Consider the following 111,169-nt stretch of genomic DNA (forward strand, 5'->3'; position numbering starts at 1 on the left):
TGCATGACGGCGACACCGTCACCATTGGCCACGAGACTTTGAGCGTGCGCCATTGCCCCGGACACACCCCCGGCCATGTGGTGTTCCACGCGCCGCAGATCGACCGCGCATTCGTGGGCGACGTGCTGTTTGCGGGCAGCATCGGCCGCACCGACTTTCCGGGCGGCAACCACCAGCAGCTGATAGACAGCATCACCCAGCGGCTGTGGCCCATGGGCGACCAGACGGTGTTCATTCCCGGCCACGGGCCGGAAAGCACCTTTGGGCGCGAGCGGCGCAGCAACCCCTACGTGGGCAATACCTGAATCAATCCACTATTAATTCAATAGCTTGCAACGCTTGCTGGATAAGCGCTGCAAGCTATTTTGGCCACAAGGCGCTTACCGTCCCAGTTCCTTGGCGCTGACGCCGGCGATGCCCCAGTTTTCTTTGGGAACATCGTGGATCCAGACGCGCACGTTGGCGGGCGGCGCGCCCACTGCATCGACGAGGGCCTGGGTCACCTTTTCGATGACGGCCTTCTTCTGCTCCTCGGTGCGGCCTTCGAGCATGTAAATCTGGGCAAAAGGCATGTGCGTGACTCCTGGGAAATCAATCAAGTTGCAGCCCAAGGCTGCGGATCAGGGGGCTCCAACGCTCGTTCTCGGCGCGGATGAACTGCGCAAACTGCTGCGGCGTATTGCTGCGCAGATTGGCGTGGATGGACTGGAAGGCCGCCTGCACCTCGGGCGTCTGCGTGCCGGCCGCCCAGGCCTGGGCCAGCCGGTCGGCCATGGACGCCGGCATAGCGGCGGGTGCTATCAGGCCAAACCAGTTTTCCACGACAAAGCCCGGGTAACCGGACTCGGCCACCGTGGGCACGTCGGGCAGCGCCGGGGCGCGCTGCGGCGAAGTCACGGCAATGGCGCGCAGCTTGCCCGCTTTGATGTGCTGGAAGGTGGTCACCAGCGAGCTTTCCATGCTCAGCATGACGTTGCCTGAAATCAGGTCGGGCACGATCTGGCTGGAGCCCTTGTAGGGCACATGGGTCAGCGCGATTTCGGCGCGCTTTTGCAGCAGCTCCGCCGCCAGGTGGTTGCCGGTGCCCACGCCGGAGGTGGCGTACAGCAACTTGCCTGGGTTGGCCTTGGCATAGGCCACCATGCCGGCCAGATCGGTAAAGGGCGCGCGCGGATTGGCCACGATGACGTTGGGGGTCGTGCCGACCAGCGAGATGGCCTGCAAGTCCTTTTCGACGTTGAAGGGCAGCTTGGCATAGAGATACGGCGAGATGGCCAGGCTGCTGATGGCCGCGATGCCTAGGGTGTAGCCGTCCGGCGCGGCCTTGGCCACCGCGTCGGTGCCGATGTTGCCGCCCGCCCCGGCCTTGTTCTCGACCACGAACTGCTGACCCAGCTTGTCGCCCATGGCCTTGGCGGCCGTGCGGCCCATGATGTCGGTGGGGCCGCCCGGCGGAAAGGGCACGATCATGCGCACCGGCTTGGCCGGGTAGCCGGATTGCGCCCAGGCGCTGCCCTGCAGGCTGGCGCCGAATGCGGCCAGCGCGCTGGCCGCCATGAAGTTGCGTCGTTGCATGGTTTGTCTCTGGTTGTCGTTATGGAATGGCCCAGGTGCTCAGGCTCAGGCAAAGCGCAGCGACACGCTGCCCATGCCCTGCACGCGCAGGCTCACGCTGTCGCCCGCCGCCACGGCCACGGCCTCGGTGGCGCCGCCGGACAGGATCAGGCTGCCGGCCGGAATCTCCTGACCGCGCCGGCCCAGGTGGTTGGCCAGCATGGCAATCGCCGCCGCCGGGTGGCCGAGCACGGCCGCGCCCGCGCCCAGGGCCACGGGCTCGCCGTTCTTCTCCAGCACCAGGCCGACGGTGCGCAGATCGACATCCTGCGGCCGCATGGGCTGGCCGCCGACCACGAAGCGCGCGGCCGAGGTGTTGTCGGCCACCACGCTCTTCAGGTCGAACTTGAAGTCGCGGTAGCGGCTGTCGATGACCTCGATGCCGGGCATGACGAAGTCGGTGGCGGCTAGCACGGCGCCGATGTGGCAGCCCGGCCCTTTCAGCGCGTGCTTGAGCACGAAGGCGATCTCGGGCTCGACCTTGGGGTGGATCAGCGCCTTGGTGTCCACCGCCGCGCCCTCGGCCACGGCGTAGTCGTCAACCAGAAAGCCGAACACCGGGTCGGTCACGCCCATCTGCTGCATCTTGGCGTGCGAGGTCAGGCCCGCCTTCAGGCCGACCACGCGCGCGCCGCGCGCCAGCTTGCGCTGCAGGATGGCGTCCTGGATGGCGTAGGCGTCGTCCCAGTCCATGCCGGGGTAGTCGTCGGTGATCTTGGGGGTGTCGCGCACCTGCAGCTGGCAGGTCTCCAGATGTTCGGCCAGCTGGGCGATGCTTGCTTGGTTCAATGCCATGGGAATAGTCCTTTGTCGTGCCGCTTTAGTTGTTCCGCTTCACGCAGCCACCTTGATGCCACGCGCACGGGCCATGGTGATGGCCGTGTCTTCGATCATGTCTTCCTGCCCGCCCACCATGCCGCGCCGGCCCAGCTCCAGCAGCAGCTCGCGCGCGGGCACGCCGTACTTGGCCTCGGCGCGCTTGGCGAACAGTAAAAAGCTGCCATAGACGCCCGCGTAGCCCAGGGTCAGCGCGTCGCGGTCGATGCGGATCGGGAAGTCCATCAGCGGCACCACCAGGTCCTCGGCCACGTCCTGGATCTTCCAGACATCCACGCCGGTGGCGATGCCCATGCGGTCGAGCACGGCCACCAGCACCTCCATGGGCGTGTTGCCCGCGCCCGCGCCCAGTCCGGCCGCCGCGGCGTCGATGCGGTTGGCACCGGCCTGGATGGCGGCAATGCTGTTGGCCACGCCCATGGCCAGGTTGTGGTGGCCGTGAAAGCCCAGTTCCGTTTCGGGCTTGAGCGCCTGGCGCACCGCCGTGATGCGCTCGGTCACATGCTCGGGCAGCATGTAGCCCGCCGAGTCGGTGATGTAGATGCAGTTGGCGCCGTAGCCTTCCATCAGCCTGGCCTGCTTGACCAGCCCTGCCGCGTCGTTCATGTGCGCCATCATCAGAAAGCCCACGGTGTCCATGTCCAGCTTGCGCGCCTGGGTGATGTGCTGCTCGGAGACATCGCCCTCGGTGCAATGCGTGGCCACGCGGATGGTGTGCACGCCCAGGTCATGCGCCATCTTCAGGTGGTCCACCGTGCCAATGCCGGGCAGCAGCAGGGCCGAGACCTTGGCCTGCTTCATCAGCGGAATCACGGTGCCCAGGTATTCCTCGTCGCTGTGCGCAGGAAAGCCATAGTTGACCGACGCGCCGCCCAGGCCGTCGCCGTGGGTCACTTCAATCAGCGGCACGCCCGCGGCATCCAGCCCTTGGGCCACGCTCTTCATCTGCTCCAGCGTCATCAGGTGGCGCTTGGGGTGCATGCCGTCGCGCAGCGTCATGTCGTGCAGGGTGATTTTCTGTGTCATTTCAGTGTCCTCGTGTGGTGTGGCACATGGGGGAATCCACTCCCTCTCCCGCTGGCGGGAGAGGGCGGGGGTGAGGGTGGCTTATTGACTTGGGCGCAGCGCCCGTTCACCCCCTCACCCCTGCCCTCTCCCCCACGGGGGAGAGGGAGTAATACCCTCAAGCTGCTTGCAGGCTGAGCTTGCCGGCCAGGATTTCCTCGGCAAACATCTCCGCCGTGCGGGCGGCGGCCGCCGTCATGATGTCCAGGTTGCCCGCGTACTTGGGCAGGTAGTCGCCCAGGCCCTCGACCTCCAGGAAGACCGAGACGCGCTGACCGTCGAACACCGGCCCGTTGACCAGCTTGTAGCCGGGCACGTATTTCTGCACCTCGGTGATCATGGCGTGGATGGATGCGGTGATGGCCTCGCGGTCGGGCTCGCCCTCGGTCAGGCAGTGCACGGTGTCGCGCATGATCAGCGGCGGCTCGGCCGGGTTGATGATGATGATGGCCTTGCCCTTCCTGGCGCCGCCCACTTTTTCAATCGCCCCCGCCGTGGTGCGCGTGAACTCGTCGATGTTTTTGCGCGTGCCGGGGCCGGCGGATTTGCTGGACACCGTGGCGACGATTTCGCCATACGCCACCGGCTGCACGCGGCTCACGGCCGCCACCATGGGAATGGTGGCCTGGCCACCGCAGGTGACCATGTTCACGTTCATCTCGGCCTTGCCGACGTGCTCCTTCAGGTTGACGGGCGGCACGCAGAACGGGCCGATGGCCGCAGGCGTGAGGTCGATCATGAGCGCGCCCTGCGCGTTGACCTTGCGCGAGTTCTCGGCGTGCACGTAGGCGCTGGTGGCGTCGAACACGATCTGCACGCCGTCGGCCTTCATGTGCGGCACCAGGCCATCGACACCCTCGGCGGTGGTCTTGATGCCCATTTCGCGGGCGCGCTTGAGGCCGTCGGATTCAGGGTCTATGCCCACCATCCACACGGGCTCCAGCACGGGGCTGCGCTGCAGCTTGGCCAGCAGGTCGGTGCCGATGTTGCCGGGGCCGATCAGGGCGCATTTGATCTTGCGGGTCATACTTTTTTCCTCAAATAAAACGGACGGAGCAGCCGCCGATGCCGCCAATGGTCACGCGCAGGTTGTCGCCCGCCTGCACCGGCACCATGATTCCGAGCGAGCCCGACAGCACGACCTCGCCCGCCTCCAGCGCGATGCCGTGCGCGCCCAGGGTGTTGGCCAGCCAGGCCACGGCGTTCGCCGGGTGGCCCAGGGCGGCGGCGCCCGCGCCGGTGGCGACGATGTCGCCGTTCTTCTCCAGCACCATGCCGCAGGTGCCCAGATCGACGTCGCGCGGGTCCACCAGGCGGTCGCCGAGCACGAACACGCCGCAGGATGCGTTGTCCGCCACGGTGTCCTGGATCTTGATCTTCCAGTCGCGGATGCGCGAGTCAACGATCTCGAAGCAGGCCATCACGCCCTCGGTGGCGGCCAGCACGTCGGCGGCGGTGACGCCGGGGCCTCGCAGCGTTTTCTTCAGCACAAAGGCGATCTCGCCCTCGGCCTTGGGCTGGATCAGCGTGCTGGCGGCAACGGCCTGGCCTTCGTTGAAGACCATGCCGTCGGTGAGCCAGCCGAAGTCGGGCTGGAACACGCCCAGCATGTCCATCACCGCCCGGCTGGTGACGCCGACCTTTTTGCCCACCACGCGCTCGCCGGCGTCCAGGCGGCGCGCCAGCATGCGCTGCTGGATGGCGTAGGCGTCGGCGATGGTGATGTCGGGGTGGCGGGTGGTCAAAGGCTCCACCACCTGGCAGCCCGCGAGGGCCTGGTACAGCTCGTCGCCGAGCTGCTCGATCTGTTGGGAGTTCATGGCCATGGTTTTGCTATATAAAAAGTAGCTGCTTACGCTTGATGGATAAGGGCTTGAGGCTGATTTGGCTTAAATTCCTGCCTCACAGCTTGATACACACGTTCTTGAGCTCGGTATAGAACTCCAGCGAGTGCACGCCGCCCTCGCGGCCTATGCCCGACTGCTTGGAGCCGCCGAACGGCGTGCGCAGGTCGCGCAGGAACCAGCTGTTGACCCAGGAGATGCCGACCTCCATGCGCTGCGCCACGCGGTGCGCGCGCGACAGGTCGCGCGTCCAGATGGCGGTGGCCAGGCCGTACTCGTTGTCGTTGGCCTTGGCCAGCACCTCGTCCTCGGTGTCGAAGGGGGCGATGTGGCAGCAGGGGCCGAAGATTTCTTCCTTGATGACGCGCGCCGTCTCGGGCAGGCCGGTCCAGATGGTGGGCTGCACCCAGCAGCCGTCCTTGAGTTCGCCCGGCATGTCGGGCACGCCGCCGCCGGTGACCACCGTGGCGCCCTCCTGCACCGCCAGCTGGTAGTACGACAGCACCTTGGCCTGGTGCTCCTTGCTGATCAGCGGGCCGAGCTGGGTGTCGGCGCCCTCGGGCACGCCGATCTTCCAGCCCTCGACCTGCTGCTTCAGCGCGGCGACGAACTTGTCGAAAATCGGGCGCTCGACATAGACCCGCTCGGTGCCCAGGCAGACCTGGCCGCAGTTGACGAAGGCCGAGCGCAGCGTGCCCTCGATGGCGGCGTCAAAGTCGCAGTCGGCAAACACGATGGCGGCGTTCTTGCCGCCCATTTCCAGGCTGACGGGGCGCGCGCCCTTGGCGGCGGCCTTCATGATGACCTCGCCGGTGCGCGTCTCGCCGGTGAAGGTGATGGCGTCGATGCCGGGGTGGCTGGTGACGAACTCGCCGGCCGAGCCGGGGCCGAAGCCGTGCACCACGTTATAGACCCCCTTGGGGATGCCGACGTGGTTCATCACCTCGCCCAGCAGGGCGGCGGTGCGCGGCGTTTCCTCGGACGGCTTGACCACCACCGTGTTGCCGCAGGCCAGCGCCGGGCCGACCTTCCAGGTCATGAGCAGCAGCGGCAGGTTCCAGGGGCAGATCACGCCGACCACGCCCACGGGCTTGCGGTAGCCGTAGTTGATGGCGCCGCGGCCGTCGGGCGTGGCCATCTCGAAGAACTCGGTGGGCACGTTCTTCACCACGTCGGCAAACACCTTGAAGTTGGCGGCGCCGCGCGGAATGTCGATGTGCGAGGCCAGGCTCCTGGGCTTGCCGGTGTCGGCGCATTCGGCCTCCAGGAACTCGTCGAAGCGGCGCGTGATCTCGGCCACCAGGGCCTCCAGCAGCTCCACCCGCTGGGCCAGCGTCATGCTGCCCCACGGGCCCTTGAGCGCGGCGCGCGCGGCGGCCACGGCGGCGTCCACCTCGGCCTGGCCGGCTTCGGCCACCTGGCCGATCACCGCGTTGGAAATCGGCGTGCGGTTGTCGAACCACTTGCCGGTGGCGACGAACTCGCCGTTGATGAAGTTCAGGATCTGTTTGGCTAGCATGTCACTCTCTCTTTTCTACAGGTGGGCGGGGCGGGCCTGCACGCGGGCACCGGCCCCATCGTCACGTTGTCCTCGCAGCGATGAGGGCAACGATAGGCGGCAGTCTTCATACTGTCCAATACCGAATTTTGCGAAATCAATACCTCCGAGGTATGAAAAACAGGGGTGCCCATGGACTTGCGGCAGATGAAATACTTTTTGGCCCTGGCCCAGGAGCTGCACTTCGGGCGCGCGGCGCAGCGGCTGCACATGGCCCAGCCGCCACTGACGCGGCAGATACGGGCGCTGGAGGAAGAGCTGGGCACGGCGCTGTTCCTGCGCACGCCCAAGGGCGTGGAGCTGACGGCCGCGGGCCAGACGCTGCTGGACGAGGTGCCCAACATCCTGTCGCTGGCCCAGCGCGCCGACGAGCGCACCCGGCTGGCGGGCGCGGGGCTGATAGGGCGCCTGGACGTGGGCATCTTCGGCTCGGGCGTGCTCGACGTCATCCCCCGGCTGCTGGCGGACTTCCACCGCCAGCGCCCCGACGTGCGCCTGGAGCTGCACAACATGACCAAGGCCGAGCAGCTGCAGGCGCTGCGCGAGCGCCGCATCGCCGTGGGCTTCAACCGGCTGGTGCAGGCCGAGCCCGGCCTGGGCGTGCAGGTGGTGCTGCGCGAGCCGCTGGTCGTCGGCCTGCCCGAGACCCACCCGCTGTGCGGGCGCGCCCAGATCGGCCTGCGCGAGCTGAGCGGCGTGCCGATGATCCTGTACCCCAACGCCCCCCTGCCCGGCCTGGCGCAGGAGGTGACCGCCGCCTTCGCGCGCGAGGGCGCGCGGCTGGAGGTGGCGCAGGAGGTCGAGGACGTGCTGACCTGCGTGGCCCTGGTGGCCAGCGGCTTTGGCTGCTGCATCACCACCCAGTCCGCCATGAGCCTGCGCCTGCCGGGCGTGGCCTACAGGCCGCTGCACTCGCGCCAGCTGCGCGACATCGCCCTGTGCTGCCTCTACCGCACCGATGACGGCTCGCCGGTGCTGGCGGCCTTTTTGCGGGTGGTGCAATCCTTCGCCGCGCGGCAGGGCGCCGTGGAGCCGTAGCCAGGCAGGCATGGCCTCAAGCCTCCGCGCCTTCGGCCAGGAAGTCGCCGACCAGGCGGGCAAAGCGCGCCGCGTGCTCGATCTGCGTCCAGTGGCCGCAGCGGCCATAGACATGCAGCTGCGATTTTTCAATCCATTGGGCCAGCGTGAGCGAGGTGGACAGCGGAATCACCCGATCCTCGCGCCCATGCACGATCAGGGTCTCGTGCGCAATGCGGCGGATGTCCTGCTCGGGGCTGGTCAAGGCATCGACCCAGCGCTGGCGCGGCGCGGGGAACATGGCCGCGAACGACTCCTGGAAGCCCGGGCGGATGCTGGCCTCGTAGCGCAGCTGGGCCAGCTCGTCGTTCACCAGGGAGCGATCCCAGGCGAAGAAATCCATGATCGCGCGCATGTTCTCGAACGAGGGGGTGTAGCCCCAGACGGCGTCCAGCCCCTCGGTGAGGGTGAACGGCACGCCCACGCTGCCCATCAGCACCAGGCGGCGCACGCGCTCGGGGTGGCGTATGGCCAGCGCCAGCGCCAGCCCGCCGCCGAACGAGTTGCCCACCAGGTCGGCGCGCGCGATGCCCAGCGCATCGAGCAGGCCCACGGCCTGGCGCACCCAGGCGTCCATGCCGTAGGCAAAGCCCTCGGGCCGCTCGCTGAAGCCGAAGCCCGCCATGTCGGGCGCGATCACGCGCGCGCGCTCCGACAGCGCGGGCATGACGAGCCGCCAGTTGGCCCAGGCCGACACACCCGGGCCGGAGCCATGGATCAGCAGCACCGGATCGCCGCTGCCCACGTCGTGGTAGTTGGTGCGGATGCCGGCCGCCACGATGGAGTGCGCGACCTCCGGGTTGTGCCGGACTGGCTGGTCAGGATGAGAGACAGACATTTTTCGACTTTCGTGTGGAACCCCCGCGAGCGCGCGGCGCGCATGCGCGGGGGGTATTTGCGGGGTATGACAGATCAGGCATCGAGGCCCAGGGCCTGCAGGCCGGCCCGCGCAATGGCCTCGTCCTGCGCCTCGCTGCCGCCGGACACGCCAATGCCGCCAATGCGCGCCCCGTGCTCCACGATCGGCAAACCGCCGCCGAAGGCCACGAAGCGCGGGCGCAGCACCAGCCCCTGGCGCACGGCCTCGGAATGCGAGGCCAGCGCCGCGTGCCAGGCGCCCGTGGGCAGGCCGAAGCTGGCGGCGGTATAGGCTTTGTCGTTGGCAATATCGATGGAGTGCAGCGGCGCGCCCGCCATGCGCGCAAACGCAGCGGGCAGGCCCGCGGCATCGACCACGGCCACGTTGACACGCAGGCCCAGCGCCGTGGCGTGCCGCACCGCGGCCTCCACGGCGCGCAGCGCGGCCGGAGCGTCGATGACGGGCTGCGGCACCGAAGCCGTGTGCGGCATCTGCGATACCTGCGGCATCTGCGACATACGCTCCTCCATCAGAAGGCTTTCACGACCGAGAAGCGCAGCAGCGAGCCCTTGGACTGCGGGCCGGTGCCCGCCTCGGCGCTCAGCTCCTTGTAGAGCGCGCCCTTCAGGAACATGCCCGCGCCAGGCACGGGATAGACCACCTCGGCGCCCAGCGCGTGGCGCGATGCCTTGTGGGTGCTGGCGCCCGGCCCGCTGTCTTCGCTGGTCTGCCACTGGCTGTAGCCCACCAGCCCCGCCTGCCAGGTGCCGAAGGACTTGCCCACCCCCACTCCATCGTGAGTTGATTGCCCGGGCGCAGGCCCGCGTCGTTCTTGCCGTTGCGCTCGAAACGCATCAAGGCCGACCCGGTCCAGGTTTTGGCGCTGTCGAAGTAATAGGTCAGGCCACCCGTGAGCATGGTGCTTTTGAAGCCCTTGCCCGGCGATGCGGGGTGGCTGGTGCTGGCGCTGTCCAGCCACACGCCGGCGGCGGCCATGGCGTCCCATTGCTGGCCATGCCAGCCCAGCACCAGCGGGCCCAGATACACGTCGCCCACGCCCGAGCGGGTGTCGGAGATGCCCGCCGCGTTGATGGTGAGCGAGGTGCGCATCACCGGCACGATGGCCTCCATGCCGTAGTCGGCGCCCAGCAGCTTGTATTGCGAGATCCACACAAAACGGTTGGACAGCGCCGTGACGGTGCCCCGGTTGTGGCCCGGCAGGTTGTCGCTGGTGCCCGGCGCGCGGAAATCGTCAATGTTGTAGTTGACGAGGTAGCCCAGGTAGTAAAAGCCGGGCGGCGGCACGCTGGCGCCCTGCAGCCCTTCCACGCCCGGCACGTAGTGCCCCTCGGCCTGCGCGCTGCTGACGGCCAGACCGCCTGCCAGGGCAAGCGCGGCAATGACCCTGTGTTTTTTCATGCTGTGTTACTTGTGCATGGATGCGCGCCCGATCAGGTATAGACGTCCGTGAAGGACGGCACCAGATCACCCGTGTGATAGAAGATCCCTCTGCCCATCTTGTCCTCGCTCCAGGTGGTCACTGGGCGGTCGGGCTGCGCCAGGTAGCCCAGTCCGGCAAAGGTTTCGTTGCGGTTGCCGCTGGGGTCGAAGAAGTAGATGGTCTCGCCGCGCGTGATGCCGTGGCGCGTAGGGGCCACGTCGATCTTGACCTTCTTCTTGGCCATGACGTCGGCGGACTTGAGCACGTCGTGCCACGAATCCAGGAAAAACGCGATGTGGTGCAGGCCGCTGACGGGGCCGCCCACAAAGGCGATGTCGTGCGGCGTGGTCGTGCGCGCCATCCAGGTGGCAGCCTGCATGTCGCCCTGGGGGCCCACCAGCACCTGCTCGGTCAGGAAGAAGTCCAGGCATTCCTTCATGAAACGCGTGTTGTCCTGCACGGTGTTGATGCCGGCCTCGGGGTTCATCTCGCACATCAGCAGCAGGTGGTCGAGCCAGTGCGCGCCCGCGCCCCGGACACCGTCGGGCCACGGGTCGGGATTGACAGTGCCCACATCGGTGCCCACGTATTCCTTCATGGCGTACAGGCGCATTTCGTGGCCGCTGGGCAGGTTGAACTGCAGCATGCGGCCGGTGGAGGGCAGCGTGCCTTCAGGCAGCAGCGTGGTCTTGATGCCCCAGGCCTCGATGCGTGCCTGCAGCGCCTCCAGATCCTCGTCTTTCTCCACCTTGTAGGCAACGTGGTTCAGGCCCGCCCGGTCGCTGGGGGTCAGGATGATGGAGTATTTGTCCCACTCGTCCCAGCATTTCAGGTAGACGTTGCCCGCACTGTCCTTCATGACGGTCTTGAGGCCCAGGACCTCTTCGTAGTGCTTGACGGCAGCAGCGATATCCATGACCCGCAGGCTCGCGTGGCCGATTCTCAGTACACCCATTTCATGTCTCCTCTTGGTTGATAAATCTTCAATGACTCAATTGGCTGGACGTTGCGCCACCGAGGCGGCACTGCCCAGAAACGGTTTGCGCAATCGGGCGGCCACTTCCAGGCACACCGCCTGGGTGGGCGCCACGCGGCAGGCCAGCGTGTAGCCTTGCGCTTCTTCTTCGGTGCTGACATGCGCCCGGCTCACGGGGCCCAGCGGCTGCACGCCGCCCTCGACGATGCGCACCTTGCACACGCCGCAGCCGCCGTTGACGCAGCCCACAGGAATGCCCTTGCGGCCCAGCCGCAGCATGCCCTTGAGCAGGCTTTCGTCGGTGGCGCAGGCATAGCAGTCACCGGTCTGCGCGACATGCACATCCACGGTCGGTCGTTGGCTCATCCACATGCCGGCCTCCGTCAGACGCGCTTGAACAGCGGGCTGCGCGCGCCCTGCGCATCGGCGGCCGAGAGGAACTTCTCGGTGTAGATGTCGCGCTCGAACAGCCGCCCCTGCATCAGCGTGGCAATGCAGGCCTCAACCATGGGCGGCGGGCCGCACAGATAAGCCTTGTGGCCCGCGAAGTTGCCCTTGAAGTGCGCCTGCGCGGCCTCGTGCACAAAGCCGCGCGCGCCGCTCCAGTCCGAGCCCTCGGGCTCGGCTGACAACGACGGCACGTAGGTGAACTGCGGGTGCTGCTGCGCGAGTGCGCGAAATTCATCGTCGTAGTACAGCTCGTCGCGCGAGCGCTGGCCATAGACCAGCGTGACCGGCTCCGTGCAGCCGCCAGCAAGCAGCGCATGGATCATGGAGCGCGGGCTCGACAACCCCGAGCCGCCCGCCAGGAACACCATCGGCAGCCGCGCCGAACGCCGCACAAAAAAGCGCCCATACGGCCCGGCCAGGCGCAGCCGCGCGCCTTCTTGCAGCTGCTCGTGCAGCCAGGTGGTGCCGGCACCGCCGGGCACATGGCGCACGTTGAGCTCAACCTGCGCGCATTCGCCATCTGCGCCCGGCGCGTTGGCGATCGAGAAGGCGCGGCTTTGCCCCAGGCCCGGAATCTCCAGCTGCACATACTGCCCCGGCTGAAAGCGGATGGGCTTGTCCAGCCGCAGGTGCAGCGCCTTGATGGTGGGCGTGAGCCGCTCGATGCGCTCCACCGTGGCCGCGAAGTCGCGCACGGGAATGATTTGGGCGTCGGGCTCCTCGTCAATGTCGGCCTCGATGGTCGTATCGCACTGCAGCGTGGCGCAGCAGGCCAGCGTCTTGCCCTCGTCGCGCTCGAAGTCCATCAGCGCGAACGGGTTGGCGGCACCGTGGTCCACATCGCCGTCGGCAACCTGCACCTTGCAGGTACCGCACAGGCCGTGGCCACAGGCGTGGGGAATGTAGATGCCCTGGCGCAGCGCGGCGTCGAGCAGGGTCTGGCCCTCTTCGACGTCGATCGTTGCGCCCAGGGGCTCGATGGTCAGTTGGTAGGTCATGGCATGGACGCGGGGCCCGGGGGTAGCCCCCGGGCTTCCCTCACCGAATGGGACTTAGCTGCACGTACCCTGGATGCCGGTCAGGCCCGGGGTGCGAAAACGGATCGCGTCCTTGTGCTGAAGGCCATTGGCCTGCAGCTACTTGGCCGGATCGGGCGTCCACGGCTGGCCGGACTTGAACCACTCGACCTGGGACCAGTCGATCTTGGCAAAGTCGGGGTGCTCGCCGTACACGCCGGGCAGCACGCCCTGGGCCAGCGCGCCGAACGGGGTATCCGGCGGCAACGGCAGGCAGACCGGTGATGCAAACATCAGGTGATCCTCCCAGCCGATGTAGAGCAGCGGTGCGGGGAAGTTCTCGCGCCGGTCGCGGGCGGGAAAGTCGTAGGGTTTGACAGCAACGACGCTCATGCCTTGTCTCCTTGAACAGCATCACCACGCCAGGCGGCAAAGTTCTTCTGGTCTTCCGAGCCTTCAAAGTCGAAGTTGTCCCGGCCCACCTTCAGGTCGTAGTAGTCCATCACGGCAGCCATCGGGTCAAAGCCCTCCACCGTCGGGTCGGTGCCCTCGGGGAAGCAGTTGCCCTGGTAAATCTGGTGCACGGGCAGCCAGGCTTGCGAATATTTCTCGGGCTCGTCGTCAAAAATTTCTTTGCAACCGTCGCTGCAGAAGTGGTACTTGTCGCCGTGGTAGTCGGACTCGCGGTAGCAGATCTTGGTCGGATCGCCGGGCTCGGTAAAGTACATGGGGACCTGGCAGATGGTGCACAGCATGGGCAGCGTCTTGTTGTAAAAGCGCTTGCCCTGTTGCTGCTGCGCGTGGAAATGCTCGAAGCGCGGCCGGTAGTACTTGTCGAAGGTGTCGGGGTACTTCTCGGACAACCAGTTCAGCTCGTCTTCCTTGGGCATCCAGGTGTGGAACGCGGCGGCGGCCGTGTAGTTGTAGAAGCCGCTCCAGGCCTGGTGCGTGATGTGGTCCTTGCCGGCGCTGGCTTCCTTCCAGCCCTTGGGTTCGCGGATGCCATAGCGGGCCAGATCGCGGAACAGGGCGCCGCCGTTTTCCTCGGCGTACATCTCCCACGCTTCCTTCCAGCTCATCACGCGCTTGGGCAGCATGTAGTCCTGCATCATCCCGACAATGGTGAGCAGGCGGTAGCCGCGCCAGAGCCACTTGTCGATCCACTTCTGCACGATCGGCACGTTGGCCGGGTCCTGCTCGAGCATGAACTTGATGCACTCGATGCCCAGGGTCATGTGACGCGATTCGTCGGACTGGGCCGAGAAGCCAAACGTCACGGTGCTCATGTCTCCGTTGTGGGCGGCGCCGGACATGAAGGGCACGAACAGCAGGTTGGTCAGCACGTACTCGAACGAGAAGCTCACGGCAGTGAGGAACTCGAACGGCCCTGCGGTGGAGGCGTCTTCAAAAAACGACTTGGGCACGGACAGGTACCACACACGGTCAAACATGTGGGGTGCCTGGTGCAGGCCATTGAAATACTTGTTGTAGTGCGACAGGGCGTGGGTTTCGGTCTGGCAGTGGCGCAGCTCGTCAATGGACTGCATCTGCGCGGCAACGCGGGCACCGGCACCGGTGAAGTGGCGGCCCACATGGGCAAAGCCGCGGTGCGCGTGGTACTCCAGCGGGGTCACGGCCTGCAAGAAGAGCTTGAGCGCATTCACATAGCGCGCATCCGAAATACCCAGCTGGCCATTGTTCTGCGCAAAGGCCTCGATCACGGCATAGAGCTTCTTTTCCTTCTCGCCCTGGTATTTCCAGTAGGCGTCCATGGTCAGGCGAAACGGGTCTTCCCATTTATCCCAGTCGTGGATCTTGATGCCTTCGTACTTGTCGAACGGAAAGACCTTGTCCATGGGCTGGTAGGTCGTATCCCAGGCCAGGCCGCGCGTCATGGCGGCGTAGCGGTCCTTGAGGCCCAATTTCTTCTTGATAGCAGGTGCGTCCATGGTGTTATCTCCTGGTTGTTGGGTGAAACGGCCGGCTGGCTCAGTGCTGCCAGCTCAGTGAAAACTCGTCGTCGTCTTCGTCGATGTAGCCGGAAAGCGTGACGAGGTTGACGTGCAGCTGCTGCAGGTTGAAGCGCTGCCCGGTCTGCTCTTCGATGGTTGCGCGCCGAATGACAAGCCGACCGGGCGCGTTGATCTTCACGAGCCCCTGCGGATAGGTGGCTACGGCTTCGGCGTTGTCGGCCAGGATGGCGTCCACAACGGGGCGGGATTCCTCGTTGTCCTGAAAGGCAATGAAGACGCTGGAGATGACGGAGGCGTTGGGGGTGTTCATGGTGATGACCTCCTTCAGACAGCCAGGCCGCACTTGCGGGCCCGCGCATCCAGCGCCGTGCGCACTGCAATCAGCGCCGCGCTGCCTTGCGCTCCCAGTGCCAGGTCCGCCACCTGCACGAGCGCGGCCTGCGCCCGATCGGCATAGCTCTTGAACCAGCCGGTGATCTGCGCCCGGTTGTCGTCCGATGCGGCAGCGGCCACCTTGGTGACCGCATCCACCCAGCGCGCGCTCTCGTCATGCCATTCGGGCATGAAGGCCGTGAGCATGGCCACCGCCGTACCGCCCTGCACCGCAAGGTGGTCGTCCACGAAATGCGTGTAGATCAGCGGGTACAGCAGGCCGTCGAGCGCCAGGTTCTGCGCCACAAACAGCTCGAACGGGTCGTTGACGACCAGCGTGTCCTCCACCAGCTTGCGCAGTCCCTGCCAGCGCGGGTCCTGCAGCCAGTCGTTCTTGCCGGCTTCCAGTGCGCCGGGCTCGCCCAGTGCCAGCCCCAGGCGCGTGAGGTACTGCGCAACCGCCAGATGGTCCATGGCATGGAACATGGCCGGTGCAGTGAACGCCGTGCCATAACCGCGCGAGCAAATCGTGCAGTTGTTCATGTTGGCGCCCCAGGCCGCGTGGCGCAGCGGCATGAGCACCTCGCAGGCTGCGGCGCGCTGCGCGTCGGGAATCTTGTCGATCAGGCCGCGCGACTCGACAAACTGGTAATTGGCTTCCATCGCCTCTTGCTGGCGCGCACGCGCCATGGTCCAGTTGGCGTAGTAGAACTGGCGGGGGTCGCGCAGCGCATCCCAGTCGGCCAGCTTGACCGCGGTGCGCGTGGCATCGAACAGTTCAAACTCGGGCTCCCAGGTCGGGCGGTAATTGAAGTTCGCGGCGGGCTGCATGCCCAGCGTGGCTTCAAGGTAGCGCGACGCGGGGCTTGTCGCCCGTGTAGGCCGCCACGCGGGCGAAGGTGTTGCGCAGCGGCTGTATCTCGCGCGCCTGCAGGTCGATGTTCATGGGGCTTGTCTCCTGGTAATGGTTGCTAGTGTGGTGTCTCAAAAATAGATAGAACTATTTTGACCGGTGTTGGTCGAATCAGCTTCCTTATAGGAGACTACGCTGATGGCCCACCCTGGACGCCCCGCCACGAAGCTGCAGATCACCGATGCCGAGCGCGCAGAGCTGCATGCGCGACTGCGCGTACGCAAAGCGCCCGAGGACGAGAAGCTGCGCATGCGAATCGTGCTGGGCTGCGCAGATGGGGAGTCGGGCACCATGATTGCCCAACGCTTGGGCACGACGGTGCAAACTGTCTCCAAGTGGCGGCGGCGCTACCGGGCGTATCGTCTGGCGGGTTTGACCGATGCCCCGCGCGCTGGCCGCCCGCGCAGTGTGGGCGACGAGCAGGTTCAGCTCATTGTGGACAAGGTTCGCCAGAGCAAGCCTGACAACGCCACGCACTGGAGCGTGCGCCAGATGAGTCGGCACGCTGGCGTATCGCCCGCGACGGTGCAGCGCATCTGGCATGCCTTTGGGCTGAAGCCGCACCTGCAAGAAACCTTCAAGCTATCGACGGATCCCCATTTCGTGGACAAGGTACGGGATGTGGTGGGGCTGTATATGGCACCACCCGATCGCGCCTTGGTGCTGTGCGTGGACGAGAAGAGCCAGATCCAGGCTCTGGATCGCACCCAACCAGGGTTACCACTGACGTTTGGCAAACCCAGCACGCGCACGCACGATTACAAGCGCCATGGCACAACGTCGCTGTTTGCAGCGCTGGATGTGGCCACTGGCAAAGTCATAGGACAGCTCAAGCGCCGTCACCGCAGTGTGGAATTCCTGCAGTTCCTCAAAGCCATCGATGCAGCGGTGCCTGGCGAACAAGACATCCACCTGATCATGGACAACTACGGCACGCACAAGACGCAGGCAGTGCGGGCCTGGCTAGCAGCCCATCCTCGCTACCACGTTCACTTCACGCCCACCTCAGCGTCCTGGCTCAATCTGGTCGAGCGTTTCTTTAGCCAGATCAGCGAGCAGTGGATCAAGCGCAGCGCCCACACCAGCGTTGCTCAGCTGGAGCAATCCATACGGGAATACATTGATCGTCACAACGAGGATCCCAAGCCGTTCGTGTGGCATAAAAGTGCGGACACCATCTTGGCATCTGTGGCGCGGGCAGCGAGTACCATTATTTGATGATTACTTTTGAGACACCACACTAGGGGCAGGGTTCAGTCGTCCAGGTGGCGCACGCGGTGCGCCGCACAAAAGGCCTCGAATGCCGGTGCGGGGAGCATCAGCTCCACCGACAGCTCGGGCCATCCGATCGAGAAAGCAAACTCGACAAAGCCGTTGTCGCGGCGGCCCAGCACGCGCACAAACCGCTGCGACAGATCGCAGACGGGTTGCGGGGTGGCAGATGCGTCGGTGGCAATGGCGGTGTGGGTCATGACGGTCTCCTTTTCGGTTGTGCGCCATCTGTTTTGCACGGGCCGTGCCAATGCCCGCCGACTTCCCGGAAATATCGATAAATTCAGGGTTAATCCCTACCAATTCGTGGCAAAGAAGCCCGTCTGCAGGCTGCCAGCAGCCGGCTGCGGCGCCCGCGGCCAGCCCGGAGGCGCGATTGCTGCACAGCAGCATGATGTTTTGATGAGACCCAGGGATCAGCCAGTTCATGAAATGATGAAAAACCTCCCCGGGTCGATCCCGATGGACGGCCACCCGCCGTTTATCGATACTTTTTTCATGCCGGCCACCACCCTGCCCCCCTACCCGTCCGACGCCGACTTGCGCCGGCTGGTGCACTTCTCGCCCGTCGATGGGCGCATCTGGCTGGCTGATCAGCGCATGCTGCTGGTACATGCGGCGGCCTTTCAGGCGTTGCGGCGCGAGCTGGTGGCCAGCCTGGGGCCGGAGCACGCCCGCCGCTTGCTGATGCGTGCGGGCTACGCATCGGGCGAGCGCGATGCGCTGCTGGCGCGCCAGGTGCGGCCGGGCGCATCGCTGTTCGACGCCTTTGCCGTCGGGCCGCAGCTGCACATGCTGGAAGGCGCTGTGCGCGTGCAGCCGAAGGTGTTCGAGCTGGACGAGGCGGCAAGCCACTTTCACGGCATCTTTCAGTGGGATCACAGCTGGGAGGCCGAGGTGCACCAGCGCGCCTGGGGCCCGCAAGGTGCGCCCGTGTGCTGGATGCTGCTCGGCTATGCCTCGGGCTACACCAGCGCGTTCTTTCGGCGTCCGGCCCTTTTCAAGGAAGTGCAGTGCACTGCCTGCGGCCACCCGCACTGCCTGATCGAGGGCCGCTTTGAGCACGAATGGCCCGACGGCGAGCAACTGGCGCGCGACTACGACCCTGACTCCATGCTGGTGCGCCTGGGCGAGCTGCAGTCGCAGGCGGATGCGCTACGCACCCAGCTACAGCCCGCGGACGACCAGGGCCCGCTGCTGGGACGCTCGCGCGCCTTCAACGACACCGTGGAGCTGCTGCGCAAGGCCGCGCCCACGCAGGTCACCGTGCTGCTGACCGGCGAGACCGGCGTGGGCAAAGAGCGCTTTGCGCGCGCGCTGCACGCCATGGGCCCGCGCGCCGACAAGCCCTTCGTGGCCGTCAACTGCGCGGCGCTGCCCGCCGATTTGATCGAAAGCGAGCTGTTCGGCGCCGAAAAAGGCGCCTACACCGGCGCCACCGCCGCGCGCGTGGGCCGCTTCGAGCGCGCGCACGGCGGCACCTTGCTGCTGGACGAGCTGGGCGAGCTGCCCCTGCCCGCGCAGGCCAAGCTGCTGCGCGTGCTGCAGCAGGGCGAGGTGGAGCGCCTGGGCGGCACGCAGCCGCGCAAGGTGGATGTGCGCGTGGTCGCCGCCACCAACGTCGATCTGGAAAAGGCCGTGGAGGAAGGGCGCTTTCGGCGCGACCTGCTCTACCGCCTGAACGTCTATCCCATCCGCATACCGGCGCTGCGCGAGCGCGCGGACGACATCGAACTGCTGGCCATGCACCTGCTGCAGCGCTACGCCGCCCTGCACGGCAAGCGCCTGGCGGGCTTCACCGACCTGGCCATGACCGCCATGCGCCAGCACGCCTGGCCCGGCAACGTGCGCGAGCTGGAAAACCTGGTCGAACGCGGCGTGATCCTGGCGCCCAACGACGACCTGGTGGACGCCGCCATGCTCTTTCCCACGTCAGCCCTGCCCACAGCCCACACCGTGAACGCCGCCGGTGCGCTGGAAAGCGAAGCGCACTGCCAGCAAAGCGCCAGTCTGTACGACACCCTGCAAGCCAGCGGCCTGACGCTGGACGCGCTCGAAGACGCGCTGATCCGCGAAGCCGTGGCGCGCGCAGACGGCAACCTGGCCGCGGCGGCGCGCGCGCTGGGGCTGACCCGCCCGCAACTGAGCTACCGCCTGTCGCGCCTGCAAGAGCGGCCGCTGGCGGCTTCGTGAGGCGCACACCAGCCCCGCATTGCCATGGCCAAACGCAGCTTTCACCCCCTGATTGCACTGCCCGGCGGCGACGCCGCCGAGGACGCAGCCCTGTACGATGCCCCCTCGCGCACGCTGATCGAGCAAACCTACGCCACGCTGCGCAGCGACATCGTCGAGGGGCGCCTTGCGCCCGGCAGCAAGCTGCGCATCGAGCACCTGCGCACCCAGTACGCGGTGGGCGCGGGCACGCTGCGCGAGGCGCTCACGCGGCTGGTCAGCGACGCGCTGGTGACCGTGGAGGGGCAGCGCGGCTTTCGCGTGGCGCCCATCGCGCTGCAAGAGCTGGAAGACATCACCACGCTGCGCGTGCACATCGAGACCGACGCGCTGCGCCAGTCCATTCGCGCCGGTGACGCGCAGTGGCGCGAGGCGCTTGCCGAGGCCTATGCGGCGATATCTGCCGAGGAACAGCCCATCGCGCCGCACCGCCGCCGCCAGTGGGAGCTGCTGAACGTGCGCTTTCATGAGGCTCTGCTGGCGGGCCACTCCTCACCGTGGACCGTGCGCGTGTTGCGCCTGCTGTCGCGCCACAGCGAGCGCTACCGCTTCTGCGCCATGGGCCTGCCGGGCGGTGTACGCGATGTGCACGCCGAGCACACCGAAATCTTCGAGCTGGCCATGTCAGGCCAGGACGCGCGCGCCGCGCTGGCGCTGGAGGCGCACATCCGCGCCACGCCCGACCTGCTGATCCGCGCCCTGCGCGAAGGCCGCGCCTTTTTGCCGGGCTGCGCACCGCCGCAGCTTCAAGTCAAATCAGCTGCCAGCCCTTGAACAGCCAGCGCTGCTAGCTACTAATAAAGTAGCAAGTCAGCCCCCCCGCGCTGCCTGGTACAGCCCCTGCACCTTGGGCACGTTCTGCTCCAGCTCGCGGATGCGGTCGGGCCCCGACGGGTGGGTGGACAGGAACGCGATGCCGCCGTTGCCCGTGGCCTCGCCCATCTTGCGCCACAGGCTCACGGCGGCCTGGGGGTTGTAGCCCGCGCGGGCGGCCAGCTCCAGGCCGACCAGGTCCGCGTCGGTCTCGTCGGAGCGGCTGAACTTGAGCGTGAGCAGCTGCGTCCCCAGGTTGGCGGCTGCATTGCCCAGGTCGCCCAGGCCCAGCAGCTGCGCGCCCAGCGACAGGCCGATGCTGGTGGCCTGGCTCTTGGCCAAGCGCGAGCGCGCATGCTCGCGCAGCGCGTGGGCCATCTCATGGCCCATGACCATGGCGATCTCGTCGTCGGTCAGCTTGAGCTGGTCCAGGATGCCCGTGTAGAACGCGATCTTGCCGCCCGGCATGCAAAAGGCGTTGATCTGGCGGCTAGCGATCAGGTTGATCTCCCAGCGCCACTGGGCGGCGCGGCTGTTCCACTGCGCGGCGTGGGGGATGAGGCGGCGGGCAATGCCGCGCAGCGCCACCAGCTGCGGGTGGTTGTCCGGCGCCAGCGCGCGCTTGGCCCTGGCCTGCGCCAGCAGCTGGCCGTATTGCTGCACGGCGGATTCTTCCAGCGTCTCGGCCGGCACCAGCCGGCGCATGCCCGATGCGCTGCCCACATCCACCTGCGCCGCCGCCGGCAACGCCGCCGCGCCTGCCGCCGCCAGCACAAAGGCGCGGCGCGCCTGCCAGATTCCGCCGGCCTGATCACCGCGCACGTCACCGCGCGCATTCACGCGCGCAACGCAGCACAGGCAGCCCGGCCAGGCGGACAACGAGGACAAGGGGTTGGTAGTGCGGGTGGTCATGCGCGCGAGTCTAGGACACCCTGGCGCGCTGCGCCACACCGGGTGGGCGCGCCCTGCGGCGGGCGCCGCCGCAGCGTGCGGATAATCCCGCCACAGCACGCACCTGCACCTGTCCTGCGCTGCTCGGGTGCTCATACCGCACCCGCCCTGCACTCATCTCGCACTCATCTCGCACTCATCTCGCACTCATCTCGCGCACCCTGCCGCCCCTGCACATGCCCCCCGACACCACCACCGCCGCCGCCCCTGCCGCAGCCACCAATGCCACCGCCGCCCCCCGGCGCAGCTGGCGCCAGGCCTGGCTTGTCTATCTGGAGCCCGCCAGCCTGCGCATGCTGGCCCTGGGCTTTGCCGCCGGGCTGCCGCTGTTGCTGGTGCTGGGCACGCTGTCTTTCAGGCTGCGCGAGGCGGGCATCGACCGCACCACCATCGGCTATCTGTCGTGGGTGGGGCTGGCCTATGCGTTCAAGTGGGTCTGGTCACCGCTGGTGGACCGCCTGCCGCTGCCGCTGCTCACGCGCTGGCTGGGGCGGCGGCGCAGCTGGCTGCTGCTGGCGCAAGGTGTGGTGGCCGCGGGCCTCGTCGGTATGGCGCTGGCCGACCCGCGCCAGGGGCTGGACGCCATAGTGTGGTGCGCACTGCTGGTGGCCATTGGCTCGGCTACGCAGGACATTGCGCTGGATGCGTTCCGCATCGAGTCCGCCGACACCGACCACCAGGCCGCGCTGGCCGCCACTTACCAGACGGGCTACCGCCTGGCCATGATCTGGGCCGGCGCGGGCGTGCTGTGGGTGGCCGCGCGTGCCGAGGTGGCGGGATTGGCCGGCTACCAGGCCAGCGCCTGGGCCACGGCCTATCTGGTGATGGCGGCGTCGATGCTGGTGGGCACGGTGACGGTGCTGCTGTCACCCGAGCCCCAATCCGATGCCGCGCGCCCACTGCCGCCCGCGCGCAACCTGGGCGAGTGGCTGCATGGCGCGGTGGTGGCGCCGTTTGCCGACTTCATCCGGCGCTACCGCTGGCAGGCGGCGCTGATCCTCGCGCTGATCGCCGTGTACCGCATCAGCGACGTGGTCATGGGCATCATGGCCAACCCGTTCTACGTGGACATGGGCTACACCAAGGACGAGGTGGCCGCCGTGACCAAGGTCTTCGGCGTGGTGATGACGCTGGCCGGCGCCTTCGTGGGCGGCGTGCTGTCCATGCGCCTGGGGGTAATGCGCGTGCTGATGCTGGGCGCGGTGCTCTCGGCGCTGTCCAACCTGCTGTTCGCCTGGCTGGGCCAGCGCGGGCACGACCTCACGGGCCTGGTGCTGGTGGTCTCGGCCGACAACCTCGCGGGCGGCATCGCCTCGGCCGCGTTCATCGCCTACCTGTCCAGCCTGACCAACGTGCAGTATTCGGCCACGCAGTACGCGCTGTTCAGCTCCATGATGCTGTTGCTGCCCAAATGGCTCGCGGGCTTCTCGGGCCAGTTCGTGGACGCGCAGGGCTACAGCGCGTTCTTCACAGGCACGGCCCTGCTGGGCCTGCCGGTGCTGCTGCTGGTGGCGCTGGCGTCCAGAGCCAAAAAGGCCTCCAGCGCTTTATAGACAAGCGCTGGCAGCTATCTTTTTTATATCACTGCCACCACGGTGTCGTACAGGCCGACATGCGACAAACCCCGGTGGGTCTCGATGCCGGTATAGCGCAGTGACGCATCTTCATAGCGCCTGAAGGCAAACACTGCCTGGTTCATTTGCTCGGTGTTGAACACCTTCAGCCGTACCAGCAGGTGAAAGTCCTGCACCGTCAGGCCCGTCACGGTCAGGAACAAATCCGGCTCCAGCTTGGTAATCACGTCTTGCAAAGTGTTCTCGCGGAAGTCCGTCAGGTACATAAATGCCGGAATGCGCGTGGCAAATTTGATGAGCTTTTCTTGCACCAGCTTGCGCTGCGACTTGTATTCACGCTCTTCGGCAGACAGCTCTTTTTTCTCTTTGGCCGACAGCGCCTCGTCCTTGGCCTTTTGCTTCAGCGCTTTGACCTTCTCGCTTTTGTTGATGATGGTTTCAATCACCTTGTCGCCCAGCGCGCGCCAGCCCTCGATGCGCTCCACGGCGGCCATCGCCTCGGGGTTGTCCAGGATGCGGCGCAGCGTGCCGTTGTCCACGTTCACCAGCAGCGCGCTTTCCCACTTGCGCGCCAGCAGCGTGGCCGAGGTGCCGGCCATGGCAATGTCCAGAATGCCGCCCGCGTCAATCTGCGTCATGTGGGCGCCATCAAAGGCCAGCACCGGCAAAAAGGCCACCAAATCGCCCACCGCGTTTTCGGGGTTGGACTCGCCCGGCGACAGACCAATGCCATATTCCGACAACTGGCGCAGCGCGCGCGTGGGTGCAAAGTCAAACACAAAGCACACGGGCTTGAGGATTTCTTCCTCGTTCGGGTTGTCGCCGTTGGGGTTTTTGATAGACCACGGCGACTGCACCCGAAACGCTGCCTGAAAGTAGCTCTCGGGCGACTTCAGATTACGCAGCATCAGGATGGCAGACCACTGCGCCACCGTCACGCCTGTGGTCAGCTTGCCGCACGACAGCGTGATGGTCTGGCTGTCAAAACCGCTGCCAATGGCCCGGCGCACTGGCGGCAAGGCCGCCAGCCCAATGCCCGCCGCGCTGCCTGCGGCCACGATGACTTGGTAGCCGTGCCAAAAAGTGTTGTGCCGCTCGGCCAGCAGGTTGGCCATGGCGTGGCATGCGGCCACATCGGGCAAATACCAGAACGAATGCTGCAAATACGGCAGCAGCCGCACATCCGAGTACGGAAACGGTGGCCGCGTGCCCGTTTTCAGCAGCTCGACAGACTGGGCCAGATGCCCGCCTCGAATGATGTCCAGCCACTTCTGCACATCGCCCTTGTGCTTAAACTGCGCCCCACTGCCGCTGCCCGTGGCTTCAAAAAACGCATTTAAGTCGAACTCGTCAAACTCCCCGCCACTGGCCACCGCCAACAACTCGTCGGGCATTTGGTAGGTCAGCAGGCGCATTTGCGGCAGAGCGCCATACGGGTTGCGCTGGTCGGGGTGCGCGTCTGCAAAGGCTGCTTTGGCGCGCTGCTCGTCGGTGTACGTCCAGTTGAAGATTTGCTCTTCGATGAACTCACCCGTCGCCAGCGCCTTGAACGGTGTGCCCGACAGGTACAAATAGGCCCGCGTGGTGATGGGCAAAAAGTCGGTCTCCAGCGTGGCGCGCATGCCCAGCTCTTCGTTCACCTGCTCCAGCACGCCCTCCAGCTCTTTTTCTTTTTTGACGCTGGCATCGTCTTCGCCCTCGAACAGCTCTTTGGCCGTGTCGCGCCAGGCGCCAAAGTGGTATTCGTCAAACACCACCACGTCCCAGTTCAGCGTGTGCAGCCACTCGTTGCGCGCTTTGATGTTGCCCGCCGCATCGCGCCCCAGCAGGTCTTGAAACGAGCCGAAATACACCAGCGGCCTGCTGGGGTCGGCCTGCGTGGGGTCGCTGCCCGCGTTGCGCGAGAGGTATTGCCAACCGGCAAAGTCCACATGGTTTTCCAGATCGGTTTGCCAGGCGTCTTCCACCGCGGGTTTGAAGGTCAGCACCAGCACGCGCCGGGCTTGCAGCTTTTTCGCCAGTTGGTAGGTGGTGAAGGTTTTGCCAAAGCGCATCTTGGCGTTCCACAAAAAGCGCGGCGCGGCTTGCGGGTTCTCGGCCCAAATCGACTGGTAATAGGCCCAGGTTTTCTGCACCGCCTCGGTCTGCTCGGCGCGCAGGCCAAAGGTTTCATGGTGCGTGCCGCCCAGGCGTTGGCCGCTGCGCAGTTCGGCCAGCACGGTTTTCACGTTGGCCAGCGTGCAGCGCATCCATTCGAGTTGCGGGTTGTCAAAACCTTTGCGCACCAGCGCGGCGCGCACCTCGTGGTCTGAAAACACGCTGCCGTCATCGCGCTCCGCCGGTTCGTCCAGCTCAATGGTGAAGTTCTGGATGGCGGCGGTTTTGAGCTGCTCGGCCACACGCTGGCGCACATTGCGCGTGGTCTGGCCCACCTTGAGCAGGCCGTGGTGCGCGGCGTCGGCAATCGAATAGGCGTAGATGCGCGGACGGGCGTCGGGCTTGGGCGGGAGGACTTCCTCGATGGTGGGTTTAGTCATCGTCACTTTCGTCAACCGTGATATCGCCCAGCAAGTCGCTGCGCAAATCCATCGGGCGCACGACTTTTTCAATGAACTCGATTTCGTGCGGTGCAATGCCGTATTGGGCGTACAGGGCTTCGTCTGTCCAGCGTTTCGTCCAGTCTTGCGTGGGCACGAAGGTGTAAACCTTGCGCGTGGTGTCTTGGGATGGCTTGTGCAGCAGAATCAACAAGCGCGTTAGTCGGCAAGTGAGGTAGGACAGGGCGCTTTCCGCCTCGGTTTGGGTGTCAAACGGGCCAATGCACAAATAGGTTTCAGAGCAAATGCTGCCCGGTTCGCCAATAAACGGTGTGCTGAGGATGCGGTGCGGGTAGGTGTCGCGGTTGCCAGTGCCCGGTGCGGCTCGGCCTACGTAAATCTTCCATTTGTCGATAAGTTTGGTGTTGGCAGTAATCGAGTCTCTGGCGACGTACCCTGTTCCGCCGTTTTGGAAGATGAGCAAGTCACCGGCCTTTTGTTTCGCTCGACCCTTGAAAGTTGTTTCGAGTGCAAACGGTTTTCTGGAGCTCACCAGCAGATCAAAACGCTTGCTTTCAGGCAGTTTCAGTGCATGCTCTGACTGACTGACTGACTGACTGACTGACTGACTGACTGACTGACTGACTGACTGACTGACTGACTGACTGACTGACTGACTGACTGACTGCTCGGTCGCCATCACCTTCTGCAAAATGGACAATCCCTCATTGAAGCGGATGAAGATGTCGGCTCCGTTTTCCATCAGCGGACGGGTAGCGGTGGAAATGGGCCAGTCCTTGAAATGGGTGCTCACGTCGCAGAGGCCGGGGTGGTCACGGTTCCAAAGGAAATAGCACACGCCACCCTTGAGGCCCACCCCCGGAAAAACCTCCGACGCACTGAGAAAGTCATCCATCGAACGCAAGCGATCATCGGCAAGCATCGACTCCCGGAACTCATCCAGACCCTTGCCGCCAGCAAACCAGCGCGCAGGAATCACCATCGATAAATAACGTGGCTCCAGCTTCTTTGCCTGCTCCACAAACAATTGGTAAATCGGTGCGGCGCTGGTGCCATAGCCACCATCGTTCAGCTGGTACGGCGGGTTGCCAATGATCACGTCGAACTGCATATGTGCTCCAAACAACTCGGCCATGCGAGTCTTGATGTGGTCGGTATGAATGAAGGCGTAGGCGTGCGTTTCCAGCCCCTCGCCACGGTCTAGCGCGGCCTGGCTGGCGCCGCAAAACCGGCATTTGCCCTGTACCCAGGTGTGTTCGGTGCGCTCAAACCAAATGTTGCCCATGTCACTTGCAAAGCCATGGGCGATGGAATGCGCGCTGTTGGCGTATTTGGAGCAATACACGCTGCGCCGCGCCAGCAAACTGGTCAGGCGCGTGATGGCAATGCCAAACACCTGCTGCGTCAGGATGTGGTTTACGCGTGTTGGCAAGTCGGGGATTTCTTGCGCCAGCCCCGCGGTCAGGCGGCTGGTGATTTCGCGCAGAAACACGCCCGATTTGGTGAAGGGGTCCAAAAAACGCACGGTTTTATCCGCCCATAGGCTTGCGCCACCGTGGTCGGCAGCCCAGGCATTGGCCAGCAAGTCCAGCATTCGACCGGCCAGTTCGGGGGGTGTGAAAACCTCGTCGTTCGACAGATTGGCAATGCAGGTCAGCACATCGGGGTTGCGGCCATGCAGGGCGAAGGGGGCTTGCAGGGTGATGCTCATGCGGTGCTCATACGTTCTGGCCCTCAGGCCCTGGCAGCTTGCCCGATTGCTTTTCGATTTTCTTGTCCTCGGCTTTCACCCGGCGTTCCAACTTCTTGATGTCTTCTTCTGCCGGCAACTGCTCGGGCGCAATCCCACGCTGACCCAGCATGACGCGCACGCTCTGGTTGTTCTGCACATGCTCATGTGTGATGGAGCGCTCGCCCAGCAAGTTGGCTTGCTGCACGTTGTGGTTGGTCATTTCGGTGGCCAGATTCTTGGCTGCAATGGTCAGCGTGGGCAAAAAGTCAGCCAGCGGGCGCGTCTGCACGATGCCGTATTTCTCTTTCATCATCTGCGTGGTGTGGCCGCCAAACAGCGCCGCATCCCCCTGGGCACGGATACGGCCAAAACCGGCATCGTCCACGCCGCGTTCGTAGATGTTTTGCGACAGCGCTTTTTCCGATTCGCGCAGGCGGTCGCGCGCCTCCAGCCGGGCTTGCAGGCGCATGCGGTCTTCAATCAGCTCTTGCTTGCGTGTTTGCACCGCAAAGTAACTTTGGGCAAAGGCAATCGCCTGCTTGCGCGGGTCGCCGTTTTGGGCGATCAGGTAGCAGGCATAGCGGGTGAGCATGAAGTCTTCCACAGGGCGCTGGGCGCCACTGCCCAGGGTGACCATTTTCGTGACGCCACGAAAATGGTCAGATTCTTTGTAACCCGTTGATTTGCAAGACTCTATGGCCCGATGGATGGCCGTGGTGAAGTTCTCCCAGCGGGCGTAGCCCAGGGGCTCCATCAGGTCGCGGGCAAACCAGAACTCGATGCCGTCATCGGGCAGGCGCTGGCTGAGTTCGTCAAAGCGTGCGGTGAGCTGGGGAACGATGGTGTCAGTCATATGCTGTCTTTTGGCAGGGCTGCCAGTTCGCCCACGGTCATGGGCGGGTGGATGGTGACCGGGGTAAAGATTTCGTGCTTGCCCAGGTCGGCAAAGAGCGAGCCCTCTTCACTGAACTTTGACGCGCCGGTGAGTGCGTCAAACCTAAAGTCGCGCCGCTGGTACTTGCCTTTGCCCAGGTAGCCCCATTCGGCAAAGGTGATGGCCTGGCCGTGGTGGTCGCGCATGGTCAGCGCGTCGCCATGCACCAGGTTTTGTAACAGTACATACAAGGCCGCCCGGTACAGGTCATCAGCCTCGTCCAGCTGGAGGTAGTCGGCAAAGACCTCCAGCACGTTGGCGCGGCACTCGGCGATGTTGTCGGCCAGCAACTCGATGCCGTAGATGCACATCAGCCCCAGCAGGGCGTAATGCCGCCGCTCGAAGTCAGATTTGCCGTATTTGCGCTCCACCGCAGCGAGCTTGCGCCGCAGGATTTGCACGATGAAGTTGCCGCTGCCGCAGGCGGGTTCCAGAAAGCGCGCGTCGATGCGCTCGGCCTCATCCTTCACCAGATCGAGCATGGCCTCGACCATCCACGGCGGGGTGAAGACTTCGCCGTGGTCGGCGACGCGTTGTTTGGATTTGACGAGGCTCATGGCGCCAAGGTTATCGCAGAATATGCGGCCACCCCTGCTGCTGACAGCACTGGCAAGCAGAGCCAGAAAGCCTCCAGCGCTTGATATATAAGCGCTGGACGCTATCAAAACAATATCAAAACCGGTTTACCCAACTTTACCCATGCTTCAACCGCCGTAGATGGCGCGCGGTGAACATGGCAGCACTGAAAGGCACCGCATGAGCTCGCAACTGCTGATGATCGAAGACGACCACCGCCTGGCGCAGATGGTGGGCGAGTACCTCGGCCAGTCCGGGCTGCAGGTCACGCACATGGCCGACGGCGCCAGCGGCCTGGCGCGGCTGCAGGCGCCCGAGGGCGGACAACTGCCCGACCTGGTGATCCTGGACCTGATGCTGCCCGACATCGACGGCCTGGAGGTGTGCCGACGCATCCGCGCGCTGCCGGGCGCCGCCGCCCAGGTGCCGGTGCTGATGCTCACGGCCAAGGGCGACCCCATGGACCGCGTGATCGGACTGGAGATCGGCGCCGACGACTACCTGCCCAAACCCTTCGAGCCGCGCGAGCTGCTGGCGCGCATCCGCGCCATCCTGCGCCGACGCGAGAGCGGCGCCCAGCCGGCCACGCAGGTGCTGCGCTTCGGCTCGCTGGAGATCGACCGCGACGCGCGCACCGTCAGCGTGCACGGCCAGCCGGCGGAGCTGACCTCCTACCAGTTCGACCTGCTGGTGACCATGGCCGAGCGCGCGGGTCGCGTGCTCACGCGCGACCAAATCATGGAGGCCGTGCGCGGGCGCGAGCTGGAGGCGTTCGACCGCTCCATCGACGTGCACATGGGCCGCATCCGCGCGGCCATCGAGGCGGACCCCAAGAACCCGCGCCGCATCCTCACCGTGCGCGGCGTGGGCTATGTCTTCGCCAAGCAGCAGGACTGACCTGCCTCTTTTGAAAAGCCCCGCACGCATGTCCCTCATCAGCCCCTTCTCCCGCCGCCTGTACCTGCGCATCTGGCTGGCCGTGGTCGGGGGCGTGCTGGTGTTCGCCTTCGCCGTGGGCATGGCCTGGCGCTGGGCGGCCGAGCAGAACCAGCAGCAGCCGCCCTCGCGCGAGATCCGCATCACGGACGCCGCGGGCCGCACGCTGGTGGATGGCGTGGGCCTGCGCCAGCGGCGCGACCCCAGCGAAGGCGTGCTCTACCGCATCGAGAGCGCCACAGGTGAGGTGTACGAGATGCACCTGTCCCCGCGCCCGCCCCGCCCGCGCCCCGACGAGCGCGGTCCCGCCGCGTGGTTCCGCCCGCCCTTCGGCTTTCTGTGGATGCTCGCGCTGGTGGGCATTGCCGTGACCGTGGGGGTGTTCCCCATCATCCGGCGGCTGCTGCAGCGGCTGGAGCAGCTGCAGCGCAGCGTGCAGCGCTTTGGCGAGGGCGACTTGTCGGTGCGCGTGGCCGAGCAGGGCCATGACGAGGTGGCGGCGCTGGCGCGCCAGTTCAACGCCGCCGCCGCGCGCATCGAGACGCTGGTGCAGTCGCACAAATCGCTGCTGGCGAATGCCTCGCACGAGTTGCGCTCGCCGCTCACGCGCATCCGCATGGGGCTGGAGCTGATGCAGGGCGGCACGCCCTCGCCCGCATTCCGCGCCGAGATTGAACGCAACATCGCCGAACTGGACCAGTTGGTGGACGAGATCCTGCTGGCCAGCCGCCTGGATTCCGGCGCCGCCGATGTGGGCACGGTCGAGCCCGTGGACCTGGTGGGCCTGGCCGTGGAGGAATGCGTGCGCGTGGACGCCGAACTGCACGTAGGCTCCGGCGATGGTGCAGACGCCATGACGGCGCCCGTCGAAGTACCGGGCGTGTCCAAGCTGCTGCGTCGCGCCGTGCGCAACCTGCTGGAGAACGCGCGGCGCTACAGCCAGGGCGAGATCACCCTCACCCTCACGCGCGAAGGGCACGACGCCGTGCTGCGCGTGTGCGACCACGGCCCGGGCGTGCCGCCCGCGCAGCGCGAACGCATCTTCGAGCCCTTCTACCGCCTGCCGGGCGCCAGCGAACGCTCGGGCGGTGTGGGCCTGGGCCTGGCGCTGGTGCGCTCCATCGCGGCGCGCCATGGCGGCAGCGTGGTGTGCGAGGACCGGCCCGATGGCGCGGCGGGCGCCTGCTTCACGCTGCGCCTACCGGTCACACGCTGAGCGTCGGCGCACACGCCCTTGCCTCAGCAGGCACATTCGCCCATGTTGTAGGGTGGCGCTATTCCCGTTCCGCAAGGCCTGCCCATGACCGCCGCCGCGTCCTTCTTTGCACCTGCGCCGCCGCTGCAAGTGGCGCACTGGTTCAACACCCCCGAGCCGCTCACGCTGGACAGCCTGCGCGGGCGTGTGGTGGTGCTGCACGCTTTTCAGATGCTGTGCCCTGGCTGCGTGGAGCACGGCATCCCGCAGGCGCGGCGCGTGCATGAGGCGTTTGCGCCGGATCAACTCGTCGTGATCGGACTGCACACGGTGTTTGAGCACCACGCCGTGCAGGGCACGCCAGAGGCGCTGCAGGCCTTCATCCACGAATACCGACTGCGCTTTCCCATCGGCCTGGACCAGCCCGATGCACCGCGCAGCATTCCACGGACCATGCAGAGCCTGTCGCTCAGCGGAACGCCCAGCCTGGTGGTGCTGGACCCGCAAGGCCGCGTGCGCCTGCACCACTTCGGCCATCTGGACGATCTGCGGCTGGGCGCGCTGCTGGGCCGGCTGCTGGCGGAACCCACGCCAGCCGCCCCGGCGACCGTGCCCGCCACGGGCTGCGACGATGGCGGCTGCCCACTGCCCGATCAGCCCCGCCCATGAACATGACCCCCTTGCCTTCCCAACCCACGGCCCTGGGCACGCTGCGCGCCGTGCTCACCGGTCGCGCGCAACCCTACACCCGCCCCGGCAGCCGCAGCGCCATTGCCAAGCAGGCACGCAGCGGCCCCGTCGCCGTAGGCGCGGAGGGACTGGACGGTGACGAGCAGGGCGACCTGCGCGTGCACGGCGGCCCCGACAAGGCCGTGCACTGCTATGCATGGCCGCAGTACACGCCCTGGCGCGAGGAGCTGGCGGGCCACGCCACGGCGCAGGCGCTGCTCGCGCAGCCCGGTGCCTTTGGCGAGAACTTCAGCCTGGACGGCGTGCAGGAGGCCCAGGTGTGCATTGCGGACCAGTGGCGCATCGGCAGCGCCGTTTTCGAGGTCAGCCAGGGCCGCCAGCCCTGCTGGAAGCTGAACGACCGCTTCCAAGTGCCCGGCATGGCGCTGCGCGTGCAACGCAGCCTGCGCGCGGGTTGGTATCTGCGCGTTCTGCAACCCGGGACGGTGCAGGCGGGCGACACCGTCTGGCTGCTCGCGCGGCCGCAGCCCGCGTGGCCCATCGCACGGCTGCTGGAGGTGATCGACCGGCGCGATTGCACGCCCGCTACGCTGCGCGAAATCCTCGCTCTGCCGCTGCCGCCGTCATGGCAGCGGCTGTTCCAGCGGCGCCTGGACAGCGGGCAGAGCGAGGCCTGGGACGCGCGCCTGCAGGGGCAGCACTGACGGCCTGTCAGGCACGCTGCGGCCAGCGCCAGGCCGACCAGCCGTACATCGCCGCGCCGGCCACCAGCGCCGCCGCCGCCAGCATCAGCCCGCGGGCAAAGCCCTGGCCGGCATCGGCGTGCGCGAGCAGCCACGCCACCAGCGGCGGACCCGCGATCTGGCCCAGGCCGTAGACGGCCGTGACCAGGCTCGCAAAGCTGTCGGCAGACTGCGGCCACAGGCGCCGCGCTTCCTGCAGGCCGTAGAAGGTGATGGCCGTGAACGGCAGACCCACCAACGCGCTGCTGAGTGCAAAGCCCGCCGGCGTGGGCCAGACCAGCCCCAGCACGATGCCCAGCGCCTGCAGCGCATACGCCGCCAGCAGCAGCCAGCGCCGGTCCCAGGCGCTGGGCGCGCGCGTGCTGAGCGCCGCGCCCACGGCCACGCCCGCGCCGAACATCGGCCAGAAAAGGTCGGGCCAGGGTGAACCGGAGGGCAGCGCGGCACGCGCAATCACGGGCAGGAAGGTGGCGGTCACGATGTAGCCCAGCCCCGCCAGGCCGTATGCCACGGCGTGCACGCCGCGCGCCGCCAGGGTGCCGGCGTTTCCCGCCTGCGCGGCCGCGCGGGGCTGGGCGCCGGCGTCGGTCTTGACCGCGCGGCCGCGCACCACGGGCCACACGCCCACGCACAGCAGCACCGAGAGCACCCCGAAGACCACCCAGCCCGAGGCCGCACGCCACTGCGCCGCCACCATCGCGCTGGCGGCCAGCCCCGTGAGCACGATGCCCACGCCCGGCCCGCAGAAGATCAGCCCGCCCATGGCCGGGCGGCCCAGCACCGCCAGGCGCACCATGCACCAGGCCGCCACGTTCAGCAGCACGAAGGCGCTGGCGGCCCCGGCCGCAAAGCGCAGCGCCGGCCACGCGGCGGCCACGGGAAGCGCCATCGCCAGCGTGAGCAGCACCGTGGCCACCAGCCCGGCACGCGCCAGCCGCGCCGGATGCCAGCGCGCATAGAAGCCCGGTGCCACCCAGGGCAGTGCCATGCAGGCCAGCGCCCCCAGCAGGTAGCCCACGTAATTGGCCGTGGCCAGCCAGCTGCCCTCGGTGAGGGTCAGCACCCCGTCGTGCAGCATCATGGGCAACAGCGGGGTGAACGCGAACCGCCCCACGCCCATGGCCACCGCCAGCGCCAGCATGCCTGCCAGGGCCACGGCATGGGGCCGCTCGCTCCAGTGCAGGGCGGGCCCGCGGGGCGCGGGCACATCAATCGACGGGGTGGCTTGTGGTTCCATGGCGCGGTCTCCGGCGGTATGATCGCCATCAATCTTTTTTTAAGATGATTTTTCAACAAATCATCTCACAAACGTATCCATGGACCTGGTCGCACTGGAGATTTTTCGCACGGTGGCCCATGAGGGCAGCGTGACGCGGGCGGCCGAGCGGCTGGGCCGCGCCCAGTCCAACGTGACCACGCGCGTGCAGCAGCTGGAGGAGCAACTGGGCACCGCCCTGTTCCTGCGCGAGGGGCGGCGTATGGTGCTCACACCCGCAGGCGCCACGCTGCAAGGTTATGCCGAGCGCCTGCTGGCGCTGGCCGAGGAGGCGCGCCAGGCCCTGCACCCGGGCACCCCCGCCGGCCACCTGCGCATCGGCGCCATGGAAAGCACGGCCGCCGCGCGCCTGCCCGCGCCCCTGGCGCAACTGCATGCGCGCTGGCCCGCGCTGGTGCTGGAGCTGCGCACCGCTCCCTCACGCCAACTCGTGGAGCAGGTGTTGGCCCACGAACTCGACTGCGCCCTGGTGGCCTGGCCGCCGCCGGGCCTGGACGATGAGGCCCCGGTGCAGCGCACGCCCGTCTGGACGGAATCGCTGCTGCTGGCCCTGCCGGCCAGCCACCCGCCCGTCGAAACACCTGCCGACCTGCGCGTGCACACCCTGGCCGCGTTTGCGCACGGCTGCACCTACCGCCGCATCGGCGAAGACTGGATGCGCCAGGCCGGCGGCCAGGCGCCGCAGGTGCTGGAGCTGGCCAGCTACCCGGCCATCCTGGCCTGCGTGGCCGCCGGCCGCTGCGCGGGCGTGGTGCCGCAGTCCGTCGTGGACCTGCTGCGCACACCGCCCGCGCTGCAGTGGGTGCCGCTGGGCCGCTGCGAGACCGTGCTGGTGCACCGCCAGGGCTATGCCACGCCGGCGCTGGCCGCGCTGCGGCAGGTGCTGCGCGGCGAACCGGCATCCCCCGATTCCCCGTCGTCCAGGAGCTGAACCATGACCCCCCTCTTGCACCGCCTGCAGATCGCCCTGCCCATCGTCCAGGGCCCCATGACCGGCTCCGACTCACCGCAGCTGGCCGCCGCCGTCTCGCAGGCCGGCGGCCTGGGTTTTCTGGGCTGCGGCATGCGCGCGCCCCAGGCCATGCTGGAGGCCGCCGCCGCCGTGCGCGCGGCGACCGACAAGCCCTTCGGCATGAACCTGTTCGTGCAGCCCACGCCCACGCCCGGCGCCGCCGTAGTGCAGGCCGCCATCGACCGCCTGGCGCCGCTGTACGCCGACCTGGGACTGCCCCCGCCCGAGACCCCCACGCGCTGGTGCGAGGACTTTGCCGCGCAGTTCGAGGCGCTCATCCAGGCCCGCCCCGCCGTCGCCAGCTTCACCTTCGGCATCCTGGACGCCGCGCAGGTGCGGCGCATCAAGGGCGAGGCCGGCAGCTGCGTGATCGGCACCGCCACCACGCTGGCCGAGGCGCAGGCATGGGCCGCCGTGGGCGCGGACGCCGTGGTCGCCAGCGGCATGGAGGCCGGCGGCCACCGCGGCACCTTTCTGGGCGACTTCGAGGCCAGCATGGTCGGCACCCTGGCGCTGGTGCCGCAGTGCGTGGATGCGCTCTCCATCCCGGTGATTGCCGCCGGCGGCATCATGGACGGGCGCGGCATTGCGGCTGCCCAGGCGCTGGGCGCGCAGGGGGTGCAGTTGGGCACGGCCTTCCTCGCCTGCCCCGAGTCCGCCATCGGCCCTGCGCAGCGCGCCGCCATGGCCGACGCACAGGCCACGGACACGCGCGTCACGCGCATCTACTCCGGCCGGCCCGCCCGCGGCATCGTCAACACGCTGATGCAGCGGCTGGCACCGCACGAGGCCGCCGTGCCCGCCTACCCGGTGCAGAACGCGCTGACCGGCCCACTGCGCAAGGCCGCCGCCAGCCAGGGACGCGCGGACTACCTGTCCCTGTGGGCAGGCCAGGGCGTTGCCGCCGCGCGCGCGCTGCCGGCACAGCAGCTGGTGGCGCTGCTGGCGCAGGAATGGCAGGCCGCACTGCGGCGCCTGAAGGTTTAAGCCTTTTGGGGCTCTAGCGCTTTCCCATCAAGCGCCAGCAGCTATTTAATATATAGCAAAGCAGAGAATTATCGGAGGGCGGGGCGATCCCCATCCAGCCACTGCCCCGCCACGCTGTCCGGCAGGTACAGGCCCTGCGTCAGGTAGTCGTCCAGCCGCCGGCGGTCGGGCGAACGCAGTTTGATCAGCGGCGGCAGCGGCCCGCGCGCACGCATGAACAGCAGCCGCAGCTTGAGCGCGGCGCGGCGCCAGCGGCCCTGCACGTGCAGGAAGTACGGCCCCGACTCCGCCGGGGACAGGCTCAGTCGGTAGCTGCCGCCGCGCAGCAGGATCACCTGCAGCGCCAGGTGCATGGTCAGGTAGGCGGGCATGTCGATGCGCTGCAGCGCCTGCGTGTACAGGCCCTGGGCCTGCAGGTGGGCGATGTACTGCTCGCCGGTGCGGGCGATGACCTCCTGCGTGAATTCACGCTGCAGATCCTCGATGAAGGGGCTGCCGGGCGGCGCGGCCATGAACCAGTTCTCCACCACCGGGCGCTGGGGGACGCTGGTGTACTGCTGCAGGTAGTAGCCCACGAAGTCGGCACCCGTGCGCGCCTGCTCCTGCAGAACCCAGTCCAGCGGCTGGGTGAGGATGGTGCTCGCGTCCAGCCAGATGCCGCCGTGGCGGCGCAGCAACTCCAGCCGGATCCAGTCGGCACGCTTGGCGGGCAAAGCGCCTTCGAGCACCGTGGGTATGGCAGGCAGGTGCTGCAGCACGCTGCGCTCGTCCAGGATGCGGATCTCGAAATGCGGATGCAGGCGCCGCCAGTGGTCGAAGCAGCGCTGCACCAGCAGCGGCGGTGTGCCGCCCTGCCAGTAGCTCCAGAGAATGCGGGGAATGGCCGTGCGCGCGGCCGGCGCTGCGGCTGCGGTACCCGTGGCGTACAGCGTGAACACCGGCGCTGGAGCGGTCTCCAGGTCGCGCGGGCGCAGGCGGTACCAGCGCTTCAGCCAGCCCGCCAGCCACAGTTCGCCCCGGTGCTTCCAGTGGGCGGAGGATGGCGCATGCGACATGGGTCAGCCCTTTGCTTCGACCGCCACGACACCCCAGGCACGGCGCAGCCGCAGAGCGCGCAGCCACCAGCCGCGCCGCACGTAGGCGCGCAGCAAGGCCTGCGCCGACAACGGCGATGCCGCAGCGAAGTCGTCACGCAATCGCTGCGCTGCGGCTCGGCGTTCGGCCACGGGCAGATCGGCCCGCTCCAGGAAGCGCGCCGCGCCGGCAAGGTTGCGCGCACTCTGGTGTGCCAGGGCGAAATGCAGCGCCGCGCTGGCAGGCAAGGCCCCTTCGGCCTCGGCCGTGCGCAGCGCCTGGGCAAACGCGCCCAATGCCCGTGACTGATCGAGCGCCTTGGGCAATGTCATCGTCGCCAGAATGCTGCTGCCGCGCTGGCGGTAGGCCACCCAGGGCTGGGGCACGTAGCAATAGCTGCGCGCGCGCAGCAGGGCCAGCGGCATGGCGGCCATGTCCTCGAAGTAGCGGCCCGCGGGAAAGCGCAGGTCTGCGCCCCACAGCGCGCGCCGTGTGACCTTGGACCAGGCATGCAACTGCCCGGTCATCATCACGCCCGTCAGCAGCGCAGCGCCGTCGCGCTGAAGCCCCCCCGCCGGGCCGGCAAAGGTGGCGCGATGGCCCTCGCCGCGCAGCCGGTGCTTGAGTTGCGTACGCTCGCGCCACACCATGAAGTCGCACAGCACCGCATCCGGGGCATGGCGTTGCACGGTGACCTGCAAGCCGGCCAGCGCGCCGGGCAGCAGCTTGTCGTCGGAGTCCAGGAACCAGAGGTATTCACCGCGGGCGGCGTCGATCATGGTGTTGCGCGCCGCGCTCAGGCCCTGGTTGAGCGCGTGGCGCATCAGGGTCAGGCGGCCGGGCCAGCGCTGCGCCAATTGCTCCATGAGCGCGCGCGAGCCATCGGTGGAACAGTCGTCGAGCACCAACACCTCCACGCCTGCCCCCCCCTCCCCGGCAAGCGGCAGTTGCGCCACCTGCTCCACCACGGAGGCGAGACACGCTTGCAGATAGTCCTGCACGTTGTAGACCGGCACCAGGATGCTGAGCCAGGGCGCAGCCGGCGCGCGCACGGCGCCGCTCACTGAGCAACCTCCAGCCCCCGCAGCAGCAGGTCCTCGTACCGCTTCGTCATGGTCTGCAGGCTGTACAGGTGCCGGGCGTCTTCCTGCGCGGCCTGGGCCATGCGCTGCGCCTCGTCATCGCGCATCAGCAGCCGCTCCAGTGCGTCGGCCAGCGATGCGGGATCGGCATGCGCGGCCAGCAGGCCATTGCGGCCGTCATCGATGATTTCCTGCACGCCCACCACACGGCTGCCCACCACGGCGCAGCCTGCGGCCATGCCCTCGATCAGCGACAGCGGCATGCCCTCGTAGTGCGTGGCCAGCACGCAGATGCGGTGGCCCATGAGCAGTCCCGGCACATCACCGCAATGGCCCAGGAATTCCACCTGCCCGTCCAGCCCCAGGGCCGTGCACAGCTTGCGTGCGGCGCGTTGCGCGCCCGCCTTGCCGCCGCCGGCCAGCTTGACGGGCGGCGTGAGGCCGCGATCGCGCAGCAGCGCGACGGCGCGCAGCAGCGTGGCATGGTCCTTCTGGCGCGCAAAGCGCGCGGCCATGACGATGCCCGGCACACGGTCGACCCAAGCGGGATGGCGCGCCAGCTCATACGGCCCCAGCGCGATGCCGTTGGGAATGGCCACGGTCTTGGCGGCGGGAAAGTCACGCGCGAGCAGGCTCTGGCGCACGCCTTCGGAGACGCCCACGATGAGGTCGGTGCGCTCAGCCAGCCACAGCGCTTGGCGCAGCCGCCAGGCGGTGTAGCGCTCGCGGGAGTTGTGCTCTACATGCACCAGGTGGGGCACGCCGGCGATCAATCCGGCATAGCGGCCCCATAAATGCTCGCTGAACCCATGGGCCACCAGCACATCGGGTTGGAAACGCCGGCAGAGCGCGACCAGCTGCCAGATGGTGGCCACGTGCGCCCAGCCGGCCACGGTTTCCACCGCCAGCCCCTGGTCCCGCAGGGCCTGCACGCGTTCGTTGCGCGTGTGCCGCTTGCGGCGCAGCACCAGCAAGGCCTCGCAGCGGCCCGAAGCCGCGTGCGCTCGTACCAGATCCACGGCCACCTGCGTGGCACCGGAAAACCCGCCCGTCACGAAATGCAGCACCCGCGGCCGGCGCACGGCCGGGGTGCCGGCCGCGCCGGGAAGGCCAGGGGCAGACGCCGCAGACACCATGGCTGGCCTTATGCAGCCGCCGCCGCGGACCCCTTGCCCGCGTACAGCGCGTCCATGCCACGCACCGCCGACCAGGTGGTCATCACCATGAACAGGTAGAACATGATCCCGCTGTTGTGTGCAAAGAAGACCTGCGTCATCCCGAAGCCCGCGTACAGCAACGGAATGCACACGCCCGCCATGCGCAGCGCCAGCACCTGCGCACGCACCTCGGCCGCTTGCCCCGCGTAGGCGGCCATGCGCGCGCGGGTGGGCCAGAACATGCCCAGCGGCACCGCATAGAACAGCAGCAGCAACAGCACGCCCACAAGGCCCGCCTTGATGAACATATCCAGGGGTTCGTTGTGGGTGTAGATGTATTCAAGGATGGAGGGCTCGTACTGCCCCGCCGCCACCCGCTTTTCCTTTTCGGCCAGATACCCGCGCATGCCCCAGCCGAGGAGAGGCTTCTCCAGCCCCACCTCCCAGGCAAAGCGCCAATGCTCCAGCCGCTGACCCACGGAGGTGTCGGCCGCGCGTTCGGTGCCGTAGATCAGCACTTCCTGCTCCATGATGTCCCAGCGCTCTGCCAGCACCGCATGATTGGCTGCGCCCAGCACCAGCAGCGCAATGGCAGCGCCCGCCAGGGTGCGCCACAGTTCGCGACAGAAAAAGCGCCACAGCAGATACAGACCCCACGGCGCCGCCAGCAACAGCGCCAGCCAGCCGCCACGGGACTGTGAAAGAACAGAAGCGTTGAATGCCAACAGCACGGCGATACATGCCAGTGCTACGTCCCGACGGTTGAGATGCTCGCGCAACGCAATGGTCTGCACGGCCAGCATGGTGCCCAGCAAGAGTGCCAGATTGCCCCACTGAATGGCATTGGTCCTGCCTGTCGGGAAACCCGAGGCACGCGGAGCCCCTTCCACGTACACCTGCCACAGCGCGACGGCGCCGGCGCCCGCACAACCTGCCACCAACCCCCAGAACTGGGCGCGCGGCCGAGGCCCTACAGGGCTCACAAACAACAGGCAGGCAATACCCAGAGCGAATTTGGACGGTCGGTCCCATCCTCCCAGTCCCTCCAGGGGATTGGCCAATACCAACCAGAGGATGCCCATGCCGAGCATGATGGCCGCAAAGCTCCAGGTCCAGCGATCCTGCGGCAGACGAGGCCATCGGTGCGCAGAGCACAGCGCACCAACCAGCAGCAACACGGCGCCATAGGAGTAGCCTGACTGCACCGTCAACGCCAGCGCAGGCAGCAGGAACAAGGCCGCCGTGGCGACCCGGCGAGGCCAGGGGCCTGGGCCCAGAAGGTTTTCAAGGGTCATGAACAGTACGCAGCCCAGAGCCTGCGGATCAGCCCTGCAGTGATCAACGCACCACCGCCAACGCGACGGGGGTGCCAACACAGGCGTGGCGCGAACGCCGCATCAATGCCCGGCGTGGACAACCTCGCCCGCCTTCAGGCGGTACACGGTGCCGCAGTAGGGGCACTTGGCCTCGCCCGTGTGGGCCACGTCCAGGTAGACCTTGGGGTGGCTGTTCCAGAGCTTCATGCCGGCCTTGGGGCTGGGGCAATACACGCCGCCCTGGAGGTTGAGATCCTTGGCCAGCAGTTCAACGATGGCTTGTGACATGGGTTCAGACCTTGGTGAGCCAGTGGGCGTACTTGGGATTGCGGCCGTTCACGATGTCGAAGAAGGCCGATTGGATCTTATCGGTCAGCGGGCCGCGGCTGCCGCTGCCGATCTGCACGCGGTCCAGTTCGCGGATCGGGGTGATCTCGGCGGCCGTGCCGCTGAAGAAGGCCTCGTCGGCGATGTACACCTCGTCGCGCGTGATGCGCTTTTGCACCAGCTCCAGCCCCAGGTCCTTGCAGATGTGGAACACGGTGTTGCGCGTGATGCCGTTGAGCGCGCCGGCCGACAGGTCGGGGGTGTACACCACGCCGTCCTTGATGATGAACACGTTCTCGCCCGAGCCTTCGGACACGAAGCCGGCGCTGTCCAGCAGCAGGGCTTCGTCGTAGCCATCGTCGGTGGCTTCCATGTTGGCCAGGATGGAGTTGGTGTAGTTGCTCGACGCCTTGGCCTGCGTCATCGTGATGTTGACGTGGTGGCGCGTGAAGCTGCTGGTCTTCACGCGGATGCCGCGGGTCATGCCTTCCTCGCCCAGGTACGCGCCCCAGGCCCAGGCGGCGACGATCAGGTGAATCTTGTTGCCCTTGGGCGAGACGCCCAGTTTTTCCGAGCCGATCCACGTCAGGGGACGCAGGTAGCAGGATTCGAGCTGGTTTTCGCGCACCACGGCCTTCTGTGCCTCATTCACCTCGTCCTTGGTGAAGGGGATCGTCATGCGCAGGATCTTGGCGCTGTTGAACAGGCGGTTGGTGTGCTCTTCCAGGCGGAAGATGGCCGTGCCCTGCTCCGTCTTGTAGGCGCGCACGCCTTCGAAGGCGCCGCAGCCGTAGTGCAGCGAATGGGTCAGCACGTGGATCTTGGCGTCGCGCCAATCCACCATCTGGCCATCCATCCAGATCTTGCCGTCACGGTCGGCCATGGAGGGAACAACGGGGCTCATGGAGATCCTTTTCGAGAGAACTGCGTGGGTCGCAAAGCACGCAATTCTACGATTCGCCCGCCGGGTTGGCGGCGGCAGGCGGGCCGGCGTCCTCCTGCGGGGCGGGTCGCACCAACTCCCAGCGCACCAGGCGACCGTTGACGAACTCGCAGGTCACGTGCGACTGCGTGCCGTCGGTCCAGCGGTAGAGCTCGGGCTGCTGGCCGTCCGCCGACAGCTGCTGGCCCAGCGCGCGCGTCATGGCGACCACGTGCAGCAGGTTCACACCGGCTTTCAGCTTGGCATTGAGCATTACCGCGCTGCCCACGTAGCCGATCGGGTGGTTACGCGCCTTCTGCATCACGTTCATGAGCCGCGTGTAATGCAGCAGCCCCCACATGACCAGCCCTCCGCTCACGGTGAGGATGCCCTGCGGACCATAGGCGCGGTAGGCGGCGATGACCAGGACGACGATGCCCGCCGGGATCAATATCTTGCGCAGATTCATGGCCGCATTGTCCTACGCAGCACCACCGGCGCCGCTGTGGAAGCTGCGTAGCCCCTGCGACACGACGCGTCAGTCCAGCCCGCGCACGGCAGTCATGGCCTCGTCCACGCGCTCCACTGCGTGGATCTCCAGCCCGGCGATCGGCTTCTTGGGCGCATTGGCTTTGGGCACCACGGCCACCGTGAAGCCCAGCTTGGCGGCTTCCTTCAGGCGCTCCTGGCCACGCGGCGCGGGGCGCACCTCGCCAGCCAGGCCCACCTCGCCAAACGCGATGAAGCCCTTGGGCAACGCCTTGCCGCGCAGGCTGCTGGTGATGGCCAGCATCACGGCCAGGTCGGCCGCGGGTTCGCTGATGCGCACGCCCCCGACGGCATTGACGAATACGTCCTGGTCGGCGCAGGCCACGCCCGCGTGGCGGTGCAGCACGGCCAGCAGCATGGCCAGGCGGTCGCGCTCCAGCCCCACCGACAGGCGCCGTGGGCTGGGGCCGCCGCCGTCGACCAGCGCCTGGATCTCCACCAGCATCGGCCGCGTGCCCTCCAGCGTGACCAGCACACAGCTGCCGGGCACCGGCTCGCTGTGCTGGCTCAAGAAAATGGCACTGGGGTTCGCCACGCCCTTGAGGCCCTTCTCGGTCATGGCGAACACGCCGATCTCGTTCACGGCGCCAAAGCGGTTCTTGATGGCGCGCACCAGACGGAAGCTGCTGTGCGTGTCTCCCTCGAAGTACAGCACCGTGTCCACCATGTGCTCCAGCACGCGCGGGCCGGCCAGCGCACCCTCCTTGGTCACGTGGCCCACCAGGATGACGGCGATGCCCGTGGCCTTGGCCATGCGCGTGAGGTGGGCCGCGCACTCGCGCACCTGGGCCACCGAGCCGGGGGCGCTGGTGAGCTGGTCGGAATAGACGGTCTGGATGGAGTCGATGACGCACACCGCGGGCTGCGTGGCCTCCACGGTGGCGAGGATTTTTTCGAGTTGGATCTCGGCCAACACGTTCACCTGGCTCGCATCCAGCCCCAGCCGGCGCGAACGCAACGCCACCTGGGCGCCGCTCTCCTCGCCCGTCACGTACAGCGTGGGCAGGCCCGCGCGCTGCAGCGCGTCCATCGCCTGCAAGAGCAGCGTGGACTTGCCGATGCCCGGATCGCCGCCGATGAGCACCACTCCGCCCTCGACCACGCCACCGCCCAGCACGCGGTCCAGTTCCTCGATGCCGCTCGCCGTGCGCGCCACCTCGGTCGCCTCGATGGCGGCCAGCGGCATCACCGCTTGCGCCTGGGCCAGGCCCGCGTACTGGCCGGCCCCGCTCAGGCGGTTCTTGCCCGGTCCGGCGTCGGGCACGGATTCGATCAGGGTGTTCCACGCACCGCAGGAGGGGCATTTGCCCAGCCAGCGCGGACTGGTGCCACCGCATTCGGTGCAGGAGAAGATGGTTTTTTCTTTGGCCATGGTGGCAGGACGCAGCGTAGGCCGGCGGTGGGCCGGCGCGGGGGATCTGTCCTATCCTAACGGGCAGTGCCGCCCCGCCGGGCGAACACCGACTCAGGAAGGACCCGCCATGCCCCTGCCGACACTTCGCCCCCTGGCCGCGCCACTGCTGACCGCCTGCGCACTGGCGCTGGCCGCATGCGACAAGAAGCCCGCCGATCCGCCGCACCTGCCCTCGGTCCCCGCCGTGCCCAAGCCCTCGGCGCCCGCCGCGCCCCTGCCCGACGCGCAGCCGGCCAGCGTGGGCTCCTGAGTTCCTGGCGCATCAAAAAAAGGAGCTGTCAGCGCTTGCCACAAGCCACATTCAGGTACTTATTGCATCGAAATGACCTGGGATTGAGCGCAAGCCGCTCCTCTTTTTATAGATACGATCATCCATCCTCGATCACGCCCGCCGTCCATGACCTCTCTCACCCTCTACTTCACCCCCGGTACCTGCGCACAGGCCGTGCGCATCGCGCTGGAGGAAGCGCAAGCACCCTATACCCTGGTCCGCGTGGACTTCGCCAGCCAGCAGCAGCGCTCGCCCGAGTACCTCGCGGTCAATCCCAAGGGCCGCGTGCCCGCGCTGGTGACCGAGCACGGAACGCTCACCGAGACCCCCGCCCTGCTGGCCTACGTGGCGCAGCGCTTCGCGGATGCGCGCCTGGCGCCCGCCGACCCCTTCGGCTTCGCGCGCATGCAGGAATTCCACAGCTACCTGGCCTCCACCGTGCACATCGCCCACGCCCACCGCCCGCGCGCCAGCCGCTGGGCCGACGAGCCCGAGGCCCAGGCCGCCATGCAGCGCAAGGTGCCCGCCAACATGACGGAGTGCTTCACGCTGATCGAGCGCCACTACCTGGGCGACGGCCCGTGGGTGCTGGGCGAGCAGTACTCGGTGGCCGACGGCTACCTCTTCACCGTTGCGAGCTGGCTCAAGAGCGACGGCGTGGACATCGCGCAGTTTCCCAAGGTGCACGCGCACTCCCAGCGCATGGCGCAGCGCCCCGCGGTGCAGCGCGCCCTGGCCTGACGCCCAGGCCCCCCCAAAAAAGGCCGGCGCCCCTTGCGAGGCCCCGGCCTGTCGCGCCCGCCCCGCCAAAGTCGCCGCCACCGCCGTGCAAAGGTGGTGCGGAGCCCTGCGGCCCGGGGCCGGCGGGCCAGCCGGCATCGGGCAGCAGGTCCAGCCCGTCGGGCGCATCACCCGCATCGCTGCGCCGGCGCAGCAGCCATGCGGCCCACAGGCGCAGCACCAGCAGATAGACCCCATATCCCACGCCCAGCGTGACCAGGTAGCGCAGCGCCAGCGACGGCACGCCCAGCGCCATCTGCGCATGGGACACCGCCCACATCACACCCAGGATCAGACTGCCGATGCACCAGCCGTGCAGCCGCAGGGCATGGCGCTGGCGCAGGCCCTCCTGCAGCCGCTGCGGCAGGCGCATGCCGCGCCACGAGGCGCCCGTGCGGCCGCGGACCCGGACCATGGAGGGAATCAGTCCTGCACCACCACGGGCACGCGCGGTGCCAGCGCGCACATCAGCTCGTAGCCGATGGTGCCGCCCGCTTGCGCTACCTCGTCGATGGGCAGCACGGCGCCGTTGGCGGCGCGGCCCCAGAGCGTGACCTCGGCCCCCAGCCCCGCGCCGGGCACGGGCGTGAGGTCCACGGCCAGCATGTCCATGCTCACGCGCCCGATGGTGCGCGTGCGCACCCCGTTCACCAGCACGGGCGTGCCGGTATCGCAGTGGCGTGGATAACCGTCGGCATAGCCGCAGGCCACGACACCGATGCCCAGCGGCCCCTGCGCCGTGAAGCGCGAGCCGTAGCCCACGGTGTCGCCCGCCTGCAGCTGCTGCACGCCGATGATGCGCGAAGCCAGCGTCATGGTGGGCTGCAGGTCCCAGTCGGCCGCGCGGCGCTCGGGATGGTCGGGCGCGCTGCCGTACAGCACGATGCCCGCGCGCACCCAGTCCAGCCGCACCTGCGCATCACCGCCGTGGCGCAGCAGCGCGGCGCTGTTGGCGATGCAACGCTCGCCCGGCAGGTCCTGCGTGGCGGCCTGGAACGCCTGCACCTGGTGCGCGATGCCGCGCGAGCCGTCGGCGTCGCTGAAGTGGGTCATGCACGAGATCTCGTCCACCTGGGGCAGCGCGTTCAGGCGCGCCCAGGCGCTGCGGTAGCGCTCGGGCGTGAAGCCCAGGCGGTTCATGCCGGAGTTCATCTTGAGGAACACGCGGTGCGGCACCTGCGTCTTGTGCGCAGCCAGCCAGTCGATCTGCGCATCGCAGTGCACGGCATGCCACAGACCCAGGCGCGAACACAGCTCCAGGTCGCGCGGCTCGAACACGCCCTCCAGCAGCAGGATCGGGCCGCGCCAGCCGAGAGCGCGCACGCGCTCGGCCTCGGCCAGGTCCAGCAAAGCGAAACCGTCGGCGGCGCGCAGGCCTTCGAACACGCGCTCGATGCCGTGGCCGTAGGCGTTGGCCTTGACCACCGCCCACACGCGCGCATCGGGCGCGGCACGGCGCGCGCGCTCCAGGTTGTGGTGCACGGCTGCGGGGTGGATGGTCGCAAGAATGGGGCGCGGCATGGGGGTGTTTCTACGGACTGGACGGGGGCCATTCTGGCACTGGGCGCGCAGGGTCGCGTGATATAACCGCCCGTCGCTCCTCGGAGTGTTTCGAATTTTCACAGGCCATCATTCCCGCTGATGGAGCCACCAGCCACCCGATGAAGCGCGGTTTCTACACCATCATGTCGGCGCAGTTTTTCAGCTCGCTGGCCGACAACGCATTGTTCGTGACCGCGGTGGAACTGCTGCGTACGAGCGGCGCGCCGGAGTGGCAGCGCGCAGCGCTGGTGCCCATGTTCGCGCTGTTCTACGTGGTGCTGGCGCCGTGGGTGGGCGCATTCGCCGACTCCATGCCCAAGGGGCGGGTGATGTTCATCAGCAATGCCATCAAGGTGGTGGGCTGCCTGATGATGCTGTTCGGCCACCACCCGCTGCTGGCCTACGCCGTGGTGGGCCTGGGCGCGGCGGCGTATTCGCCGGCCAAGTACGGCATCCTCACCGAGCTGCTGCCCGCATCCCAACTCGTGAAAGCCAACGGCTGGATCGAGGGGCTGACCATCGCCTCCATCATCCTGGGCGTGCTTGTGGGCGGCCAATTGGTCGCACCCCACATCGCCAGCCACCTGCTGGCGCTGGACATGCCGGGCATCGATCTGGGCATCGACCTCGCGGCCGAAGCCGCCATCCTGGCGCTGGTGCCGGTGTACATGCTGGCGGCGTGGTTCAACCTGCGCATCCCGCACACGGGCGTGGAGATGCGCCCCCTGCCGCCCAACCCGCTGGCGCTGCTGCCCGACTTCTGGACCTGCAACGGGCGCCTGTGGCGCGACAAGCTCGGGCAGATCTCGCTGTCCACCACCACGCTGTTCTGGGGGGTGTCGGGCAACCTGCGCTACATCGTGCTGGCCTGGAGCGCCGCGGCCCTGGGCTACAGCACCACGCAGGCCTCGGCCCTCGTGGGCGTGGTGGCCATCGGCACGGCCGCGGGCGCGGTGGCGGCGTCCCTGCACATGCGCCTGGACATGGCCACGCGCGTGATCCCGATGGGCATCGCCATGGGCCTGCTGGTGATCCTGATGAATGTCATCAGCAACATCTGGCTGGCCATTCCGTTCCTGATCCTGCTGGGTGGGCTGGGGGGCTTCCTGGTCGTGCCCATGAACGCGCTGCTGCAGCACCGCGGCCATAACCTGATGGGCGCGGGCCGCTCCATTGCCGTGCAGAACTTCAACGAGCAGGCCGCCATCCTGGGCATGGGGGCGTTCTACAGCCTGTCCACCAAGTTCGGGCTGTCGGCCTTCGGTGCCATCACGGCCTTCGGCATGCTGGTGGCGGGCGTGATGTGGCTGATCGGCCGCTGGCACGCGCACAACGTGCGCAGCCATCCCGAGGAAGTGGAGCACCTGCTCTCCATCGCCCGGCACGACCACCACTGAACCGGCGCGTGGGGCTACCCCGCGCAGCCCCGCGCGCCCGCCGTCGCGCCGGCACAATGCGCCGCAAAGGCTGGGCGTCTTCGCGCCTTCACCACTCTGTTTTTGATAACTGCTTGCGCTTGCCAGATAAGCGCTACGGCCACTTTTTGCATGCAATCTCCGCTTCCCGCCCTGGCCTTGCTGTTCAACGCCTTCATCTGGGGACTGTCCTGGTGGCCGTTCCGGCAGATGCACGGCGCGGGACTGCACCCGCTGTGGGCCACGGCGCTCATGTATGGGGCCATCCTCCTTGTGCTGCTGGCGCTGCGGCCGGGCATTTCCGCGCAGCTGCGGCAGCACAAGGCCCTGTGGTTGCTGGCGCTGTGCTCGGGCCTGAACAACGTGGCCTTCAACTGGGCCATCACCATTGGCGACGTGGTCCGCGTGATCCTGCTGTTCTATCTGATGCCAGCCTGGAGCGTGCTGCTGGCCTGGCGCTTCCTGGGCGAGCGGCCCATGCCGCAGGCGCTGGCGCGGCTGCTGCTGGCCTTCAGCGGCGTGCTGCTGGTGCTGTGGCCCGCCGAGGGCGGCCTGCCGCGCCTGCTCGCCGCCCTGACGCTGGCCGATCTGCTCGCGATCCTCGGCGGCTTCACGTTTGCCGTGACCAACGTCACCCTGCGCCGCCTGCACGCCGTCCCGGGCCAGGCGCGCATGGTCGCCATGTTCGGCGGCTGCATGCTCATGGCGCTGCTGGCGGCCCAGTTGGGCCGATCCCTGGGCGTGGTGCCGCCCTTTCCACCGCTGAACGCCACCTGGGCCTGCGTGGCGGCGCTTCTGGCGGTCGTGCTGCTGATCGGCAACTGGGCGTTGCAGTTTGGCGCCGCGCGCCTGGCGGCGGGAACGACGGCGATCATCATGCTGTCGGAGGTGGTGTTCGCCAGCGGCTCCTCGACGCTGCTGGGCGCGGCACAGCTGACGGGCGGGACCCTCGCCGGCGGCGCGCTGATCCTGCTGGCGGCCATCTGGTCGGTCTGGCGGCCGCGGGTGCATGCAGCAGGCACACCCCATGCCCCCAGTGATAAGGTGACGGACACACGACCGGAGGCCCCATGACCACTGCGTATGACTTCGACGCGACACGCATCGACGGCGCACCCCAGCCACTGAGCGACTTCCGCGGTCAGGTGCTGCTCATCGTCAACACCGCCAGCGCCTGCGGCTTCACGCCGCAGTTCACCGGCCTGCAGGCGCTGCACGAACGTTATGGGCCGCGCGGGCTGGTAGTGCTCGGCTTTCCGTGCAACCAGTTCGGCCACCAGGACCCGGGCAGCAACGACGCCATCGCGGGCTTTTGCCAGCGCAACTATGGCGTGCAGTTTCCCATGATGTCCAAGATCGACGTCAACGGCAGCGACGCGCACCCGCTGTACCGCTGGCTCACCGGCGAAGCGCCCGGCGTGCTGGGCACCAAGGCGATCAAGTGGAACTTCACCAAGTTCCTGGTCGGTCGGGACGGCCAGGTGATCCGCCGCTACGCGCCGCAGGAGGCTCCCGAGAAGCTCACGGGCGACATCGAGGCAGCGCTGGCGGCCTGAGGCCAAGCGGTTTTCACAAGCGGTCCGGCGCGACATACACGCTCCACAAAGGCCGCGGCAAGTACAGCCCCGATACCGGCCTCCGGGCCTGCCAAGACCAGCCAAGGCAGCAAGCGGGCTACGGCCCGCGGCTCTCACCGTGCCATGCTGCGTGGGTACGCCGTGGGGGGACAGGTTTGCAGCGCGCGCGCAGGCCCGGCGCCGGACTGCGGCCGGCGGTCAGGACGGCCCATGGCAATCCATCCCCGCAGCGGAGGAGCAAAAAAGGTCAGGAGGAGAACGCGGCGCCGTCCAGCCCCTCGGCCGGGCAGTGACGCATCCGGGCCTCGACCTGGCGCAGCAGGTCGGCCAGGGTCTTGCCGGGCTCCTGGCGGAAGCGCTCGTCCAGCACCTCGAAGGCCGCGATGCGGTCGATGCGAAAGCCCCGGAAGTCATCGCGCAGTTCGCACCAGGCCGACAGCGTCCACACCTTGCCCCAGTAGAAGCAGCCCAGCGGCCGCACGCGCCGCAGGCTGGGCCGGCCCTGCACGTCGGCGTAGTCAAGCCGCACCACGTGGCAGGACTGCACGGCCTCGCGCAGCGCCTGCAGCGCGGCCTGGGCGAGCGTATCCAGCCCCGAGCCCGGCGCGTAGAGCGCTTGCGCCTCGGCCGCCGCGCGCGCGGCGGGCGGCAGCACCGAGAGGATCTTGCCAAGCGCACCCTCGATCTCGCGCGCCATGCCGCCATCGACCCAGGTCTGCGCAAGCCGCGCGGCGGCCACGAGGGCGTTGGCCTCGCCCTGGCTGAACATCAGCGGCGGCAGCTCGAATCCCGCGCCCAGGCGGTAGCCCACGCCGGCCTCGCCTTCAATGGGTATGCCCTGGTGCTGCAGGTCGGCCACGTCGCGGTAAATGGTGCGCAGCGACACTTCCAGCCGCCCGGCGAGAAAGGCGGCCGTGGACAGGCGCCGGCCCCGGATGAGCTGGACGATCTGGAACAGGCGGTCGGCACGGCGCATGGAATCTCAGGCCACGGAAGGAATGGTCCGCATGGTACGGTGCCGGGTGCCAGGCAGGACAGCGCCCGGGCCTGCACTCAGAGCAGCACGCCGATGTGCAGGGCGACGCACTCCGGCCCCTCGTAGCATTCGAAGTCGGTGTCGAAGCGGCGCCGCACCTCCGGATGTTCCTCGAAGTAGCGCCACGCGGCGGCCCAGGCGTCGAGCACCATCTGCGGCATGGGTCCCTCGCAGTGGAACACCAGATAGCTGCCCGGCTGCACCTCGATGCGGGCCGCGCCCACCGGCGGATCGGCCTGCACGGCGGCCGACACGCCGGCCGTCACGTCGAAGGCGCCATGCTGATCGGACTCATAGGCACTGTAGACGCCGTAGAGGCGCCCGTCGGCCCCGGGGCCGGGCAACTGGCGCGCCCAGCTTTCGGTGAAGAACTGGTCCCACAGTGCGCCTATGCGCGCCCGTTCGGGCTGGGCCTCGTCTCGGTTGCAGGTGCGCACGGCAACGCCCGCCACGCTGAACGCCGGCACCTGGACGGTGATTGGGATCATGGAAATCTCTCCTGAACGGAATCCAAGAACGCGCCGATGCTGCCGCCACCCTGCTGACAACGGGGTGTCAGCAGGGTGTGCGAGCCGGCGCCTCAGCGCGCCATGGCGTGCAGGCCGATGGTGTTGCCCTCGGTATCGCGCACGTGGGCGATGTACCCCATGCCCTGGGGCAGCTGCGTGCAGGCATCCACGACCTGGCCACCGGCAGGCACTACACGGGCCAAAGCCGCCTCCACGCTGGGCTCGCAGTCCAGGTAGATGCGCACGCCCGCGTCAGGCGCCGCGCGGCGCTGCGGGCCCGCCACCAGGCAGCCGCCCGTCGCGGGATCGTCCTTGGAGAACAGGGCCATGGGTTCGCTGCCGAAGTCTTCGCGGCGCATGGGCCGGTCCAGCATGCGCTCGTAAAAGGACTGCGCACGGCCGAGATCGGCGCACGGAATCTCGAACCAGTTGATGGCCTGGCTGGATGAGGGGACGGTCATGGAGGGGCTCCTTGAAAGCATGTTGCGAAGGACTCCATGCTGCGGGGAAGCTGCTGACAGCGTCGTGTCAGCAGCCTGTCACCACCCCTCGCGCCGCGCTCAGGCGCCCGGTGCGCGGCGCTGGCGTGCCCGCTCGAGCATCTGCGCAGCCTGCCGAGCGGGCAGGCCGTACATGTCGGCAAAGGCCTCGGGGGTCTGGCCGCTGGCCTCGAAGGCACGCAGCAGCGCCTCGGCCTTGGCATCGCGCTCGGCCACCTCGGCAAAGGCTTCATCGAGCAGGGCGTTGGCCTTCTCGTCGCGGCCGCGCACCAGCGCGTCATAGGCCTCGCGCGTGAGGCCGCTGGCCTCGAACGCCTGGGCAATGCGCCGGCGCAGCTTGGCCGTCAGGTCCTCGCCGTCCTGCGGCTTGCGCCGGCGGAACACCTCCAGCAGCGCGTGGTGCACATGCTCGGGCGCCATGTCCTCCACGGGCTGGCCCTGCAGGTCGTGGCGCTTCATGCCCTGGGCCACCGCATTCAGATAGCGCGTGGACCGCGTGTGGATGGAGAGGGCGAGCTTGAGCGCGTCCTTGTCGATGGCTTGCCCATGCGCGGCCAGCAGGTCCTGGAAGATGCCGCGCTTGAGCGGCAGGAACTGCGCACCGAACAAGTGCGGATACCAGCCCGCCAACTGCTCCAGCAGCGGATGCGTACGGCGGGGTGCACCCGCCGCGGGGCCGCCCTTGGCGCCGGCCTGGGGCGCATCGCCTGTGGCCTGCGCTCCCGGCTCACGCCGCCCCCCCGCGCGGCCACGGCCGCCGCGGCGATTGGCCCTGGGCGCGCGTGCGGCGCCGCTGTCAGCGGCAGGTGCCGGGCTGGCCGACGCGGGGCTCTCCGGTGTCGCATGGCCTTCGGCCGCGGGGACCGCAGCGGCGATGGGTGGCACGCCTTCTTCGTGGATCGGAGCGGGTGCGTTCACGGTGTCGTTCATGGCTCGAAAGCGCGCGGCCGGGCCCCGAAAGCCCGCCCCGCGCGGCGGTCAAAACCCGTCATCATGCCAGCAATGCGGCATCCAGCACCTCCACCCAGTGCTTCACGGGAATGCCCGTGCCGCTTTGCAGGTGGGTGATGCAGCCCATGTTGGCCGAGAGGATGGCCGCAGGCGGCTGCTCGGTGAAGGCCTCGCCCAGCGCGCCCAGCTTGCGGTCGCGCAGCTGGTACGACAGTTCCGGGTTGAGCACCGAGTAGGTGCCGGCCGAGCCGCAGCACAGGTGCGACTCGGTGCGCGCCACGCGCAGCTCGAAGCCCAGCGCCGCCAGGTGCCGCTCCACGCCGCCGCGCAGCTTCTGCCCGTGCTGCAGGGTGCAGGGCGGGTGGTAGGCCAGCGGGGCCGCGGGAGGCTGGATGCGCCCGCGCAGACGCTCCACCAGATCGGGCAGCAGTTCCGACAGATCGCGCGTGAGGGCGCTCACCCGCGCCGCCTTCTCGGCGTACTGCGCGTCGTTGCGCAGCAGGTGGCCGTATTCCTTCACGGTGACGCCGCAGCCCGAGGCATTCATGACGATGGCCTCCACCTCGCCGCGTTCCACGTAGGGCCACCAGGCGTCGATGTTGGCGCGCATCTGGGCGAGGCCCCCTTCCTGATCGTTCAGGTGGAACTTGACCGCGCCGCAGCAGCCCGCCTCGCGCGCCACCACGGTCTGTATGCCTGCAGCATCCAGCACGCGTGCCGTGGCGCTGTTGATGTTGGGCGCCATCGACGGCTGCACGCAGCCCTCCAGCAGCAGCACCTTGCGCGCATGGCTGCGCGTGGGCCAGGCGCCCGCGTCCTGGCGCGGCGGCACCTTGGCGCGCAGGCGCTCGGGCAGCAGGCCGCGCACGGCCTGGCCCACCTTCATTGCCGGGGCAAAGAGCGGCGATGGCAAGCCTTCCTTGAGCATCCAGCGGGCCGCCGCCTCGCCGCGCGGGCGCGGCACCTTTTCCTCGACGATGCGCCGGCCGATGTCCACCAGATGCCCGTACTGCACGCCGCTCGGGCAGGTGCTCTCGCAGTTGCGGCAGGTCAGGCACCGGTCCAGGTGCAACTGCGTCTTGCGCGTGGGCTCGGCCCCTTCCAGCACCTGCTTGATGAGGTAGATGCGCCCGCGCGGGCCGTCCAGCTCATCGCCCAGCAACTGGTAGGTGGGGCAGGTGGCAGTGCAAAAGCCGCAGTGCACGCATTTGCGCAGGATGGCCTCGGCCTCCTGCCCTTCGGGCGTGCCCTGGTACTGGGGTGCGAGCTGGGTCTGCATGGTGTGTCGTGGAGATCGTGGAGGGGTTAGCGGCGCGCGGGGGCGTCTTCGGCGGGTGCGGGGGCGCGGCGCGCGCGCCACAGCTGGGCCAGGCGCTGGCGGTCGGCGGCGAGGGGGGGCAGCGACAGCGCCAGCAGGATGGACGCGAGCGGCACCACCCAGATGAAGCCCACGTACTTGAAGCCCGCCGCACCGACCACGCCGCCGGCGGTGAACATGCCCAGCAGGCTGGCGAACATGCGCAGGCGCGTCTTGTTGGCATGCACCTGCGACTCGCGCGGCGTGCCGCTGCGGTTCCAGTACAGGGCCTTGCCCATCTCGATGCCAAGGTCGGTGACGATGCCCGTCATGTGCGTGGTGCGGATCTGGGCCGAAGACATCTTGGTCACCACCGCGTTCTGCAGCCCCATGATGTAGGCCAGCAGCAGCACCGTGAGCGGCACGGCGAACGGCGTGCGCCAGCCCAGCGTGATGGCCCCCATCAGGCCGAACAGCAGCATCAGCACCGCCTCCAGCAAGAGCGGCAGCGCAAAGCCGCTGCGCAGGTGCTGGTGGCGCGCCCAATTGACGAGGATGGCCGTGGAGCCCGCGCCCGACATGAACGCCCACAGCGTGCCGATGGCGCTGAGCACCAGCGTCATGTTGCCCAGCACCAGGTTGTCGGCCACCAGCGAAAGGAAGCCCGTCATGTGCGAGGTGTACATGTGTACGACCAGAAAGCCCCCCGCGTTGATCGCCCCCGCGTTGAACGCCAGCAGCAGGCCCAGCGTGCGGTTGGTGACCGTGGTGCGGTGCTGCCCGGTCAGGTGGCGCAGCAGCCGCATGGCTAGACGAGGCGCCCGGGGTTGAAGATGCCGGCCGGGTCGAACGCCTGCTTGAGCCGCTGGTGGATCGCAGCGAGCGCCGCAGAATTTGCATCAAAAACGGCTCTAGCGCTTATCCCATCTGCGCTAGCAGCTATGAATAGAGAAGCACTGCCCCCCACCTCGGCGGCCAGTGCGTGCAGTGCATCGCCGTGCTGCGGCAGCGCCTGCACCCAGCGCAGGCCGCCGTGCCACTCCACCAGCGGCGGCGCTACGCCCGCGGGCAATGCCAGCACGGGCGCGGTCTGGGGAACCGACAGGCGCCACAGCGCATGGTTCGCCGCGCGCGCGGCGAACCAGGGCAGGCGCTGGTCGCGGCAAGCCTGCCAGTCGTTAGGCACGGTGGGAGCGTCTTGCAACTCACCTCCCATGCTGCGGCAGGCGGCCTGCACCGCCGCCTGGGCGCCACGCAGGCGCACGTAGAGCTGGCCGCGGCCCGCATCCTCGACCCAGCAGCTGGCGTTGAGCGGCAGCGGCTGGCCGCCCCAGGCGTTGAGGCGGCGCAGCGCCTCGGCCTGGTCGCAGTCAAAGCGCAGCGTGGCCTCGGCCGGCGGCACCGGCAGCACCTTCAGGCTGACCTCGGTGATCACGCCGAGCTGCCCCCAGGCCCCGGCCATGAGGCGCGAGACGTCATAGCCCGCCACGTTCTTCATCACCTGGCCGCCAAAGCGCAGCAGCTCGCCGCGCCCGTTGATGATCTCCACGCCCAGCACGTAGTCGCGCACCGCGCCCACGCTGGCGCGCGCCGGGCCCGACAGGCCGGCCGCCACCATGCCCCCCACGGTGCCGCCTTCGGCAAAGCGTGGCGGCTCAAACGGCAGGCTCTGGCCATGGCGCGCGAGCAGCGCCTCCAACTCCGCCAGCGGCGTGCCGGCCAGCGCGGTCACCACCAGTTCGCTGGGCTCGTAGCTCACGACGCCGGCCAGGGGCCGCATGTCCAGCGGCTCGCCAGCATGCTGCGGCGCGCCCGGGCCATGGAAGTCTTTGGTGCCTCCGCCGCAGATGCGCACGGCGCTGCGGCGGTCTGCGCTGTCGCGCACGCGGTCGATGATCTGGCGAAGGGCTGCGTCCATCCGGCGATGGTACTGCCCTGCCCTTTCGGCCGGCCGGGACGCAGGTTTGATTTTTTTGAACGCGCGGCGTGAATGGCGCTGGCAGCCGTGCGCGCCGCAGGGGTCAGCGCTGGCCGATCTCGCACCAGGCCACGGGCAACCCCGCCACGGCCACGCGGGTGGACAGCACCCGCCCCGACTGGGGCCAGCGCGCCAGCTCATCGGCACTGCGGCCCTTGCGTGCAGAGGTGACGAACAGCGTGTGCCCGTCCGGCCCACCGACGCAGGGCATGGTGGGGCAGGACAGCGGCGTGGGCAGCTCGGCCAGCACCTCGCCGCGCGGCGACAAGCGCAGCACGCGCGCGCCCTCGTACAGCGCGCACCAGTAGGCGCCTTCGGCATCCACAGCGGCACCGTCCGGGCGGCCGCCATAGGGGACTGCCTCATCGCGCGCCGCAAAGCGGTGCAACACACGCGGCGCCCCGATGGGCTCCAACTGGGCGTTGCAGTCCCACGCGCGGATGGTGTGCGAGGGCGTGTCGCTCCAATACAGCGTGCGCCCGTCCGGCGACCAGGCCAGTCCGTTGGCGGTGGCCACGCCGTCCAGCATGCGGCGCACCGTGGGAGCATCGGGGCTGTCCTGGTCCCGGCCGCGCAGGTCGATGCAGTACAGCGCAGCGACGGGCTGGCGCGGGCCCTGGGCGGGCTCATGCACCGTACCCACCCACAGGCGCCCGAGCGCGTCGCACTTGCCGTCGTTGGCACGCTCGGTCGCCGGGTCGATGGGCAAGTGCGCCAGCGTGAGGAGCGGCCCGCCCCAGCGCGGCGCGTGGCAGATGCGGTCGCGCAGCGCCACCACCAGGCCTGCGGGTGTGCCCCCTTGGCGCGCCGGCGCGATGCAGCCGGGCTCGGCCGGCAGGGGCCAGCATTGCGCATCGCTCCCGTGCACGCCGCTGCGCCACAGCGCGCGGCCAGCGATGTCCACCCAGTACAGACGGGACTCCAGGGGGTGCCAGAAAGGAGATTCGCCGAGTTGCGCGGGCGCGGCGGCCAGGGGCGTCCAGGCAGTGTTCATGCAGGCATTATTGGCCGCGGGCCTGCGCGCCGCCCAAAGAAAAGGCCCGCCAAGGGCGGGCCCAAAAAAGGGACAGGGAGTTGCTCGCTTGTCATCGGGGGCGCCGCGCCACCACGCGGCGCCCGCCGTTCAACGCCGCTCAGCGGTGGTAGGCCGTCTCGCCGTGGGAGGTGATGTCCAGGCCCTCGCGCTCGGCTTCCTCGCTCACGCGCAGGCCCACCAGCAGGTCGGCGACCTTGTAGGCGATGAAGGACACCACGCCCGACCACACGATGGTGAACAGCACGCTCTTGACCTGCACCCACACCTGCGCGCCCATGCTGAAGGTGTCGGGCGTCAGGCCGCCGGTGCCGCCCAGGCCCTGGGCCGCGAACACGCCGGTGAGGATGGCGCCCACGATGCCGCCCACGCCATGCACGCCGAACACGTCGAAGGCGTCGTCCACGTTCAGCATCTTCTTCAGGCCGCCCACACCCCACAGGCAGACCAGGCCGGCGATCAGGCCGATCGCGATGGAGCCCATGGGGCCCACGAAGCCCGCGGCGGGCGTGACCGCCACCAGGCCGGCCACCGCGCCCGAGGCCGCGCCCAGCATGGAAGCCTTGCCCTTGTGCAGCGCTTCGCCGGCAATCCACGACAGCGTGGCAGCCGAAGTGGCCAGCACGGTGTTCACGAAGGCCAGACCGGCAGCAGCGTTGGCGGCACCGGCAGAGCCGGCGTTGAAGCCGAACCAGCCCACCCACAGCAGCGAGGCGCCCACCATGGTCAGCGTCAGGCTGTGCGGGGTGAAGGCCTCTTTGCCAAAGCCGATACGCTTGCCCACCATGTAGGCACCCACCAGGCCCGCGATACCGGCATTGATGTGCACCACGGTGCCGCCCGCAAAATCGAGCGCGCCGTCGGCCGCCAGCAGGCCGCCACCCCACACGATGTGGGCCATGGGCACGTAGCTGAAGGTGAACCACAGCAGCGCGAAGATGAGCACGGCCGCAAAACGCATGCGTTCCGCAAAGGAGCCCACGACCAGCGCCACGGTGATGGCCGCGAACGTGCCCTGGAAGGCGATGAACACGTATTCGGGAATGGTCGCCAGCGCACCAAAGGTTTCCTGGCTCACGCCCTTCAGGAAGAGCTTGGACAGGTCGCCCACGAATTGGCCCTCGCCGGAGAACGCGAGGCTGTAGCCGTAGATGGACCACAGCAGCGACACCAGGGCGAAGATCACGAACACCTGCATCAGCACGGACAGCATGTTCTTGGTGCGGCCCAGCCCCCCGTAGAACAAGGCCAGGCCCGGGATGATCATCAGGATCACGAGCAGCGTGGAGGTCAGCATCCAGGCGGTGTCGCCCGAGTCCACCTTGGGCGCGGCGGGCGCCGCTGCCGCTGCCGCGGGTGCGGGTGCCGCAGCAGGTGCTGCGACGGGCTCGGCAGCGGGCGCAGGCGCGGGGGCGACGGCCACGGGCTCCGAAGCCGCCGCGGCCGCGTCGGGTGTCTGGGCCAGCGCGCCGGCGCCACCGGCCAGCAGGCTTGCACCGATCAGTAGGGAAGCAAATAGTTTTTTCATGGCAGATCTCTGGGTCGGGAGGGACGAATGCCTGTGCGGCGCGCGCTCACAGGGCTTCCTGGCCGGTCTCGCCGGTGCGAATGCGCACCACCTGTTCCAGGTGCGCCACGAAGATCTTGCCGTCGCCGATCTTGCCGGTGCGGGCCGCGCCTTCGATGGCCTCGATGACGCGTTCCACCAGCTCGTCGGCCACGGCGGCCTCGATCTTCACCTTGGGCAGGAAGTCCACGACGTACTCGGCGCCGCGGTACAGCTCGGTATGGCCCTTCTGGCGGCCGAAGCCCTTCACCTCGGTCACGGTGATGCCCTGCACGCCGATGTCCGACAGGGACTCGCGCACCTCGTCGAGCTTGAAGGGTTTGATGATGGCGGTGACCATTTTCATGATCGGTTCCTTGTCGAGAGTTAAAGGGTCTTGGTGAGGGAGACGATCAGGCGGGCCTTGTTGGCATCGCCGAAGAAGCCCTTCTTGTTGGCTCCGGCAACCGCCGCGGACAATGACAGGCCGGCGCCGAAGTCGTAGGCGCCGCCCACGCTGTAGTCCACGTAATTGGGCACGCCCAGATCCTTGATGTCGCTGGCAAAGCGCGTGTAGCCCACGGACGCCTTCAGCGTGACGCTGGGCGCAACCTCCTGCGCAAACGCCAGGTTCAGGTAGCCCGTGTTGCGCCCGCGGTTGCTGGAGGTCTTGGCGCCCGCCCAGCCGAAGTAATCCTTGGACACGGTGTGCGAGTACTTGGCCGTGAACGGGCCGTACGTGGCCGCACCGTACAGCTCGGTGGTGTTGCCGCTGGTGTTGCCCGGGTACACATACGTGAGCGCGCCCACATCCAGGTCCACCTCGCCGGCCTTGAATTTGTAGCCGCCGTAGAAGTCGGCCTCGATGGAGTTGCCGGACAGCCAGTCCACGCTGGAGTTCCAGTTGCCCACATAGAAGCCGCTGTCGCCAAAGCTGTAGTCGAACCCGCCCTGGATGGCCGGGTTCACGGCCTTGATGCGGTTCACGTCCTGGTCCTGGCCGCGGAACTTGTAGTTGCTGGTCAGCGACACATTGGCAGTGAGCTGGGCGCTGGCAAGGCCCGGTACGGCGACGGCCGCAAAAGCGAGGGTCAGGGTCTTGAGGGAAAAGCGGTGCATGGTTCCTCCAGTGTTGGGCGACGGTTGACACCCCTCAATGCATGGACCGTGCCACCCCGAAATCCGCCCCGCGACGGCCTGCCGGGTACCATCCTGAGACATACGTGCAGTCACAGGGGTTGCAGCCCGGCGCATTTCGCACCAGCCTGGTGCAGGGCTGCCCTCTTGCGCATCCCGTCGCCATGGTTGCACGCACATGCCTGGGGAGATCCGTTGCGATGAGTCTTGCTTTGGTGCAAAGCCGCGCCCTGCTGGGCCTGCACGCGCCCGCCGTTACGGTGGAAGTACACCTGGCCAACGGGTTGCCCAGCTTCGCGCTGGTGGGCCTGGCCGATGTCGAGGTCAAGGAGGCGCGCGAGCGCGTGCGCTCCGCGCTGCAGAACGCCGGGCTGGAATTCCCGGCCAACAAGAAGATCACCGTGAACCTGGCGCCGGCCGATCTGCCCAAGGACTCCGGCCGCTTCGACCTGCCGATCGCGCTGGGCATCCTGGCCGCGAGCGGGCAGATCGACGCGGCCCGGTTGGACGGCTGGGAGTTCGCCGGCGAGCTATCGCTGTCGGGCCTGCTGCGCCCGGTGCGCGGCGCCCTGGCGACCAGCTTGGCGCTGCGCGCGCTGGCGCAGCCCGTACGCACGGTGCTTCCCCCCGGCAGCGCCGAAGAAGCTGCGCTGGTGCCGGGCACCGAGATCTACCGCGCGCACCACCTGTTGGACGTGGTACGCCAGTTCGTGCCCGTGCCCCCGCCGAACGATGATGGCGCGGACGACGGCGGTTGGCAGCGGCTGCAACCCGCGCCGCCGGCCCCGGCCACCGATGGCCCGGACCTGGCCGACGTGAAGGGGCAGGCCGCGGCCAAGCGCGCACTGGAGATCGCTGCCGCAGGCGGGCACGGGCTGCTGCTCGTGGGGCCCCCGGGCTCGGGCAAGTCCATGCTGGCCCAGCGTTTTGCCGGGCTGCTGCCCCCGATGGGGGTGGAGCAAGCGCTGGAGAGCGCGGCCATTGCCAGCCTGGCGGGGCGCTTCAGCCCCGCGCAGTGGATGCAGCGCACCACAGCCAGCCCGCACCACAGCTGCAGCGCGATCGCGCTGGTGGGTGGGGGCTCGCCGCCGCGCCCGGGCGAGATCTCGCTCGCGCACGAAGGCGTGCTGTTCCTCGATGAATTCCCCGAATTCGCCCGCAGCGCCCTGGAGGCGCTGCGCGAGCCGCTGGAGAGCGGGCGCATCACCATTGCCCGGGCGGCGCAGCGCGCCGAGTTCCCGGCGCGCTTTCAGCTCGTGGCGGCCATGAACCCCTGCCCCTGTGGTTTTGCGGGCTCGCACCAGCGCGCCTGCCGCTGCACACCCGACCAGATCGCGCGCTACCAGGGCAAGCTCAGCGGCCCGCTGCTGGACCGCATCGACCTGCATGTGGAGGTGCCCGCGCTGCCGCCCGAGGAACTGCTGGGCGCCCCGCCCGGCGAACCCAGCGGCGCCGTGCGCGAACGCGTGGCCCGCGCGCACGAACGAGCGCTCCAGCGCCAGGGCAAGGCCAACCAGGCATTGCAGGGCCAGGAGCTGGAACAGATGGCGGCGCTGGACACCGCGGCCGCGCGGTTCCTGCAGGCCGCGGCGGCGCGCCTGGCGTGGTCGGCGCGCAGCACGCACCGGGCCCTCAAGGTTGCACGTACTATTGCCGATCTATCGGGCTGCGAGACCGTGGGCGCCGCCCATGTGGCCGAAGCCGTGCAATACCGGCGCGTCCTGCGCGCACCGGCGTGACGCGCCACCGCTGCCCTTCCTTGTTTGAATCCTCCTGAAGATCCTATGAAAAACCTCAGCATCGGCACCCGCCTGGGAGGCGGCTTCGCCCTGTCCTGCTGCTGATGGCCCTGATGACGGCCTTTGGCGTATGGCGCCTGCAGACCGTGGCGCAAGCCACCAACGAGATGACGCAGCAACCCCTGGCGGTGGAGCGCATGATCAGCGACTGGTACCGCTACGTGTACAGCGCGGCGCGGCGCACCTCGGCCATCGTCAAGAGCACGGACCCCTCGCTCGGCCAGTTCTTCGCGGCGGACACCGCCACCTCCACGCGCGAATCGGCCGAGCTGCAAAAGCGTATCGAAACACTGCTCACCAGCGACGAGGAAAAGGCCCTGTGGGCCGACATCCAGAAGGCGCGCGTGACCTACCTGTCCTCGCGCGACCAGGCCGTGAAGGCCAAGGCCGAGGGCCAGCTGGAGGAGGCCGAACGCCTGCTCACCCAGGTGTACCTGCCCGCCACCGACCAGTACGTGGCGCTGATCCAGCGCCTGCTGGACATGCAACGCGCCCGCATCGACGCCACGGCGCAGGGGATCAATGTCACCTATGGGCAAAGCCGGCTGTGGCTGATCGTGCTGGGCGTGCTCGGCCTGGGCGCAGGCGCCCTGTGCGCATGGTGGCTCACACGCGGCATCACGCGGCCGCTGGCGCAGGCCGTGCAGGTGGCGCGCGCCGTGGCGGCCAACGACCTCACCAGCCGCGTGCAGGTCGACTCGCGCGACGAGACCGGCCAGCTGCTGCAGGCGCTGCAGGAGATGAACGCCAGCCTGTCGCAGGTGGTGGCGCGCGTGCGCTCGGGCACCGACGGCATCGCCACGGCGTCCAGCCAGCTCGACGCAGGCAACCAGGACCTGTCCTCGCGCACCGAGGAGCAGGCCAGCTCGCTGCAGGAAACCGCCGCCTCGATGGAGCAGCTGACCAGCACCGTGCGCCAGAACGCCGACAACGCGCGTCAGGCCAACCAGTTGGCATCCTCCGCCGCGCAGACGGCCACGCAGGGCGGCCAGGTGGTGGCCGGCGTGGTGCAGACCATGGGCGCCATCAACGCCAGCAGCCGCAAGATCAGCGACATCATCGGCGTGATCGACTCGATCGCCTTCCAGACCAACATCCTGGCGCTGAATGCCGCGGTGGAGGCCGCACGCGCCGGCGAGCAGGGCCGCGGCTTTGCCGTGGTGGCCGGCGAGGTGCGCGCACTGGCACAGCGCAGCGCGGCTGCCGCCAAGGACATCAAGGGCCTGATCGGCGACTCGGTCGCCAAGGTGGAGGAAGGCTCCCACCAGGTCGAGGAAGCCGGCCGCACCATGGACGCCATCGTGCAGAGCGTGCAGCGCGTGAGCGACCTGGTGGCCGAGATCACCGCCGCCAGCCAGGAGCAGAGCGCGGGCATCGAGCAGGTGCACCAGGCCATCACGCAGATGGACCAGGTCACGCAGCAGAACGCCGCACTGGTGGAGGAAGCCACCGCCGCCACGGGCTCGCTCAAGGCCCAGGCTGGCCAGTTGGCCCAGGCAGTGAGCGTGTTCCGCGTGGAAGGCCTGCAGGCCGCCCAGACGGCAACGGCAACGGCAGCGCCCGCCCCCTTCCGCCGGCCCGCACCGGCCACAACGACCAAGCCCCCCGCAGCAGCGCGCACGCTGGCGGCGCCCACCCGCCCGCCGGCAGCGGCCAAGGCGGCCCCGGCCGCCGCGCGCCACAGCGACGACGATTGGGAAGCCTTCTGAGCGCCCCGGGCGGGGATGCCCCACCCGCCGCGTTTTGCTACGTTATTTATAGCTGTTAGCGCTGATTCAACAAGCGCTACAGCCCAAAAATGCAGTAAAGCAAACAGGCGCAGCCCCGGGCGTCAGACGAACATGCCGCCCGATGCCTCGATGCGCTGCGCATTCACCCAACCCGTGCCCGGCTGCAGCAGCGCAGCGATCACGCCACCGATGTCGTCCGGCAGGCCCACGCGGCCCAGCGCGGTCTGGCCGGCGATGAAGGCGTTGAGCTGCGCGTTGTCGCGCACGGCGCCGCCGCCAAAATCCGTCTCGATCGCGCCAGGCGCCACCACGTTCACGGCAATGCCGCGGGCGCCCAGTTCCTTGGCCAGGTAGCGCGTCAGCACCTCCACCCCGCCCTTCATCGCCGCATAGGCCGCGTAGCCCGGTAGCGCGAACCGCGCCAGGCCCGACGACACGTTCAGGATGCGCCCGCCGTCGTTCATCAGCGGCAGCAGCTTCTGTGTGAGGAAAAACACGCCCTTGAGGTGGATGTTGACCATGTCGTCGAACTGCGCCTCGGTGGTTTCCATGAAGCTGGCATACACGCCCACGCCCGCGTTGTTCACGAGGAAGTCGAAGCGCTCGCGCTGCCAGTGCCGCGCCAGCAGGTCGCGCACCTGGCCTGCGAAAGCGGTAAAGGTGGCGCTGGCCGCCACGTCCAGGGGCAGCGCCACGGCGCGGCGGCCGAGGGCCTCGATCTCTGCGACGACGGCCTGCGCCTCGGCGGCCTGGCTGCGGTAGGTCAGGATCACATCGGTGCCGGACCGCGCCACGTGCAACGCGGCATTGCGGCCCAGTCCCCGGCTGCCGCCGGTGATGAGGGCGATGGCCGGGCGGGCGGCCATGCCGGCGGTGGCCGTAGAGGAGGAAGAAGATGCGGCGTGGCTCATGGCGGGAACCTTTCAGTGAGGAGTGAGAAGCAGTGAGCGGACTCTATTGATCCGCGCTGCATCCATAAATCACTGAAAATTGATCGCATCGTTCTTTTGATACGAACAATGAGCCCGTTTGACCGCATGCACATCTTCGTCCGCGTGGCCGAGCTGGCCAGCTTCACGCAGGCCGCCGAAGCGCTGGGCATTCCCAAGGCCAGCGCCTCCACCGCCGTGCAGCAGCTCGAAACCCAGCTTGGCACGCGCCTGCTGCACCGCACCACCCGGCGCGTCCAGCTCACGCAGGACGGGCAGGCCTATTACGAGCGGTGCAAGGACCTGCTGGCCGACGTGGACGAGCTGCAGTCCATGTTCCAGCAGGCCGACGGCGCCGGCCTGAAAGGACGCGTGCGCATCGACATGTCCACCGGCATGGCGCGCAACGTGGTGGTGCCCCGCCTGCCCGAACTGCTGGCGCGCCACCCCGGTCTGGAGGTGGAGCTGAGCAGCACCGAGCGCCGCGTGGACGTGGTGCGCGAGGGCTTCGACTGCGTGCTGCGCACGGGCGCCGTGGTGGACAGCAGCCTGGTCGCGCGCCCGCTGGGGCTGGCGCGGCTGGTCAACTGCGCCAGCCCGGCCTATCTGCGCGCGCATGGCACGCCACGCTCGCTCGCCGACCTGCCGGGCCACCGGCTGGTGCATTTCGTGAACACGCTGGGCGCCCGCTCTGCAGGCTTCGAGGCCGTGGTGGATGGCGCACTCGTGCTCACCCCCATGCAGGGCGCCCTCACGGTGAACAATGCCGAGGCCTACATGGCCGGCTGCCTGGCGGGGCTGGGCCTGATCCAGGTGCCGCATCTGGGCGTGGTGGACCTGCTGGCGCGCGGCGATCTGGTCGAAGTGCTGCCGCAACTGGCCGCCCCGCCGATGCCGCTCACGCTGATGTACGCCAACCGCCGCAACCTGCCGCGGCGCGTGCGCACGGTGATGGACTGGCTGGCGCAGGTGGTGGCGGAGCATCTGGCGCAGGTGGCCGCCGCCTGAACGGCCTGGCCCCCACGTGTCCCTGGGCCGCTACACGCCCAGGTACTGCCGCCGCGCCGCGGCGTCGCCCGCCAGCTGCGCCATGCCGGCGCTGTACACGATGCGGCCCTGCTCCAGCACGCAGGCGCGGTCGGCCACGGCCTCGGCGAAGGGCAGGTTCTGTTCGCTCAGCAGGATGCCGATGCCCTGCGCCTTCAGCGCGCGGATGGTGCGCGCCATCTGCTGCACGATGACCGGCGCCACGCCCTCCGAGGGCTCGTCCAGCAGCACCAGCAGCGGCTGGCCCATGAGGGTGCGCGCCACGGTCAGCATCTGCTGCTCTCCGCCGCTCATGCGCCCGCCGGGGCGGTCGGGCATTTCGCCCAGGTTGGGGAACAGCGTGAACAGCCGCTCGGGCGTCCACAGCGGCGCGGGCGTGCCGTCCGGCCAGTGGCGCGGCTTCTGACGGCCCACTTCCAGGTTCTCCAGTACCGTGAGGTCGGTGAAGATGCGCCGGTCCTCCGGCACGTAGCCCAGGCCGCGCCGCGCGATGGCGTGCGGCGGCTGGCGGTCGATGCGCTGGCCCAGGAATTCGATGCGCCCGCTGCGCCGCTCCAGCAGGCCGGCAATGCCCTTGAGCGTGGTGGACTTGCCCGCGCCGTTGCGCCCCATCAGGGCCACCACCTCGCCGTGCCCCACGCTCAGCGATACGCCGTGCAGGATGTGGGCCGCGCCGTACCAGGCGTGCAGGTCTGCCACCTCCAGCAAGGGTGTTTTTGCTTCTAGAACTTTGCTGGGCAAGTGCAAGGCGCTATCGTTTTGATTCGTCATGCCGACTCCAGTGCCAGCCCCGTGCCCAGGTAGGCGGCCTGCACCCGCGCGTCGTCCTGGATCTGCTGCGGCGTGCCCTCGGCCAGCAGCTGGCCGCGCACCAGCACGGCCACGCGGTCGGCCAGGCCGAAGACCACGTCCATGCTGTGCTCGGTGAACAGCACGCCCATGTGCCGTTCGCGCGCGATGCGCTGCACCAGCTGCATGAGCGCCAAACGCTCGGCCGGCGCCATGCCGGCGGTGGGCTCGTCCATGAGCAGCAGCGCCGGGGCGTGCGCCAGCGCCATGGCCAGCTCCACGCGCTTGACGTCGCCGTAGGCCAGCGCGCTGCACGGGCGCTGCGCCTGGGCAGCCATGCCCACCTGCTCCAGCAGCGCCAGCGCATCCTGCGGGCGGTGCGCATCGGCACGGCGCCACCAGCGCCAGGCGTGCCGGTCGTGCGACAGCAGCGCCATCTGCACGTTCTGCAGCACGGTGAAGCTGGCAAAGGTCTGCGCGATCTGGAAGGTGCGCCCCACTCCGCGCCGCCAGACGGCGCGCGGCGCCAGGCCGGTGATGTCCTGCCCCTGCAGCAGCACGCACCCCGCATCGGGCAGGAGCTGCCCGCCCACCAGGTTGAAGGTGGTGCTCTTGCCCGCGCCGTTGGGGCCGATCAGCGCCAGCAGCTCGCCGGCCTGCAGCGCGAACGACACGCCCTGCACGGCCTGCACGCCGCCGAAGGACTTGCGCAGCCCCTGGACCTGCAGCAGGCTCATGGCGCGCCCTCCTGCGCTTTGTTTTTGATAGCTGTTCGCGCTTGCCACATCTGCGCAAACCCCGAAATCCCTTGAGGAAACAGCAGCACCAGCAGCAGCATGATGCCGCCCAGCAGCGCGCGCCAGTATCCAGTACTGCGCGCCACGGTGTCGTGCAGCCAGGTGAACACGCCCGCACCCACCACCGGCCCGGCCAGCTGCTGCATGCCGCCCAGCAGCACCATCACCAGCCCGTCCACCGAGCGCGACACGCCCAGCGCATCGGGCGCCACGCTGCCTTTGGAAAACACGTACAGCGCCCCCGCCAGACCGGCCAGCAGCCCCGCCGCCACGAAGGCGGCCCACTGCACGCCGCGCACGTCGATGCCAATGGCGTCGGCCCGCAGCGCCGAGTCGCGCGCCGCGCGCAGCGCCCAGCCCAACGGCGCAAACAGCATGCGCCGCAGCAGGTAGATGCCCGCCACGGCCAGCGCCAGCACCAGCCAGTAGAAGCCCGCGCCCTGCGCGGCCCACTGCGGCGGCCACACGCCGGTGATGCCGTTGCTGCCGCCGGTGAACCCGTCCCACTGGTAGGCGATGGCCCAGGTGATCTGTGCGAACGCCAGCGTCAGCATGGTGAGCGACACGCCCGACAGGCGCACGCAGAACCAGCCGTACACCAGCGCACCAGCAGCCGCCACCAGCGGCCCCAGCAGCAGCGCCGTGCCCATGGGCCAGTCCAGCCAGCGCACCAGCAGCGCCGCGCCGTAGGCGCCCAGGCCGAAGTACGCCGCATGGCCAAACGAATGCAGCCCGCCCGGCCCCAGGATGCAATGCAGGCTGGCGGCGAACAGCGCGGCAATCGCGATGTCGGTCAACAGCACGGTGGCGTAGCTGCCCGGCTCCACCGCCAGCGGCAGCAGCGCCAGGCCCAGCACCAGCGCGCACCAGGCGGCCGTGGCACCCTGCCCCGCCTGGCGCAGCGGCGCCTCGGGCGTGCCCACGCCACGCGCCACGGCCTGCGGGCGGCCCATCAGGCCCCAGGGCCGCCAGATGAGCACGGCCGCCATCACCAGGAATTCCACCACCAGCGTGAGCTGGGGAAAGGCCACCTCCACCCCCGCGACCTCGACCACGCCCAGCCAGATGCACACGGCCTTGAGCTCGACAATCACCAACGCCGCCACGAACGCGCCGGGCAGCGAGCCCATGCCGCCCACCACCACCACCACGAAGGCGGCGCCGATGGTGAGCATGTCCAGCTCCAGGCTGGCAGGCTCGCGCGGCAGCTGCAGCGCGCCGCCCAGGCCTGCCAGCAGGGCCCCCAGCGCGAACACGCTGGTGAACAGCCAGGCCTGGTTCACGCCCAGCGCACCGACCATCTCACGGTCCTGCGTGGCGGCGCGCACCAGCGTGCCCCAGCGCGTGCGCGTGAGCAGCAGCGTGAGCAGCACCAGCACCAGCGGCCCCACGGCCATCAGGAACAGGTCGTAGGCCGGGAAGCGCCGGCCCAGCAGGTCCACCGCGCCCTCCAGGCCCGGCGCGCGCGGGCCGAACAGCTCCTGCGGCCCCCAGAGCCACAGCGCCGCGTCCTTGAACACCAGCACCAAGGCGAAGGTGGCCAGCAGCTGCAACAGTTCGGGTGCGCGGTAGATGCGGCGCAGCAGCAGCACCTCCACCGCCGCGCCCAGCAGGCCCACGGCCAGCGGAGCCAACAGCAGCGCAGGCCAGAAGCCGAGGGCCTCGCCCAGACGCTCCACCAGGGCATAGGCCAGGTACAGGCCCAGCATGTAGAACGAGCCGTGCGCGAAGTTGACGATGCGCATCACCCCAAAGATCAGCGACAGCCCCGCCGCCACGAGGAACAACGTGGAAGCGCCCGCCAGGCCATTGAGCAGTTGGGCCAGCAGCCCCGAAACATCCATGTCAGTCGTCCAATGCCGCACAGGGCCACCGCAGCCCGCGCGGTTGAAGCCCGCAGCCGTCGCGCCCGGGTCGCCCCGCGGTAGCGGCCGCGCGGTCCCCCAAGGGAAGGGCGCCGGCGCAGAGTCCGGCGGTCACTCGTCCTTGCGCAGCCGCTTCACCTCGGCGTCGCTGGGCTGGTACCTGGCGCCGTCGCGGTAGGTGAAGTCCACCATCACACCCTTGCCCATGCGCAGCGCGGTCTTGCCCACGTAGGCACCCATGGTGGATTGGTGGTCCTGCGTGCGGTAGGTGATGGGACCGAACGGCGTGGCCACCTGCAGGCCGCGGAAGGCGGTGATGAGTTTCTCGGTGTCGGCCGATCCGGCCTTGGCCAGCCCCGCCGCAACCGACTGGACGGCGTTGTAGCCCACCACCGAGCCCGCGCGCGGGTAGTCCTTGAAACGCTTCATGTAGGCGTCCAGAAAGGCCTTGTGCTCGGGGGTCTGGATGGCATACCAGGGGTAGCCGGTGACGATCCAGCCCTCGGGCGTCTCGCTCTTGAGCGTGTCCAGGTATTCCGGCTCGCCCGACAGCAGGCTCACCACGCTGCGGCCCGCGAACAGCCCGCGGGTGTTGCCCTCGCGCACGAATTTGGCGAGGTCGGCGGCGAACAGCACGTTGAAGATCGCATCGGGCTTGGCGTCTTCCAGCGCCTGCGCCACGCTGCCGGCGTCCACCTTGCCCAGCGGCGTGGCCTGCTCGGCAACGAACTCCACGTCCGGCTGCGCGGCCTTGAGCAGCTGCTTGAAGGTGGCCACGGCCGACTGGCCGTACTCGTAGTTGGGGTAGACGATGGCCCAGCGCTTTTTCTTCAGCGCCACGGCTTCGGGCACCAGCATGGCCACCTGCATGTAGGTGGAGGGGCGCAGGCGGAAGGTGTAGCGGTTGCCGTGCTCCCACACGATCTTGTCGGTGAGCGGTTCGGCCGCCAGGAAGAAGCGCTTCTTCTGCTGCGCGAAGTCGGTCAGCGCCAGGCCCACGTGCGACAGGAAGCTGCCCATGAGCACATCCACCTTCTCGCGCGCGATCAGTTCCTCGGCCGCGCGCACCGCGTCGCCGGGGGTGGCGTTGTCGTCGCGCGTGACCAGCCGCAGTTGCTTGCCCTGGATGCCGCCAGCCGCATTGATCTGCTCGACCGCCAGTTCCATGCCCTTCTTGTAGGGCTCCAGGAAGGCGGGCTGGGCCTTGTAGCTGTTGATCTCCCCGATCGTGTAGGCCCCCTGCGCATAGGCGCCACCGGCAAACAGCAGGACGAGCAGGGGGGTGAAGGGCTTGTGCATGGTCGAATCCTTTGCCACAGGTCAGCTTCCGGGCAACGCAACTGTACCGCTGCCACGAGTTTGCCCGACAATGTGCGGGTTTGCCCGCATGGCAGGGGGCAGCCAACGCCCGCACGCGATGCTTGACGGGTGCCGTGGACACAGCGCAAATGTCGGCTTATGCCGAGAGCGCATATCAAAGCCGCGACACTAACGCCACCGGCCCTGCCCCCACGGCTCCCGTTCGCCCTGTTTTCGTTCATTTTTCTGGCACCCATCCATGAGCGCATTTCACGAAGAGCGTGTACTGACCGTACACCACTGGACCGACCGCCTGTTCTCCTTCACCACCACGCGTGACCCGGCGCTGCGGTTCTCCAACGGCCACTTCACCATGATCGGCCTGAAGGTGGACGGCAAGCCGCTGCTGCGCGCCTACAGCATCGTCAGCGCCAACTACGAGGAGCACCTGGAGTTCCTCTCCATCAAGGTGCCGGACGGCCCGCTGACCTCGCGCCTGCAGCACATCCAGGTGGGCGACTCCATCATCGTGGGCAAGAAGCCCACGGGCACGCTGCTCATCGACTACCTGCTGCCCGCCAAGCGGCTGTACCTGATGTCCACGGGCACGGGCCTGGCGCCGTTCCTGAGCGTGATCCGCGACCCCGAGACGTACGAGAAGTTCGAGCAGGTGATCCTGATCCACGGCGTGCGCCAGGTGGCCGAGCTGGCCTACCACGACTACATCACCAAGGAACTGCCCCAGCATGAGTTCCTGGGCGAGCTGATCACCAAGCAGCTCAAGTACTACCCCACGGTCACGCGCGAGCCTTTCCGCAACCAGGGCCGCATGCCCGACCTGATCGACAGCGGCAAGCTGGCCGCCGACCTGGGCCTGCCCGAACTCAACCCGCTGGACGACCGCGTGATGCTCTGCGGCAGCCCGGAGATGCTGGCCTCGCTCAAGGAACTGCTGGAAAAGCGCGACTTCGAGGAAGGCAACACCACGCGCCCCGGCGACTTCGTGATCGAGCGCGCCTTCGTGGAGAAGTGACGCACGCGGCCCTCGCCGCGTCGATTTGCTATCAAAATAGGAGCTATTGGCGCTTACCCACAGGCGATCCAACGCCAATCCCCCCTCAAAACGGCCTGCCCGCAAGCGCAGGCCGCTTTTATTTTCGTAGCACCTGGGTAGCCACTCTCGTCAAGCGCAGGCCCCTGCGCTCAATAGCCCCGGTCCACTACGCGCACCGGCTCCACGCCCGCGCGGTCGGCATCGGCCCCAGTGTCCACGCGCAGGCTCTTGCCCTGCACGCGCACGGCCGTGCCCTCGGCCAGCGGCTGGGCGCGCGTGAAGTTGCGCACCGAACCGTCATCCATGCGCACGCGCATCTGGTAGACCGTGGTGGTACGGGCGCGCTGCTCCACCTTGTGGCCCACGTAGCCGCCGCCCACGGCGCCCAGCACCGTGGCCGCGGTGCGGCCCGATCCCTTGCCGATCTGGTTGCCCAGCACGCCCCCCAGCACACCGCCGGCCACCGCGCCCACGCCCGTGGCCGGCGCGGCCTGCTCGACAGCGCGCACCGCCTCCACCCGCCCACAGGTGGTGCACACCGGCGCCGCACTGCGCTGCGCCACGGCCCGCTGCAGCGGTTCGCCGCGCTGGGTTGGCACCGGCGAGGGCGATGCCGCCGGCTGTGGATAGCCCTGTGCATACGTCTGTGGGTCGTCCTGTGGATACGCCTGTGGAGAAGGCGGCGCTGCTGCGCGCCGGGCTGTGGGATTTGCTCCTGAATCGAGAGCTGTCATCGCTTGCTGCAACTGGGCTGGAGGCGCTTTTTCATTCAACATTTCCGCCTCGGGCGTGCGCGGCGCAGTGGCTGCCAGCGTGGCAGCCGGTCCGCCGGCCGCGGAGTCGCCAGCAGGCGAACCGCCGCGCAGGTTCTGCGCCAGCAGCGTGCCGCCCAGGGCCAGCACACTCACGCCCAGCACGCCCACGGCGGCCCACAGCCATTTGAGCGAAGCCGCGGACGGGGCCGCGGCAGGGGAAGCAGAGGTGGAATGCATGTGCTCGTTCGGTTGCCAGAGGAAAAGCCGCGGGCTGCGCATGCAACCGCCACGGCACCGGCGCCAAGGCTAACGCCGGCCCTGCTTCACAAAACCGCGCGCGGCGTAACGGACGTAATCAGCGGTCAACGGCCCGCCGGCGCGGAGGCGGCGGTACGCGTTTCGTGCAGCGCCCGCGCGCTGGCGGCCGAGAACAGCAGCACCGCGGACGAAAAGTAGATCCACATCAGCAGCACCACCAGCGAGCCCGCAGCGCCATAGGCCGACACCACCGCCGCGGTGGACAGGTACAGCGCCAGCAACTGCTTGCCCACCGTGAACAGCGTGGCGCCCACCACCGCGCCGAATACCAGGCAATGCGTGGGCGGCTTGGGGCCGCTGCCGATGCGCATCAGCCCCAAGAACAGCGCCACCGCCACGGCGAAGGCCACGGCCTCATTGACGATCTGCAGCAGCGTGCCCGAGCCGAACGGCAGCCGCGCGCTGGCCCAGGTGGCCAGCACGTTGATGGCCGTGGACAACACCAGCGACACCAGCAGCAGAAAACCGATGGCCAGCACATAGGCCAGGCCTCGCAGGCGCAGGGAGGCCATGCGCCACCACGCCTTGCGCTCGGGCGCGGGCTGGCCGTGTGCCCACAGCCGCTCCAGCGCGCTCTGCAGTTCCACGAAGACCCCCGTCGCGCCCGACAGCAGCAGCACGAAGCCGGCCATCGACGCGAGGCGCCCCTCGGCCGGCTCCTGCGCGCTGGCCAGCGCCAGGCGCACCACCTCGGCGCCGCGCTCGCCCATCACCCCGCGCACCTGGGCGATGAGATTGCTCTCCAGGTAGGCCTGGTCGATCCACCACCCGAGCACCCCCACCAGCAGCAGCAACAGCGGCGCCAGGCTCAGCATGCCGTAGAACGACATCGCCGCGCTCATGCGCAGGCCGTCGGCGTCCAGCCACATCTGCACGGCGCGCACCAGCGGCGCAATGGGCTGCAACACCCGCTGCAGCAGTGGCTGGGCAATAGATTTGAGGCTCTGCAGGGTCATTGGCATGGCCCGATTGTGAACAGTGCGGGCCCGGCCCCCTGTCGGCGCAAGCCGATAGCCGGCCGCGCACCGGCTGCCACGGACCAGGTGGACGCTCTTACACTCCCCAGTCTTCACTCACCACGACAGACAAGCATGCAAACGCGTTGCGCCCTGGTCGGCATGCCGGGCTCGGGCAAATCCACGGTGGGCCGCCAGCTCGCCCGCCGTCTGGGGCTTCCCTTCGTGGACCTGGACCAGCGGCTGGAGCAGTGGCTGGGCACCAGCATCCGCGACTATTTCGACCAGCATGGCGAAGTGGCCTTTCGCGACCACGAGGCTGCGCTGCTGGCCGAGCTGGCCGCCCAGCCCGGCGGCATGGTGCTGTCCACCGGCGGCGGCGCCGTGCTGCGCGAGGACAACCGCGCCACGCTGCGCCGCAGCTTTCCCCATGTGATGTACCTGCGCGCTTCGCCCGACGAGATCTTCAAGCGCATCAAGCACGACCGCACGCGGCCCCTGCTGCAGGTGGACGACCCGCTGGCCCGCCTGCGCGACCTCTACCGTGCGCGGGACCCGCTGTACCGCGAGGCCGCGCACTACGTCATCGAGACCGGCCGGCCCACGGTGCACACGCTGGTCAACATGATCATGATGCAGCTGGAGATGGCGGCGCCGGGCGACCCGGTGTAGCAAGCGCCCTTCCTCAGACATGAAAAAGGCCCCGCATGCGGGGCCTTGGTTCTCTTGCGGCGCAGAGGCTTACCAGCTGCGCACACGTCCGGTGTCGATGTGCACGAACTGCTCCCGGGCGTAGTAGCCCACGCCGCCCGCCCGCAGGGAGATGGCGGCGTCGCGCAGGTCGCTCAGGGACACGCCGGGCAGGCGCACGTCGATGGCCTTGCCGTCCATGTGCAGGCTGCGCCGCGCCACACCGCCGCCGCGCGTGGTGCGCAGCGTCTCGTTGGTGTGGGGGCTGCGGTAGCCGGAGATCACCTCGAACGGCTGCTGCGTCTGCAGCGTCTGCCGCACGCGGTGCAGCAGGTGGAACAGGTCCGGGTCCATCACGCCGACGTCGCCGCTGTAGTGGTCGCGCAGGAAGTGGTTGAGCGTGGGCAGCGCCGCGGGAACGAATTGTTCGCCCTGGGCGTAGACCAGCGCCAGCTGCTCATGGGTGTGCAGGTGGTTGAAGGCCAGGCGCCGCGCAAGGTCCTGCGCTTCGCTGAGCGACGCCAATGCCGCCTTGGGCAGCAGCACCGCGGCCGCAGCGGCGTGCGCGACGGCGGCGCCGCGCCCCAGGAATAGACGGCGGTGGGGGTTGTGCGGTGGAGCCATGCGCGAAAAACCTCGAAAAAGCGAAAAAACGCGCTATTTTGGACCGATCACCCCGGCAGCACTACCCGCGCGGACCGCATCGTAGGGTTTTGCCGAATGCTGGCGCAGCAGGCTGGCGAGCTTGCGGTCATGGCCGTACAGGTCGCCATAGAAGTGCGGACGGCCGTCCTGCACCACCACGGTGATGTGCGTGATGATGACCGGCACCGGGTGCGGCAGCCGTACGAACACGGGCTTGGGCTGCGCCATGGCCGCACGGATGCGCTCCACGGTCCAGGTGGGATCGTCCTGCAACACGAACTGGGCGAGCGCCACCGGCTCCTCGACACGCACGCAGCCGTGGCTCAGGTCGCGCCGGCTGCGGCCGAACAGCGTGGGCGCCGAGGTGTGGTGCAGGTAGATGTTGTCGTTGTTGGGCAGCACGAACTTGATATCGCCCAGCGCGTTCAGCGGCCCTGGGCGCTGGCGTATGCGCGCCTGGCCTGCCAGCACGGCGCCCAGCATCTCGGGTGTGGCGTCGGTGCTCACGCCCGCCGCGCTGACGAACTCCATGCCCTGCCGTGCCAGGTAGCCCGGGTCGCGGCGCAGGCGCGGCACGGTTTCGCCGCGGGCGATGGACGGCGGGATGTTCCAGTACGGGCTGAATTCGATGGACTGCATGTCCTCATCGAACAGCGGCGTGCGCGTATCCAGCGCCTTGCCGACGATGACCGCCATGGACAGGCGCAGCGTGATCCTGCCGCCCGCGTACTCATAGGCGCGCAGGCGGTATTCGGGCACGTTCACGGCAATCATGCGCGGGCCCTGCAGCACGGGCGTCCAGCGCAGGCGCTCCATCTGCAGCGCGATCTGCTCGGCGCGTGCGGCCGGGGGCACATTCAGCGCCGCCAGCGTGGTCGCGCCCAGCACCCCGTCCGCCTCCAGCCCGTGGCGGCGCTGGAAGGCCGTGACGGCCTCGACCAATGCGGGGGTGTATTGCGCTGGCGCGGACGCTGCGGGCGGCTCGCCCGTGGGCTGCGGCGGCAGGTCGCCCAGCGCCACCAGCCGCTCGGCCAGCACGCCCAGGCCCTCCCAAGGCTGGCCCGGCGTGAGCTTGCGGCCCGGCAGCGCGGGCAGCGGCTGCGCCCAGGCAGGGTGAGCGCCCATCGCGCGGTACTGCGCCAGCAGTGCGCGCAGCGCCGGGTACATGGGCACGCGGGGGATGGCCGCGTCCCGCGCCTGCTGGATCTGGCCGTCGGCCAGCGCGGTCTGCAGCGCGGCGCGCAGGTCGGGCTGGGGGCGGCGGGAGTGGTCGTAGCGCTCGTTGAGCCGTGCCGGATCGATGCGCCCGCCGTGCAGCTCATACAGGTAGCGCTCCACGGCCTGCGTCAGCTCCTGGTCGAGCGCCACGGCGCAGGCGGCATCCACGCCGCGGGCGGCTGCGGCCGCCAGCGCATCACTCAGGTGCTGCGCGCCATAGTCGGCCGGCTCCAGCCCATCGGCTGCGGCTTCGTTGAGCCAGCGCACCGCTTCATGCGCAGCCGGCAGGGGGCGCCCGTCAGCCGTCAGCCAGGACGGGTTCGCCCAGGCAGCCAGCGGCATCCAGGCCGCCAGCAGCAGGGGTGCAGTGTGGTGTGTCAGCAGGCGCAGGTTCATGGGTCGATCTTGGCATGGCCTGCGCCGACCAGGCGCTATAGCCCCAGATTCGGCGCAAGCGCGCGCTCCACCTCGGCCAGGGGCACTCCGCTGCGCTGGGCCATGTCCTGCACCTGCGCATCGTCGATCTTGCCGACGCTGAAGTAGGTGCTCTCGGGGTGGCTGAAGTAAAAGCCGCTCACACTGGCCGCGGGCGTCATGGCGTAGCTGTCGGTAATGTCCATGTCCACGTCGGCCGTGCCCAGCAATGCAAACAGCGGCTTCTTCACCCGGTGATCGGGGCATGCGGGGTAGCCCGGCGCGGGGCGGATGCCCACGTACTTCTCGGCGATCAGTTCGTCGTTGGACAGCTGCTCGCCCGCCTGGTAGCCCCACCAGTCGGTGCGCACGCGGTGGTGCAGCCATTCGGCACCGGCCTCGGCCAGGCGATCGGCCAGGGCCTTGAGGGTGATGGCGCTGTAGTCGTCGTGGTCGGCCATGAACTCGGCCACCTTGGCATCCACGCCGATGCCGGCAGTGACGGCAAACGCGCCAATGTAGTCGGCCTGCGTGGGTGCGCCACCCTCCGGGCGAGGCGCGATGAAGTCGGCCAGGCAGCGGCTGGGGCGCATGCGGCCCTCGGCGTCGGGCTGCTTCTCGGCCTGCTGGCGCAGGCCGTACCAGGTGAGCACGACCTTGTCGCGCGCGGCATCGGCATACAGCTCGATGTCGTCATCGCGCACGGTGTTGGCGGGCCAGAAGCCCACCACGGCGTGGGCCGTGAGCCAGCGGCCCTCCACGATCTTCTTGAGCATGGCCTGTGCGTCGCGGAAGACGCGCGTGGCTTCCTCGCCCACCACCTCGTCCTGCAGGATGTCGGGGTACTTGCCGGCCAGGTCCCAGGTCTGGAAGTACGGCGCCCAGTCGATGAAGGGCACCAGCTCGGCCAGGTCGATGTTCTTGATCACGCGCCGGCCGATGAACTTGGGCGCCGGCGGCTGGTAATGCGCCCAGTCGATGCGCGTCTTGTTGGCGCGGCACTGCGCCAGCGGCCACACCGGCGTCTTCTTCTTGTTGGCATGCAGGTGGCGCACATGGTCGTAGTCGGCCTGCACCTCCGCCAGGTAGCTGTCCTTGTGCTCGCCCAGCAGGCTCTGCGCCACGCTCACGCTGCGCGAGGCATCGGGCACGTAGACCACGGGGCCCTGGTACTGCGGCGCGATCTTGACGGCCGTGTGCACGCGCGAGCAGGTGGCGCCGCCGATCAGCAATGGAATCTTCTTGATGCGGAAGTACTCGTCCTTGTCCATCTCGCCGGCCACGTACTGCATCTCTTCCAGGCTGGGCGTGATCAGGCCCGACAGGCCGATGATGTCCGCGCCTTCGGCCTTGGCGCGCGCCAGGATTTCATGGCAGGGCACCATCACGCCCATGTTGATGACCTCGAAGTTGTTGCACTGCAGGACGACGGTCACGATGTTCTTGCCGATGTCATGCACGTCGCCCTTCACGGTGGCGATGACGATCTTGCCCTTGCTGGACACGTCCAGGCCGGCGGCTTCCTGCTGGCGCTTTTCTTCCTCGATGTAGGGAATCAGGTGGGCCACGGCCTGCTTCATCACGCGGGCGCTCTTGACCACCTGGGGCAGGAACATCTTGCCCGCGCCGAACAGGTCGCCCACGATGTTCATGCCGTCCATCAGCGGGCCTTCGATCACGTGCAGCGGGCGGCCGCCGCCTTGCACCACGATCTGCTGGTAGGCCTCCTCGGTGTCTTCGACGATGAAGTCGGTGATGCCGTGTACCAGCGCATGCGACAGGCGCTCACCCACGGTTTTCGGGTGCTCGGGCGTGCCGCGCCACTCCAGCTTCTTGCTGTCGTCCTTGGCGGCACCCTTGGCGGCCTCGGCGATCTCCAGCAGGCGTTCGGCCGCGTCGGGGCGGCGGTTCAACACCACGTCTTCCACACGCTCGCGCAGCTCGGGGTCGAGGTCGTCGTAGACGCCGACCATGCCCGCGTTGACGATGCCCATGTCCATGCCGGCCTTGATGGCGTGGTACAGGAACACGGTGTGGATCGCCTCGCGCACCGGCTCGTTGCCGCGGAAGCTGAACGACACGTTGGACACGCCGCCCGACACCTTGGCACCCGGCAGATGCTGCTTGATCCAGCGCACGGCCTCGATGAAGTCCACGGCGTAGTTGGCGTGCTCTTCGATGCCCGTGGCGATGGCGAAGATGTTGGGGTCGAAGATGATGTCCTCGGGCGCCATGCCCACCTCGTCCACCAGGATGCGGTAGGCGCGCTCGCAGATCTCGGTCTTGCGTGCGAAGGTGTCGGCCTGGCCCTTCTCGTCGAAGGCCATGACCACGGCGGCCGCGCCGTAGCGGCGGATCAGCTTGGCTTGGCGCTTGAACTCTTCCACGCCCTCCTTCATGCTGATGGAGTTGACGATGCCCTTGCCCTGCAGGCAGCGCAGGCCGGCCTCGATGACCTCCCACTTGGAGCTGTCCACCATCACCGGCACCCGGGCGATGTCGGGCTCGGAGGCAATGAGGTTCAGGAAGCGCACCATCGCGGCCTTGCTGTCCAGCATGGCCTCGTCCATGTTCACGTCGATGATCTGCGCGCCGTTTTCCACCTGCTGACGCGCCACCGACAGTGCCTGCTCGTACTGGTCGTTCAGGATCATGCGCGCGAACGCCTTGGAGCCGGTGACGTTGGTGCGCTCGCCCACGTTGACGAACAAGCTCCCCTCGCCGATGAACACGGGCTCCAGCCCCGACAGGCGCATGGGCGGCACGGCGTGCGAAGGGACGGAAGATGCGGGGGCGGACGACGGCATGGGGCTCACCTGGATAACAAGAACAGACACATCAGGTGAGCGCCGTTGGTACACGCACGGCTGCATGCCGCGGTGGGCCCGAGCCTGACGCCGCCACGCGCGAGCCGCCTGTGCGGCCCCGGCCGGCGGGCGCTGCAGCGCTCCTCGGGAAAGCGTCGAATTCTACGCGGCCCACCTTTGGGGGGCAGGCATATGGATATACCCCCGCGTGCACTGTGCGCCCAGAACGTGGCCCCTACACGGGGCGGTGGCTGTTTCAAGCAAAAACAGACCGCAAGCCAGCCACAGCAAGCGCTAAAAGCTATCAAACAAGGAGCATCAGCCCTGCTCCCGTAACAGTCGCAGCTTGCGGTACAGCGTGCGCGTGCTGACCCCCAGGGCGCGCGCCAATTCGCGACGCGACGCGGCCCCACCCGCCAGCGCCGCGCGCAGGGCCTCGGATTCGATGTCACGCAGGGTGGCATGGTCGGGCTGCTGCGCAGCGCGGGCCGGCGCCGCCGCGGGCGCATCGAACGAGAGCGCGCGCTCGATCGTATGGGCGGTCACCACCGCGCCGTCGGTCAGCAGCGCGGCACGTTCCAGCACGTTGCGCAGCTCGCGTACGTTGCCGGGGAAGGGGTGCTGCGCCAGCCGGCGCAGCGCCGCGGGCGCAAGCACCAGGCCCCGCCCCCCGGCCACGCGCTGCAGGAGCGATTCCGCCAGCAGCGGAATGTCCTGCGGGCGTTCGCGCAGCGCGGGCAGCTGGATGGGAAAGGTGCTCAGGCGGTAGTACAGGTCCTGGCGAAACCGCCCCTCGCGCACCATGGCGCGCAGGTCGCGGTGGGTGGCCGCCACCAGGCGGATGTCCGCGCGGCGCAGCTCGGTGTGGCCCACGCGGCGGTAGGTGCCGCTTTCCAGCAAACGCAGCAGCTTGACCTGCATGGTGAGCGGGATGTCGCCCACCTCGTCCAGGAACAGCGTGCCGCCGTGCGCCGCCTCCACCAGGCCGGCGCGTGCGGCATGGGCGCCGGTGAAGGCCCCACGCTCGTGGCCGAACAGTTCGCTCTCGAACAGCGTCTCGGGCAGGCTGGCGCAGTCCACCACCACCAACGGCCGCCCCGCGCGGGGGCTGGCCTCGTGCACGGCGCGCGCGGCCAACTCCTTGCCCGTGCCCGACTCGCCCAGCAGCAGCACGCTGGCCTGCGACGGGCCCACGCGCGCGATCAGCTCCAGCACGGCCTGGAACGCGGGCGCGCGCCCGATCATGCCCGGCGCGCCCGGCTGCCCCTGGGCAATGCGCAGCGGCTCCATCTTCTCCAGAAAGTACTGGGGCTGGCCCGCCTCGTCGCGCAGCGGCACCAGTTCGATCTGCACGTATTCCTCGCCCGCCGGGGTGTGGTGCAGGTGCAGCACGCGCTCACGCTGACCACTGAAGAGCGAGCGCGCCAGCGGGCAGGTCTCGCCCGCCTGGTCGCACGGCACGGGCGAATGGTGCGAGACCGCATGGCAGGTGCGCCCCACCACCGGCGCGCCCTGACCGAACTGGCGACGGTAGGCGCCGTTGGCGGCCACGATGCGGTAGCTGCGGTCGAACAGGATGTGCGGCTCGGGCAGCCCCTCCAGCCAGGAGGCGAGCAGCGCGGTCTGCGCCACCTGCGCCGGGGTGGGAGAAAGATCAGGAGTGTCGGCCATGGTGACATATGGTGTCACAAATGGCATGCATTGGCAGTGTTTCTGCCATCGACCATGGCAGCGCTGACTCCTTGGGTGGATGTAAGCCTTTGTTCCACATGGAGATTTCGCACGCAGTGCCGCGCAGCCAGGCTGGCACGGCTCTTGAGTCAGGACAAGCAAGCGCGCGGTCCTTTGGCCGCGCCCATCGTGAAGGAATCGCCATGACTGCCCTGCCCGCCTCGTGCACCTGCGCTGCGCCCGACGCAGAACGCCGCACCCTGATCCACGCCACGGCCGCCGCCGGGGGCCTGGCCGCCGTCGGCGCGGCCGTGCCCCTGGTCAGCAGCCTGGCGCCCAGCGAGCGCGCACGCTCCCTGGGCGCAGCCGTGGAGGTGGACATCGCCGGCCTGCCGCCGGGCGGCATGCTCACCGTGGAGTGGCGCGGCAAACCCGTCTGGATCGTGCGGCGCACGCCGGAGATGCTGCAGTCGCTGCAGGGGCTGGACGCCCAGTTGGCCGACCCCGCATCGGCCAAGGACCAGCAGCCCGACTACGCGCGCAATACCCACCGCTCCATCCAGCCGGAGGTCTTCGTGGCCATTGGCATCTGCACACACCTGGGCTGCTCGCCCACGGCCGTGGCCCCGGGCGCGCCGCAGTCCGGCCTGGGCGCGGGCTGGCCCGGGGGCTTCTTCTGCCCCTGCCATGGCTCCACGTTCGACAACGCGGGTCGCGTGTACCGCAACAAGCCCGCCCCGACGAACCTGGAGGTGCCGACGCACCGCTTCCTGAGCGCCACGCGGCTGCTGATCGGCGAGGACAGCGCCAGCGCCTGATCGACCGCCCTTCGCCCAAGACCATCACAACCACGCCCCCTTCCATGCCCGCCCCGCAGACCCAGCCCCCCGCTGCCGAACGCGACGTCTACGTCGACCTGTACGAAGCCAAGAAGAAGATCTACCCGCGCGCCATCGGCGGCGTGTTCACGCGCTGGCGCTGGGCGCTGGTGCTGCTCACCCAGGGGGTGTTCTACGGCCTGCCCTGGTGGCAGTGGGGCGAGCGCCAGATGGTGCTGTTCGACCTGGGCGCGCGGCGCTTTTACCTGTTCGGCCTGGTGCTGTACCCGCAGGACTTCATCTACCTCACCGGCCTGCTCATCATGTCGGCGCTGTCGCTGTTCCTGTTCACGGCGGTGGCGGGGCGGCTGTGGTGCGGCTTTGCCTGCCCGCAGACGGTGTACACCGAGCTGTTCCTGTGGCTGGAGCGCCTGACCGAAGGCGACCGCAGCGCGCGCATGCGCCTGGACAAGGGCCCATGGACCTTCGAGAAGCTGTGGCGCAAGACACTCAAGCAGCTCGCCTGGGTGACGGTGGCGCTATGGACCGGATTCACGTTCGTGGGCTACTTCGTGCCGATCCGCCAGCTGGGCGGCGAGCTGCTGGCGCTGCACGGCACCTGGCAGATCTTCTGGGTGGGGTTCTACAGCTTCGCCACCTATGGCTTTGCGGGCTACATGCGCGAGCAGGTGTGCAAGTACATGTGCCCGTATGCACGCTTTCAGAGCGCGATGTTCGACAAGGACACGCTGATCGTCACCTACGACACCCAGCGCGGCGAGCCGCGCGCCGCGCGCAGCAAGAAGGTAGACGCCAAGGCCGCCGGCCTGGGCGACTGCATCGACTGCTCGCTGTGCGTGCAGGTGTGCCCCACGGGCATCGACATCCGCAAGGGCCTGCAGTACGAGTGCATTGGCTGCGGCATGTGCGTGGACGCCTGCAACACCGTGATGGACAAGGTGCAGTACCCGCGCGGGTTGATCCGCTACGCCACGCAAAACGGCATGCAAAACCGCTGGAGCAGCGCACAGATGCTGCGCCGCGTGCTGCGCCCGCGCGTGCTGTTCTACAGCGCCGTGCTGCTGGCGCTGTGCACGGCCATGCTGGCCAGCCTGGTCACGCGCACGCCGCTGAAGGTGGATGTGGTGCGCGACCGCGCCGCGCTCTCGCGCGTGGTGGCGGGTGGGCAACTGGAGAACATCTACCGCGTGCAGGTCATGAATGCCACCGAGCAGCCCCAGCGCTACCGCATCACGGCCAGCGGCCTGCAGGGGCTGCAGGTGGCCTCGGAGCCCGAAGTGGAGATCGGCCCCGCCGAGTCGCGCTGGGTGGCGGTGCGGCTGCAGGTGCCCTATGGCGCCGTGCCCGCCGGTTCGCACACTGTGCACCTGGACGTACAGGCGCTGGGCGACCGGGCGCAGGTGTCGGAAAAGACCGTGTTCCTCGTGCCGCGGTAGGCGCCGCCGCAGATTACAAGCCAAAAGAGCTTCCAGCGCCCTTTTATCAAGCGCTGAAAGCTCCTTATTTCATAGCAACTTCGCTATCAATCCATGCGGATGTTGCGCTCCTTGATCAGCGCACCCCAGCGGGCCAGTTCCTTGTCCAGGTGCGTGGCCAGCTGCTGCGGCGTGGTACCGATGGGCTCGGCGCCGATGGTCTCGAACTTGGCCACGGTATCGGGCTGCTTCATGGCGTCGATCAGCGCGGCGTTGATCTTGTTCACGATGGCCGCCGGCGTGCCCGCGGGCGCGAACACGGCAAACCAGGGCGAGACCTCGTAGCCCGGCACGCCGGCCTCGGCGATGGTGGGGACGCCCGGCAGCGTGGCCGATCGCTTGGCGCTGGTCACGCCCAGCGCGCGCAGCTTGCCGGCCTGGATGTGCGGGCGCGCCGAGGTGATGCTGTCGAACATCAGGTCCACCTGGCCGCCCAGCATGTCGGTCACGGCCGGGCCGCTGCCCTTGTAAGGCACGTGCAGCAGGTTCAACCCGGCCATGGAGGCGAACACCTCGCCCGCCAGGTGAATGGAGGTGCCGTTGCCGGCCGAGGCATAGGTGAGCTTGCCGGGGTCGCGCTTGGCATGGGCGATCACGTCGGCCACGGACTTGTCGGTCGTCTTGGCGGTGTTCACCACCAGCACGTTGGGCACGATGGCCAGCAGGCTGATGGGCGCGAAGTCCTTCACCGGGTCGTAGCTCAGGCGCGGGTACAGCGCCTTGTTGGTGGCCATGCCGATGGACGTGATCATGATGGTGTAGCCATCGGCCGGTGACTTGGCCACGGCGTCGGCGCCGATGTTGCCGCCCGCGCCGGGGCGGTTCTCGATCACGAAGGGCTGGCCCAGCGTGCGGCCGGCCTTCTCGCCCAGCGTGCGGGCAATCACGTCCATGGCGCCGCCCGGAGGGAAGGGCACGACCCACTTGATGGGCTTGGAAGGCCAGTTGGCGTCGGGCTGCGCCATGGCGGCAGCGGGCAGCAGGCCGGCGGCGGCCAGGGTGCAGGCGCCCAGTAGGGCAATGCGGCGGGAGAAAGTCATGGTGTGTCTACCTCAGGTCCAGGATGTCAGGCGGCGGCCACGCGGTCCATGCGTGCCTCGGGGCGCTGCTCGTCGGCCGACAGGGCCTTTTGCAGCACGAAGTCAAAGCGCACGCGGGTGAACGGCGCGCTGATGCCCAGCGATTCATAGCCGGCGGCGGGCGTGCCCGGCTCCAGCGTGACCACCAGGCCGTCGCGCGTGGCGAAGGCGAAGTCGTCGTCCAGGAAGCTGTCGCCCGGAATGTTGACCTGCGTGGTCAGCGTGCGCAGCCCCTCGGCCACCACCAGGAAGTGGATGTGCGCGGGTCGGTTGCCATGGCGGCCCAGGGCGTCGAACAGTTCGGCCGTGGGGCTGCCCGGCGGGATGGCGTAGCCCGGCGGGATGAAGCTGCGAAAGCGATAGCTGCCGTCCGCGCCCGTGCGGATCTTGCGGCGCAGGTGGTAGGGCGCCTGGTCGGGGTCGAAGTGCGAGTAGCGGCCCAGCTCGTTGGCGTGCCACACGTCCATCAGCGCGCCGGCCACAGGCTGGCCGTCGGTGTCGAGCACGCGGCCTTCCATCACCACCACCTCGCCGCGCGGCGGCTCCTCGCCCTCGTCCAGGCGCACCTCGCGCTCGGACAGCGGCGCGCCGGCCACGAACAACGGGCCCTCGATGGCGCGCGGCGTGCCCGCGGCGCGCTGGGCGCGCTCGTCGGCCTCGTCCATGCGGATGTCGATCAAGCGGTCAAAGCCCAGGCCGGCGGTGATCAGGCCCGTCTGGCCGCTGGCGCCCAGGCGCGTGAGCCAGCTCACGCCGGCCCAGAACTCGTCGGGCGTCACGTCCAGCTCTTCGATGGTGCGGAACAGGTCCGTGACGATGCGCTGCGTGATCTGGCGCACGCGGGCATTGCCCTCGGCCACGTGCACGGTGTTGACGATGTCCAGCAACTGCTGGGCGGTGTATTCGGCCATGTCTCTCTCCTGTGGGATGGAATGTGGGGGTATCGGGGGCCGTGCGTCAGCCGGCGGCGCCTTCCTGCACGATGGCTGACGGGTGGTTGGCCAGCGGCGTCACGTGGATGTCCATGTAGGGGAACAGCGGCAGCTGCGACAGCAGCTGGTGCAGCTCGTCGTTGGACGGGACGTCGAACACGCTGTAGTTGGCGTACTCGCCCACCACGCGCCAGATGTGGCGCCAGCGGCCGTCACGCTGCAGGTCTTGCGAGTACTTCTTCTCGCGGGCCTTGATTTCGTCGGCCTGCGCGGCGGGCAGGTCGTGGGGAATCTTCACATCCATGCGAACGAGGAACAGCATCTGGGTTTCTCCTGGCAAAAAAAGGGTTCAGGCGGGCTGCGCGCTGGCGCGGCCCAGGTCCACGTGCACGGGCGTGAGGCCCTGGCGTGCACGGTCGAAGCGGTCGAGCCGATCGGGCACCACGGTGAGGCCGAAGCCCGGCCCGTCGGGCAACTGCAGCGCGAAGTCGGAAAGGACCATCTGCTGCTCCACGATGTCGTCCACCAGCAGCTGCGGGCCGAACAGCTCGCAGTTGTGGTGCGTGCCGCCCAGCGTCGCAAACACATGGGCCGAGGCGGCGCTGCCGACGGAGGTCTCCAGCATCGTGCCGCCGTACCAGCCGATGTCGGCGGCGCGCGCCACGTCGGCCACGGCGCGCGTGCGCAGCAGGCCGCCGTGCTTGGCGATCTTGAGCGAGAACACATGGCAGGCGTTATGGCGCGCCAGGCGCATCGCGTCCTGCGGCGTGCAGACGGTCTCGTCGGCCATCACCAGCGCGGTGTGGGGCAGCGTGGCGGTGAGCTGGCGCAGCGCCTCCTCGTTCCACTGGGCCACGGGCTGCTCGATCAGGCCCACGCCGGCGTCGATCATCTCTGGCAGGTAGCGGCGCGCGGTGGCGCCGTCCCAGGCCTGGTTCACGTCCACCGTCATGCTGGCGCGGCCGTCCAGCGCGCGGGCGATGCGTGCCACGTGCGCCACGTCGTCCTGCGGGGCGCGCGCGCCGATCTTCAGCTTGAAGATGCGGTGGCGGCGCGCGGCCAGCATCTTCTCGGCCTCCTCGATGTCCTTGGCGGAGTCGCCGCTGGCCAGCGTCCAGGCCAGGGGCAGGCTCTCGCGCTGCTTGCCGCCCAGCAGTTGCCACACGGGCAGGCCCAGGCTGCGCGCCACGGCGTCGATGGCGGCCTGCTCCACGGCGCTCTTGGCAAAGCGATTGCCCTTGCAGGCCAAGTCCATGCGCTGCAGCAACTGCTCGAAGCGGCCCGCGTCCTGGCCGATCACGGCAGGCGCAAGGTAGCTGTCGATGGCGTGCCGGATGCTCTCGGGCGATTCCTCGTTCCACGAGGGACCGCCGATGGTCGCGGCCTCGCCGAAGCCGCTGGCGCCATCGCTCAGCCACAGCTGCACGATCACGGGGCTCTGGCGCTGGATGGCGCCGAACGAGAGCTTGTGCGGGCGGATCGTGGGGATGTCCAGGATGCGTGCCTGGATGCGTTCGATGCGCAGCACGGAAGCGGAAGGAGAAGTCGTCATGGAAAGCGGGCCGTGGCGGAAAAAAGCGTTACGGGCCATGACCTTAGCGCTGGCATCGGGGCGAATCCAATGAGATATATTGCAGTTTTTGTTCGATGTCATCGAACAGTCACAGGTTTTAGGGTTAACCCTTAGAACGGATTGCACCCATGGAACTGCGCCAGTTGCGGTACTTCTTGAGCGTGGCCGAGACCGAGCACCTCACCCGCTCGGCGGATGCGCTGTTCGTCACACAGTCCACGCTCTCGCACGGCCTGCGCCAGCTGGAGGCCGAGCTGGGCGTGCCGCTCTTTGACCGCCTGGGGCGCGGGCTGCGCCTGTCCCAGGCGGGCCACGCCTTTCGCGACCACGCGGCGCGCGCGCTGCAGGAGCTGGAAGCCGGGCGGCAGGCCGTGGCCGACATGAGCGCGCTGCAGACCGGCACGCTCCAGGTGGGCGTGATCCCCACCTTCCTCACGCGCTTCGTGCCCGACGCGGTGGCCGCCTTCAGCGCGCGCTACCCGGGCGTGCAGCTCACCGTGCGCGACCTGCGCAGCGGCCAGATCGAGGAGCTCCTGATCGCCGGCCGGCTGGACCTGGGGATTGCCTTCCATCCGGCCAGCCGCGAGGAGATCGAGGCCGAGCCGCTGTTCGAGGAACGCATGCATCTGGTGGTGCACCAGGGCCACCCGCTGGCGCGCAGGCAGCGCCTGCGTCTGGCCGAGCTGGCGGGCGTGCCGCTGGCGCTGCTGCCGGCCAGCTTCGCCACGCGCCGGTTGATCGACGCGGCCTTCGCCCAGGCGGGCGTGACGCCGCTGGTGCGCGTGGAGATGGAGTCGGTGGATGCGCTGCTGCAGGCCTGCCGCAGCGGGCCGCTGGCCACCATCGCCGCCGAGCACGCGGCCCTGCACGCGGGCCCCGACATGCGCGCCGCCGTGCTCACCGAGCCGCGCACCGTGCGCCGCGCCGGGCTGCTGTGGCGCCGCGGCGCCTCGCGCAGCGCCGCGGCGCGCGAGTTCGTGGCGCTATTGCGGCCCGCCATCGCACGCACCGCTGCTCCGCCTTCCCTGCAGGGCGGTGTTGCACAGCAAGAGTAAAAAATGCTCTAGCGCTTACCAGTCAAGCGCAAGCAGCTATGAACTAAGGAGCACCTACCACGACCCCGGCTGGCGCGGCAGCAGACACGGCCTGGGCCGATGCGGGCAGGCCGAAGATGCGGTCAAACGCCCAGTTGAAGCCGTAGGTGTAGACGAGGAAAAACAGCAGCAGGCCGGCCTCCATCACCGTGGCTTGCCACAGGCTCACGCCGAACCACCAGGCCATCAGCGGAATGAGGACCAGCGCCAGCCCGCCCTCGAAACCCACGGCGTGCACTACGCGCCGCAGTACGGAGCGGCCCTTGACGCGCTGGCGCGCCTCCCAGCGCTCGAACAGGGCGTTGAAGGTCACGTTCCAGGCGATGGCCAGCGCGGACGCGACGACGGCCATCACCCCCGAAGCGCCCGCGCCCTGGCCAATGGCCATGAAGAGCAGGCTGGAGACGATGATCGCGATGATTTCGTAAAGGGTGACAAAGACCACCCGGCGCTTCGGCCCCTGCAGGCCGACCGCATGTGTTGTTGCACTCATGCGGCGCAGTATAGGGAGTGAAATCTGAAGGAAAAAGTCATCTTCTTTCAGAAATATTGATAGATTGGCGCATGGCCTTCACTTCCGACAACGTCCTCGTGTTCCTGGCCGTGCTGGACCGCGGCTCGTTCTCCGCCGCGGCGCGGGCGCTGTCGCGCGTGCCCTCGGCCGTGAGCATGGCCATCGCCCAGCTGGAAGCCGAGCTGGACATGCCGCTGTTCGACCGCAGCGGCCGCGAGCCGCGCCCCACGGCGGCCGCGCGTGCGCTGGAGCCGCAGGCACGCGCGCTGGCGGCGCAGCTGCAGCAGCTCAACACCCAGGCGCTGGCGCTGACCCAGGGGCTGGAGGAGCGCCTGACCCTGGCCATTGCACCCGAGCTGCTGGCCGCGCGCTGGCACGGCCCGCTGGCCACGCTGGCGCAGGACTACCCGCTGCTGCAAGTGGAGGTGCTGGCCGCGCCCCAGGCCGATGCGCTGGCCCTGCTGCATGCCGGACGCGCCCAGCTCGCGCTGGTGTTCGAGCGCCCCAGTCTGGACGGGCGGGAAGACTTCCAGGAGGTGGGCAGCGAAACCCTGGTGGCCGTCATCGCGCCGCAACATCCGCTGCTGGCGCCGCGCGCGGCGGGTGCGGGCCCTGCAGGCCTGCGCGAGGAACACCTGGCCGGCACGCGCCAGATCGTCGTGGCCGGGCGCGACCTGGGGCAGACCGATGCGCGCTTCGTCTATGCGCGCCACCATTGGCGCACCGACAGCCACTTGGCCGCGCTGGGCTTGATCGAGGCGGGCCTGGGCTGGGGCTGGCAGCCGCGCGCGCTGGTGGCGCCGCGCATCGCCGCCGGCACGCTGGTGGAACTGCCCCTGGAGAACCTGAGCAACGGCGCCCAGTTGTGGGTGGACGTGGTCTGGTCCCGCGAGCGCCCGCTGGGCCTGGGCGCACGCCGCTTCGTAGAGTTGATGGCGCGCCAGCGCCCCGGCAGCAGCCCGGCGCCACAATAGCCAGGCACTGACCATCTTGAGGAGCGTTCATGCCCACCTACCTGCCACCCTTTGACATCGCCGACGACGCGCTGGCCAAGCAATGGCGCCAGTGGCAGCCCAAGGACTTCGCCCCGAACGGCGGCAACGGCAAGAACGACAAGAACGGCAAGCACGCCGACAAGGACAACGGCGCGCTGCACCTGAAGGACTACGACCCTGGCGCCAAGCCTTTTTCCTGCGGCGACAAGGCACTGGACAAGGCCCGCGTGGAGGAGCTGGCGCTGGAGCTGGACGCGCTGCAGGACCTGCTGTACGCCGACCGCCGCTACAAGCTGCTGGTGGTGCTGCAGGGCATGGACACCGCCGGCAAGGACGGCACCGTGCGTGGCGTGTTCGGCCGCATGAGCGCCCTGGGCGTGCATGCCGTGGGCTGGAAGGCGCCCACCGAGCTGGAGCGCGCGCACGACTACCTGTGGCGCATCCACCGCCAGGTGCCCGGTGCGGGCGAACTCACCGTGTTCAACCGCAGCCATTACGAGGACGTGCTGGTGCCCGTGGTGAACGGCTGGATCACGCCCGAGCAGCAGCGCCAGCGCTATGCGCACATCAACGACTTCGAGCGGCTGCTGGCCGAAACGGGCACGGTGGTCATGAAGTTCATGCTGCACATCAGCAAGGACGAGCAGCGCCAGCGCCTGCAGGAGCGCCTGGACGACCCCACCAAACGCTGGAAGTTCGACATGGGCGACATCCAGGTGCGCGAGCAGTGGGACGCCTACCAGCGCGCCTATGAGGCCTTCCTGCCCGCCACGCACACCCCGTGGGCGCCGTGGACCATCGTGCCCGCCGACTCCAAGACGCACCGCAATCTGATGATCGCCAGCGTGCTGCGCGGCGTGCTGCAGCGGTTGGAACTGCGCTACCCACCGGGCGACCCCGCGCTGGAAAATTTCACAGTCAAATAGGGCTCTAGCGCTTGCGCGGCAAGCGCCAACAGCTCCTTTTAAAGGAGCAAATATCACCAGGGCGCGGGCATGGCAAGGTTATGCATCGAATGCATTAGATGGAAACATGGCGGCGTTGGACAGCCCTGGGCGACAGGCATAAAGTGCTTCGCTTGGTAGACATTCCCCAAGGAATTCCGCATGTCCAACACCCCCAACCCACCCCTTCCCACCCACGCGCTGCCGTCCTATCTGGACCCCAACCACCTCGGCCCCTGGGGGGTGTATCTGCAGCAAATCGACCGCGTCACCCCTTATCTGGGCAGCCTGGCGCGCTGGGTGGAGACGCTGAAGCGCCCCAAGCGTGCGCTGATCGTGGATGTGCCCATTGAGCTGGACAACGGCACGATCGCCCACTTCGAGGGCTACCGCGTGCAGCACAACGTCAGCCGAGGCCCGGGCAAGGGCGGTGTGCGCTTTCACCAGGACGTGACCCTGTCCGAAGTCATGGCCCTGTCGGCCTGGATGAGCATCAAGAACGCGGCCGTGAACGTGCCCTACGGTGGCGCCAAGGGCGGCATCCGCGTCGACCCCAAGACCCTGTCGAAGGCCGAGCTGGAGCGCCTGACGCGCCGCTACACCAGCGAGATCGGCATCATCATCGGCCCCTCCAAGGACATTCCCGCGCCGGACGTGAACACCAACGCCCAGGTCATGGCCTGGATGATGGACACCTATTCCATGAACGTGGGCACCACCGCCACCGGCGTGGTCACGGGCAAGCCCGTGGACCTGGGTGGCTCGCTGGGCCGCGTGGAGGCCACGGGCCGCGGCGTGTTCACCGTGGGCGTGGAGGCCGCGCGCCTGACCGGCATGGCCATCGAGGGTGCGCGCGTGGCCGTGCAGGGCTTTGGCAACGTGGGTGGCACGGCCGGCAAGCTGTTTGCCGAGGCCGGCGCCAAGGTGGTGGCGGTGCAGGACCACACCGGCAGCATCCACAACGACAAGGGTCTGGACGTGCCGGCGCTGCTGGCGCACGTGCAGCGAACCGGCGGCGTGGGCGGATTCGCCGGCGCCGAGCCCATGGCCAACGACGCCTTCTGGGGCGTGGCCTGCGACATCCTGATCCCCGCAGCGCTGGAGAGCCAGATCACCAAGGACAACGCGGGACGGATCCAGGCCAAGATGGTGATCGAGGGCGCCAACGGCCCCACCACCCCCGAGGCCGACGACATCCTCAACGACAAGGGCGTACTGGTGCTGCCCGACGTGATCTCCAACGCCGGCGGCGTGACGGTCAGCTACTTCGAGTGGGTGCAGGACTTCTCCAGCTTCTTCTGGACCGAGGACGAGATCAACGCCCGCCTCGTGCGCATCATGAAAGAGGCCTTCGCGGGCGTGTGGCAGGTGGCGCAGGAGAACAAGGTCACGCTGCGCACGGCGACCTTCATCGTGGCCTGCAAGCGCATCCTGCATGCACGCGAGATGCGCGGCCTGTACCCCTGAAACGGCCCGCTCCGTGCGCAAGGCGGCCTGCGGGCCGCCTTTTTCTTTGCCGGCCCTTCCGGCCCCGGCGCACGCGCATACGGGACATCGCGGATGGCGCGCGCGCACCCCATTTTTATAATCGGCCGTGCAGACTGCCCTTGGCGGCCTGCATGCGCCCTTTTGTTCGGGCAGGCCGCAGTCCCTGTGGCCACCTGGAATCCCGAACCGTCTGCCGGGCGCGTCATCGCGCTGGCCATTCCTGCGATGGCCAGTTTCATCGCTCTCCCTGCTGCCTGCGGCAGCGCCACGCCCATGCCTTCCCCGCGAGGGAGCGGCAGGGCGTTTCATCACACAAGGAGTCTCCCCTGGATGCGCATGTCCCAATGCCTGCCTCTCAGTTTTGCCACCCTCGCCGCCCTCGCCCTGCCGGCCGCCGCGCAGTCGCAAGTGACCATCAGCGGCTATCTGGACACCGGCGTCTTTCGTGACTACGACAAGACCCGCAAGCTGGGGACGATCCAGCGCAGCCATCTGGCGGTGGCCGGCACGGAAGACCTGGGCGGTGGCCTCAAGGCCAACTTCCGCCTGAGCACACGCTTCGAGCTGGACACGGGGCAATCCGAAGGGGCGGGCAGCAAGCCCTTCTGGCATGACGAATCCACCGTGGGCCTGCAAGGCGGCTGGGGCCAGTTGCGCCTGGGCCGCGCCCTCAGCGCGATGTGGAGCCAGGAATGGAAGTTCGACGCCTTCTCGAACTTCAACCGCATTGCCTCCACCGCCTGGCACATGGCCCACTACTACACGCCCACCGACCGCGCCAGCAACAACGGCGCCGCGGAATATGGACGCATGACCAACGGCATCTACTACGACTCGCCCACCTGGGACGGCTTCTCGTTCAATGCCAGCGCCTCGACCGAGCGCACCCAGGCGCCCGGCCGCGACGGGCGCGGCGGCTCGGTGGCACTGAACTACGACCAGGGCCCGGTGGCCGCCATGGTGGGCTACGAGCGCAACGGCAGCGGTGACAAGGACCTGTTCCTGGGCGGTCTCTACCGCCTGGGCGCCGCCACGCTGATGATGGCCTACGACCACAGCCGCGCGGGGAGCAGCCCCGATACGTCGCGCATGGTGTCGGTGGGCGGCAGCTACGCCCTGGGTGTCACCACGCTGCGCGCCAGCTATGGCCGCCAGCGGCTGAACGACGGGGTGACCCACCACATGGCGTCACTGGGGGCGGAGTACCACCTGTCCAAGCGCACCATGCTCTACGCGAGCCTGGGGCACCAGCGCTACGAACACAACCCCTCGCGCACGGCGTTCGGCGTGGGCGTGGCCCACGCCTTCTGACGCTGCCTCAGAGCACGCGCTGCGCGCGCAGCGCCTGCAGCTGCGCGGCATCCAGCCCCAGCCGCTCGCGCAGCACCTCGTCGGTGTGCTGACCCAGTGCGGGCGGGGCATAGCGCAGGGTGACGGGCGTATCGGACAAGCGCAGCGGGCTGGCGGTGGTCACCACGCGGTTGACCACCTCGCCGGCCGGCGGCTGGGCGCCGGGGTAGCGCTGCTGCTCCACGCGCAGTCCGCGTGCGCGCACCTGCGCATCGTCGAACGCCTGGCCGACGTGGTTGATCGGGCCGCAGGGCACGGCCTTGTCCTCCAACAGCGCGATCCAGGCGGCCGTGGGCCGCGTGCGCGTGAGGGCGGCCATCAGGGGGATCAGCGTCTCACGGTGGGTCACCCGGCCGGCGTTGGTGGCAAAGCGTTCGTCGCCGGCCCAGTCGGTACCCGCCGCTTCGCAAAAGCGCGCGAACTGCCCGTCGTTGCCGATGGCCAGCAGCATGTTGCCGTCCTGCGTGGGAAAGTCCTGGTAGGGCACGACGCTGGGGTGGGTGTTGCCCTGGCGCTTCGGAATGTTGCCGGCGTTGAGGAAGCCCGCACCCTGGTTGGCCAGCACCGCCATGGCCACGTCCAGCAACGCCATGTCGATGTGCTGGCCGCGTCCCGTGCGGTGGCGCGCCTCCAGCGCACCCAGGATGGCGGTGGTGGCATACATGCCGGTGAACAGGTCGATCACGGCCACGCCCACGCGCATCGGGCCGCCGCCAGGCTCGCCATCGGCATGGCCGGTGATGCTCATCAGGCCGCTCATGGCCTGGATCAGCAGGTCGTAGCCGGCCCGCGGCGCATACGGCCCGGTGTGGCCGAAGCCGGTGACCGAGCAGTAGATCAGGCGCGGGTTCAGGGCCGACAGGCTTTCGTAGTCCAGCCCGTAGCGCTTGAGGCCGCCGGTCTTGAAGTTCTCCACCACCACATCGCTTTGCATGGCCAGCTCGCGGATCAGCCGCTGCCCCTCGGGCGTGGCCATGTCCACGGTGACGGAGCGCTTGTTGCGGTTGCAGGCGGCGAAGTAGCAGGCGTGTTCGCTCGGCTGGCCGTCGGCATCTGGAAAGAACGGCGGGCCCCAGTGGCGCGTGTCGTCGCCGTCGCCGGGCTTCTCGATCTTGATCACGTCGGCGCCCATGTCGGCCAGGTTCTGGGTGCACCAGGGGCCGGCCAGCACGCGGGACAGGTCGAGCACGCGCAGGTGGCTCAGGGCGCCGGGGGTGGCGCTGGAAGAAGAAGGGGCGGCAGCAGCAGTCATGAGGGCTTGGATAAAAAAGTGAGAGCAATCGTACGCGCACCGCTGCGGCCCTGGTTCGGATTTGTGAAAGCGGGCGTTTGCGATGCTTTCTACAATCGCGCCCTTATGGCAATGCACTTCGACCTTGTGGATCTGCGCCTGATGGTGCATATCGCCGACGCCAACAGCATGACGCGCGGCGCCGAGCTCTCCTTTATCTCCCTTCCCGCGGCCAGCACGCGTATCAAGAACCTGGAGGAAAGCATTGGCACCAAGCTGCTGTACCGCACCAGCCAGGGCGTGACGCTGACGCCGCCGGGCCAGGCCTTCGTGACCCATGCGCGCATGGTGCTGGGCCAGATCGAGCACCTGCGCGGCGACATGCAGGAATATGTGCGCGGCATCAAGGGCCATGTGCGGGTGTTTGCCAACACCACGTCGCTGGGCGAATTTTTGCCGCCCGTGCTGCGCCACTTTCTGCGCCGCCACCCGGACGTGAACATCGACCTGCGCGAGCGGCTGTCGCACGACATCGTGCGCGCCGTGACCGAGGGGCAGACCGACATCGGCATCGTCGCCGGGCTGGTGCGCACCGAGAACCTGGAAACCCTGCCCTACCGCCGCGACCGCCTGGTGCTGGTGGTGCCGCGCGGCCATGCGCTGGACGGCGAGATGCAGATCGACTTTGCCGACACGCTGGAGCTGGACTATGTGGGGCTGCACGAGTCCAGCGCCATCCATGCGTTTTTGCGCCAGGCCAGCGACCAGCTGCACCGCCCGATCAAGCTGCGCATCCAGGTGGGCAACTTCGAGACCGCCTGCCGCATGATCGAAGCCGGCGTGGGCGTGGGCGTGCTGCCCGAGTCCGCCGCCAGCCGCCATGCCCACAGCATGGACATCGCCATCGTGCCGCTGTCGGACTCCTGGTCGGTGCGCGACATGCAGATCTGCATGCGCAGCATGGACGCCCTGCCCAGCTTTGCGCAAGAGCTGGTGCAGCTGCTGGTGGCCGACGCGCAGGGGCAGCTGCAGCTGGATTCTGCTCCTGAAAAAGAAGCTACCAGCGCTTGATTCATAAGCGCTGGATGCACTTTTGACCCACTTTTTACTCGATGGACTTCCAGCTGACTGGCGCCAGCCAGTACTTGAAGGTGCCCTGGGCCGTGGCCACCACCTGGCCTTGCTCGTCCAGCAGCTGCGCCGCACAGCTGCACAGGCTGCGCGTAGCGTTGACCACCCAGCCCTCGGCCAGCAGCGGGCCGCGGGCCGGGCGGTGAAAGCGGCTGGTCATCTCCACCGTCACGGCGGTGTGCGAGGGCGCATCTGGCAGCTGGCCGGCAGCGCGTGACATGACCGAGTCCAGCAAGGTCATGATCACGCCGCCATGCGCGGCCGGCAGCTGGTTGAGCAAATCTTCGCGCAGCTGCGGCAGGCGCACGTGCACTTTGCCCGGCGGCGCAGGCACCTGCGCCGCGCCGATCAGGCGCATGAAGGCACTGCGGTCGGGCGGTGGCGTACCACCGGGCCAGGCACTGTCCTGCGGCTGATTGCGCGCCAAGTCTGGTGCCAGGTCAGGCGCCGCGTCCTGCGCCGCAATCGTGCCGATCATGCGTTGCGCGCCTCGCGCACCATGTTGCGGGCGATGATGATCTGCTGGATCTGCGTTGTGCCCTCGTACAGGCGGAACAGGCGCACGTCGCGGTAGAAGCGCTCGATGCCATATTCGGTCATGTAGCCCGCGCCGCCCAGAATCTGCACCGCGCGGTCGGCCACGCGGCCGCACATCTCGGTGGCAAACATCTTGGCGCAAGACGCCTCGGTGGATGTGTTGTGCCCGTCGTCGCGGCGGCGTGCGGCGTCGATGGTCATGCACTCGGCAGCGTACAGCTCGGCCTGGCTGTCGGCCAGCATGGCCTGCACCAGCTGAAAGTCGCAGATGGCCTGGCCGAACTGCTTGCGCTCCAGCGCGTACTGCAGCGCATCGCGCAGCATGCGCTTGGCCACGCCCACCGCCACCGCGGCAATGTGGATGCGGCCCTTTTCCAGCACCTTCATCGCCGTCTTGAAACCCTGGCCTTCTTTCAGGCCGATCAGGTTGGCGGCGGGCACCTTGACGTTGTCGAAGATCACGTCGCAGGTGTGGGCGCCGCGCTGGCCCATTTTCTTGTCGTATTTGCCAAAGCTGATGCCGGGCGTCTTGGCGTCCACGATGAAAGAGGACACGCCGCCCGCGCCCTTGTCCTGCGGGTTGGTGCGCGCCATCAGCGTGAACATGCCGGCGTGCGGCGCGTTGGTGATGTAGCGCTTGGTGCCGTTGACGATGTAGTGGTCACCGTCGCGGATGGCGGTGGTGCGCAGCGAAGCCGCGTCCGAGCCGGCCTCAGGCTCGGTCAATGCGAACGAGGCGATGATCTCGCCCGTGGCCAGCTTGGGCAGCCACTGGGCCTGCTGCTCGGGCGTGCCATCCATCAGGATGCCCTGCGAGCCGATGCCCACCGTGGTGCCGATGATCGAGCGGAAGGCCGGCGCGGTCTGGCACAGCTCGATCAGCACGCGGCATTCCTCTTCCATCGTCAGCTCCAGACCGCCAAACCGCTCGGGAATGGTCATGCCGAACAGGCCCAGCTCGCGCATCTCCTGCACGATGGACTCAGGGATTTCGTCGGTCTCGGCCACTTCGTTTTCGGCCGGCACCAGGCGCTCGCGTACAAAGCGGCGCACGCTGTCGAGCAGGGCTTGCAGGATTTCTGGGTCGCGGATCATGGTGGTGGTTCTTTCTTCGAGATTCGGGGATCAGAGGGTTTCGGCCGTGCCAAGCACTGCCGTGGACTGGCTCGACAGCGTGCCGCCGTTGCCATGCACCACGGCCGTACGATGGCGCTGGAGTTGGCGCGCGCCGGCCTCGCCGCGCAGCTGGCGCACGGCCTCGATCAGCGCAAAGATGCCGTACATGCCCGGGTGCACGCACGACAGGCCGCCACCATTGGTGTTCACGGCCAGGCGCCCGCCGGGCGCGATGCCGCCGTTCTGCACAAAGGCACCACCCTCGCCCTTGGCGCAAAAGCCCAAGTCTTCCAGGAACAGCAGGGTGTTGATGGTGAAGGCGTCGTACAGCTGCGCCATGTCCATGTCGGCCGCCGTCAGCCCCGCCATCGCAAAGGCCTGCGCGCCCGACTGCGCGGCCGCCGTCGTGGTCAGGTCGGGCATGCAGGAAATCTGGCGGTTCCAGATCGCCGTGGCATTGCCCAGCACATAAACCGGGGGCCGCGCCAAGTCGCGCGCGCGCTCGGCGCGGGTGAGCACGAGGGCGCCGCCACCGTCCGTCACCAGGCAGCAGTCGCGCACGGTGAGCGGGCTGGCGATCGGCCGGGCCGCCAGCACATCCTCGATGGTGAGCGGGTCGCGCATGAACGCCTCGGGGTTCTGCTGCGCCCAGGCGCGTGCGGCCACGGCCACCTCGGCCAGTTGTTCGCGCGTGGTGCCGAATTCGTGCATGTGGCGCGCGGCGGCCAGCGCATAGGCGGACACGGGCAGCACCGGCTCATAGGGAAATTCGTAGGGCTGCGGGTCCAGGAAGCGGCGTGCGGCCACGCTTTCCTTGCGCCCGAAGGTGGCCGAGCGCTGCGCGCTGCCGTAGCACACCAGCACGGCCTTGCACTGACCGGCCTCCAGCGCTCGGATGGCGGGCAGCAGGTGGGCGATGAAGCTGGAGCCACCGATCATCGTGCCGTCCACATAGGTCGGGTTGATACCGAGGTGTTCGATCACCGGCATGGTCCACATGCTGGCGTTCACACTGCAGGTGGCCAGGCCGTCGATGTCCTGCATGGTCAGGCCCGCGTCGGCCACGGCCGCGTGCGCCGCGCGCACCAGCAGCGTCATGTCGTCCATGCCGGGCGCCTCGCCACAGCCGTAGGTGGCAGCGCCGACGATGGCTGCGCGGCCGCGCAGCGGCCGGTTCACGGCGGCGGCGTCCAGGGGGGATTGCGGAACGCGGCTCATGCGGCACCCCCTTGCGCTGCGGGCTGGAACAGCACCAGGCCGCGCCCGTCCTTCTGCGTCACGCGGGCCTGCACCCGCTGGCCGATGCGCACGTCTTGGGGCGCCACGCCCTCCACGCGGCTCATCATGCGCACGCCTTCATCCAGATCGATCAGCGCGACGTTGTAGTTGCCCCCCGCGTCCGCCTTGCGCGCGATGGTGGTGGCGGAATACACGGTGCCCAGGCCGCTGGCACGCACCCAGCGCAGCGGACTGGCGCCGCAGTGCGGGCACAGCTCACGCGGCGTGAACACATGGCTCTGGCACCGCGGACAATGCTGCAGGCAAAAGCGGCCGGCATCCAGTTCGGCCTGGTAATGGGTTTGTGCGCTCAGGTGCATGGGTTGGGCAAGAGGGACGCCTGGGGCGGTTGAAGGCTACGCCGCCGGTGTTGGCGGGGGCACAAGTTGTGAAGGTGAGCATGACCGCATCGCCCGGCCGTTTCAATTCGCCAATTTGAAAGGGTGACTTCAGTAGGCGGCAGCACCTGAGGGATAGTGAACCGTGGGTTAAGCAATCCACGAAACAGGGGCAATGTCAAGGGAGAAAACCCGGCTTTGGCAAGGTCAAACCCTTGGTTTCACAAACGTGCATAGCCATCTCTCAACGAGATTTCTATTATTTCTCCCGAGTGTCCTTTTCGCTGCCATTGACGGACGAACGTCGCCACCTTGAAACGCAGGGACAACTCCTTCGCTCCCGGCGAGCCGCAGGCCATGTGCAAACAAATCAGCGATGGCAGTGCGTCCGGCGACCCACTGCACAGCGGTCTTTTTTGCGGTTTTAAAACAAGGAGACATGCTATGAAAAATGACTTAGGGAGGCGTGCCGCAGAGGCATTGCGGGCCGTTGGCTTCGCCGCGACAGGTGTGCTAGTGTAGTGTTGCATTCTGTTTGGAACTTAATCGGCTATTGGCGCGGATGACCTTTTGCAGGATGTCGCGAGCGTTCTTGGTCCAGATGAACGGCTTGGGGTTGGTGTTGTGATGCGCGATGTACTCATCGATGGCCGAGACGAGTTCGGGCACGCTGGTGAACACCCCGCGGCGTAGCCGGTTCTCGGAGATGTCGCGAAAGAAGCGCTCGACCATGTTCAGCCACGATGCCGAGGTCGGCGTGAAGTGCATGTTGAATCTGGGGTGCTTGGCCAGCCACTCCTGCACAGCTGGATGCTTGTGCGTGGCGTAGTTGTCGGCGATCAGATGCAGCGTCTTGTCCTTGGGCGTCTCCCGATTGATTTGACGCAGGAACTTCAGCCACTCGATGTGGGTGTGGCGCTGCTGGCACTGGCCGATGACCTGACCGTTGAGCACGTTGAGCGCAGCGAACAAGGTGGTTGTGCCGTTGCGCTTGTAGTCGTGCGTCATGGTGGCCGCGCGCCCCTTCTTGAGCGGCAGCCCGGGCTGCGTTCGGTCCAGCGCCTGCACCTGGCTCTTTTCGTCGCAGCACAGCACCAGCGCATGCTCGGGCGGCGACATGTAAAGCCCCACGATGTCTTCGAGCTTTTGCACGAACTGCGGATCGCGCGAGACCTTGAAGCCGCGCACGATGTGAGGCTTGAGACCGTGGGCCTGCCAATGGCGCATCACGGTGCTGGCGCTGACGCCCAACTCAGCGGCCATCGTGCGCGTGCTCCAGTGCGTGGCCGCCTCGGGCTTGGTCTGTGTGGTTAGCTTCACAAGCTTGGCCACATCCACCTTCACCGGCGGTGCGCCGCGCGGCAAGTCGCGCTCGATACCTTGCAGCCCCAATTGCAGGTAGCGTTCACGCCAGCGCGCCACCTGCACGCGCCCAATGCCAAGCTGCTCGGCAATATCCTTGTTTTGCAGCCCCTGCGCGGCCAGCAGCACGATCTGGGCGCGCTGGGCCAATCTGACGCTGGTGCGCTTGGAGCGCGCCAGCCGGCTCAGCTCGCTTTCCTCTTCATCCGTCAACACAATCGTCGGGGCAACTCGCAATTTTTCACTCCAATGCAAACCGTAGTAGAGCATTGGAGCGTGGTTGCTCAATTAAGTTTCATTAAGAATCAAACACTACACTAGCGGCGGCCGGCACGGCCGGGGCGCAGCAGATCTCTGGCGACGTGGTGCGCATCGGCGTCCTCACCGACATGTCGGGCCCGTACGCCGATACGGCGGGCAAGGGCTCGGTCGAGGCCGTGAAGATGGCCATCAAGGACTTCGGCGACACGGTGCTGGGCAAGAAGGTGGAGGTGGTCTGGGCCGACCACCAGAACAAGGCCGACGTGGGTGCCACCCATGCGCGCACCTGGTTCGACCGCGAGGGCGTGGATGTGATCGTGGACATCAACAACAGCGCCGTGGCGGTGGCCGTGAACAACCTGGCGCGAGAGCGCGGCAAATTGATCATCAACACGGGTGGCGCCTCGGACATTCTCACCAATGAGTACTGCGCGCCCACGGCCATCCACTATACCTACGACAGCTATGCGCTGACCAATGGCGCAGTGCGCGGCATGCTGTCCCAGGGCAAGAAGGACTGGTTCATACTCGGCGTGGACTATGCTCTTGGCAAGGCCATGGCAGCCAATGTGACCGAATTCCTCAGGGAGGGCGGTGGCAAGCTGGTGGGCATGACCTTCCATCCACTTAATGCCAGTGATTTCTCGTCCTTTCTGCTGCAGGCCCAGGCATCGAAGGCGTCGGTGATCAACCTGGCCAATGGGACCAGCGACACGGTCAACACCATCAAGGCCGCATACGAGTTCGGCATCACGCCCAAGCAGACGCTGGTACCCAACCTGCTGTTCATCAACGACGTGCATGCGCTGGGCCTGCGCTATGGCCAGGGCATGGTGCTGACCACAGGCTTTTACTGGGACCGCACCGAGGCCACGCGCGCATGGTCGCGGCGCTTCTTCGAGAAGATGAAGAAGATGCCTTCCATGATCCACGCGGGCGGATACTCGGCCGTCACCAACTACCTCAAGGCCGTGCAGGCCACCAAGAGCGACGACGGCGCCACCGTGGCGCGCCAGCTCAAGAAGGTCCCCATAGAGGATTTTTTCGCGCAAAACGGCAAGGTGCGGGAGGACGGCCGCATGGTGCACGACATGTACCTGGTCCAAATCAAGAAGCCCGAGGAATCCAGGTATTCCTGGGACTACTACAAGGTACTCAGAACCATCCCGGGGGATGAGGCCTTCCGCCCCCTGTCCAAGAGCACCTGCAAGCTGGTGAAAGCATCATGAAGACACGCGCCGCTGTACTCACCAGCACAGGCGCATCCGCGCCCTATGCCGAAAGCCGTCCGATGGAGATCTGGGAGGTGGACCTGGCGCCACCCGGCCCCGGCGAGGTGCTGGTGGTCGCCGAGGAGCGCACAATCAAGGGCAGCTACATGGGCAGCTGCATACCGCGCCGCGACATCGGCCGCTACCTGTCGCTGCACGCGGCAGGCAAGCTGCCCGTGGACCGACTGGTGACCGGCCATCTGACGCTGGACCAGATCAACGAAGGTTTTGACCGCCTCGCCCGGGGCAAAGCCATCCGCCAAATTATCCGCATGGAGGCATGATGCAACACGAATCCACCGACACCCTGGCCTATCCTCAACCGCAGCTGTTCATCAACGGACAGTGGCTGGACATCGAAGGCCGCACCACCGAAGACATCATCAACCCGGCGACCGGCCAGGTGCTGGCGCAGCTGCCGCACGCGAGCCGCACCGACCTGGACGCTGCCCTGATGGCAGCCCAGGCCGCATTCGCCGGCTGGCGCGCCGCCGCGCCGCTGGAGCGGTCGCGCATCCTGCGTGCGGCCAGCAGCCTGGTGCGCGAACGCGCCGACGATATCGCCCGCACCATGACCCTGGAGCAGGGCAAGCCACTGCGCGAAGCGCGGCTGGAAGTGCTGGCTGCGGCCGACACGTTCGACTGGTACGCCGAGGAAGGGCGGCGCAACTACGGCCGCGTCGTGCCGGGGCGTACGCTCACGCAGCGCATCACCGTGCTGCACGAGCCCGTGGGTGTGTGCGCGGCCTTCACGCCCTGGAACTTCCCCGCCCTCACCCCCGCGCGCAAGATCGCCGGGGCCCTGGCCGCAGGCTGCACGCTGATCCTCAAGCTGGCCGAGGAAACACCGGGCACCGGTCTGGCCTTGGTGGGGGCACTGAATGATGCAGGCCTGCCGCCAGGGGTGCTCAATGCCGTATTCGGCGTGCCGGGCGAGGTGTCTTCCTACCTGCTTGACAGCCCGGTAGTGGCCAAATTCTCGTTCACCGGCTCCACGGCGGTGGGCAAGCTGCTGGCCCAGCAGGCTGCCAAGGGCCTCAAGCGCGCGACCTTGGAGCTGGGCGGCCATGCCCCGGTCATCGTTTGCGCCGATGCCGACCTGGACCAGGCGGTCGAGTTGCTGGTCCCGGGCAAGTTTCGCAACGCTGGCCAGATCTGCATTGCCCCCACGCGTTTTTATGTACACAGCGCGGTCTACGATGCCTTTGTGCAAGCCTTTGTGGCGCGCACGCGCCAGCTGGTGCCGGGTAACGGCCTGGATGCCGGCAGCCACTTGGGCCCGCTGGCCAACCCGCGACGCCAGGATGCCATGCGCAAACTGATCGCCGATGCCGTGCAACGCGGCGCACAGGTGGCCTGCGGTGGCCAGGCCATCGAAGGCCCGGGCTTCTTCTGGCAACCGACGGTGCTAACCGATGTGCCCGAGGACGCGCGGCTGATGAATGAGGAGCCCTTCGGTCCGTTGGCGCTCATCAACCGCGTGAACAGCGTGGACGAGGCCATCACCCGTGCCAACCGCCTGCCCTACGGCCTGGCCAGCTATGCCTTCACCCAGCACAGCGGCACGCGAATGCAGCTGATGCGGGGCCTGCAAACCGGCATGCTCGGCATCAATAGCCTGAGCGTGTCCATGCCCGAAGCGCCGTTCGGCGGCGTCAAGGAAAGCGGCTGGGGGTCGGAGTGCGGCATCGAAGGCCTGCAGGCGTATTGCAACATCAAGCTCATCAGTGAGGATTGAGCAGCTTTGCTGAAGGTCGAGCGCGAGGAAGATTGGAGTCGCACAACATGCCGTGGCATGGTCACATGCTCATGCTTGAACTACCAAGACAGCATTTTTTCGCGCTTGGACTGCCTTGGGCGTCGTTTCGCAAAAGGTTGTTCATCCGAGGCGAAGCAAGATGGAGGTTCTCAAGCCAAACCATCGACTTCAGCAATCCCCGGACGAACTCCCATAAGAATGCCGCATTGAACGCCCCAGGGGCGATCCCATTGATCTTATTTTCCTCAGTTGAACCATCGCCATCGGCTGCAAACTTTGACTTGGCGCGGGTTTGGACAAGATTCGGGCAGACACTCATTGGGCGAGTGCAAATCGGCGGTCAACGGCTGTTGGGCGCACTGCGCGGCGACGGTGTGGCCCGGGCATCCTGGGCATGAACAAGAGTGGGTACGTGCGGCTGGCTCAGCCGAAGACCCGGCTGAAGGCCGTCACGAGCCGACCCAAATGGCCCAGCGCGGTGGGCCGGCATGACCCGTCATGCCGGCCAGAACAAGATATGGCTGACCATCACCCACGAAGCGGCGGCACGGATCAAACGGCTCGTCGCCAATGGCCTGCCGGTTTGCGCCTTATCCAGCAGACCGCGCCGCAGTGGAGCAAAGCCCAGCGCTGGTGCGCCCTGGTGCGCTACATCGCCCAGCGAATACCGGCCTCTCAGCCCAAACCGAACCCATTGCCGCCAGCATTGCAAAGCGGATGACTGAGGAAAACAGGTTGAGAAAATCAGAGTTTGCCGTTAATGTGGGCTTGGGTTATTGGAGATGCTGTTTGTGAGTCAACTTGTTGCTCCTGATGAAATTCCCCGCTGGATACCCGGCCAGCTGACGCTTGACAGCGTGCCGGTCGGTTGGGATCAGGTGACGCTCAAGGGCTATCAGTACACGTCCCTTGACGTTGAAATTCCTTCCATGCGCGACTACATGCTCGTGCGTTACAAGTGCGATGACGCGGTCATGAGCCGGCGCGCAGGTGGCCCTTGGCGCAGCGAGCGGGTCGGGCGGGGCGTGTGTTCTCTGCTGACCCGCGGCGAGTCGTCGCAGTGGAAGTGGGACCGCCCGATCGACGTCACCCACCTCTACCTGGCTCATTCCGAGCTGTGCCGTGTCGCGGAGGACGTCTTCGAACGAACCATCAGCGATGTGGGCATGGAAGACTGCGTCCGTGCCGAGGACGGTGTCCTTCCCGGCCTCGTGTCCGCTTTCGAGTCCGAGCTGGAAAGCGGCGGGCTCGGCGGAGGTCTCTACCGGTCGGCCCTTTTGAACCAGCTTTGCGTTCATCTGCTTCGCCGCTATGCCAAGGCCGGCGTGCGCGAGGTGCCGCTGGCCGGTCGCATGGCCGAGTGGCAACGGCGGCGCATTGTCCAGTATGTCGAGGACAACCTGGATCGCAACCTCAAGCTCGACGAGATGGCCCGCGAGGCGGGCGTCAGTGTCTCCGGGCTGATCCGCAAGTTCCACGCAGAGTTCGGCTGCGCACCCCACGCCTACGTTTTGCGTCAGCGCCTGGAGCGTGCCCGGCGACTCCTCGGCCGTCCGGTGTCTGTGCCACTGAAGTGCATTGCCGTGGACTGCTGCTTCTCCGACCAGAGTCACCTGGTGCGGCACTTCAAGCGGGCGTTCAAGCAAACGCCCGTGGAGTACCGCAGCACGGTGAACGCGGTGGCACCACTCGAGCCCGACCACAGCATCGACTGTCCGGCCTGATGGGCGAGCAGGCAGTCGACGCCACGATGGTGGCGGGCGACGGTGGCCTGTGTTTCCTTGAGACTGCCAATCTTTGCGGATTGGCAGCCTTTGCGCCTCAATTAAGTTGCGAAATGAACTTGGTGGTCAGGTAGCCGTCGAAGGTTTCGCTGCCGCCCTCGCTGCCATAGCCACTTTCCTTGATGCCACCGAACGGTGTCTCGGCCAGCGCCAGCCCGATGTGGTTGATGGACACCATGCCCGCTTCAAGCCCGCGCGAGATCTGGTGCGCGTTATTCAGTGACGTGGTGAAGGCATACGACGCCAGGCCGAAGGGCAGGCTGTTGGCGCGCGCGAGCACTTCTTCCACCGTCTTGAATCGCACCATGCCGGCCATCGGGCCGAAGGGCTCCTCGGTCATGAAGCGCGAGTCGTCGGGCAAGTCAGCCAGCACCGTGGGGGCGAAGAAGTTGCCGTCGCCTTGCAGCCGATGGCCGCCCGCCACGATCTTGGCGCCGCGCTGGCGGGCGTCTTCCACGAAGCCCTCCATGGCGGCAACGCGGCGCGGTTGCGCCAGCGGCCCCATGCGGTTGGTTTCAACCAGCCCGTCACCGACCGCCAGGGCCTGCGCCCGCTGCGCGAATCGTTCGACGAAACGGTCGTACACACCGTCCTGCACATAAAAGCGCGTGGGGGAAATGCACACCTGTCCCGCGTTGCGGAACTTGAAGCCAGACAGCACGTCTGCTGCCCGGTCGATGTCCGCATCGTCACAAACGATCACGGGCGCGTGGCCGCCAAGCTCCATGGTGCTGCGCTTCATGTTCGCACCGGCCAGCGCAGCCAGCTGCTGCCCGACGGGCGTGGAGCCCGTGAAGGAAATCTTGCGCACGATGGGCGAGCGGATCAGGTAGTCCGAGATCATCCCGGAATCGCCGGACACCACGTTCAGCACGCCCGGTGGCAAGCCGGCGTCATGAAAGAGCTCGGCGATCGCCTGCACCGAGGCCGGTGTGTCGCTGGAGCCCTTGAGGATAACCGTGCACCCGGCGCCAATGGCCGCGACCACCTTGCGAAAGGCCTGGCTGAAGGGGAAGTTCCAGGGTGAGAACGCCACGCACACGCCAATGGGTTCACGCAGCACGGTCTGCTGGACGCTGGCATCACGGGGCGGAATAAGGCGGCCATAAATGCGCCGGCATTCCTCCGCATGCCACTCGGCGTGTTCGGCGCAGACTGCCACTTCGCCCACGCCTTCGGCCAGGGGCTTGCCCTGCTCCAGGGTGAGGTTGCGGCCGATCTGCGGCGCACGTTCGCGGATCAATCCTGCGACGGCTTTCAGCACTTGCGCGCGCTGCATCGCCGTGCTGTTGCGCCACGACGCGAACGCGCGCTGGGCCGCTGCCAGTGCCATGTCAAGGTCGGCCTGGGTGGCATGCGGCAACTGGCCGATCACCTGGTTGTTGGCCGGGTTCAGGACATCCTGTTCGCGGCGGCCTTCGCCGCGCAGCATTTGTCCGTCGATGTAGAGGCTGAGTTGGGGGTACATGGTGGGTTGTTCTTTCAGAAGCTTATGGGATCAGGACTGCGCGCTCGATCACCTTGCCGTGGTGCAGGTCGTCGATGGCCTGGTTCACCTGGGCCATGGGGCGGCGCGACACCGGAATCGACTTCATGCCGGTGCGCTTGACCAGCTCCACCAGCTCTCGCAGTTCGGCCAGGGTGCCGACGTAGCTGCCCTCGATGCACAGCGGGCGCAGCGGGATGGTCGCCAGGGAGATGGTCAGATCACCGCCCATCAGCCCGCAGATGACGATGTGGCCGCCGCGCCGGGCGCTCTGCATGGCCAGCGATACGGTGGCGGACGAGCCCACCAGGTCCAGAATCTGGCCGGCACCGCCTTCAGTCGCCGCGATGATCTGGCTGGTCGCATCGGCAGCCTTGCCGTCGATCACTGCCAGCGCGCCGGCTGCCAGCGCGGCTTCGCGCTTGGCAGGGTCGATGTCCACCACGATCGCGCCTTTGCCGCCAAGGGCCTTCAGCACCTCGATGGCCATCAGGCCCAGGCCTCCGGCACCAATCATGACGACGGGTTCGCGGTGGATGCCTTCGCCCAGTTTCTTGATGGCGCTGTAGGTCGTCACGCCCGCGCAGGCCAGAGGCGCCGCCTCGGCATCGTCCAGACCGTCGATGTTGACCAGGTAGCGCGGGTGGGGAACGATCACGTAATCGGCAAAGCCACCGGGGCGTGCCACGCCAAGGGCGCGGCCCTTCAGGCACAGGTTTTCATCGCCGCGCAGGCAGGTGGGGCATTCGCCGCAGCTGATCCAGGGGTGGATGACGTAGCGGGAGCCGGTCGGGACTTCGCCGGCATCCGGTCCGGCTGCCACCACCTCGCCACAGATTTCGTGGCTGAGGATGAGGGGCGGCTTGATGCCCCGGTCTGCCAGGTTCATGCGCTTGCCGCCGCCCAGGTCGTAAAAACCTTCCCAGATGTGCAGGTCGGTGTGGCAAAGGCCGGCGGCCTTCACACGCACGAGCACCTCGGTTCCCACGGGCTGCGGAGTCTCACGCTCGACGAGTTCAAGCGGCTTTGAATGGTGCATCACGCAATAACAGCGCATGGTGTGTGTTTCCTTGATTATCTGGATTTCAAAAAATGGCAGGCGCTACATCGAAGCGGCCATTGCCTGATGACAACTTGCCATAACTGAGCCATCCCATTTCAGGCGGCCGCAGGTGCCCGGCGGCCGCCTGCGCGATCAATACAGCTTCAGCAGGCGCAGGTTGACCTGGTTGTTGGCCTTGAAACCTTCGCGCACATGGATGTCGCGGCCATAGGTGGCAATCAACTGCAGGTCGGGCTGCATGAACCACGCGATGCCCACGTTGAACTTGGTGGTGGACTGGCGGTTGCTCTGGTCCACGCCGCCCACCTTGGTCTCGCCACCGAAGGTGTGGAACAGACCGCCGCGCAGGTCCAGCGTCGGGCTGAGCTGGTAGCGCAAATGGGTCTGCAGCTGATACAGGGGCTTTTGCTTCAGCGTGGTCGCGCCGCCCGCGCCGTCGTTGTAGTCGTCGTTCTTGCCAAAGAACGTGACGTCACCGGCGTAGTCCCAGTGGATGCCGGGCGCCAGCTGCACGATGCCGCCGGCCTGCAGCGCAAACTTGTAGCGGTTTTCGCCCAGGCCCAACGACTGGTTGCGGTCGTACGAGCCGGTCGGCAGGTACAGGTAGGGAATGATGCCAAAGTGGTTCTTGTCGCCGGGTTTGGTGAAAAAGATGGTAGACAAGAGGATCAGGTCGCCCACGCTGCTCTTCGAGCCCAGGCCCGCGATGTCGTCCTTGGCGCTGAGGCGGCCAAAGGGCAGCAGAAACTGCGGATTGATGATGAGACCGCCCACTTCCATGAAGCGCACAGCGCGCAAGATGCCCACGGTGGAGTTGAGCTGCGGATTGATCGCTTGCCGGTTGCCCTGGCTGTACAGCCTGTCGCGCGTGGTGTGCTGGCCATAGAGCAACAGCGCGGTGGTGCCGGCTGGCATTGGGGTGAAGTCACCGGCGTCAAATTCGATGGCGCTGGCCGTGCCGGCTTGCGTCAGGGCAGTCAGTGCAGCGGCCAGGGATGCCAGTCGCTTGAAAAATTGCTTCATTGGTTTGTCTCCTGATGGGGTGTTTTCTTGTGCTCGCAGCAACGCCCCGGACTACCCGCTCGCGGCTTGAGTCCGGCGCGTTGCGGTTGACGATCAGTTGGCTGTGTAGCCGCCGTCAACGACCAGTTCTGCGCCATGCACGAACGAGGATTCGTCCGAGGCCAGGAACAGCACCGCCTGCGACACCTCTATGGGCTGCGCCGGGCGCTTGAGCAGCGTGGGGCCGAGCAGCGCCGGGCGAATGATTGGGTCATCCAACATCGCCTTGGTCATCTGGGTTTCAATCACGCCCGGATGCACCGAGTTGACGCGGATATTGAACGGTGCCAGATCCACCGCGCAAGACTTGGTGAACAAACGCACCGCGCCCTTGGAGGCTTCGTAGGCGCTGGCACCGGGGGCACCAACCAGGCCGTAAATGGACGACACGTTGACGATGGTGCCGCCACCGGCTTTTTGCATCAGCGGCACTGCCGCCCGCGTGCCGATGAACAGGCCGCGCACGTTCACGTCGAAGACGCGATCCCACTCTTCGTTGGTCGTGTCTTGCATCGGCTTGAGGATCAGGATTCCGGCGTTGTTCACCAGCACATCCAGACGGCCAGCGCGCTCGGTGATTTGGGCCAGTGCGGCGTTCCATTGGGCTTCTTGCGTCACATCCAGCTCCAAAAAGTCGGCCTTGCCACCGTTTTTGCGGATGCTGTCCACGGTGTTTTGTCCCTCAGTCGCATTCATGTCGGCCACGAACACCCAGGCCCCTTGGGCTGCCAGCAGCTCGCTGTGCGAGCGCCCCATGCCCATGGCGCCACCGGTTACCAAAATCACTTTGTTTTCTACGCGTTTCATCTTGTCTCCTTGGTTGATTAAAAAAATGCGCAGTTACTGGAACACAAAGCCCTCGTAGCCTTTGTTTTGCACTGCCGACAGCTCTTGACGGTAAGCACCCAGGCCTGCCAGGTAGAAATACACGGAGTGGGGTTTGCCCGGAATGTTGGCGCCAAAGATCCAGGACTCGGCCTTGGGGAACAGCGTCATGTTAGCAATGTCCTGGCAGGTCTTGGTCCAGCGGGCTTCGGCCTCGGTGGTGGCTTCGACCGTTTTCAGGTTTTTGGCGTTGACTTCCTTGATCAGCGCAGCAATCCACTCGACCTGGGTCTCAATCGTGGGCGGCAGGTTGGTGAAGGGGCCGTTGGGGCCCAGCACCATGAACATGTTGGGAAAGTTGGCATTGGCCACGCCCAGGTAGCTGCTGGCGCCCGATTTCCATTGCTCTTGAATCGTGATGCCATTGCGGCCACGGATGTCGATTCTTTTATAGTTGCCATCCACGGCATCAAAGCCGGTGGCAAAAATCAGCATGTCCAGTTCGTGCTCCACGCCATCGGTGGTTTTGACGCCCTTGGGGGTGATTTCGACAATCGGGTTGGCCTTGACATCCACCAGTTCGACATTGGGCCGGTTGTAGGTGGCGTAGTAGCCGCTGTCGCACAAGGGGCGCTTGGCGTACAGGTCGTGCGGTGTGAGCTTGCGCGCCGTCTCGGGGTCTTTGACGATTTCGGCGATCTTGGCGCGGATGAAGTCTTGCGCTGCCTTGTTGGCGCGCTCATCGGTGGCGATGTCGCAGAAGGTCTCGAACATGAAGCGGAAACCGCCGCCGTTGTCCCAGGCTTTCTGGAACACGGCATTGCGCTGTTCTTCCGACACGCTCATGGCCGGGACGGTGCTTTCCTCGAAGCCAAAGGCCACCGCAGAGTTCATGACCTGTTCCCAGATCTTGTCGTAGTTTTTCTTGATTTCCGCCACGTACTCGGGCGTGACAGGGCCATTGCCCACGGGCACGGTGTACTGCGGCGAGCGCTGAAACACCGTCAGGTGCTTCACCTTGGGCGCAATCGCGGTAATGACCTGGGTGCCGGTGGAGCCGGTACCAATCACGCCCACGCGCTTGCCTTCGTATTGCACGTCAGCGGGCCAGTTGCCGGTGTGCAGCCACTCGCCCTGGAAGGTGTCGAGCCCCTTGATCTTGGGGACGTTGGTGGCCGAGAGCAGGCCCAGCGCGGTCACCAGGAATTTGGCGGTGTAGGCCTCGCCGGTGTCGGTTTTCACTTCCCACAGGTTGGTGGCTTCGTTGAAGTGCGCGGCCGTGATGCCGGTGTTGAGCTGGATGTCGGGGCGCAGGTTGTGGCGGTCGGCCACATGCTCCAGGTACGACAGAATTTGCGGCTGCGTCACATAGCGCGTGGTGATGTGCATCTCTTGCAGCAGCTCTTTGTCCCACGAATAGCAGTAAACAAAGGTCTCGGTGTCCGACAGCGCGCCGGGGTAGCGGTTCCAGTACCAGGTGCCGCCCACGCCGCCGGCCTTGTCGAAGACGCGCACTTTCAGGCCCTGCTCGTCGCGCAGCTTTTTCAGCATGTACATGCCGCCAAAGCCGGCGCCGATGACGATGGCGTCCAGATGTTGGGTTTTTTTCATGGTTGATCTCTCTGTGTGTTGCGGCCACAGCTGCGCCCAGCGGCGACGTAGTGGCCCGCGTTGTTGCAATGAAATGAAGAAAACTTCCCCAAGGCCCTCTGGCCCAGGGGTGCCTGGCTAACCGGCGCTCAGGCGCGCTTGAACCACTGGGCAATGCGCCGCAGCTCGTCGTCGGCCTCGGGGGCGCGACCCGCCAGGAACGGGAAGACGTGCTGCATGCCGTCCACCACCGATAGCGTGACGTTCACGCCCGCCGCCTTGGCGATGCGCTCCAGGTCTTGCGCGTTGTCCAGCAGGGTTTCGGCACTGCCGGCGTTGATGTACAGGCGCGGAAAGCCCGTGTAGTCGGCCTTCAGCGGATTGGCCAGCGGGTCGGTGCGTGAGCCCTTCTCGCCCAGGAACATGCCCGACATGCCCTCCAGAACGGCCTTGCTGACCAGGGCGTCGGTGGCCGCGTTGGTCTGCAGCGTCTTGCCGACATGCTCCATGTCGAGCCAGGGCGAAAAGGCAATCACCGCGCCCGGCAGCGCCACGCCGTCCTGGCGCAGCTTCAGCACCGTGGAGATGGCCAGGTTGCCGCCCGCCGAGTCGCCGCTGGTGACGATGTCTGCCGCCTTGAAGCCACGCGCCAGCAGTTCTTTGTAGACAGCCGTCGAATCCTCGATCTGGGCCGGATACGGATGCTCGGGCGCCCGGCGGTAGTCGATCACCACCGCGGTCGCGCCCAGATGCTTGGCCAGGTGACCGGCCAGCTTGCGATGGCTGGCGGCCGAGCCCACGGCAAAGCCGCCGCCGTGCGTGTACAGGATGACCTTCTTGGTGTCTGCGCCATGGGGCAGGGCCCAGATGGCTTCCACACCGGCGAGCACTTCCGACTTGTAGGTCACGCCTTCAGGCTCGAGCGTGGGTTGATGCCACTCGTCGAACAGGCTGCGCAGGTCGGCGAGGGTCATCGCGGGATTGGCGGCCATGCGGTCTGACCAGGACTGGTAGAGGGCGCGCAGAAAATCGGACTGGGGGGAGGTACTCATGCTTGTGTCTCCTTTGGTTATGTTATAGGGCTCTATAGTAAATGAGCAGCGACCGATTATCCGCAGGC

103 protein-coding genes, 5 pseudogenes and 1 riboswitch (2 of these 109 cut by a window edge) are annotated in these 111,169 nt (G+C 67.7%); of the genes and pseudogenes, 34 read left to right on the forward strand and 74 right to left on the reverse strand.

The annotated features are described in order from the left end of the window. Nucleotides 1-305: pseudogene (locus I3K84_RS11895) on the forward strand (MBL fold metallo-hydrolase) (it extends 333 nt beyond the left edge of the window). A gap of 75 nt (nt 306-380) precedes the next feature. Here I3K84_RS11895 and I3K84_RS11900 read toward each other — a convergent pair. From I3K84_RS11900 to I3K84_RS11930, 7 genes are all read right to left on the reverse strand, one after another. After that, nucleotides 381-572, reverse strand: a complete 192-nt coding sequence (locus tag I3K84_RS11900; RefSeq protein WP_011803693.1) for a 2-hydroxymuconate tautomerase — start codon at nt 570-572, stop codon at nt 381-383. A gap of 19 nt (nt 573-591) precedes the next feature. Then, nucleotides 592-1,575 carry a tripartite tricarboxylate transporter substrate binding protein gene (locus I3K84_RS11905; protein WP_196994570.1) on the reverse strand — a complete coding sequence of 328 codons (984 nt, stop codon included), beginning with the start codon at nt 1,573-1,575 and terminating at the stop codon, nt 592-594. A gap of 45 nt (nt 1,576-1,620) precedes the next feature. Beyond that, nucleotides 1,621-2,409, reverse strand: coding sequence for a 2-oxo-3-hexenedioate decarboxylase (gene dmpH / locus I3K84_RS11910; RefSeq protein WP_196994571.1), 789 nt, complete (start codon nt 2,407-2,409; stop codon nt 1,621-1,623). A gap of 39 nt (nt 2,410-2,448) precedes the next feature. Next, nucleotides 2,449-3,477, reverse strand: coding sequence for a 4-hydroxy-2-oxovalerate aldolase (gene dmpG / locus I3K84_RS11915; protein WP_196994572.1), 1,029 nt, complete (start codon nt 3,475-3,477; stop codon nt 2,449-2,451). Between the two features lie 157 nt (nt 3,478-3,634). Continuing rightward, nucleotides 3,635-4,543 (reverse strand): acetaldehyde dehydrogenase (acetylating), encoded by a 909-nt coding sequence (locus tag I3K84_RS11920; protein WP_196994573.1) that lies wholly within the window; start codon nt 4,541-4,543, stop codon nt 3,635-3,637. 10 nt (nt 4,544-4,553) lie between these two features. Further along, on the reverse strand, nt 4,554-5,336 hold the full coding sequence (gene dmpE, locus I3K84_RS11925; protein ID WP_196994574.1) for a 2-oxopent-4-enoate hydratase: 783 nt from the start codon (nt 5,334-5,336) through the stop codon (nt 4,554-4,556). An 82-nt stretch (nt 5,337-5,418) separates the two neighbouring features. Beyond that, nucleotides 5,419-6,879, reverse strand: a complete 1,461-nt coding sequence (locus I3K84_RS11930) for a 2-hydroxymuconic semialdehyde dehydrogenase (RefSeq protein WP_196994575.1) — start codon at nt 6,877-6,879, stop codon at nt 5,419-5,421. Between the two features lie 171 nt (nt 6,880-7,050). On the opposite strand from I3K84_RS11930, the gene I3K84_RS11935 reads away from it, so the two are divergent. Further along, nucleotides 7,051-7,956 (forward strand): LysR substrate-binding domain-containing protein, encoded by a 906-nt coding sequence (locus I3K84_RS11935; RefSeq protein WP_196994576.1) that lies wholly within the window; start codon nt 7,051-7,053, stop codon nt 7,954-7,956. Between the two features lie 16 nt (nt 7,957-7,972). Here I3K84_RS11935 and I3K84_RS11940 read toward each other — a convergent pair whose 3' ends face one another. From I3K84_RS11940 to I3K84_RS11985, 10 genes and pseudogenes are all read right to left on the reverse strand, one after another. Further along, nucleotides 7,973-8,833 (reverse strand): alpha/beta fold hydrolase, encoded by an 861-nt coding sequence (locus tag I3K84_RS11940; protein ID WP_196994577.1) that lies wholly within the window; start codon nt 8,831-8,833, stop codon nt 7,973-7,975. Between the two features lie 74 nt (nt 8,834-8,907). After that, complete coding sequence (locus I3K84_RS11945) at nt 8,908-9,363, reverse strand: heme-binding protein (protein ID WP_231403478.1); 456 nt, start codon at nt 9,361-9,363, stop codon at nt 8,908-8,910. A gap of 20 nt (nt 9,364-9,383) precedes the next feature. After that, a pseudogene (locus tag I3K84_RS11950) lies at nt 9,384-10,273 on the reverse strand (transporter). A 32-nt stretch (nt 10,274-10,305) separates the two neighbouring features. Then, on the reverse strand, nt 10,306-11,250 hold the full coding sequence (locus I3K84_RS11955) for a catechol 2,3-dioxygenase (protein ID WP_196994578.1): 945 nt from the start codon (nt 11,248-11,250) through the stop codon (nt 10,306-10,308). 36 nt (nt 11,251-11,286) lie between these two features. Continuing rightward, entirely contained in the window at nt 11,287-11,637 is a 351-nt protein-coding gene (locus I3K84_RS11960; RefSeq protein WP_047350241.1) for a 2Fe-2S iron-sulfur cluster-binding protein, read from the reverse strand. Nucleotides 11,638-11,654: 17 nt separating this feature from the next. After that, on the reverse strand, nt 11,655-12,719 hold the full coding sequence (locus I3K84_RS11965; protein WP_196994579.1) for an NADH:ubiquinone reductase (Na(+)-transporting) subunit F: 1,065 nt from the start codon (nt 12,717-12,719) through the stop codon (nt 11,655-11,657). Nucleotides 12,720-12,773: 54 nt separating this feature from the next. Continuing rightward, nucleotides 12,774-13,130 (reverse strand): annotated as a pseudogene (locus tag I3K84_RS11970) (phenol hydroxylase subunit P4). Next, nucleotides 13,127-14,686, reverse strand: coding sequence for an aromatic/alkene/methane monooxygenase hydroxylase/oxygenase subunit alpha (locus tag I3K84_RS11975; protein ID WP_196994580.1), 1,560 nt, complete (start codon nt 14,684-14,686; stop codon nt 13,127-13,129). The pseudogene I3K84_RS11970 and the gene I3K84_RS11975 overlap by 4 nt, the downstream one beginning before the upstream one ends. A gap of 40 nt (nt 14,687-14,726) precedes the next feature. Further along, nucleotides 14,727-14,996, reverse strand: coding sequence for an MmoB/DmpM family protein (locus I3K84_RS11980; protein WP_196996106.1), 270 nt, complete (start codon nt 14,994-14,996; stop codon nt 14,727-14,729). Between the two features lie 38 nt (nt 14,997-15,034). Continuing rightward, nucleotides 15,035-16,028, reverse strand: a pseudogene (locus I3K84_RS11985) (phenol hydroxylase). A 105-nt stretch (nt 16,029-16,133) separates the two neighbouring features. On the opposite strand from I3K84_RS11985, the gene I3K84_RS11990 reads away from it, so the two are divergent. Then, the gene (locus I3K84_RS11990) at nt 16,134-17,213 is read left to right on the forward strand and encodes an IS630 family transposase (protein WP_005801445.1); all 1,080 of its coding nucleotides are present in this window, start codon (nt 16,134-16,136) and stop codon (nt 17,211-17,213) included. A 35-nt stretch (nt 17,214-17,248) separates the two neighbouring features. Here the strand turns inward: I3K84_RS11990 and I3K84_RS11995 are convergent, their stop codons facing one another. Then, entirely contained in the window at nt 17,249-17,467 is a 219-nt protein-coding gene (locus I3K84_RS11995) for a phenol hydroxylase subunit (protein WP_196994581.1), read from the reverse strand. A gap of 298 nt (nt 17,468-17,765) precedes the next feature. Between I3K84_RS11995 and I3K84_RS12000 the strand changes: the two genes are divergently transcribed. Both I3K84_RS12000 and I3K84_RS12005 read left to right on the forward strand, forming a co-directional pair. Continuing rightward, complete coding sequence (locus I3K84_RS12000; RefSeq protein WP_196994582.1) at nt 17,766-19,460, forward strand: sigma-54-dependent Fis family transcriptional regulator; 1,695 nt, start codon at nt 17,766-17,768, stop codon at nt 19,458-19,460. A gap of 24 nt (nt 19,461-19,484) precedes the next feature. Further along, the gene (locus tag I3K84_RS12005) at nt 19,485-20,273 is read left to right on the forward strand and encodes a GntR family transcriptional regulator (protein WP_196994583.1); all 789 of its coding nucleotides are present in this window, start codon (nt 19,485-19,487) and stop codon (nt 20,271-20,273) included. Between the two features lie 36 nt (nt 20,274-20,309). Here I3K84_RS12005 and I3K84_RS12010 read toward each other — a convergent pair whose 3' ends face one another. Beyond that, nucleotides 20,310-21,224: a M48 family metallopeptidase gene (locus I3K84_RS12010; RefSeq protein WP_231403314.1), complete on the reverse strand. Its 915-nt coding sequence runs from the start codon at nt 21,222-21,224 to the stop codon at nt 20,310-20,312. Nucleotides 21,225-21,439: 215 nt separating this feature from the next. Here I3K84_RS12010 and I3K84_RS12015 point away from each other — a divergent pair, with 215 nt between their 5' ends. Beyond that, nucleotides 21,440-22,816: an MFS transporter gene (locus I3K84_RS12015; RefSeq protein WP_196994584.1), complete on the forward strand. Its 1,377-nt coding sequence runs from the start codon at nt 21,440-21,442 to the stop codon at nt 22,814-22,816. 23 nt (nt 22,817-22,839) lie between these two features. Here the strand turns inward: I3K84_RS12015 and I3K84_RS12020 are convergent, their stop codons facing one another. The 4 genes from I3K84_RS12020 to I3K84_RS12035 are packed head-to-tail and all read right to left on the reverse strand — an operon-like array spanning nt 22,840 to nt 28,618. Then, nucleotides 22,840-25,374: a DEAD/DEAH box helicase family protein gene (locus I3K84_RS12020; RefSeq protein WP_196994585.1), complete on the reverse strand. Its 2,535-nt coding sequence runs from the start codon at nt 25,372-25,374 to the stop codon at nt 22,840-22,842. After that, entirely contained in the window at nt 25,367-27,106 is a 1,740-nt protein-coding gene (locus tag I3K84_RS12025; RefSeq protein ID WP_196994586.1) for an Eco57I restriction-modification methylase domain-containing protein, read from the reverse strand. Before I3K84_RS12025 ends, I3K84_RS12020 begins: the two co-directional genes overlap by 8 nt. A 7-nt stretch (nt 27,107-27,113) precedes the next feature. Beyond that, the gene (gene dinD / locus I3K84_RS12030) at nt 27,114-27,980 is read right to left on the reverse strand and encodes a DNA damage-inducible protein D (RefSeq protein WP_011803665.1); all 867 of its coding nucleotides are present in this window, start codon (nt 27,978-27,980) and stop codon (nt 27,114-27,116) included. Beyond that, on the reverse strand, nt 27,977-28,618 hold the full coding sequence (locus tag I3K84_RS12035) for an N-6 DNA methylase (protein WP_011803664.1): 642 nt from the start codon (nt 28,616-28,618) through the stop codon (nt 27,977-27,979). Before I3K84_RS12035 ends, dinD begins: the two co-directional genes overlap by 4 nt. A gap of 199 nt (nt 28,619-28,817) precedes the next feature. Here I3K84_RS12035 and I3K84_RS12040 point away from each other — a divergent pair, with 199 nt between their 5' ends. The 4 genes from I3K84_RS12040 (at nt 28,818) to I3K84_RS12055 (ending at nt 32,162) form a co-directional block, all read left to right on the forward strand. Further along, nucleotides 28,818-29,534 carry a response regulator transcription factor gene (locus I3K84_RS12040; protein WP_047350236.1) on the forward strand — a complete coding sequence of 239 codons (717 nt, stop codon included), beginning with the start codon at nt 28,818-28,820 and terminating at the stop codon, nt 29,532-29,534. A 28-nt stretch (nt 29,535-29,562) separates the two neighbouring features. Further along, nucleotides 29,563-30,789, forward strand: a complete 1,227-nt coding sequence (locus I3K84_RS12045; protein WP_196994587.1) for an ATP-binding protein — start codon at nt 29,563-29,565, stop codon at nt 30,787-30,789. Nucleotides 30,790-30,873: 84 nt separating this feature from the next. Further along, nucleotides 30,874-31,437 (forward strand): redoxin domain-containing protein, encoded by a 564-nt coding sequence (locus I3K84_RS12050; protein WP_196994588.1) that lies wholly within the window; start codon nt 30,874-30,876, stop codon nt 31,435-31,437. Next, on the forward strand, nt 31,434-32,162 hold the full coding sequence (locus I3K84_RS12055; protein ID WP_196994589.1) for an MOSC domain-containing protein: 729 nt from the start codon (nt 31,434-31,436) through the stop codon (nt 32,160-32,162). Before I3K84_RS12050 ends, I3K84_RS12055 begins: the two co-directional genes overlap by 4 nt. 7 nt (nt 32,163-32,169) lie before the next feature. Here I3K84_RS12055 and I3K84_RS12060 read toward each other — a convergent pair whose 3' ends face one another. Next, the gene (locus I3K84_RS12060; protein ID WP_196994590.1) at nt 32,170-33,438 is read right to left on the reverse strand and encodes a YbfB/YjiJ family MFS transporter; all 1,269 of its coding nucleotides are present in this window, start codon (nt 33,436-33,438) and stop codon (nt 32,170-32,172) included. A gap of 79 nt (nt 33,439-33,517) precedes the next feature. On the opposite strand from I3K84_RS12060, the gene I3K84_RS12065 reads away from it, so the two are divergent. Next, entirely contained in the window at nt 33,518-34,408 is an 891-nt protein-coding gene (locus I3K84_RS12065; protein ID WP_196994591.1) for a LysR family transcriptional regulator, read from the forward strand. A 3-nt stretch (nt 34,409-34,411) separates the two neighbouring features. Next, entirely contained in the window at nt 34,412-35,476 is a 1,065-nt protein-coding gene (locus I3K84_RS12070; RefSeq protein ID WP_196994592.1) for a nitronate monooxygenase family protein, read from the forward strand. 68 nt (nt 35,477-35,544) lie between these two features. On the opposite strand, the gene I3K84_RS12075 is transcribed toward I3K84_RS12070, so the two are convergent. The 8 genes from I3K84_RS12075 to radA form a co-directional block, all read right to left on the reverse strand. Continuing rightward, nucleotides 35,545-36,531: a glycosyltransferase family 32 protein gene (locus tag I3K84_RS12075; protein ID WP_196994593.1), complete on the reverse strand. Its 987-nt coding sequence runs from the start codon at nt 36,529-36,531 to the stop codon at nt 35,545-35,547. Nucleotides 36,532-36,534: 3 nt separating this feature from the next. Beyond that, entirely contained in the window at nt 36,535-37,614 is a 1,080-nt protein-coding gene (locus I3K84_RS12080; RefSeq protein ID WP_370567742.1) for a glycosyltransferase family 2 protein, read from the reverse strand. After that, nucleotides 37,611-38,768: a glycosyltransferase gene (locus I3K84_RS12085; protein WP_196994594.1), complete on the reverse strand. Its 1,158-nt coding sequence runs from the start codon at nt 38,766-38,768 to the stop codon at nt 37,611-37,613. The genes I3K84_RS12080 and I3K84_RS12085 overlap by 4 nt, the downstream gene beginning before the upstream one ends. Before the next feature lie 8 nt (nt 38,769-38,776). Next, entirely contained in the window at nt 38,777-40,084 is a 1,308-nt protein-coding gene (locus I3K84_RS12090; protein ID WP_172205380.1) for an O-antigen ligase, read from the reverse strand. 102 nt (nt 40,085-40,186) lie between these two features. Further along, nucleotides 40,187-40,393 carry a zinc-finger domain-containing protein gene (locus I3K84_RS12095; protein ID WP_123675308.1) on the reverse strand — a complete coding sequence of 69 codons (207 nt, stop codon included), beginning with the start codon at nt 40,391-40,393 and terminating at the stop codon, nt 40,187-40,189. Nucleotides 40,394-40,397: 4 nt separating this feature from the next. Then, nucleotides 40,398-41,336: a branched-chain amino acid transaminase gene (locus tag I3K84_RS12100; RefSeq protein WP_196994595.1), complete on the reverse strand. Its 939-nt coding sequence runs from the start codon at nt 41,334-41,336 to the stop codon at nt 40,398-40,400. 46 nt (nt 41,337-41,382) lie between these two features. Beyond that, the gene (locus I3K84_RS12105) at nt 41,383-41,823 is read right to left on the reverse strand and encodes a glycerate kinase (RefSeq protein ID WP_196994596.1); all 441 of its coding nucleotides are present in this window, start codon (nt 41,821-41,823) and stop codon (nt 41,383-41,385) included. A gap of 69 nt (nt 41,824-41,892) precedes the next feature. Continuing rightward, the gene (gene radA, locus I3K84_RS12110; RefSeq protein ID WP_011803649.1) at nt 41,893-43,275 is read right to left on the reverse strand and encodes a DNA repair protein RadA; all 1,383 of its coding nucleotides are present in this window, start codon (nt 43,273-43,275) and stop codon (nt 41,893-41,895) included. Between the two features lie 109 nt (nt 43,276-43,384). Here radA and I3K84_RS12115 point away from each other — a divergent pair, with 109 nt between their 5' ends. Both I3K84_RS12115 and I3K84_RS12120 read left to right on the forward strand, forming a co-directional pair. Continuing rightward, nucleotides 43,385-43,567: a hypothetical protein gene (locus I3K84_RS12115; RefSeq protein WP_047350205.1), complete on the forward strand. Its 183-nt coding sequence runs from the start codon at nt 43,385-43,387 to the stop codon at nt 43,565-43,567. A 147-nt stretch (nt 43,568-43,714) separates the two neighbouring features. Next, entirely contained in the window at nt 43,715-44,329 is a 615-nt protein-coding gene (locus I3K84_RS12120) for a glutathione S-transferase family protein (protein ID WP_012655299.1), read from the forward strand. On the opposite strand, the gene I3K84_RS12125 is transcribed toward I3K84_RS12120, so the two are convergent. Next, nucleotides 44,232-44,783, reverse strand: a complete 552-nt coding sequence (locus tag I3K84_RS12125) for a hypothetical protein (RefSeq protein ID WP_231403315.1) — start codon at nt 44,781-44,783, stop codon at nt 44,232-44,234. The two genes, I3K84_RS12120 and I3K84_RS12125, sit on opposite strands and share 98 nt — an antisense overlap. 8 nt (nt 44,784-44,791) lie before the next feature. Continuing rightward, nucleotides 44,792-45,889: an alanine racemase gene (alr, locus tag I3K84_RS12130; RefSeq protein WP_103736852.1), complete on the reverse strand. Its 1,098-nt coding sequence runs from the start codon at nt 45,887-45,889 to the stop codon at nt 44,792-44,794. 140 nt (nt 45,890-46,029) lie between these two features. On the opposite strand from alr, the gene lplT reads away from it, so the two are divergent. The 3 genes from lplT (at nt 46,030) to I3K84_RS12145 (ending at nt 48,881) form a co-directional block, all read left to right on the forward strand. Further along, nucleotides 46,030-47,307 (forward strand): lysophospholipid transporter LplT, encoded by a 1,278-nt coding sequence (gene lplT, locus I3K84_RS12135; protein ID WP_011803644.1) that lies wholly within the window; start codon nt 46,030-46,032, stop codon nt 47,305-47,307. 150 nt (nt 47,308-47,457) lie between these two features. Further along, entirely contained in the window at nt 47,458-48,399 is a 942-nt protein-coding gene (locus I3K84_RS12140) for a DMT family transporter (RefSeq protein ID WP_196994597.1), read from the forward strand. Further along, complete coding sequence (locus tag I3K84_RS12145; RefSeq protein WP_196994598.1) at nt 48,396-48,881, forward strand: glutathione peroxidase; 486 nt, start codon at nt 48,396-48,398, stop codon at nt 48,879-48,881. Before I3K84_RS12140 ends, I3K84_RS12145 begins: the two co-directional genes overlap by 4 nt. A 268-nt stretch (nt 48,882-49,149) precedes the next feature. Here I3K84_RS12145 and I3K84_RS12150 read toward each other — a convergent pair whose 3' ends face one another. From I3K84_RS12150 to I3K84_RS12200, 11 genes are all read right to left on the reverse strand, one after another. Further along, complete coding sequence (locus tag I3K84_RS12150; protein ID WP_196994599.1) at nt 49,150-49,878, reverse strand: YafY family protein; 729 nt, start codon at nt 49,876-49,878, stop codon at nt 49,150-49,152. Between the two features lie 77 nt (nt 49,879-49,955). Further along, complete coding sequence (locus I3K84_RS12155; RefSeq protein WP_047350197.1) at nt 49,956-50,426, reverse strand: GyrI-like domain-containing protein; 471 nt, start codon at nt 50,424-50,426, stop codon at nt 49,956-49,958. Nucleotides 50,427-50,518: 92 nt separating this feature from the next. Continuing rightward, the gene (locus I3K84_RS12160; RefSeq protein WP_231403316.1) at nt 50,519-50,908 is read right to left on the reverse strand and encodes a VOC family protein; all 390 of its coding nucleotides are present in this window, start codon (nt 50,906-50,908) and stop codon (nt 50,519-50,521) included. Nucleotides 50,909-51,007: 99 nt separating this feature from the next. Beyond that, a complete protein-coding gene (locus tag I3K84_RS12165; RefSeq protein WP_196994601.1) occupies nt 51,008-51,877 on the reverse strand; it encodes a ProQ/FINO family protein in 870 nt (289 codons plus the stop codon). 61 nt (nt 51,878-51,938) lie between these two features. Then, on the reverse strand, nt 51,939-53,177 hold the full coding sequence (gene glcF / locus I3K84_RS12170; protein WP_196994602.1) for a glycolate oxidase subunit GlcF: 1,239 nt from the start codon (nt 53,175-53,177) through the stop codon (nt 51,939-51,941). Nucleotides 53,178-53,203: 26 nt separating this feature from the next. Next, on the reverse strand, nt 53,204-54,001 hold the full coding sequence (locus tag I3K84_RS12175) for a YoaK family protein (RefSeq protein WP_103736859.1): 798 nt from the start codon (nt 53,999-54,001) through the stop codon (nt 53,204-53,206). Nucleotides 54,002-54,003: 2 nt separating this feature from the next. Next, nucleotides 54,004-55,113, reverse strand: coding sequence for a glycolate oxidase subunit GlcE (gene glcE / locus I3K84_RS12180; protein ID WP_196994603.1), 1,110 nt, complete (start codon nt 55,111-55,113; stop codon nt 54,004-54,006). A gap of 103 nt (nt 55,114-55,216) precedes the next feature. After that, a complete protein-coding gene (locus I3K84_RS12185) occupies nt 55,217-56,167 on the reverse strand; it encodes an SMP-30/gluconolactonase/LRE family protein (protein ID WP_196994604.1) in 951 nt (316 codons plus the stop codon). 139 nt (nt 56,168-56,306) lie between these two features. Next, nucleotides 56,307-57,734, reverse strand: a complete 1,428-nt coding sequence (locus I3K84_RS12190; RefSeq protein ID WP_196994605.1) for an ammonium transporter — start codon at nt 57,732-57,734, stop codon at nt 56,307-56,309. A gap of 46 nt (nt 57,735-57,780) precedes the next feature. Beyond that, entirely contained in the window at nt 57,781-58,119 is a 339-nt protein-coding gene (gene glnK / locus I3K84_RS12195; RefSeq protein WP_011803632.1) for a P-II family nitrogen regulator, read from the reverse strand. 20 nt (nt 58,120-58,139) lie between these two features. Then, entirely contained in the window at nt 58,140-58,871 is a 732-nt protein-coding gene (locus tag I3K84_RS12200) for a TorF family putative porin (RefSeq protein WP_047350190.1), read from the reverse strand. Nucleotides 58,872-59,089: 218 nt separating this feature from the next. Between I3K84_RS12200 and I3K84_RS12205 the strand changes: the two genes are divergently transcribed. Beyond that, complete coding sequence (locus I3K84_RS12205) at nt 59,090-60,628, forward strand: YifB family Mg chelatase-like AAA ATPase (RefSeq protein ID WP_196994606.1); 1,539 nt, start codon at nt 59,090-59,092, stop codon at nt 60,626-60,628. Between the two features lie 45 nt (nt 60,629-60,673). Continuing rightward, a pseudogene (locus I3K84_RS12210) lies at nt 60,674-62,397 on the forward strand (methyl-accepting chemotaxis protein). 122 nt (nt 62,398-62,519) lie between these two features. On the opposite strand, the gene I3K84_RS12215 reads toward I3K84_RS12210, so the two are convergent. After that, nucleotides 62,520-63,329, reverse strand: coding sequence for an SDR family NAD(P)-dependent oxidoreductase (locus I3K84_RS12215; protein WP_196994607.1), 810 nt, complete (start codon nt 63,327-63,329; stop codon nt 62,520-62,522). Nucleotides 63,330-63,437: 108 nt separating this feature from the next. Here I3K84_RS12215 and I3K84_RS12220 point away from each other — a divergent pair, with 108 nt between their 5' ends. Beyond that, nucleotides 63,438-64,355: a LysR family transcriptional regulator gene (locus tag I3K84_RS12220; RefSeq protein WP_196994608.1), complete on the forward strand. Its 918-nt coding sequence runs from the start codon at nt 63,438-63,440 to the stop codon at nt 64,353-64,355. 30 nt (nt 64,356-64,385) lie between these two features. Here the strand turns inward: I3K84_RS12220 and I3K84_RS12225 are convergent, their stop codons facing one another. The 4 genes from I3K84_RS12225 to I3K84_RS12240 all read right to left on the reverse strand — a co-directional run bounded on the left by I3K84_RS12225 (nt 64,386) and on the right by I3K84_RS12240 (nt 69,144). After that, the gene (locus I3K84_RS12225; protein WP_011803626.1) at nt 64,386-65,165 is read right to left on the reverse strand and encodes an ABC transporter ATP-binding protein; all 780 of its coding nucleotides are present in this window, start codon (nt 65,163-65,165) and stop codon (nt 64,386-64,388) included. Continuing rightward, nucleotides 65,162-65,920: an ABC transporter ATP-binding protein gene (locus I3K84_RS12230; protein ID WP_196994609.1), complete on the reverse strand. Its 759-nt coding sequence runs from the start codon at nt 65,918-65,920 to the stop codon at nt 65,162-65,164. Before I3K84_RS12230 ends, I3K84_RS12225 begins: the two co-directional genes overlap by 4 nt. Further along, nucleotides 65,917-67,824 (reverse strand): ABC transporter permease, encoded by a 1,908-nt coding sequence (locus tag I3K84_RS12235; RefSeq protein ID WP_196994610.1) that lies wholly within the window; start codon nt 67,822-67,824, stop codon nt 65,917-65,919. The genes I3K84_RS12230 and I3K84_RS12235 overlap by 4 nt, the downstream gene beginning before the upstream one ends. A gap of 132 nt (nt 67,825-67,956) precedes the next feature. Further along, nucleotides 67,957-69,144 carry an ABC transporter substrate-binding protein gene (locus tag I3K84_RS12240; RefSeq protein ID WP_196994611.1) on the reverse strand — a complete coding sequence of 396 codons (1,188 nt, stop codon included), beginning with the start codon at nt 69,142-69,144 and terminating at the stop codon, nt 67,957-67,959. A 259-nt stretch (nt 69,145-69,403) separates the two neighbouring features. On the opposite strand from I3K84_RS12240, the gene I3K84_RS12245 reads away from it, so the two are divergent. Continuing rightward, on the forward strand, nt 69,404-70,177 hold the full coding sequence (locus I3K84_RS12245) for a ferredoxin--NADP reductase (RefSeq protein WP_196994612.1): 774 nt from the start codon (nt 69,404-69,406) through the stop codon (nt 70,175-70,177). A gap of 170 nt (nt 70,178-70,347) precedes the next feature. On the opposite strand, the gene I3K84_RS12250 is transcribed toward I3K84_RS12245, so the two are convergent. Together I3K84_RS12250 and I3K84_RS12255 are read right to left on the reverse strand one after the other, a co-directional pair. Further along, nucleotides 70,348-71,190 (reverse strand): glycine zipper 2TM domain-containing protein, encoded by an 843-nt coding sequence (locus I3K84_RS12250; protein ID WP_231403317.1) that lies wholly within the window; start codon nt 71,188-71,190, stop codon nt 70,348-70,350. 125 nt (nt 71,191-71,315) lie between these two features. Next, nucleotides 71,316-72,233, reverse strand: coding sequence for a YihY/virulence factor BrkB family protein (locus I3K84_RS12255; RefSeq protein WP_011803620.1), 918 nt, complete (start codon nt 72,231-72,233; stop codon nt 71,316-71,318). Between the two features lie 129 nt (nt 72,234-72,362). Here I3K84_RS12255 and I3K84_RS12260 point away from each other — a divergent pair, with 129 nt between their 5' ends. Continuing rightward, nucleotides 72,363-72,899, forward strand: a complete 537-nt coding sequence (locus I3K84_RS12260; RefSeq protein ID WP_103736871.1) for a shikimate kinase — start codon at nt 72,363-72,365, stop codon at nt 72,897-72,899. 69 nt (nt 72,900-72,968) lie between these two features. Here I3K84_RS12260 and I3K84_RS12265 read toward each other — a convergent pair whose 3' ends face one another. The 4 genes from I3K84_RS12265 to I3K84_RS12280 form a co-directional block, all read right to left on the reverse strand. After that, nucleotides 72,969-73,541, reverse strand: a complete 573-nt coding sequence (locus I3K84_RS12265; protein WP_196994614.1) for a DUF882 domain-containing protein — start codon at nt 73,539-73,541, stop codon at nt 72,969-72,971. 33 nt (nt 73,542-73,574) lie between these two features. After that, complete coding sequence (locus I3K84_RS12270; RefSeq protein ID WP_196994615.1) at nt 73,575-75,176, reverse strand: murein L,D-transpeptidase; 1,602 nt, start codon at nt 75,174-75,176, stop codon at nt 73,575-73,577. A gap of 35 nt (nt 75,177-75,211) precedes the next feature. Beyond that, a complete protein-coding gene (gene metH / locus I3K84_RS12275) occupies nt 75,212-78,001 on the reverse strand; it encodes a methionine synthase (protein ID WP_231403318.1) in 2,790 nt (929 codons plus the stop codon). Between the two features lie 30 nt (nt 78,002-78,031). Continuing rightward, a riboswitch (S-adenosyl-L-homocysteine riboswitch) is annotated at nt 78,032-78,153 on the reverse strand. A gap of 166 nt (nt 78,154-78,319) precedes the next feature. Then, nucleotides 78,320-79,672, reverse strand: a complete 1,353-nt coding sequence (locus I3K84_RS12280) for a sigma-54-dependent Fis family transcriptional regulator (protein WP_196994616.1) — start codon at nt 79,670-79,672, stop codon at nt 78,320-78,322. 203 nt (nt 79,673-79,875) lie between these two features. Here I3K84_RS12280 and petA point away from each other — a divergent pair, with 203 nt between their 5' ends. Together petA and ccoG are read left to right on the forward strand one after the other, a co-directional pair. Beyond that, nucleotides 79,876-80,490, forward strand: coding sequence for a ubiquinol-cytochrome c reductase iron-sulfur subunit (gene petA, locus I3K84_RS12285; protein ID WP_196994617.1), 615 nt, complete (start codon nt 79,876-79,878; stop codon nt 80,488-80,490). A gap of 44 nt (nt 80,491-80,534) precedes the next feature. Further along, nucleotides 80,535-81,947 carry a cytochrome c oxidase accessory protein CcoG gene (gene ccoG / locus I3K84_RS12290; protein ID WP_011803613.1) on the forward strand — a complete coding sequence of 471 codons (1,413 nt, stop codon included), beginning with the start codon at nt 80,535-80,537 and terminating at the stop codon, nt 81,945-81,947. A gap of 86 nt (nt 81,948-82,033) precedes the next feature. On the opposite strand, the gene I3K84_RS12295 is transcribed toward ccoG, so the two are convergent. The 4 genes from I3K84_RS12295 to I3K84_RS12310 are packed head-to-tail and all read right to left on the reverse strand — an operon-like array spanning nt 82,034 to nt 85,549. Continuing rightward, nucleotides 82,034-83,026 carry a tripartite tricarboxylate transporter substrate binding protein gene (locus tag I3K84_RS12295; protein ID WP_135147725.1) on the reverse strand — a complete coding sequence of 331 codons (993 nt, stop codon included), beginning with the start codon at nt 83,024-83,026 and terminating at the stop codon, nt 82,034-82,036. A gap of 26 nt (nt 83,027-83,052) precedes the next feature. Further along, entirely contained in the window at nt 83,053-83,976 is a 924-nt protein-coding gene (locus I3K84_RS12300; RefSeq protein WP_196994618.1) for a dioxygenase, read from the reverse strand. 46 nt (nt 83,977-84,022) lie between these two features. Then, nucleotides 84,023-84,319, reverse strand: a complete 297-nt coding sequence (gene catC, locus I3K84_RS12305) for a muconolactone Delta-isomerase (RefSeq protein ID WP_196994619.1) — start codon at nt 84,317-84,319, stop codon at nt 84,023-84,025. Nucleotides 84,320-84,346: 27 nt separating this feature from the next. Beyond that, nucleotides 84,347-85,549: a muconate cycloisomerase family protein gene (locus tag I3K84_RS12310; RefSeq protein ID WP_196994620.1), complete on the reverse strand. Its 1,203-nt coding sequence runs from the start codon at nt 85,547-85,549 to the stop codon at nt 84,347-84,349. Nucleotides 85,550-85,698: 149 nt separating this feature from the next. Here I3K84_RS12310 and cynR point away from each other — a divergent pair, with 149 nt between their 5' ends. Continuing rightward, entirely contained in the window at nt 85,699-86,625 is a 927-nt protein-coding gene (gene cynR, locus I3K84_RS12315) for a transcriptional regulator CynR (RefSeq protein ID WP_012655261.1), read from the forward strand. A gap of 43 nt (nt 86,626-86,668) precedes the next feature. Here the strand turns inward: cynR and I3K84_RS12320 are convergent, their stop codons facing one another. Beyond that, a complete protein-coding gene (locus I3K84_RS12320) occupies nt 86,669-87,157 on the reverse strand; it encodes a PACE efflux transporter (RefSeq protein WP_123675343.1) in 489 nt (162 codons plus the stop codon). Nucleotides 87,158-87,228: 71 nt separating this feature from the next. On the opposite strand from I3K84_RS12320, the gene I3K84_RS12325 reads away from it, so the two are divergent. From I3K84_RS12325 to I3K84_RS12340, 4 genes are all read left to right on the forward strand, one after another. After that, a complete protein-coding gene (locus I3K84_RS12325) occupies nt 87,229-88,152 on the forward strand; it encodes a LysR family transcriptional regulator (protein ID WP_012655259.1) in 924 nt (307 codons plus the stop codon). Between the two features lie 29 nt (nt 88,153-88,181). Continuing rightward, nucleotides 88,182-89,099, forward strand: a complete 918-nt coding sequence (locus I3K84_RS12330) for a PPK2 family polyphosphate kinase (protein ID WP_196994621.1) — start codon at nt 88,182-88,184, stop codon at nt 89,097-89,099. A 180-nt stretch (nt 89,100-89,279) separates the two neighbouring features. After that, entirely contained in the window at nt 89,280-90,584 is a 1,305-nt protein-coding gene (locus I3K84_RS12335) for a Glu/Leu/Phe/Val dehydrogenase (RefSeq protein WP_011803604.1), read from the forward strand. Between the two features lie 351 nt (nt 90,585-90,935). Next, nucleotides 90,936-91,916: a porin gene (locus tag I3K84_RS12340; protein WP_196994622.1), complete on the forward strand. Its 981-nt coding sequence runs from the start codon at nt 90,936-90,938 to the stop codon at nt 91,914-91,916. A gap of 7 nt (nt 91,917-91,923) precedes the next feature. Here I3K84_RS12340 and I3K84_RS12345 read toward each other — a convergent pair whose 3' ends face one another. Next, nucleotides 91,924-93,207 (reverse strand): CaiB/BaiF CoA-transferase family protein, encoded by a 1,284-nt coding sequence (locus I3K84_RS12345; RefSeq protein ID WP_196994623.1) that lies wholly within the window; start codon nt 93,205-93,207, stop codon nt 91,924-91,926. A gap of 105 nt (nt 93,208-93,312) precedes the next feature. Between I3K84_RS12345 and I3K84_RS12350 the strand changes: the two genes are divergently transcribed. Further along, nucleotides 93,313-94,257, forward strand: coding sequence for a LysR substrate-binding domain-containing protein (locus I3K84_RS12350; protein WP_196994624.1), 945 nt, complete (start codon nt 93,313-93,315; stop codon nt 94,255-94,257). A 34-nt stretch (nt 94,258-94,291) separates the two neighbouring features. Here the strand turns inward: I3K84_RS12350 and I3K84_RS12355 are convergent, their stop codons facing one another. The 5 genes from I3K84_RS12355 to I3K84_RS12375 form a co-directional block, all read right to left on the reverse strand. Beyond that, a complete protein-coding gene (locus I3K84_RS12355) occupies nt 94,292-94,675 on the reverse strand; it encodes a PaaI family thioesterase (RefSeq protein WP_231403479.1) in 384 nt (127 codons plus the stop codon). 116 nt (nt 94,676-94,791) lie between these two features. After that, complete coding sequence (locus I3K84_RS12360; RefSeq protein ID WP_196994626.1) at nt 94,792-95,949, reverse strand: acyl-CoA dehydrogenase family protein; 1,158 nt, start codon at nt 95,947-95,949, stop codon at nt 94,792-94,794. A 30-nt stretch (nt 95,950-95,979) separates the two neighbouring features. Beyond that, complete coding sequence (locus tag I3K84_RS12365) at nt 95,980-97,188, reverse strand: thiolase (RefSeq protein WP_196994627.1); 1,209 nt, start codon at nt 97,186-97,188, stop codon at nt 95,980-95,982. After that, nucleotides 97,185-97,568: a Zn-ribbon domain-containing OB-fold protein gene (locus tag I3K84_RS12370; RefSeq protein WP_196994628.1), complete on the reverse strand. Its 384-nt coding sequence runs from the start codon at nt 97,566-97,568 to the stop codon at nt 97,185-97,187. Before I3K84_RS12370 ends, I3K84_RS12365 begins: the two co-directional genes overlap by 4 nt. Before the next feature lie 531 nt (nt 97,569-98,099). Then, nucleotides 98,100-99,218, reverse strand: a complete 1,119-nt coding sequence (locus I3K84_RS12375; RefSeq protein WP_231403305.1) for an IS630 family transposase — start codon at nt 99,216-99,218, stop codon at nt 98,100-98,102. Nucleotides 99,219-99,310: 92 nt separating this feature from the next. Between I3K84_RS12375 and I3K84_RS12380 the strand changes: the two genes are divergently transcribed. The 4 genes from I3K84_RS12380 (at nt 99,311) to I3K84_RS12395 (ending at nt 103,963) form a co-directional block, all read left to right on the forward strand. Continuing rightward, the gene (locus I3K84_RS12380; RefSeq protein ID WP_231403319.1) at nt 99,311-100,438 is read left to right on the forward strand and encodes an ABC transporter substrate-binding protein; all 1,128 of its coding nucleotides are present in this window, start codon (nt 99,311-99,313) and stop codon (nt 100,436-100,438) included. Next, complete coding sequence (locus tag I3K84_RS22285) at nt 100,435-100,764, forward strand: hypothetical protein (protein ID WP_231403320.1); 330 nt, start codon at nt 100,435-100,437, stop codon at nt 100,762-100,764. Before I3K84_RS12380 ends, I3K84_RS22285 begins: the two co-directional genes overlap by 4 nt. Beyond that, complete coding sequence (locus tag I3K84_RS12390; RefSeq protein WP_231403321.1) at nt 100,761-102,218, forward strand: NAD-dependent succinate-semialdehyde dehydrogenase; 1,458 nt, start codon at nt 100,761-100,763, stop codon at nt 102,216-102,218. The genes I3K84_RS22285 and I3K84_RS12390 overlap by 4 nt, the downstream gene beginning before the upstream one ends. An 812-nt stretch (nt 102,219-103,030) precedes the next feature. After that, nucleotides 103,031-103,963: an AraC family transcriptional regulator gene (locus I3K84_RS12395; protein ID WP_196994629.1), complete on the forward strand. Its 933-nt coding sequence runs from the start codon at nt 103,031-103,033 to the stop codon at nt 103,961-103,963. 97 nt (nt 103,964-104,060) lie between these two features. On the opposite strand, the gene I3K84_RS12400 is transcribed toward I3K84_RS12395, so the two are convergent. The 7 genes from I3K84_RS12400 to I3K84_RS12430 all read right to left on the reverse strand — a co-directional run. After that, nucleotides 104,061-105,491: an NAD-dependent succinate-semialdehyde dehydrogenase gene (locus I3K84_RS12400; protein ID WP_114654521.1), complete on the reverse strand. Its 1,431-nt coding sequence runs from the start codon at nt 105,489-105,491 to the stop codon at nt 104,061-104,063. Between the two features lie 22 nt (nt 105,492-105,513). Then, the gene (locus I3K84_RS12405; RefSeq protein ID WP_196994630.1) at nt 105,514-106,566 is read right to left on the reverse strand and encodes an alcohol dehydrogenase; all 1,053 of its coding nucleotides are present in this window, start codon (nt 106,564-106,566) and stop codon (nt 105,514-105,516) included. A gap of 138 nt (nt 106,567-106,704) precedes the next feature. Next, the gene (locus I3K84_RS12410) at nt 106,705-107,595 is read right to left on the reverse strand and encodes a transporter (protein WP_196994631.1); all 891 of its coding nucleotides are present in this window, start codon (nt 107,593-107,595) and stop codon (nt 106,705-106,707) included. Nucleotides 107,596-107,688: 93 nt separating this feature from the next. Continuing rightward, nucleotides 107,689-108,441: a glucose 1-dehydrogenase gene (locus tag I3K84_RS12415; protein WP_196994632.1), complete on the reverse strand. Its 753-nt coding sequence runs from the start codon at nt 108,439-108,441 to the stop codon at nt 107,689-107,691. A gap of 33 nt (nt 108,442-108,474) precedes the next feature. Further along, complete coding sequence (locus tag I3K84_RS12420) at nt 108,475-110,070, reverse strand: NAD(P)/FAD-dependent oxidoreductase (RefSeq protein WP_196994633.1); 1,596 nt, start codon at nt 110,068-110,070, stop codon at nt 108,475-108,477. A gap of 128 nt (nt 110,071-110,198) precedes the next feature. After that, complete coding sequence (locus I3K84_RS12425) at nt 110,199-111,101, reverse strand: alpha/beta hydrolase (RefSeq protein WP_196994634.1); 903 nt, start codon at nt 111,099-111,101, stop codon at nt 110,199-110,201. A gap of 22 nt (nt 111,102-111,123) precedes the next feature. Next, nucleotides 111,124-111,169 carry the final stretch of a hypothetical protein gene (locus I3K84_RS12430; protein ID WP_196996146.1) on the reverse strand. 233 nt of this gene lie beyond the right edge of the window, so 46 of the gene's 279 nt are visible here — the last part of the coding sequence; its start codon lies off the right edge, out of view; the stop codon is at nt 111,124-111,126.

Origin of the sequence: Diaphorobacter sp. JS3051 (assembly GCF_015832135.1) — a bacterium.
GTDB lineage: Bacteria > Pseudomonadota > Gammaproteobacteria > Burkholderiales > Burkholderiaceae_C > Diaphorobacter > Diaphorobacter nitroreducens.

Excerpts from the sequence above, each read along its gene's own strand:
- I3K84_RS11900 (WP_011803693.1), bottom strand. The coding sequence starts at position 572 with ATGCCTTTTGCCCAGATTTACATGCTCGAAGGCCGCACCGAGGAGCAG.
- I3K84_RS11905 (WP_196994570.1), bottom strand. The coding sequence starts at position 1,575 with ATGCAACGACGCAACTTCATGGCGGCCAGCGCGCTGGCCGCATTCGGC.
- dmpH (WP_196994571.1), bottom strand. The coding sequence starts at position 2,409 with ATGGCATTGAACCAAGCAAGCATCGCCCAGCTGGCCGAACATCTGGAG.
- dmpG (WP_196994572.1), bottom strand. The coding sequence starts at position 3,477 with ATGACACAGAAAATCACCCTGCACGACATGACGCTGCGCGACGGCATG.
- I3K84_RS11920 (WP_196994573.1), bottom strand. The coding sequence starts at position 4,543 with ATGACCCGCAAGATCAAATGCGCCCTGATCGGCCCCGGCAACATCGGC.
- dmpE (WP_196994574.1), bottom strand. The coding sequence starts at position 5,336 with ATGAACTCCCAACAGATCGAGCAGCTCGGCGACGAGCTGTACCAGGCC.
- I3K84_RS11930 (WP_196994575.1), bottom strand. The coding sequence starts at position 6,879 with ATGCTAGCCAAACAGATCCTGAACTTCATCAACGGCGAGTTCGTCGCC.
- I3K84_RS11935 (WP_196994576.1), top strand. The coding sequence starts at position 7,051 with ATGGACTTGCGGCAGATGAAATACTTTTTGGCCCTGGCCCAGGAGCTG.
- I3K84_RS11940 (WP_196994577.1), bottom strand. The coding sequence starts at position 8,833 with ATGTCTGTCTCTCATCCTGACCAGCCAGTCCGGCACAACCCGGAGGTC.
- I3K84_RS11945 (WP_231403478.1), bottom strand. The coding sequence starts at position 9,363 with ATGCCGCAGGTATCGCAGATGCCGCACACGGCTTCGGTGCCGCAGCCC.
- I3K84_RS11955 (WP_196994578.1), bottom strand. The coding sequence starts at position 11,250 with ATGGGTGTACTGAGAATCGGCCACGCGAGCCTGCGGGTCATGGATATC.
- I3K84_RS11960 (WP_047350241.1), bottom strand. The coding sequence starts at position 11,637 with ATGAGCCAACGACCGACCGTGGATGTGCATGTCGCGCAGACCGGTGAC.
- I3K84_RS11965 (WP_196994579.1), bottom strand. The coding sequence starts at position 12,719 with ATGACCTACCAACTGACCATCGAGCCCCTGGGCGCAACGATCGACGTC.
- I3K84_RS11975 (WP_196994580.1), bottom strand. The coding sequence starts at position 14,686 with ATGGACGCACCTGCTATCAAGAAGAAATTGGGCCTCAAGGACCGCTAC.
- I3K84_RS11990 (WP_005801445.1), top strand. The coding sequence starts at position 16,134 with ATGGCCCACCCTGGACGCCCCGCCACGAAGCTGCAGATCACCGATGCC.
- I3K84_RS11995 (WP_196994581.1), bottom strand. The coding sequence starts at position 17,467 with ATGACCCACACCGCCATTGCCACCGACGCATCTGCCACCCCGCAACCC.
- I3K84_RS12000 (WP_196994582.1), top strand. The coding sequence starts at position 17,766 with ATGCCGGCCACCACCCTGCCCCCCTACCCGTCCGACGCCGACTTGCGC.
- I3K84_RS12005 (WP_196994583.1), top strand. The coding sequence starts at position 19,485 with ATGGCCAAACGCAGCTTTCACCCCCTGATTGCACTGCCCGGCGGCGAC.
- I3K84_RS12010 (WP_231403314.1), bottom strand. The coding sequence starts at position 21,224 with ATGACCACCCGCACTACCAACCCCTTGTCCTCGTTGTCCGCCTGGCCG.
- I3K84_RS12015 (WP_196994584.1), top strand. The coding sequence starts at position 21,440 with ATGCCCCCCGACACCACCACCGCCGCCGCCCCTGCCGCAGCCACCAAT.
- I3K84_RS12020 (WP_196994585.1), bottom strand. The coding sequence starts at position 25,374 with ATGACTAAACCCACCATCGAGGAAGTCCTCCCGCCCAAGCCCGACGCC.
- I3K84_RS12025 (WP_196994586.1), bottom strand. The coding sequence starts at position 27,106 with ATGAGCATCACCCTGCAAGCCCCCTTCGCCCTGCATGGCCGCAACCCC.
- dinD (WP_011803665.1), bottom strand. The coding sequence starts at position 27,980 with ATGACTGACACCATCGTTCCCCAGCTCACCGCACGCTTTGACGAACTC.
- I3K84_RS12035 (WP_011803664.1), bottom strand. The coding sequence starts at position 28,618 with ATGAGCCTCGTCAAATCCAAACAACGCGTCGCCGACCACGGCGAAGTC.
- I3K84_RS12040 (WP_047350236.1), top strand. The coding sequence starts at position 28,818 with ATGAGCTCGCAACTGCTGATGATCGAAGACGACCACCGCCTGGCGCAG.
- I3K84_RS12045 (WP_196994587.1), top strand. The coding sequence starts at position 29,563 with ATGTCCCTCATCAGCCCCTTCTCCCGCCGCCTGTACCTGCGCATCTGG.
- I3K84_RS12050 (WP_196994588.1), top strand. The coding sequence starts at position 30,874 with ATGACCGCCGCCGCGTCCTTCTTTGCACCTGCGCCGCCGCTGCAAGTG.
- I3K84_RS12055 (WP_196994589.1), top strand. The coding sequence starts at position 31,434 with ATGAACATGACCCCCTTGCCTTCCCAACCCACGGCCCTGGGCACGCTG.
- I3K84_RS12060 (WP_196994590.1), bottom strand. The coding sequence starts at position 33,438 with ATGGAACCACAAGCCACCCCGTCGATTGATGTGCCCGCGCCCCGCGGG.
- I3K84_RS12065 (WP_196994591.1), top strand. The coding sequence starts at position 33,518 with ATGGACCTGGTCGCACTGGAGATTTTTCGCACGGTGGCCCATGAGGGC.
- I3K84_RS12070 (WP_196994592.1), top strand. The coding sequence starts at position 34,412 with ATGACCCCCCTCTTGCACCGCCTGCAGATCGCCCTGCCCATCGTCCAG.
- I3K84_RS12075 (WP_196994593.1), bottom strand. The coding sequence starts at position 36,531 with ATGTCGCATGCGCCATCCTCCGCCCACTGGAAGCACCGGGGCGAACTG.
- I3K84_RS12085 (WP_196994594.1), bottom strand. The coding sequence starts at position 38,768 with ATGGTGTCTGCGGCGTCTGCCCCTGGCCTTCCCGGCGCGGCCGGCACC.
- I3K84_RS12090 (WP_172205380.1), bottom strand. The coding sequence starts at position 40,084 with ATGACCCTTGAAAACCTTCTGGGCCCAGGCCCCTGGCCTCGCCGGGTC.
- I3K84_RS12095 (WP_123675308.1), bottom strand. The coding sequence starts at position 40,393 with ATGTCACAAGCCATCGTTGAACTGCTGGCCAAGGATCTCAACCTCCAG.
- I3K84_RS12100 (WP_196994595.1), bottom strand. The coding sequence starts at position 41,336 with ATGAGCCCCGTTGTTCCCTCCATGGCCGACCGTGACGGCAAGATCTGG.
- I3K84_RS12105 (WP_196994596.1), bottom strand. The coding sequence starts at position 41,823 with ATGAATCTGCGCAAGATATTGATCCCGGCGGGCATCGTCGTCCTGGTC.
- radA (WP_011803649.1), bottom strand. The coding sequence starts at position 43,275 with ATGGCCAAAGAAAAAACCATCTTCTCCTGCACCGAATGCGGTGGCACC.
- I3K84_RS12115 (WP_047350205.1), top strand. The coding sequence starts at position 43,385 with ATGCCCCTGCCGACACTTCGCCCCCTGGCCGCGCCACTGCTGACCGCC.
- I3K84_RS12120 (WP_012655299.1), top strand. The coding sequence starts at position 43,715 with ATGACCTCTCTCACCCTCTACTTCACCCCCGGTACCTGCGCACAGGCC.
- I3K84_RS12125 (WP_231403315.1), bottom strand. The coding sequence starts at position 44,783 with ATGGTCCGGGTCCGCGGCCGCACGGGCGCCTCGTGGCGCGGCATGCGC.
- alr (WP_103736852.1), bottom strand. The coding sequence starts at position 45,889 with ATGCCGCGCCCCATTCTTGCGACCATCCACCCCGCAGCCGTGCACCAC.
- lplT (WP_011803644.1), top strand. The coding sequence starts at position 46,030 with ATGAAGCGCGGTTTCTACACCATCATGTCGGCGCAGTTTTTCAGCTCG.
- I3K84_RS12140 (WP_196994597.1), top strand. The coding sequence starts at position 47,458 with ATGCAATCTCCGCTTCCCGCCCTGGCCTTGCTGTTCAACGCCTTCATC.
- I3K84_RS12145 (WP_196994598.1), top strand. The coding sequence starts at position 48,396 with ATGACCACTGCGTATGACTTCGACGCGACACGCATCGACGGCGCACCC.
- I3K84_RS12150 (WP_196994599.1), bottom strand. The coding sequence starts at position 49,878 with ATGCGCCGTGCCGACCGCCTGTTCCAGATCGTCCAGCTCATCCGGGGC.
- I3K84_RS12155 (WP_047350197.1), bottom strand. The coding sequence starts at position 50,426 with ATGATCCCAATCACCGTCCAGGTGCCGGCGTTCAGCGTGGCGGGCGTT.
- I3K84_RS12160 (WP_231403316.1), bottom strand. The coding sequence starts at position 50,908 with ATGACCGTCCCCTCATCCAGCCAGGCCATCAACTGGTTCGAGATTCCG.
- I3K84_RS12165 (WP_196994601.1), bottom strand. The coding sequence starts at position 51,877 with ATGAACGACACCGTGAACGCACCCGCTCCGATCCACGAAGAAGGCGTG.
- glcF (WP_196994602.1), bottom strand. The coding sequence starts at position 53,177 with ATGCAGACCCAGCTCGCACCCCAGTACCAGGGCACGCCCGAAGGGCAG.
- I3K84_RS12175 (WP_103736859.1), bottom strand. The coding sequence starts at position 54,001 with ATGCGGCTGCTGCGCCACCTGACCGGGCAGCACCGCACCACGGTCACC.
- glcE (WP_196994603.1), bottom strand. The coding sequence starts at position 55,113 with ATGGACGCAGCCCTTCGCCAGATCATCGACCGCGTGCGCGACAGCGCA.
- I3K84_RS12185 (WP_196994604.1), bottom strand. The coding sequence starts at position 56,167 with ATGAACACTGCCTGGACGCCCCTGGCCGCCGCGCCCGCGCAACTCGGC.
- I3K84_RS12190 (WP_196994605.1), bottom strand. The coding sequence starts at position 57,734 with ATGAAAAAACTATTTGCTTCCCTACTGATCGGTGCAAGCCTGCTGGCC.
- glnK (WP_011803632.1), bottom strand. The coding sequence starts at position 58,119 with ATGAAAATGGTCACCGCCATCATCAAACCCTTCAAGCTCGACGAGGTG.
- I3K84_RS12200 (WP_047350190.1), bottom strand. The coding sequence starts at position 58,871 with ATGCACCGCTTTTCCCTCAAGACCCTGACCCTCGCTTTTGCGGCCGTC.
- I3K84_RS12205 (WP_196994606.1), top strand. The coding sequence starts at position 59,090 with ATGAGTCTTGCTTTGGTGCAAAGCCGCGCCCTGCTGGGCCTGCACGCG.
- I3K84_RS12215 (WP_196994607.1), bottom strand. The coding sequence starts at position 63,329 with ATGAGCCACGCCGCATCTTCTTCCTCCTCTACGGCCACCGCCGGCATG.
- I3K84_RS12220 (WP_196994608.1), top strand. The coding sequence starts at position 63,438 with ATGAGCCCGTTTGACCGCATGCACATCTTCGTCCGCGTGGCCGAGCTG.
- I3K84_RS12225 (WP_011803626.1), bottom strand. The coding sequence starts at position 65,165 with ATGACGAATCAAAACGATAGCGCCTTGCACTTGCCCAGCAAAGTTCTA.
- I3K84_RS12230 (WP_196994609.1), bottom strand. The coding sequence starts at position 65,920 with ATGAGCCTGCTGCAGGTCCAGGGGCTGCGCAAGTCCTTCGGCGGCGTG.
- I3K84_RS12235 (WP_196994610.1), bottom strand. The coding sequence starts at position 67,824 with ATGGATGTTTCGGGGCTGCTGGCCCAACTGCTCAATGGCCTGGCGGGC.
- I3K84_RS12240 (WP_196994611.1), bottom strand. The coding sequence starts at position 69,144 with ATGCACAAGCCCTTCACCCCCCTGCTCGTCCTGCTGTTTGCCGGTGGC.
- I3K84_RS12245 (WP_196994612.1), top strand. The coding sequence starts at position 69,404 with ATGAGCGCATTTCACGAAGAGCGTGTACTGACCGTACACCACTGGACC.
- I3K84_RS12250 (WP_231403317.1), bottom strand. The coding sequence starts at position 71,190 with ATGCATTCCACCTCTGCTTCCCCTGCCGCGGCCCCGTCCGCGGCTTCG.
- I3K84_RS12255 (WP_011803620.1), bottom strand. The coding sequence starts at position 72,233 with ATGCCAATGACCCTGCAGAGCCTCAAATCTATTGCCCAGCCACTGCTG.
- I3K84_RS12260 (WP_103736871.1), top strand. The coding sequence starts at position 72,363 with ATGCAAACGCGTTGCGCCCTGGTCGGCATGCCGGGCTCGGGCAAATCC.
- I3K84_RS12265 (WP_196994614.1), bottom strand. The coding sequence starts at position 73,541 with ATGGCTCCACCGCACAACCCCCACCGCCGTCTATTCCTGGGGCGCGGC.
- I3K84_RS12270 (WP_196994615.1), bottom strand. The coding sequence starts at position 75,176 with ATGAACCTGCGCCTGCTGACACACCACACTGCACCCCTGCTGCTGGCG.
- metH (WP_231403318.1), bottom strand. The coding sequence starts at position 78,001 with ATGCCGTCGTCCGCCCCCGCATCTTCCGTCCCTTCGCACGCCGTGCCG.
- I3K84_RS12280 (WP_196994616.1), bottom strand. The coding sequence starts at position 79,672 with ATGGCCGACACTCCTGATCTTTCTCCCACCCCGGCGCAGGTGGCGCAG.
- petA (WP_196994617.1), top strand. The coding sequence starts at position 79,876 with ATGACTGCCCTGCCCGCCTCGTGCACCTGCGCTGCGCCCGACGCAGAA.
- ccoG (WP_011803613.1), top strand. The coding sequence starts at position 80,535 with ATGCCCGCCCCGCAGACCCAGCCCCCCGCTGCCGAACGCGACGTCTAC.
- I3K84_RS12295 (WP_135147725.1), bottom strand. The coding sequence starts at position 83,026 with ATGACTTTCTCCCGCCGCATTGCCCTACTGGGCGCCTGCACCCTGGCC.
- I3K84_RS12300 (WP_196994618.1), bottom strand. The coding sequence starts at position 83,976 with ATGGCCGAATACACCGCCCAGCAGTTGCTGGACATCGTCAACACCGTG.
- catC (WP_196994619.1), bottom strand. The coding sequence starts at position 84,319 with ATGCTGTTCCTCGTTCGCATGGATGTGAAGATTCCCCACGACCTGCCC.
- I3K84_RS12310 (WP_196994620.1), bottom strand. The coding sequence starts at position 85,549 with ATGACGACTTCTCCTTCCGCTTCCGTGCTGCGCATCGAACGCATCCAG.
- cynR (WP_012655261.1), top strand. The coding sequence starts at position 85,699 with ATGGAACTGCGCCAGTTGCGGTACTTCTTGAGCGTGGCCGAGACCGAG.
- I3K84_RS12320 (WP_123675343.1), bottom strand. The coding sequence starts at position 87,157 with ATGAGTGCAACAACACATGCGGTCGGCCTGCAGGGGCCGAAGCGCCGG.
- I3K84_RS12325 (WP_012655259.1), top strand. The coding sequence starts at position 87,229 with ATGGCCTTCACTTCCGACAACGTCCTCGTGTTCCTGGCCGTGCTGGAC.
- I3K84_RS12330 (WP_196994621.1), top strand. The coding sequence starts at position 88,182 with ATGCCCACCTACCTGCCACCCTTTGACATCGCCGACGACGCGCTGGCC.
- I3K84_RS12335 (WP_011803604.1), top strand. The coding sequence starts at position 89,280 with ATGTCCAACACCCCCAACCCACCCCTTCCCACCCACGCGCTGCCGTCC.
- I3K84_RS12340 (WP_196994622.1), top strand. The coding sequence starts at position 90,936 with ATGCGCATGTCCCAATGCCTGCCTCTCAGTTTTGCCACCCTCGCCGCC.
- I3K84_RS12345 (WP_196994623.1), bottom strand. The coding sequence starts at position 93,207 with ATGACTGCTGCTGCCGCCCCTTCTTCTTCCAGCGCCACCCCCGGCGCC.
- I3K84_RS12350 (WP_196994624.1), top strand. The coding sequence starts at position 93,313 with ATGGCAATGCACTTCGACCTTGTGGATCTGCGCCTGATGGTGCATATC.
- I3K84_RS12355 (WP_231403479.1), bottom strand. The coding sequence starts at position 94,675 with ATGCGCCTGATCGGCGCGGCGCAGGTGCCTGCGCCGCCGGGCAAAGTG.
- I3K84_RS12360 (WP_196994626.1), bottom strand. The coding sequence starts at position 95,949 with ATGATCCGCGACCCAGAAATCCTGCAAGCCCTGCTCGACAGCGTGCGC.
- I3K84_RS12365 (WP_196994627.1), bottom strand. The coding sequence starts at position 97,188 with ATGAGCCGCGTTCCGCAATCCCCCCTGGACGCCGCCGCCGTGAACCGG.
- I3K84_RS12370 (WP_196994628.1), bottom strand. The coding sequence starts at position 97,568 with ATGCACCTGAGCGCACAAACCCATTACCAGGCCGAACTGGATGCCGGC.
- I3K84_RS12375 (WP_231403305.1), bottom strand. The coding sequence starts at position 99,218 with ATGCTCTACTACGGTTTGCATTGGAGTGAAAAATTGCGAGTTGCCCCG.
- I3K84_RS22285 (WP_231403320.1), top strand. The coding sequence starts at position 100,435 with ATGAAGACACGCGCCGCTGTACTCACCAGCACAGGCGCATCCGCGCCC.
- I3K84_RS12390 (WP_231403321.1), top strand. The coding sequence starts at position 100,761 with ATGATGCAACACGAATCCACCGACACCCTGGCCTATCCTCAACCGCAG.
- I3K84_RS12400 (WP_114654521.1), bottom strand. The coding sequence starts at position 105,491 with ATGTACCCCCAACTCAGCCTCTACATCGACGGACAAATGCTGCGCGGC.
- I3K84_RS12405 (WP_196994630.1), bottom strand. The coding sequence starts at position 106,566 with ATGCGCTGTTATTGCGTGATGCACCATTCAAAGCCGCTTGAACTCGTC.
- I3K84_RS12410 (WP_196994631.1), bottom strand. The coding sequence starts at position 107,595 with ATGAAGCAATTTTTCAAGCGACTGGCATCCCTGGCCGCTGCACTGACT.
- I3K84_RS12415 (WP_196994632.1), bottom strand. The coding sequence starts at position 108,441 with ATGAAACGCGTAGAAAACAAAGTGATTTTGGTAACCGGTGGCGCCATG.
- I3K84_RS12420 (WP_196994633.1), bottom strand. The coding sequence starts at position 110,070 with ATGAAAAAAACCCAACATCTGGACGCCATCGTCATCGGCGCCGGCTTT.
- I3K84_RS12425 (WP_196994634.1), bottom strand. The coding sequence starts at position 111,101 with ATGAGTACCTCCCCCCAGTCCGATTTTCTGCGCGCCCTCTACCAGTCC.